Annotated in this window: 105 protein-coding genes and 6 tRNA genes (1 of these 111 running past the window's edge); 81 read left to right on the forward strand and 30 right to left on the reverse strand. The window is 66.4% G+C overall.

Features of this window, described 5'->3' with window-relative positions:
• Positions 1-110: 110 nt before the first annotated feature.
• Positions 111-1,097: a phosphate acetyltransferase gene (gene pta, locus QUW25_RS04280; RefSeq protein ID WP_289510987.1), complete on the reverse strand. Its 987-nt coding sequence runs from the start codon at positions 1,095-1,097 to the stop codon at positions 111-113.
• Positions 1,098-1,289: 192 nt separating this feature from the next.
• Between pta and glf the strand changes: the two genes are divergently transcribed.
• Positions 1,290-2,492 carry a UDP-galactopyranose mutase gene (gene glf / locus QUW25_RS04285; RefSeq protein WP_289510988.1) on the forward strand — a complete coding sequence of 401 codons (1,203 nt, stop codon included), beginning with the start codon at positions 1,290-1,292 and terminating at the stop codon, positions 2,490-2,492.
• A gap of 9 nt (positions 2,493-2,501) precedes the next feature.
• Positions 2,502-3,536: a glycosyltransferase family 2 protein gene (locus QUW25_RS04290; protein WP_289510989.1), complete on the forward strand. Its 1,035-nt coding sequence runs from the start codon at positions 2,502-2,504 to the stop codon at positions 3,534-3,536.
• Between the two features lie 133 nt (positions 3,537-3,669).
• Here the strand turns inward: QUW25_RS04290 and QUW25_RS04295 are convergent, their stop codons facing one another.
• From QUW25_RS04295 to ppk1, 7 genes are all read right to left on the reverse strand, one after another.
• Entirely contained in the window at positions 3,670-4,644 is a 975-nt protein-coding gene (locus QUW25_RS04295) for a P1 family peptidase (RefSeq protein WP_289510990.1), read from the reverse strand.
• On the reverse strand, positions 4,637-5,269 hold the full coding sequence (locus QUW25_RS04300) for a Maf family protein (protein WP_289510991.1): 633 nt from the start codon (positions 5,267-5,269) through the stop codon (positions 4,637-4,639). Before QUW25_RS04300 ends, QUW25_RS04295 begins: the two co-directional genes overlap by 8 nt.
• Positions 5,270-5,338: 69 nt before the next feature.
• A complete protein-coding gene (locus QUW25_RS04305; protein WP_075280240.1) occupies positions 5,339-5,524 on the reverse strand; it encodes a ferredoxin in 186 nt (61 codons plus the stop codon).
• A 226-nt stretch (positions 5,525-5,750) separates the two neighbouring features.
• The gene (locus QUW25_RS04310; protein WP_289510992.1) at positions 5,751-6,050 is read right to left on the reverse strand and encodes a GNAT family N-acetyltransferase; all 300 of its coding nucleotides are present in this window, start codon (positions 6,048-6,050) and stop codon (positions 5,751-5,753) included.
• Positions 6,051-6,091: 41 nt separating this feature from the next.
• A complete protein-coding gene (locus QUW25_RS04315; protein WP_289510993.1) occupies positions 6,092-6,874 on the reverse strand; it encodes a hypothetical protein in 783 nt (260 codons plus the stop codon).
• Positions 6,875-6,913: 39 nt separating this feature from the next.
• A complete protein-coding gene (gene rlmD, locus QUW25_RS04320; protein WP_289511117.1) occupies positions 6,914-8,206 on the reverse strand; it encodes a 23S rRNA (uracil(1939)-C(5))-methyltransferase RlmD in 1,293 nt (430 codons plus the stop codon).
• Positions 8,207-8,241: 35 nt separating this feature from the next.
• Positions 8,242-10,671 (reverse strand): polyphosphate kinase 1, encoded by a 2,430-nt coding sequence (ppk1, locus tag QUW25_RS04325; RefSeq protein ID WP_289510994.1) that lies wholly within the window; start codon positions 10,669-10,671, stop codon positions 8,242-8,244.
• Positions 10,672-10,811: 140 nt separating this feature from the next.
• Here ppk1 and QUW25_RS04330 point away from each other — a divergent pair, with 140 nt between their 5' ends.
• Both QUW25_RS04330 and argF read left to right on the forward strand, forming a co-directional pair.
• Positions 10,812-12,089, forward strand: coding sequence for an arginine deiminase (locus QUW25_RS04330; RefSeq protein WP_289510995.1), 1,278 nt, complete (start codon positions 10,812-10,814; stop codon positions 12,087-12,089).
• Positions 12,090-12,191: 102 nt separating this feature from the next.
• Positions 12,192-13,190: an ornithine carbamoyltransferase gene (argF, locus tag QUW25_RS04335; protein ID WP_289510996.1), complete on the forward strand. Its 999-nt coding sequence runs from the start codon at positions 12,192-12,194 to the stop codon at positions 13,188-13,190.
• Between the two features lie 307 nt (positions 13,191-13,497).
• Here the strand turns inward: argF and trpS are convergent, their stop codons facing one another.
• Positions 13,498-14,547 (reverse strand): tryptophan--tRNA ligase, encoded by a 1,050-nt coding sequence (gene trpS / locus QUW25_RS04340; RefSeq protein ID WP_289510997.1) that lies wholly within the window; start codon positions 14,545-14,547, stop codon positions 13,498-13,500.
• A gap of 183 nt (positions 14,548-14,730) precedes the next feature.
• Between trpS and QUW25_RS04345 the strand changes: the two genes are divergently transcribed.
• The gene (locus QUW25_RS04345; protein WP_289510998.1) at positions 14,731-15,330 is read left to right on the forward strand and encodes a 5-formyltetrahydrofolate cyclo-ligase; all 600 of its coding nucleotides are present in this window, start codon (positions 14,731-14,733) and stop codon (positions 15,328-15,330) included.
• Positions 15,331-15,393: 63 nt separating this feature from the next.
• On the opposite strand, the gene aroQ is transcribed toward QUW25_RS04345, so the two are convergent.
• The 8 genes from aroQ to aroF all read right to left on the reverse strand — a co-directional run bounded on the left by aroQ (position 15,394) and on the right by aroF (position 24,796).
• Complete coding sequence (gene aroQ / locus QUW25_RS04350) at positions 15,394-16,350, reverse strand: type II 3-dehydroquinate dehydratase (protein ID WP_289510999.1); 957 nt, start codon at positions 16,348-16,350, stop codon at positions 15,394-15,396.
• A 173-nt stretch (positions 16,351-16,523) separates the two neighbouring features.
• The gene (locus QUW25_RS04355) at positions 16,524-17,807 is read right to left on the reverse strand and encodes a shikimate kinase (RefSeq protein ID WP_289511000.1); all 1,284 of its coding nucleotides are present in this window, start codon (positions 17,805-17,807) and stop codon (positions 16,524-16,526) included.
• Complete coding sequence (locus tag QUW25_RS04360; protein ID WP_289511001.1) at positions 17,808-18,959, reverse strand: bifunctional chorismate mutase/prephenate dehydratase; 1,152 nt, start codon at positions 18,957-18,959, stop codon at positions 17,808-17,810. It abuts the gene before it with no gap.
• 338 nt (positions 18,960-19,297) lie between these two features.
• Complete coding sequence (aroC, locus tag QUW25_RS04365) at positions 19,298-20,413, reverse strand: chorismate synthase (RefSeq protein ID WP_289511002.1); 1,116 nt, start codon at positions 20,411-20,413, stop codon at positions 19,298-19,300.
• Positions 20,413-21,732 (reverse strand): 3-phosphoshikimate 1-carboxyvinyltransferase, encoded by a 1,320-nt coding sequence (aroA, locus tag QUW25_RS04370; RefSeq protein ID WP_289511003.1) that lies wholly within the window; start codon positions 21,730-21,732, stop codon positions 20,413-20,415. Before aroA ends, aroC begins: the two co-directional genes overlap by 1 nt.
• Positions 21,732-22,844 (reverse strand): 3-dehydroquinate synthase, encoded by a 1,113-nt coding sequence (aroB, locus tag QUW25_RS04375; protein WP_289511004.1) that lies wholly within the window; start codon positions 22,842-22,844, stop codon positions 21,732-21,734. Before aroB ends, aroA begins: the two co-directional genes overlap by 1 nt.
• Positions 22,841-23,770: a prephenate dehydrogenase gene (locus QUW25_RS04380; protein WP_289511005.1), complete on the reverse strand. Its 930-nt coding sequence runs from the start codon at positions 23,768-23,770 to the stop codon at positions 22,841-22,843. The genes aroB and QUW25_RS04380 overlap by 4 nt, the downstream gene beginning before the upstream one ends.
• On the reverse strand, positions 23,771-24,796 hold the full coding sequence (gene aroF, locus QUW25_RS04385) for a 3-deoxy-7-phosphoheptulonate synthase (protein ID WP_289511006.1): 1,026 nt from the start codon (positions 24,794-24,796) through the stop codon (positions 23,771-23,773).
• Positions 24,797-24,928: 132 nt separating this feature from the next.
• Here aroF and QUW25_RS04390 point away from each other — a divergent pair.
• The 22 genes from QUW25_RS04390 to rsfS all read left to right on the forward strand — a co-directional run bounded on the left by QUW25_RS04390 (position 24,929) and on the right by rsfS (position 49,684).
• Positions 24,929-25,005: transfer RNA gene (locus QUW25_RS04390), tRNA-Arg, on the forward strand.
• A 150-nt stretch (positions 25,006-25,155) separates the two neighbouring features.
• The gene (locus QUW25_RS04395; RefSeq protein ID WP_289511007.1) at positions 25,156-27,543 is read left to right on the forward strand and encodes an HAD-IC family P-type ATPase; all 2,388 of its coding nucleotides are present in this window, start codon (positions 25,156-25,158) and stop codon (positions 27,541-27,543) included.
• On the forward strand, positions 27,530-30,223 hold the full coding sequence (acnA, locus tag QUW25_RS04400; protein WP_289511008.1) for an aconitate hydratase AcnA: 2,694 nt from the start codon (positions 27,530-27,532) through the stop codon (positions 30,221-30,223). The genes QUW25_RS04395 and acnA overlap by 14 nt, the downstream gene beginning before the upstream one ends.
• Positions 30,220-31,188: a zinc ribbon domain-containing protein gene (locus QUW25_RS04405; protein ID WP_289511009.1), complete on the forward strand. Its 969-nt coding sequence runs from the start codon at positions 30,220-30,222 to the stop codon at positions 31,186-31,188. The genes acnA and QUW25_RS04405 overlap by 4 nt, the downstream gene beginning before the upstream one ends.
• Positions 31,189-31,286: 98 nt before the next feature.
• A complete protein-coding gene (locus QUW25_RS04410) occupies positions 31,287-31,835 on the forward strand; it encodes a peptidylprolyl isomerase (protein ID WP_289511010.1) in 549 nt (182 codons plus the stop codon).
• A 27-nt stretch (positions 31,836-31,862) separates the two neighbouring features.
• Positions 31,863-33,158, forward strand: a complete 1,296-nt coding sequence (locus tag QUW25_RS04415; RefSeq protein WP_289511011.1) for a tetratricopeptide repeat protein — start codon at positions 31,863-31,865, stop codon at positions 33,156-33,158.
• 8 nt (positions 33,159-33,166) lie between these two features.
• A complete protein-coding gene (locus tag QUW25_RS04420) occupies positions 33,167-34,210 on the forward strand; it encodes a rod shape-determining protein (protein WP_289511012.1) in 1,044 nt (347 codons plus the stop codon).
• 40 nt (positions 34,211-34,250) lie between these two features.
• Positions 34,251-35,228: a rod shape-determining protein MreC gene (gene mreC, locus QUW25_RS04425; protein WP_289511013.1), complete on the forward strand. Its 978-nt coding sequence runs from the start codon at positions 34,251-34,253 to the stop codon at positions 35,226-35,228.
• A 12-nt stretch (positions 35,229-35,240) separates the two neighbouring features.
• Positions 35,241-35,786 (forward strand): rod shape-determining protein MreD, encoded by a 546-nt coding sequence (gene mreD, locus QUW25_RS04430; protein ID WP_289511014.1) that lies wholly within the window; start codon positions 35,241-35,243, stop codon positions 35,784-35,786.
• A gap of 9 nt (positions 35,787-35,795) precedes the next feature.
• Positions 35,796-37,838, forward strand: coding sequence for a penicillin-binding protein 2 (gene mrdA / locus QUW25_RS04435; protein ID WP_289511015.1), 2,043 nt, complete (start codon positions 35,796-35,798; stop codon positions 37,836-37,838).
• Between the two features lie 14 nt (positions 37,839-37,852).
• Positions 37,853-39,064, forward strand: coding sequence for an FtsW/RodA/SpoVE family cell cycle protein (locus QUW25_RS04440; RefSeq protein WP_289511016.1), 1,212 nt, complete (start codon positions 37,853-37,855; stop codon positions 39,062-39,064).
• A 33-nt stretch (positions 39,065-39,097) separates the two neighbouring features.
• Positions 39,098-40,015, forward strand: a complete 918-nt coding sequence (locus QUW25_RS04445; protein ID WP_289511017.1) for a hypothetical protein — start codon at positions 39,098-39,100, stop codon at positions 40,013-40,015.
• A 1-nt stretch (position 40,016) separates the two neighbouring features.
• Positions 40,017-41,894 (forward strand): TIGR03960 family B12-binding radical SAM protein, encoded by a 1,878-nt coding sequence (locus QUW25_RS04450; RefSeq protein ID WP_289511018.1) that lies wholly within the window; start codon positions 40,017-40,019, stop codon positions 41,892-41,894.
• Complete coding sequence (locus tag QUW25_RS04455) at positions 41,891-42,667, forward strand: TIGR03936 family radical SAM-associated protein (RefSeq protein ID WP_289511019.1); 777 nt, start codon at positions 41,891-41,893, stop codon at positions 42,665-42,667. Before QUW25_RS04450 ends, QUW25_RS04455 begins: the two co-directional genes overlap by 4 nt.
• 147 nt (positions 42,668-42,814) lie before the next feature.
• Positions 42,815-43,123: a 50S ribosomal protein L21 gene (rplU, locus tag QUW25_RS04460; RefSeq protein WP_087350197.1), complete on the forward strand. Its 309-nt coding sequence runs from the start codon at positions 42,815-42,817 to the stop codon at positions 43,121-43,123.
• 32 nt (positions 43,124-43,155) lie between these two features.
• Positions 43,156-43,404, forward strand: coding sequence for a 50S ribosomal protein L27 (gene rpmA / locus QUW25_RS04465; protein WP_075576640.1), 249 nt, complete (start codon positions 43,156-43,158; stop codon positions 43,402-43,404).
• Positions 43,405-44,200: 796 nt separating this feature from the next.
• Complete coding sequence (gene obgE / locus QUW25_RS04470) at positions 44,201-45,592, forward strand: GTPase ObgE (RefSeq protein WP_289511020.1); 1,392 nt, start codon at positions 44,201-44,203, stop codon at positions 45,590-45,592.
• Positions 45,593-46,705 carry a glutamate 5-kinase gene (gene proB / locus QUW25_RS04475; RefSeq protein ID WP_289511021.1) on the forward strand — a complete coding sequence of 371 codons (1,113 nt, stop codon included), beginning with the start codon at positions 45,593-45,595 and terminating at the stop codon, positions 46,703-46,705. It abuts the gene before it with no gap.
• A 14-nt stretch (positions 46,706-46,719) separates the two neighbouring features.
• Positions 46,720-47,979, forward strand: coding sequence for a glutamate-5-semialdehyde dehydrogenase (locus tag QUW25_RS04480; protein ID WP_289511022.1), 1,260 nt, complete (start codon positions 46,720-46,722; stop codon positions 47,977-47,979).
• Entirely contained in the window at positions 47,976-48,683 is a 708-nt protein-coding gene (nadD, locus tag QUW25_RS04485; protein WP_289511023.1) for a nicotinate-nucleotide adenylyltransferase, read from the forward strand. Before QUW25_RS04480 ends, nadD begins: the two co-directional genes overlap by 4 nt.
• Entirely contained in the window at positions 48,684-49,319 is a 636-nt protein-coding gene (gene yqeK, locus QUW25_RS04490) for a bis(5'-nucleosyl)-tetraphosphatase (symmetrical) YqeK (RefSeq protein WP_289511024.1), read from the forward strand.
• An 8-nt stretch (positions 49,320-49,327) separates the two neighbouring features.
• Positions 49,328-49,684 (forward strand): ribosome silencing factor, encoded by a 357-nt coding sequence (rsfS, locus tag QUW25_RS04495; protein WP_289511025.1) that lies wholly within the window; start codon positions 49,328-49,330, stop codon positions 49,682-49,684.
• On the opposite strand, the gene dinB is transcribed toward rsfS, so the two are convergent.
• The 3 genes from dinB to QUW25_RS04510 form a co-directional block, all read right to left on the reverse strand.
• Complete coding sequence (gene dinB / locus QUW25_RS04500; RefSeq protein WP_289511026.1) at positions 49,671-50,879, reverse strand: DNA polymerase IV; 1,209 nt, start codon at positions 50,877-50,879, stop codon at positions 49,671-49,673. The genes rsfS and dinB overlap by 14 nt on opposite strands.
• A 94-nt stretch (positions 50,880-50,973) precedes the next feature.
• A complete protein-coding gene (locus QUW25_RS04505; RefSeq protein WP_289511027.1) occupies positions 50,974-52,203 on the reverse strand; it encodes a sensor histidine kinase in 1,230 nt (409 codons plus the stop codon).
• 10 nt (positions 52,204-52,213) lie between these two features.
• Positions 52,214-52,888, reverse strand: a complete 675-nt coding sequence (locus QUW25_RS04510; protein WP_289511028.1) for a response regulator transcription factor — start codon at positions 52,886-52,888, stop codon at positions 52,214-52,216.
• A 241-nt stretch (positions 52,889-53,129) separates the two neighbouring features.
• Between QUW25_RS04510 and rpsP the strand changes: the two genes are divergently transcribed.
• The 29 genes from rpsP (at position 53,130) to QUW25_RS04655 (ending at position 83,149) form a co-directional block, all read left to right on the forward strand.
• Positions 53,130-53,480, forward strand: a complete 351-nt coding sequence (rpsP, locus tag QUW25_RS04515; protein WP_289511029.1) for a 30S ribosomal protein S16 — start codon at positions 53,130-53,132, stop codon at positions 53,478-53,480.
• Positions 53,481-53,488: 8 nt separating this feature from the next.
• Positions 53,489-53,779, forward strand: coding sequence for a KH domain-containing protein (locus QUW25_RS04520; protein ID WP_289511030.1), 291 nt, complete (start codon positions 53,489-53,491; stop codon positions 53,777-53,779).
• 69 nt (positions 53,780-53,848) lie between these two features.
• Complete coding sequence (locus QUW25_RS04525) at positions 53,849-54,319, forward strand: ribosome maturation factor RimM (RefSeq protein WP_289511031.1); 471 nt, start codon at positions 53,849-53,851, stop codon at positions 54,317-54,319.
• The gene (gene trmD, locus QUW25_RS04530; RefSeq protein WP_289511032.1) at positions 54,316-55,065 is read left to right on the forward strand and encodes a tRNA (guanosine(37)-N1)-methyltransferase TrmD; all 750 of its coding nucleotides are present in this window, start codon (positions 54,316-54,318) and stop codon (positions 55,063-55,065) included. Before QUW25_RS04525 ends, trmD begins: the two co-directional genes overlap by 4 nt.
• Complete coding sequence (gene lepB / locus QUW25_RS04535; RefSeq protein ID WP_289511033.1) at positions 55,062-55,652, forward strand: signal peptidase I; 591 nt, start codon at positions 55,062-55,064, stop codon at positions 55,650-55,652. Before trmD ends, lepB begins: the two co-directional genes overlap by 4 nt.
• A 30-nt stretch (positions 55,653-55,682) precedes the next feature.
• On the forward strand, positions 55,683-56,594 hold the full coding sequence (locus tag QUW25_RS04540) for a glycine--tRNA ligase subunit alpha (RefSeq protein WP_289511034.1): 912 nt from the start codon (positions 55,683-55,685) through the stop codon (positions 56,592-56,594).
• Entirely contained in the window at positions 56,595-58,691 is a 2,097-nt protein-coding gene (gene glyS, locus QUW25_RS04545) for a glycine--tRNA ligase subunit beta (RefSeq protein ID WP_289511035.1), read from the forward strand.
• Positions 58,692-58,746: 55 nt separating this feature from the next.
• Positions 58,747-59,148, forward strand: coding sequence for a kinase/pyrophosphorylase (locus QUW25_RS04550; protein WP_289511036.1), 402 nt, complete (start codon positions 58,747-58,749; stop codon positions 59,146-59,148).
• 230 nt (positions 59,149-59,378) lie between these two features.
• Positions 59,379-62,138, forward strand: coding sequence for a pyruvate, phosphate dikinase (gene ppdK / locus QUW25_RS04555; RefSeq protein WP_289511037.1), 2,760 nt, complete (start codon positions 59,379-59,381; stop codon positions 62,136-62,138).
• A 227-nt stretch (positions 62,139-62,365) separates the two neighbouring features.
• Complete coding sequence (locus QUW25_RS04560; protein ID WP_289511038.1) at positions 62,366-63,409, forward strand: deoxyguanosinetriphosphate triphosphohydrolase; 1,044 nt, start codon at positions 62,366-62,368, stop codon at positions 63,407-63,409.
• An 80-nt stretch (positions 63,410-63,489) separates the two neighbouring features.
• Entirely contained in the window at positions 63,490-64,443 is a 954-nt protein-coding gene (locus tag QUW25_RS04565) for a DUF6273 domain-containing protein (RefSeq protein WP_289511039.1), read from the forward strand.
• A 147-nt stretch (positions 64,444-64,590) separates the two neighbouring features.
• Entirely contained in the window at positions 64,591-64,935 is a 345-nt protein-coding gene (rplS, locus tag QUW25_RS04570) for a 50S ribosomal protein L19 (RefSeq protein WP_354003623.1), read from the forward strand.
• 70 nt (positions 64,936-65,005) lie between these two features.
• Complete coding sequence (locus QUW25_RS04575; RefSeq protein ID WP_289511041.1) at positions 65,006-65,797, forward strand: ribonuclease HII; 792 nt, start codon at positions 65,006-65,008, stop codon at positions 65,795-65,797.
• A 176-nt stretch (positions 65,798-65,973) separates the two neighbouring features.
• Positions 65,974-66,462, forward strand: coding sequence for a YraN family protein (locus tag QUW25_RS04580; RefSeq protein WP_289511042.1), 489 nt, complete (start codon positions 65,974-65,976; stop codon positions 66,460-66,462).
• Positions 66,459-67,949 (forward strand): YifB family Mg chelatase-like AAA ATPase, encoded by a 1,491-nt coding sequence (locus QUW25_RS04585; RefSeq protein WP_289511043.1) that lies wholly within the window; start codon positions 66,459-66,461, stop codon positions 67,947-67,949. Before QUW25_RS04580 ends, QUW25_RS04585 begins: the two co-directional genes overlap by 4 nt.
• Positions 67,950-67,959: 10 nt before the next feature.
• Positions 67,960-68,865 carry a DNA-processing protein DprA gene (locus tag QUW25_RS04590; protein ID WP_289511044.1) on the forward strand — a complete coding sequence of 302 codons (906 nt, stop codon included), beginning with the start codon at positions 67,960-67,962 and terminating at the stop codon, positions 68,863-68,865.
• A gap of 25 nt (positions 68,866-68,890) precedes the next feature.
• A complete protein-coding gene (gene trmFO, locus QUW25_RS04595; RefSeq protein WP_289511045.1) occupies positions 68,891-70,228 on the forward strand; it encodes a methylenetetrahydrofolate--tRNA-(uracil(54)-C(5))-methyltransferase (FADH(2)-oxidizing) TrmFO in 1,338 nt (445 codons plus the stop codon).
• A gap of 5 nt (positions 70,229-70,233) precedes the next feature.
• Positions 70,234-71,145: a tyrosine recombinase XerC gene (locus QUW25_RS04600; protein ID WP_289511046.1), complete on the forward strand. Its 912-nt coding sequence runs from the start codon at positions 70,234-70,236 to the stop codon at positions 71,143-71,145.
• Positions 71,146-71,357: 212 nt separating this feature from the next.
• Positions 71,358-72,134: a 30S ribosomal protein S2 gene (rpsB, locus tag QUW25_RS04605; protein WP_289511047.1), complete on the forward strand. Its 777-nt coding sequence runs from the start codon at positions 71,358-71,360 to the stop codon at positions 72,132-72,134.
• A gap of 26 nt (positions 72,135-72,160) precedes the next feature.
• A complete protein-coding gene (gene tsf, locus QUW25_RS04610; protein WP_289511048.1) occupies positions 72,161-73,036 on the forward strand; it encodes a translation elongation factor Ts in 876 nt (291 codons plus the stop codon).
• A gap of 176 nt (positions 73,037-73,212) precedes the next feature.
• Positions 73,213-73,944 (forward strand): UMP kinase, encoded by a 732-nt coding sequence (pyrH, locus tag QUW25_RS04615; protein WP_289511049.1) that lies wholly within the window; start codon positions 73,213-73,215, stop codon positions 73,942-73,944.
• Entirely contained in the window at positions 73,937-74,482 is a 546-nt protein-coding gene (gene frr / locus QUW25_RS04620; protein ID WP_289511050.1) for a ribosome recycling factor, read from the forward strand. Before pyrH ends, frr begins: the two co-directional genes overlap by 8 nt.
• Positions 74,482-75,267, forward strand: a complete 786-nt coding sequence (locus tag QUW25_RS04625; RefSeq protein WP_289511051.1) for an isoprenyl transferase — start codon at positions 74,482-74,484, stop codon at positions 75,265-75,267. Before frr ends, QUW25_RS04625 begins: the two co-directional genes overlap by 1 nt.
• Positions 75,264-76,217, forward strand: a complete 954-nt coding sequence (locus QUW25_RS04630) for a phosphatidate cytidylyltransferase (protein ID WP_289511052.1) — start codon at positions 75,264-75,266, stop codon at positions 76,215-76,217. The genes QUW25_RS04625 and QUW25_RS04630 overlap by 4 nt, the downstream gene beginning before the upstream one ends.
• Complete coding sequence (gene dxr, locus QUW25_RS04635; RefSeq protein ID WP_289511053.1) at positions 76,214-77,413, forward strand: 1-deoxy-D-xylulose-5-phosphate reductoisomerase; 1,200 nt, start codon at positions 76,214-76,216, stop codon at positions 77,411-77,413. Before QUW25_RS04630 ends, dxr begins: the two co-directional genes overlap by 4 nt.
• The gene (locus tag QUW25_RS04640) at positions 77,410-78,798 is read left to right on the forward strand and encodes a site-2 protease family protein (RefSeq protein WP_289511054.1); all 1,389 of its coding nucleotides are present in this window, start codon (positions 77,410-77,412) and stop codon (positions 78,796-78,798) included. The genes dxr and QUW25_RS04640 overlap by 4 nt, the downstream gene beginning before the upstream one ends.
• A 7-nt stretch (positions 78,799-78,805) precedes the next feature.
• The gene (gene ispG / locus QUW25_RS04645; protein WP_289511055.1) at positions 78,806-79,882 is read left to right on the forward strand and encodes a flavodoxin-dependent (E)-4-hydroxy-3-methylbut-2-enyl-diphosphate synthase; all 1,077 of its coding nucleotides are present in this window, start codon (positions 78,806-78,808) and stop codon (positions 79,880-79,882) included.
• A gap of 432 nt (positions 79,883-80,314) precedes the next feature.
• On the forward strand, positions 80,315-82,030 hold the full coding sequence (locus QUW25_RS04650) for a proline--tRNA ligase (protein WP_436317678.1): 1,716 nt from the start codon (positions 80,315-80,317) through the stop codon (positions 82,028-82,030).
• A gap of 93 nt (positions 82,031-82,123) precedes the next feature.
• Positions 82,124-83,149, forward strand: a complete 1,026-nt coding sequence (locus tag QUW25_RS04655) for an alpha-hydroxy-acid oxidizing protein (RefSeq protein ID WP_289511056.1) — start codon at positions 82,124-82,126, stop codon at positions 83,147-83,149.
• A 220-nt stretch (positions 83,150-83,369) separates the two neighbouring features.
• Here the strand turns inward: QUW25_RS04655 and QUW25_RS04660 are convergent, their stop codons facing one another.
• The 4 genes from QUW25_RS04660 to QUW25_RS04675 form a co-directional block, all read right to left on the reverse strand.
• Entirely contained in the window at positions 83,370-83,999 is a 630-nt protein-coding gene (locus QUW25_RS04660) for a class I SAM-dependent methyltransferase (protein ID WP_289511057.1), read from the reverse strand.
• A gap of 98 nt (positions 84,000-84,097) precedes the next feature.
• A tRNA-Ala gene (locus tag QUW25_RS04665) sits at positions 84,098-84,173 on the reverse strand.
• Positions 84,174-84,176: 3 nt separating this feature from the next.
• Positions 84,177-84,251: transfer RNA gene (locus QUW25_RS04670), tRNA-Val, on the reverse strand.
• Positions 84,252-84,350: 99 nt separating this feature from the next.
• A complete protein-coding gene (locus QUW25_RS04675; protein WP_354003624.1) occupies positions 84,351-85,094 on the reverse strand; it encodes a biosynthetic peptidoglycan transglycosylase in 744 nt (247 codons plus the stop codon).
• Positions 85,095-85,205: 111 nt separating this feature from the next.
• On the opposite strand from QUW25_RS04675, the gene QUW25_RS04680 reads away from it, so the two are divergent.
• A tRNA-Ala gene (locus QUW25_RS04680) sits at positions 85,206-85,281 on the forward strand.
• A 43-nt stretch (positions 85,282-85,324) separates the two neighbouring features.
• Positions 85,325-85,400: transfer RNA gene (locus QUW25_RS04685), tRNA-Ile, on the forward strand.
• A 291-nt stretch (positions 85,401-85,691) separates the two neighbouring features.
• Here the strand turns inward: QUW25_RS04685 and QUW25_RS04690 are convergent.
• Complete coding sequence (locus QUW25_RS04690) at positions 85,692-87,521, reverse strand: acyltransferase family protein (protein ID WP_289511059.1); 1,830 nt, start codon at positions 87,519-87,521, stop codon at positions 85,692-85,694.
• Between the two features lie 241 nt (positions 87,522-87,762).
• On the opposite strand from QUW25_RS04690, the gene QUW25_RS04695 reads away from it, so the two are divergent.
• The 10 genes from QUW25_RS04695 to ispH are packed head-to-tail and all read left to right on the forward strand — an operon-like array spanning position 87,763 to position 95,863.
• Positions 87,763-88,146 (forward strand): VOC family protein, encoded by a 384-nt coding sequence (locus tag QUW25_RS04695; RefSeq protein ID WP_289511060.1) that lies wholly within the window; start codon positions 87,763-87,765, stop codon positions 88,144-88,146.
• Between the two features lie 15 nt (positions 88,147-88,161).
• Positions 88,162-90,150, forward strand: coding sequence for an ABC transporter ATP-binding protein (locus QUW25_RS04700; protein WP_289511061.1), 1,989 nt, complete (start codon positions 88,162-88,164; stop codon positions 90,148-90,150).
• Positions 90,143-90,436, forward strand: a complete 294-nt coding sequence (locus QUW25_RS04705; protein WP_289511062.1) for a hypothetical protein — start codon at positions 90,143-90,145, stop codon at positions 90,434-90,436. Before QUW25_RS04700 ends, QUW25_RS04705 begins: the two co-directional genes overlap by 8 nt.
• A gap of 21 nt (positions 90,437-90,457) precedes the next feature.
• On the forward strand, positions 90,458-91,159 hold the full coding sequence (locus QUW25_RS04710) for a site-2 protease family protein (protein WP_289511063.1): 702 nt from the start codon (positions 90,458-90,460) through the stop codon (positions 91,157-91,159).
• A 3-nt stretch (positions 91,160-91,162) separates the two neighbouring features.
• Positions 91,163-92,038 (forward strand): segregation and condensation protein A, encoded by an 876-nt coding sequence (locus tag QUW25_RS04715; protein WP_289511064.1) that lies wholly within the window; start codon positions 91,163-91,165, stop codon positions 92,036-92,038.
• Positions 92,039-92,043: 5 nt separating this feature from the next.
• Positions 92,044-92,763 carry an SMC-Scp complex subunit ScpB gene (scpB, locus tag QUW25_RS04720; protein WP_289511065.1) on the forward strand — a complete coding sequence of 240 codons (720 nt, stop codon included), beginning with the start codon at positions 92,044-92,046 and terminating at the stop codon, positions 92,761-92,763.
• Entirely contained in the window at positions 92,756-93,577 is an 822-nt protein-coding gene (locus tag QUW25_RS04725; RefSeq protein ID WP_289511066.1) for a pseudouridine synthase, read from the forward strand. Before scpB ends, QUW25_RS04725 begins: the two co-directional genes overlap by 8 nt.
• Positions 93,574-94,281: a (d)CMP kinase gene (gene cmk, locus QUW25_RS04730; RefSeq protein WP_289511067.1), complete on the forward strand. Its 708-nt coding sequence runs from the start codon at positions 93,574-93,576 to the stop codon at positions 94,279-94,281. Before QUW25_RS04725 ends, cmk begins: the two co-directional genes overlap by 4 nt.
• Positions 94,281-95,021: a lysophospholipid acyltransferase family protein gene (locus QUW25_RS04735; protein WP_289511068.1), complete on the forward strand. Its 741-nt coding sequence runs from the start codon at positions 94,281-94,283 to the stop codon at positions 95,019-95,021. Before cmk ends, QUW25_RS04735 begins: the two co-directional genes overlap by 1 nt.
• On the forward strand, positions 95,021-95,863 hold the full coding sequence (ispH, locus tag QUW25_RS04740; protein WP_289511069.1) for a 4-hydroxy-3-methylbut-2-enyl diphosphate reductase: 843 nt from the start codon (positions 95,021-95,023) through the stop codon (positions 95,861-95,863). The genes QUW25_RS04735 and ispH overlap by 1 nt, the downstream gene beginning before the upstream one ends.
• Here ispH and QUW25_RS04745 read toward each other — a convergent pair.
• Together QUW25_RS04745 and QUW25_RS04750 are read right to left on the reverse strand one after the other, a co-directional pair.
• Entirely contained in the window at positions 95,860-97,251 is a 1,392-nt protein-coding gene (locus QUW25_RS04745) for a DUF512 domain-containing protein (RefSeq protein WP_289511070.1), read from the reverse strand. The two genes, ispH and QUW25_RS04745, sit on opposite strands and share 4 nt — an antisense overlap.
• A 23-nt stretch (positions 97,252-97,274) precedes the next feature.
• Positions 97,275-98,396: a hypothetical protein gene (locus QUW25_RS04750; protein WP_289511071.1), complete on the reverse strand. Its 1,122-nt coding sequence runs from the start codon at positions 98,394-98,396 to the stop codon at positions 97,275-97,277.
• 674 nt (positions 98,397-99,070) lie between these two features.
• On the opposite strand from QUW25_RS04750, the gene der reads away from it, so the two are divergent.
• The 8 genes from der to QUW25_RS04790 all read left to right on the forward strand — a co-directional run bounded on the left by der (position 99,071) and on the right by QUW25_RS04790 (position 107,891).
• Positions 99,071-100,402, forward strand: coding sequence for a ribosome biogenesis GTPase Der (gene der, locus QUW25_RS04755; protein WP_289511072.1), 1,332 nt, complete (start codon positions 99,071-99,073; stop codon positions 100,400-100,402).
• A gap of 11 nt (positions 100,403-100,413) precedes the next feature.
• On the forward strand, positions 100,414-101,073 hold the full coding sequence (locus QUW25_RS04760) for a glycerol-3-phosphate acyltransferase (protein ID WP_289511073.1): 660 nt from the start codon (positions 100,414-100,416) through the stop codon (positions 101,071-101,073).
• A gap of 2 nt (positions 101,074-101,075) precedes the next feature.
• Positions 101,076-101,753: a ribulose-phosphate 3-epimerase gene (gene rpe, locus QUW25_RS04765; RefSeq protein ID WP_289511074.1), complete on the forward strand. Its 678-nt coding sequence runs from the start codon at positions 101,076-101,078 to the stop codon at positions 101,751-101,753.
• Positions 101,754-101,755: 2 nt separating this feature from the next.
• Entirely contained in the window at positions 101,756-102,937 is a 1,182-nt protein-coding gene (locus tag QUW25_RS04770; RefSeq protein WP_289511075.1) for a cysteine desulfurase family protein, read from the forward strand.
• Between the two features lie 12 nt (positions 102,938-102,949).
• Positions 102,950-103,675, forward strand: coding sequence for a zinc ribbon domain-containing protein (locus tag QUW25_RS04775; protein WP_289511076.1), 726 nt, complete (start codon positions 102,950-102,952; stop codon positions 103,673-103,675).
• Entirely contained in the window at positions 103,672-104,907 is a 1,236-nt protein-coding gene (gene coaBC, locus QUW25_RS04780; protein ID WP_289511077.1) for a bifunctional phosphopantothenoylcysteine decarboxylase/phosphopantothenate--cysteine ligase CoaBC, read from the forward strand. The genes QUW25_RS04775 and coaBC overlap by 4 nt, the downstream gene beginning before the upstream one ends.
• A gap of 84 nt (positions 104,908-104,991) precedes the next feature.
• The gene (locus QUW25_RS04785) at positions 104,992-105,825 is read left to right on the forward strand and encodes a deoxyribonuclease IV (protein WP_289511078.1); all 834 of its coding nucleotides are present in this window, start codon (positions 104,992-104,994) and stop codon (positions 105,823-105,825) included.
• 263 nt (positions 105,826-106,088) lie between these two features.
• Positions 106,089-107,891 carry an ABC-F family ATP-binding cassette domain-containing protein gene (locus tag QUW25_RS04790; RefSeq protein WP_289511079.1) on the forward strand — a complete coding sequence of 601 codons (1,803 nt, stop codon included), beginning with the start codon at positions 106,089-106,091 and terminating at the stop codon, positions 107,889-107,891.
• A gap of 27 nt (positions 107,892-107,918) precedes the next feature.
• Here the strand turns inward: QUW25_RS04790 and bilS are convergent, their stop codons facing one another.
• A complete protein-coding gene (gene bilS / locus QUW25_RS04795) occupies positions 107,919-108,392 on the reverse strand; it encodes a flavodoxin family protein BilS (RefSeq protein WP_289511080.1) in 474 nt (157 codons plus the stop codon).
• Positions 108,393-108,438: 46 nt separating this feature from the next.
• Entirely contained in the window at positions 108,439-108,753 is a 315-nt protein-coding gene (locus QUW25_RS04800; protein WP_289511081.1) for an MGMT family protein, read from the reverse strand.
• Between the two features lie 52 nt (positions 108,754-108,805).
• Here QUW25_RS04800 and QUW25_RS04805 point away from each other — a divergent pair, with 52 nt between their 5' ends.
• The 3 genes from QUW25_RS04805 (at position 108,806) to QUW25_RS04815 (ending at position 111,722) form a co-directional block, all read left to right on the forward strand.
• The gene (locus QUW25_RS04805) at positions 108,806-109,360 is read left to right on the forward strand and encodes a cysteine hydrolase family protein (protein ID WP_289511082.1); all 555 of its coding nucleotides are present in this window, start codon (positions 108,806-108,808) and stop codon (positions 109,358-109,360) included.
• A 448-nt stretch (positions 109,361-109,808) separates the two neighbouring features.
• Positions 109,809-110,675, forward strand: a complete 867-nt coding sequence (locus QUW25_RS04810) for a DUF3737 family protein (RefSeq protein WP_289511083.1) — start codon at positions 109,809-109,811, stop codon at positions 110,673-110,675.
• A 111-nt stretch (positions 110,676-110,786) separates the two neighbouring features.
• The gene (locus tag QUW25_RS04815; RefSeq protein ID WP_289511084.1) at positions 110,787-111,722 is read left to right on the forward strand and encodes an NlpC/P60 family protein; all 936 of its coding nucleotides are present in this window, start codon (positions 110,787-110,789) and stop codon (positions 111,720-111,722) included.
• Positions 111,723-112,184: 462 nt separating this feature from the next.
• Here the strand turns inward: QUW25_RS04815 and QUW25_RS04820 are convergent.
• Positions 112,185-112,261: transfer RNA gene (locus QUW25_RS04820), tRNA-Pro, on the reverse strand.
• 502 nt (positions 112,262-112,763) lie between these two features.
• Between QUW25_RS04820 and serC the strand changes: the two genes are divergently transcribed.
• Together serC and QUW25_RS04830 are read left to right on the forward strand one after the other, a co-directional pair.
• A complete protein-coding gene (gene serC / locus QUW25_RS04825; protein WP_289511085.1) occupies positions 112,764-113,846 on the forward strand; it encodes a 3-phosphoserine/phosphohydroxythreonine transaminase in 1,083 nt (360 codons plus the stop codon).
• Between the two features lie 57 nt (positions 113,847-113,903).
• Positions 113,904-114,329: the beginning of a 3-phosphoglycerate dehydrogenase family protein gene (locus QUW25_RS04830; protein ID WP_289511086.1), read on the forward strand. Its footprint extends 744 nt past the window's final position; 426 of the gene's 1,170 nt are visible here — the first part of the coding sequence; the start codon lies at positions 113,904-113,906; its stop codon lies off the right edge, out of view.

Here is a 114,329-nt window from a genome sequence, read left to right on the forward strand (position 1 = left end):
CCCCCCCCCCCCCCCCCCCCCCCCCCCCCCCCCCCCCCCCCCCCCCCCCCCCGCCCCCCCGCCCCCCCCCCCCCCCCCCCGGGGCCCTGGTTGAGAGCTTAACGCCTGTGTTACTCGGCCATCTGCGCCTGGACCGCGGTGATGGCAACGACGCCCACGATGTCGTCGGCGGAGCAGCCGCGCGAGAGGTCGTTCACCGGCTTGGCGATGCCCTGGAGAATGGGGCCGTAGGCCTCGGCGTTGCCAAAGCGCTGGACGAGCTTGTAGCCGATGTTGCCGGTCTCGAGGTTGGGGAACACGAGCACGTTGGCGTGGCCGGCCACGGTGCTCTCGGGGGCCTTGAGGGCCGCGACCTCGGGAACGATGGCGGCGTCGAGCTGGAGGTCGCCGTCGATGGCGAGCTCGGGCGCCTTCTCCTTGGCAAACTTGGTGGCCTCCTGGACCTTCTTGGCCGTGTCACCGCCGGCCGAGCCCATCGTGGAGTAGGAGAGCATCGCGACCTTGGGCTCCACGTCATCCATGAAGGTGGCGAAGGAGTTGGCGGAGGCGATGGCGATCTCGGAGAGCTCGTCGGAGGTCGGGGCGATGTTGAGGCCGCAGTCCGCGAAGACGAGGGTGCCGTTGGCGCCAAACTGCGGGGTCTTGGTGCACATGACCATGAAGGCCGAGACGAGCTTGGTGCCCGGGGCGGTCTTCAGGATCTGCAGGGCCGGGCGCAGCGTGTTGGCGGTGGAGTGGCAGGCGCCGGAGACCAGGCCGTCGGCGTCGCCCATCTTGACCATCATGGTGCCGTAGTAGGTGGCGTCCATCATCTGGGCGCGCGCCTGCTCGATGGTCACGCCCTTCTTGGCACGCAGCTCGGCGAACTTCTGGGCGTAGGCCTCGTGCTTGGGGGCGGTGGGGGAGGTCGGGTCGATGACGGTCACGCCCTCGACGTCGATCTTCGCCGGGTCGCCCAGGATGACGAGGTTCGCCAGGTCCTCCTCCACGATCTTGCGCGCGGCCTCAAGAGTGCGAGGGTCCTCGCCTTCGGGCAGGACGATCGTCTTCTTGTAAGCCTTGGCGGCAGCCTTCATGCGGTCAAGAAACTCGCTCATGTGCGCTCCTTCACAAAACGCTCGATTTTCCCGCACGCTCACGCCGCAAAAACGCCCGGATTGGCGGCGAGCGCGCGCCTCGAAATTCATTATAGGGTCGAGGTGCTAGAATCATGCGGACGAATGGGCGAGCGTTTCGTCCTTGTCGCCCGTCTCCACAAGGCTGCGGGCAAGATCGCTGAGAGGATTCCTATGGGTATCGAGAACGGACTGTCCGCGGGCTTCTCGCCCGACTCCTACGACGCCATCATCGTTGGTGCCGGCTATGCGGGGGCGGTCTGCGCGCGGCGGCTCGTCGAGTCGTGCGGCTTCAAGGTCTGCGTGCTCGAGCGTCGTGACCACATCGCGGGAAACGCCTACGATTACGTGGACGAGGCGGGCATCTTGGTTCACAAGTACGGCCCGCACATCTACCACACGGTAAACGAGCGCGTGAACGAGTTCCTCTCGCGCTTCACCGAGTGGACGGACTACCAGCACAAGGTCCTCGCCAACATTCACGGTACGCTCATGCCGGTGCCCTTTAACCACCGGTCGCTCAAGCTCGCCTTTGGCGACCAGAAGGGCGAGAAGCTCTACCAGAAGCTCGTTGCCACCTTCGGCGAGAACAAGAAGGTGCCCATCATGGAGCTTCGCGAGAAGAACGACCCCGAGCTCGTTGAGGTCGCCGACTACGTCTTTGAGAACGTCTTCCTCTACTACACGATGAAGCAGTGGGGTCAGACGCCCGATCAGATTGACCCCTCGATCACCGGGCGCGTGCCGGTCTTTGTGGGCGATGACGACCGCTACTTCCCCGGCGCCCCCTTCCAGGGCATGCCTGCCGAGGGATACACGGCGCTCTTCGAGCACATGCTCGACCACGACTGCATCGACGTCTTCCTTGGCGTGGACGCGCGCGACCTCCTCAAGGTCTCCGAGACGAGCGTTGCGGTGTGCGGCCGTCCCTACGGCGGCGAGATCATCTACACCGGGCCGCTCGACGAGCTCTTTGGGCTCGACCTGGGTGCCCTGCCGTACCGCACGCTCGACATGGAGTTCGAGACGCTCGACATGGATCAGTTCCAGCCCGTGGGCACGGTGAACTACACCACGAGCGAGGACTTTACGCGCATCACCGAGTTCAAGAACATGACCGGCCAGGTGGTTCCCGGCAAGACCACCATCATGCGCGAGTACTCCAAGGCCTACACGCCGGGCTCCGGCGAGACGCCGTACTACGCGATCCTCGAGGACCAGAACCTCGAGCTCTATCGCCGCTACCGCGAGCGCGTTGCCGGCCTCGTCAACTTCCACTGCGTGGGCCGTCTGGCGGAGTATCGCTACTACGACATGGACGGCGTTGTTGCCTCAGCGCTCGACCTCTCCGACGAGATCATCGCCCAGCACAGCTAGGAACTCCGCATGAAGAAGACCATCACCTTTGGCATTCCCTGTTACAACTCGTCTGCCTACATGGACCACTGCATAGAGTCCATCCTCGAGGGAACGGGCTATGCCGAGGACGTAGAGATCATCATCGTCGACGACGGCTCCGTGAAGGACGACACGCCAGCCAAGGCTGATGCCTGGGAGAGGCGCTACCCCGCCATCATCCGTGCCATCCACCAGGAGAACGGCGGTCACGGCGCCGCGGTCATGCAGGCTGTGCGCAACGCCAAGGGCGTCTACTTCAAGAACGTCGACTCGGACGACTGGGTGGACGCCGACGCGGTGAGCGCCCTTCTGGAGAAGCTCCGCTACTTCATTGGCCTTGGCGAGCACGTTGACCTCGTGATCACCAACTACGTCTACGAGCACGTTGAGGACAACACGCAAAACGTGGTTGACTACCGCCACGTGCTTCCGGTGGGCCGCGTCTTCACCTGGAACGACATGGGCCACTTCATGATGTGGCAGTACCTGCTCATGCACGCTCTCACGTATCGCGTGGACGTGCTGCGCGAGGCGGGGCTCGACATGCCGCCGCACACCTTCTACGTGGACAACATCTACGCCTACGTGCCGTTCCCTGCGTGCCGCAGCATCTACTACCTTGACGTTGACGTCTACCGCTACTTCATCGGGCGCGAGGACCAGTCCGTCAACGACAAGGTCCTCACGAGCCGCGTGGACCACTACTGGCGCGTGGCGCGCGTCATGATGCACGCCTACCACGTCTACGACGACATCTCCTCGGCCAAGCTGCGCAGCTACATGATGAACTACTTCACGATCATCATGGCCATCTGCTCGGTCTTCTCCAAGAAGAGCGACCGCCCCGACGCCATGGACGAGCTGCAGAGGCTCTGGGACGAGCTCAAGGCCTACGACAGGCGCATGTATCGTCGCGCTCGTCATGGTGTGGTGGGGCTTGCCACCAACCTGCCGGGCACGGTGGGGAAGGCCCTCACGCTCGCCGGCTACCGCGCCGCGCAGAAGCTGGTCAAGTTCAACTAGCTCGTCAATCGTACATTCAGTGGGGGAGTCCCGCCGTCCTTCTCTCCAGAAGTGCGCTTCGCGAAACTTCTTGCGAGAAGGACGGCGGGGCTCCCTGCTTGCGCGCTGACCTCGCGAAGAATGAGCCGACTTGCTAGAGGTCGCATGCGGCAACGTAGCCGTAGGCGGACTCAGCCTGGCGCGCGCCGTCGGCGATGGCGCGCCCGAGCGCCTTGGTGGCCAGCGCGCCCACCACGTCGACCGGCGCCTCAACCGCGCCCGTCGCCATAACAAAGACGGTGTCGCCGTCGTTGGTGGTGTGGGTGGGCGAGATGGCGTGCGCGTAGGCGTCGGCCGCCATCTGCGCGACCTTGGTGGCCTGCGCCTTGGTGAGCCGGGCGTTGGTGACCACGCAGGAGATGGTGGTGTTGGTGCGGCTGAGCGGCATCGTCGCGTAGCCGCCGAGAAGTGCCTCGACGCTGCTGCCAAGCGCGCCGTCCTCGTTTCTCAGGCCCGCGATCTTCTCGCCGGTGTCGGGGTCGTGCACGTCGCCGCAGGCGTTCACGGCCGATATCGCGCCGCAGAGCAGCTCGCCCGCACACTCCACGAACTCGCCGAGGCCGGACTTCATGGCGCGCTCTGGGCCGGCGAGCTTACCGACGGTGCAGCCCGTGCCAGCGCCCACGTTTCCGCGCGCGAGAGGCACACCGGCACCATCGAGCGCGGATGCGCAGGCCGCGCGGCCGTCCTCGACGCTCGGGCGGACGGTGGGGTCGCCGCATGCAAGGTCAAACAGGCACGCCCCGGAGACGATGGGCACGCGCGCCACGCCCACGTCGAGGCCATAGCCGCGCCGCTCGAGCTCCTCTGCCACGCCGCAGGACGCGCTGAGCCCGTAGGCGCTGCCGCCCGAGAGCACGACGGCGTGGAGCACCTCAACGGTCTCCTCGGGGCGCAGGAGGTCTGTCTCACGCGTGGCCGGCGCGCCGCCGCGCACGTCGACGCCGCCCGTGGCCCCCTCCGGACATGCGATGACCGTGCAGCCCGTCCCCGCCTCCTCGTTGGTTGCGTGGCCAACGTAGATGCCGGGAATCTGCGTGACGCTCGTTACGCTCTTCTCGCTAGGCATGGGCACCTCCGATTCTGATGGCGTCTGCGATGAGGTCTCTCTCGTCACAGACAAGCCTGCCGAGCTCTCGCACAAGGCGTGCGATGGGCAGGCCGACGACGTTGGGGTAGTCCCCCTCGATTCCTCTCACAAGAAGGCGTCCGGCCCCTTGGATGCCGTAGGCGCCAGCCTTGTCGAGCGGCTCCCCGGTGGCCACGTAGGCCTCGATCTCTCTGTCCGTGAGCTCCCAGAAGGTGACGTCGGTGGTCTCCACGAAGTGCGCGCGGGAGAGCTCGGAGCCATCGGGGGAGAGCCTCATGGCGCACACGCCCGTCGAGACCTCGTGCGTGTGCCCGGAGAGCTCTCTTAGCATGCGCGCCGCGTCCGACGCGTCCCTGGGCTTGCCGAGCGCCTCGTCCCCCATCCACACGATGGTGTCCGCGGCCACCAGAAAGCCGTCCGCTGGCACGTGGGAGAGGTTGGCCCGGGCCGCCTCGGCCTTCTCGGCGGCAAGGCGAAGCACCAGATCGACGGGCTTCTCGCCAGGTCGGCGCGTCTCGTCGATGTCTGCGGGGGCAATGGTGAGCTCAAAGCCGGCTTCGGCGAGGAGCTCCCGGCGGCGGGGGGACTGCGAAGCTAGAATCACGTGCTACCTCCATACAAAAAAGCGGGAGCCGGCATGCGGCCCCCGCAAGGCGTCGACTGACGCAACTACCTACTCGACCACGATGGCAGAGACGGGGCAGTTGTCAGCAGCCTCCTGAGCGGCGTCCTCGGCGTCCTCGGGAACGTCCTCCTCGATGGCAACGGCAACGCCGTCGTCAGAGATGGAGAAGACGTCGGGGCAGGTGCCCTCGCAGAGCCCGCAGCCGATGCAATCCTCGTTGACGGTAGCCTTCATGATGATTCCTCTCTCTAGCCTGGGCCTGGGCCCCTCGCCCAGGTTTCATTCTCGTTTTTACACGTTTCTCGCCGCGCGTGCAACCGTCTTTCCCGTATAGCCCAAAAAGACGGCCAACGGTTGTGAGCTGGGCTTATATTCCTAGCTGCAGAGTGGGTTTTGCCCGGCTCCGTGCTCCGGGCGCCCGCCCCCGCACGCATGCTCCGACGCTCGGAGGCGCTGCGCGCTACGGCGTGGCCGGCGCGCTCAGGCGCAAGACAAGCAGGTCGTTTCGTGTCCCGTTCACGAGGAAGCCGCACTTCTCGGCGACCCGACGGCTTGCTGCGTGGCTGGGGGAGCACTCGATGACCGCATCTCGTCCGGCCGCGTGTGCCCGGTCGGCGAGAAGCGTCGTGAGCTCGGTGGCGTAGCCACGTCCCCACGCCCGCGGGGCGAGTACCCAGCCGATTTCCATCGAGCGCTCGTCGGCGAGAAGCGCCGTGAGGAGCCCGAGGTCCTTCTCGGTCATGCGGCGTATCGAGGGCATGAGGCCTCCGTCTCCTGCTGCCCAGGCGGATCGCGTCCGCGTCAGCGCCCGGCGGGGAAGAGCGTCGTGCCCAGGCCCGAGCGAACCCACTCCCAGAAGCGGAGGTCGAGCTGCGCGCGCAGGGACGGCTCCGCCTCGGCGAGAAACGCGCCGAGCGCCTGCGTCAGGAGCTCGGCGGCCCGCGGCAGCTCCGGCCCGCTCAGGTGGGCGTAGATACCCTCCAGCAGGCGGTAGCGCTCCGGCGACACGATCTGGTTGAGCTTCTTGAGACCGAGAAACGCGTGGGTCGGGTCGTCCGGCCAGCGCAGCAGGACGGCGGCGGACCCGGCGGCGTCGCATAGGATCTTGGCCGCCCACGCGTAGTTGTCGCGGCGATAGGCGCTGTCGGCCTCCACGATGCAGTAGAGTGCGCTCGAGAAGAGCCGTGCCAGGGTCTCGTCGCTCACCGCCGCGCGCTCCCATGCGAAGCCCTCGAACAGGCCACTCGGGTCGCTCCACACGCGGATGGGGTCCTCGTGGCCGATCTCCTCCCTCAGCGCCACGTAGAGGTCAACGTGGGTCGCGTCGTCGAAAATTGCCACGAGCTGCGGTAGCCCGAAGCTCACCTCCTCGAGAAAGACCGGCTCGTCGAAGGCGGCCAGGTATGCTCGCCGCTGCGCGAGCACGGCCTCTCGCGCGGCGGGCGAGACCACGAGGTAGAGGTCGACGTCAGAGAACGCGTCCTCGTCATCGCGGCCGAACGAGCCCTTGAGAAGCGCTGCCTCGACGAGCCCGTCGGCCATGGCCGCCCCGGCAATAGCATCTATGGCCTCGGTCTGTCTCATGTCGCTGCCACGTCCTCTCGGCGATGCCCCGAGTGCCCCCTACGCGCGCTCGAGCAGGGTCACGGTCTCCACGTGGAAGGTCTGCGGGAAGAGGTCGACCGGCGTCACGCGCCTCGGCGAGAAGGTCCCGGCCTGCTCGAAGCGGGCGAGGTCGCGCGCCAGGGTGGCTGGGTTGCAGCTCACGTAGGCGATCGCGCGGGCCGGCTGCTCGGAGAGCCGCCTCACCACGTCCTCGGCCAGCCCCGCGCGCGGCGGGTCCACCACGATGACGTCGGCGTCCGTGTCCGGGAACTCGCGCCCGGCGTCGCCGCCCACGGCGTCGACGTTGTCAAGCCCCGCGGACTCGAGGTTGCGGCGCAGGTCGCGCACGGCGGGCCCGTAGGACTCCACGGCAGAGACAAACCCCGAGCGACGGGCGAGCGGCAGCGTGAAGGTGCCCGCCCCGCAGTAGAGGTCCATCGCCTCCTCGTGCGGCTGGGGCCTCAGCGCCTCCATGACGAGCTCCACGAGCTTCTCGGCGCCCTTGGTGTTCACCTGGAAGAAGGAGGGGGCGGAGACGCGCATGCGCTCCTCGCCCACGACCTCGCCCCACGAGCCGGCGCCCGAGAGACACTCAACTCCCGCGATGCGGCGGGCCTTTGCGGGGCCCTTCTGCATGACGCGAACTGCCGAGGTCGGCCTCAGCGCGTCCTCGAGGACCTTGGCGGCCTGGGCGCGCGGGAAGGCGCCGGGGCGGTCCCAGAGCGCCACCTCCACCTCGCGCGTGCGGCGCGAGATGCGGATGCCCACGCGCTCGAGGTCGATCCCGTTGCTTCCGGCAAGGTAGGAGAGGGCTCCGGCAACGGACTTGACGGTGCCGGAGTGCGCCTTGTCGAGCAGCATGCAGCTTTTGACGCGCACGACGTCCCCCTCGCCGGCGCCGTGCATCCCAAGGGTGACGCGCCCACCCGCGCGCACGGCGGCGAGCTCGACTTTGTTGCGGTAGCCCCAGGGCTCGCCTGGCGAGACGAGCGGCGAGACGAGCCTCTCGGCGCGCTCCTCGCCCATGCGGCCAATGCGGGCGAGGGCGTCGACCACGCTGGCGCGCTTCGAGCGTGCCTGAGCGTCGTAGGAGAGGGCGGCCCAGGGGCAGCCCCCGCAGACGCCGGCATAGGGACAGGCGGGCCTCACGCGGTCGGGAGACGGCTCGACGACCTCCACGGCGCGCGCGTGGGACCAGCGTTCCTCCTCGCGGTCAAGGACGGCGCGAACCACGTCGCCGGCAACGGCGCCGCTCACAAAGACGGTCTTGCCGGAGGCGTCGTGTGCCACGGCGTCCGGGCCGTATGTCATGCGCTCTATGCGGAGCTGCTCCTCGCGCACCTCTCTCACTCGTCACCCCCGCCAAAGAGCGTTCCGAACGCCTGGCCAAAGAGCGAGAGCGCGCGGGAGACGCGACCGCGCCTGGGCGCGGGGGCGGGTGCCGGGGCGGGCGACGGCTTGTGCGCCGGGGCCGGTGCGGGAGCTTCGACGGCGGGCTCTGCCGCGGAGGGAACCTCAACGTAGCCGCCATCGGCATCCGCCTTCGGCTCGGCAACCGTTGCGAGCGCCGGGGCGGCGTCCGCCTCGGGCTCAACGCGGGACTCCCTGCGCGCCGCCGCGCGGGCCTCAACGGCTGCCCGGGCCTTCTCGTAGGCCTCCCTCAGCAGCACCTCCTGGCAGATGACGCGTGGGGCGTCCGGCTCGGACTCAATGCGCGCCCAGGTTCCCTCGGAGGTGAGCTGGCGCGCCTTCACGTTGTCCGAGAGCTGGAGCTCGATGAAGTGGCGGACGATTTCGCAGCACGCGGGGTCGCGCACGGGGTAGGCGATCTCCACGCGCCTCTCGGTGTTTCTCGTCATCATGTCCGCGCTCGAGAGGTAGATCGTGTCCATGCTCTCGCCAAAGGCGTAGATGCGCGCGTGCTCGAGGAAGCGGCCGGCAATCTGGCGGATGACGAGGCCGTCGGTCTTGCCCGGCACTCCCGCCTTGATGCAGCAGATGCCGCGTACGATCATGACCACGCGCACGCCGGCCTCACAGGCCTCGGAGATCTTGTCGATGACGTCGCGGTCCGTGAGCGAGTTCATCTTGAGGAAGACGCGGGCGGGCTCGCCGGAGCGGGCGCGGGAGATCTCGCGGTCAAGGCCGCGCATCACGAGGGGCTTGAGGCCCACCGGGGCCACACCGAGGTGCTTGTAGGAGCCGCGGAGGTTTCCGAGCGAGAGGTTGCGGAAGAAGGTGTTGCCGTCCGCGCCAATGCCCTCGTCGGCGGTGAGCAGCATGAAGTCGGAGTAGAGGGTCGCGGTCTTCTCGTTGAAGTTGCCGGTGCCGAGGCACGTGATGCGGGAGATGCCGTCACGGTCGTGGTAGGTGATCTGGCAGATCTTGGAGTGGCACTTGAAGCCCTCCGAGCCGTAGATCACGGTGCAGCCCGCGTCCTCGAGGCGCTCCGCCCAGGCGATGTTGTTGGCCTCGTCAAAGCGGGCGCGCAGCTCCATGAGGACGGTCACGTCCTTGCCGGCCTCCGCCGCGCTGATGAGGCTCTCGCAGAGGTGCGAGCTCTTGGCCACGCGATAGAGCGTGATCTTGATGGAGATGCAGGCATCGTCCGCGGAGGCCTCGCGCACGAGGCGCAGCAGCGGCGTCATGGACTCGTACGGGTAGGTGAGAAGGACGTCGTGGTCCTCCACCTGGCCGCGCATGGGCAGCGAGAGGTCCACCATCGGGGAGACCTGCGGCTCAAAGCGGCGGTAGACGCACGACGCGTGCTCGTGGTCGGGGATGTGGGACTCGAGGCCGTAGACGTACCCAAGCCCAATGGGGCGGTTGAGGCGGAAGATGCGGCGCTGCTCGAGAGAGAGCTCGTCGGCGATGAGGTCCTCGAGCTTCTTTCCGAGCTTGCCGCGGATCTCCAGGCGCACGGGCTGGAGGCGCTGGCGGAGCTTGAGGACCTTCTTCATGTGCTGGCGGTAGTCCTCCTCCTCCTCCACGCCCTCGCCGTCCGGGTCAATGTCGGCGTTGCGCGTCACGCGCAGCACGGCGGAGCGCTTGGGAACGTACTCGCCAAAGCACTGGTCGAGGCAGGTTTCGAGCACGTCCTCGAGCAGGGTGTAGCGGTATGCCTTCGAGGCGGACGGCAGCGCCACCACGCGCTGCTCGGTCGAGGGGACCTCGATGATGCCGAGAAGCCCCGACTCGTCGGCGCCGTCAAGCGAGCACGCCACGAAGAGGCGCCCGTTGCGCAGGTTGGGGAAGGGGTGGCGCGGGTCGACGATGAGCGGGGAGATGATCGGCGCGAGGCGGCGGTCGAAGTGGCGCTGCACGGCGGAGCGGTCGGCGTCGGTGTAGTCGGCGGGAGAGACGCGCTCGAGCCCCTTCTTGGCGAGCGCGGCCTCAACCTGGGCAAGGCCCTTCTCGTGACGGTCCACAAGGGTGGGAAGCGCCTCAAAAATGGCGTCGAGCTGCTCGCCGGGAGTGAGGTTTGACTTGTTGTCCTTGGGCTGGTTCTTGAGGGAGGCGAGGTCGGACAGGCCGCCCACGCGGATCATGAACCACTCGTCTAGGTTGGACTCCACGATCTCGCAGAACTTGAGGCGCTCGAAGACGGGCACCTGCTCGTCGTAGGCCTCGTCGAGGATGCGGTCGTCAAAGCGCAGCCAGCTGATCTCGCGGTTCTGGGTGTAGGAGAAGTCGCGCTCGTGCTTCTCGCCCTTGGGCTTGTCGTCCTTCTCGGCCTTGGGGTCCTTGTCCTTCTTCTCGGCTGTCTCTTTGCTCATGGATGGTCCGTACCTCTCAACTGGTGGTGGGTGCCCACCACAGATATATGGCATCTCTTGATGATAGCAGCCGGGACGGGGGCCCGAGCCGTCTGCGTGCGTTATGGTTATGAAAGGAAATGGCACTCGAGGGGGTCTTGATGTACGAAGGTCTCAACGTCCGCTCGGAGATCGGGCGGCTGCGCAAGGTCATGCTCTACCGGCCCGGAAACGAGCTGCTGAACCTTTCTCCGGACACGCTTGGCCCGCTGCTCTTTGACGACATCCCGTTTTTGGAGGAGGCGCAGCGCGAGCACGACGCCTTTGCGCAGATGCTGCGCGACGAGGGCGTAGAGGTGCTCTACCTGGACGAGCTCGTTGCCGAGGCGCTCGACGCCGCACCGTCGGCGCGCGGGGCGTTCTGCGAGCGCTGGCTTGACGAGTCCGGGCTCTGCGGGCGTGCGGCACGGCGCGCGGTTCGCGAGCTGCTCGACTCCATTGACGACACGAGGGCGCTTGTCGACAAGTGCATCGAGGGCGTGCGCGCGGACGAGCTCGACCTCTCGTCGAGCCAGGCCGCCTCCCTTGCCGACCTCATGCTCACGGACGGCAACGCCGGCTCTCCGCTCGTGGTGGACCCCATCCCCAACATCTACTTCACGCGCGACACGTTCTCGGTCATCGGCGAGGGCGTCTCCATCAACAGTATGCTCTCCCGCACGCGCCGCCGCGAGGGGGTCTTTGGCGAGTTCATGCTGCGCTACCACCCCGAGTATGGCGGCGCGCCCCAGTGGTACACGAGCTCGCAGCCGCACAACATCGAGGGCGGCGACATCCTCGTGCTCGGTGCGGACGTCATTGGCGTGGGCATCTCCGAGCGCACCTCTCCCGCGGCCATCGACGAGCTGGCGCATCGCCTGCTGTGGGGCGGGCCGGTCTCTGGAATCGAGCGCGTCTATGCGTTCTCCATCCCGCACAAGCGCTCCTTCATGCACCTTGACACCGTCTTTACGCAGGTTGACGTTGACGCCTTCACCGTGCACCCGGGAATCCTGGGGACGCTTCACGTCTTTGAGCTCTCCCGTGGGGGGAGACCGGGCTCGGTGCGCATCAGGCGACTCGACGACACGCTCGACGTCATTTTGGCCCGGGCGCTCGGGCTCGACGCCGTGCGACTCATCAAGTGCGGCGGGGACGACCCCATCGCGAGCGTGCGCGAGCAGTGGAACGACGGGTCCAACACGCTGGCGGTGGCGCCGGGGCGCGTGCTCGTGTACCAGCGCAACGCCGTGACCAACGACATCCTGGCACGCGAGGGCATCGAGCTCCTGGAGATTCCCTCCGCCGAGCTCTCGCGCGGGCGCGGCGGCCCCCACTGCATGTCGATGGCCTTCTGGCGCGACCCCCCTCCCCGCATGATGACAAAGGTGACAGGGTAGTTTGTCATCATCAGGGCCCGGCGCCATGTGACACTGGGCTCTGACGCCCGTGTCACATGCGATACAATCTGCAGGACACACGCCCCCTCGAAGGGAGAAACCATGGCAGTTAGCCTCTCTGGACGCCACTTCCTCAAGCTCCTCGACTTCACGCCCGAGGAGATTCGCTACCTTCTCGACCTCTCGGCGGAGCTCAAGGCCAAGAAGCACGCCGGCGAGCCGCACCGCTACCTCGAGGGCAAGAACGTCGCCCTCATCTTTGAGAAGACCTCCACGCGCACGCGCTGCGCCTTCGAGGTGGGCGCCGCCGACCTCGGCATGCACGCCGTCTACCTGGACCCCTCCGCGAGCCAGATTGGCAAGAAGGAGTCCATCGAGGACACCGCCCGCGTGCTCGGCCGCATGTTCGACGGCATCGAGTACCGCGGCTACGGGCAGGAGCGCGTCGAGACGCTCGCCGAGTACGCGGGCGTTCCCGTGTGGAACGGCCTCACCACGGAGTTTCACCCCACGCAGATGATCGCCGACGTCCTCACGATGGAGGAGGAGTTTGGCCGCGACGGCATGCGCGGGCGCAAGGTGACCTTCATGGGCGACGCGGGCAACAACGTGGGCAACTCGCTCATGGTGGTCTGCGCCAAGCTCGGCATCGACTTCTGCGCGTGCGGTCCCGCCGAGCAGATGCCCTCCGACGAGCTCGTGAAGACGTGCCGCGCGGTTGCCGCCGAGACGGGCGCCACGATCACGCTCACGCCCGACGTTGACGAGGGCGCGCGCGGCGCGAGCGTCATCTACACCGACATCTGGGTCTCCATGGGCGAGTCCTCCGACCTCTGGGGCGAGCGCATCCGCCTGCTCTCCCCGTACCAGGTCAACGCCGAGCTCATGGCCAAGGCGGCACCCGACGCGATCTTCATGCACTGCCTGCCGAGCTTCCACGACCGCGAGACCACGATCGGCGAGGAGGTCTACGAGAAGTTCGGCCTGCCCGAGCTCGAGGTGACCGACGAGGTCTTCGAGGGCCCGCAGAGCCGCGTCTTTGACGAGGCCGAGAACCGCCTGCACAGCATCAAGGCCGTGATGTACGCGACGCTGAAGTAGGCGTTTGCAAAAGTTACGCGGGGCGGGCGTCCGCCCCGCACGCAAATCCCCCATTTGAGCAATTGACGCGCTCAAATGGGGGATTTGTGCATACGAGCTTTTGTGCGAGGTCCTTCTCGCCGAAAAAAGCACTGTTGGCGAGAAGGACAATCAAGGGTGAGCCCCAAAACCACGGTCCCAATGCCGCCTCCCGTGCTCACATCTTGGATTTGAGCGCCACGTTTGCACAAATCGAGATTTGTGCACCCGGACTACAGGACGCGGCGGAACCCAGAGCGTGGCAAAAGCCACAGGGCCTCAGGCTCGCCTAATACACCATGCCCATGGCCTCGCGGACCTCGTCGAGGGTCGCGGCGGCAATCTCGCGGGCGCGGCGGTTGCCCTCGTGCAGGACGTCGGCCACGTAGCCCATGTCCTTGGCGATCTTCTCGCGACGCTCGCGGATGGGGGCAAAGTAGCCGTTCACGGCCTCGGTCACCACGCGCTTGAGCTGGCCGGCGCCGCCCATGCCAATCTCCTCGGCAATCTCGCGCGGGCCGCGCCCGGTGCAAATGCCGGCGGTCGTGAGCAAGCCCGATATCTCGGGGCGGTTCTCGGGGTCAAACGTGATCATGCGCTCGGAGTCGCTCTTGGACTTCTTGATGAGCTTGGCCGTCTCCTCGGCGGTCATGGAGATGGAGATGGCGTTACCGTAGGACTTGCTCATCTTGCGGCCGTCCAGGCCGGGGAGCAGCGGCGTGGAGGTGAGAAGACCCGTCACGTCAGGGAAGACCTGGCCGTAGCGCTCGTTGAAGCGGCGGGCAATCTTGGAGGTGATCTCGATGTGGGGCAGCTGGTCGCGGCCCACGGGCACGATGTTGCCCTTGCAGAAGAGGATGTCGCACGCCTGGTGCACCGGGTAGGTGAGCAGAAGCCCCGTGAGCGCGTGCCCGGAGGCCTCCTGCTCGGCCTTGACGGTGGGGTTGCGCTCCATCTCGGCCTCGGTCACCAGGCTGAGGAAGGGCAGCATGAGCTGGTTGAGCTCGGGCACCGCGGAGTGCGTGAAGATCATCGTCTTGGCCGGGTCGAGCCCGCACGCCAGGTAGTCGATGACCATGTTGTAGACGTTGTCGCGAATGTGCTCGGTGGTGTCGCGGTCGGTGATGACCTGGTAGTCCGCAATGATGACGTTGGTGCGCACGCCCATGTCCTGCAGGCGCACGCGGTCCACGAGCGTGCCAAAGTAGTGGCCGAGGTGGAGGCGCCCCGTCGGGCGGTCGCCCGTGAGCATCGTGTACTTCTCGGGGTGGACGAGAAGGTCGGCGTGGACCTCGTCGCTCTTGCGCTTTGCCGCCTCGTAGCTTCCCTCGTTGGGCATGGTGCCTCCTCGCTTGTCGCCCGCGTTCACTTGTCCACTTTGTACCGGGTACATTCTGGACACTCTGGGCGTCTTGTTCTTCAACGGCTCACTATGGTACGGCAAAAGACGTTCGTGCGGACGGGGCGCGGGCAAAACCCTGTTATCATTGACTCGTTACCGACTGTGAGAGGGGAGGGCCCGTTGGCAAGCTCATACGGAACGGATGCCGACAAGAGCTCTCTGAGGAGCAACTACCTCTCCGTTCGCAAGGCGATTCCCACACGCAGCCGAGCCTCCTCGGATGCTTCCATCCGCTCCTCCCTGAGGGCGTTTCCCATCTTTGACGCTGCCGAGCTCGTGCTCACCTACGTCTCCTTTGGTCCCGAGGTCGACACGCGCTCGATCATTGCCGAGCTCCTCGAGGAGGGGCGTCGCGTCGCCGTCCCGCGCGTGAACAAGGCGGCGCACGCAATGGACTTCTGCGAGATCTTCTCGCTTGACGAGCTCGAGCCGGGCGTCATGGGCATCCTCGAGCCGGCCCCTAACGCTGAGCCGCTGACCACGCCGGAGCTCGTCGGCTCCGTATGCCTTGTTCCGGGTCTGGTCTTTGACGGGTCTGGCCACCGCGTGGGCTATGGCGGCGGCTACTACGACCGCTTCCTTGCCTTCTACCCGGGCGACAAGATCGCGCTGGCGAGAACCACGATGCTCTCGTCAAACCCCCTGCCGGTAGGGGTGCACGACGTTCCCGTTGACTTCATCGCCACCGAGAGCGGCATCTGGAACTGCCGCGGCCGCTAGCTGCCGCGCTTCTTGTGCTGCCAGAGCGCCACATTTTAAAACGGGCGAGAGGGACAAAAGACCCTAGAGCCCCAGGTGCTCCGCCATGTCGAAGATGGCCTTGCGGTAGCCCTCGACGCCCAGGCCCATGATGGTCTCGAAGCAGGCGGCGCGGATGTAGGACACCTGGCGGAACTCCTCGCGCTCCTCCACGTTTGAGATGTGGACCTCGATCATGGGAAGGCCCACCGCCTTGGCCGCGTCGAGAATGGCGATGGAGGTGTGGGTGTAGGCGCCGGGGTTGATGATGATGCCGGCGTAGGTGCCGTAGGCGTCCTGGATGGCGTCGATGAGGTCGCCCTCGTGGTTGGACTGGAAGCAGGTGCAGCCCGCAAAGCCGGCCTCCTGCGCGGCGTCGTGGCAGATGCGCAGCATTGCCTGGTAGGAGTCGTGACCGTAGATGTCCGGCTCGCGGATGCCGAGCATGTTGATGTTGGGGCCGTTGATCACGAGCACGCGCGCGCTCGTCTCGACGGGTTCTTCCTCGTCTTCCTCGGAGTTCCCCTCCTCAACGGGGGAAATCCCCGCGGCGTCTTCCGTCTCCATGGTGTCGAGCATGCTCACGAGGTCCTCGACGGAGGCCTCCTTCTCGGTGGGGGTCAAATCGTCGAGGTCTTCTGCCTCGTTCTGGGCGCGCGCGGCGTCACGAAGGGGGTTTGCGGTGATGTGGACGTGGAGCGGGGAGGGACCGGCGCCCGAGACGCCGTCAAAGATCTCCTCGTCGGCCTCAACGCCGGTGAGCTGCACGAGCGCCTCATGAACGGCCTCGACCTTGCCGGGACCAAAGACGACCTCGATGCCGTTCTCGCCGCGCTTGACAAACCCGAGGACGCCACGCGCCGCGGAGAGCTGCTCGGTGTCAACGAGGGAGGGGTCTTCGGTGAGAATCCTCAGGCGCGTCATGCAGATGTCATTCGCAGTGACGTTCTCCCTGCCGCCCACTGCGGCGAGGACTTCCTCCGCTATCTGGCGTCTGTCCACTTCGCGACCCTTCCCGTCGTCGAATCGCGAGCTGGAGCCCCGTCTCCACTCACCTCATGCCCGACAGTCCAATTATCATTTCGAAAGCACAGTATACGGGCACCGGGGGTATGTGGCCCCCACTCCGCCGAGCGGTGCCGCAGACGGTGGCTGCACCAACAAAACTGCACGATTTAGCCTATGAAAAGTCCGCGAACGGCCTCTGCGTCCCCCTCAGCGGAGCCTGTGCAGCGCACGGTGAGGTCGGCCCACGCGCGGTAGAGCCCCATGCGCTCCTCCGCGAGCCGCTCGACCCCCTTGGCCTGCGAGACGGGACGCCCGCTGGACGAGAGCTCCTCGATCGGGCGGTCGAGAAAGACGATGAGTCCGTTCTGGTGGATGAGGTCGTAGTTCTCGGGTCTTGTGACCACGCCGCCCCCGCACGCGATGACGAGCCCCGAGCGAGCGCCGTAGCTGCCGGTGACGGCCGTTTCGACCGAGCGGAACGCGTCCTCCCCGTCCTCGCGGATGATCTGGGCCGCGCTGCGCCCGCACTCAAGCTCGAGGGCGTCGTCGATGTCAACGAAGGGCCTGCCTAAAAGCCGCGCGAGCGCGCGCCCGCAGGATGACTTTCCCGCCCCGGGCATGCCGATGAGCACGACGTTTTGGGTCTGAAGGCGTATCTCGCGCTCAATGGCACCCACGAGCCCCCGGTCCAGGGCGCGCGCCTGGAAGAGCTCGCTCGCAAAGAGGGCCTGCCCCACCAGCATGGCAAGGCCGCTCTCCGAGGGAATCCCCAGACGCTCGGCTGCAAGGCAAAGACCGGTGCGGCACGGGTTATAGACAACGTCAAGAACGCCGAGAAGACCATGGAATGAGGCAAGCGTCTCCTCGTCGAGCGGGGAGGAGGGGCAGGCGGGGAACATTCCCACGGGCGTCGTGTTGACGATGAGGACGGCATCCGCGCGTCGATCCACAAGCCCCTCGTAGGTCTCGTTGCCCGACCGCGACACCACCACGACACGAGCGCCCGTCTCCTCGAGCGCCGCGCGCACGGCACGGCTCGCCCCACCCGAGCCCAGAACGAGCGCGGTGCGATTGGCGAGAAGCTCAGACGGCGCGACGCCGTGCTCGCGAAGGAAGAACCGCTCGAGCATGAGGGAGAACCCGAGCACGTCGGTGTTCTCGGCAAAGATCGAGCCGTCCGGCCTCCTCACAAGGGTGTTGGCAACACCGAGCGCGTCCACACGGCTCGAGCGCTCGTCGGCGAGTCCCGCTGCGAGCCGCTTGTGAGGGATGGTCACGTTGAGGCCGCGCCACGCGCCGCGGAGGATGAGGTCCTCCGCGCCCTTCTCGTCAAGGTCGTGGAGGTCGTAGGGAACCGAGCCCAGGCGCGCGTGGATCTGCGGCGACCAGCTGTGCCCCAGCGGGTGCCCGATGAGGCCATACGGCGCGGCGGCGCTGCTCTGAGGGGCCATCTAGATCACCTCGGCATAGCTGCCCAGGTAGCGGCACTCCTGGCAGAGGCTCCCGATGGTGGCCATGAGCGAGGAGAACTCGGGCGAGGCCACGGGGCACTCCACGTCGAAGTAGAACATGAACTCGAAGTCGCGCTCGGGGATGGGGCGGCTCTCGAGCTTGAGGATGTTGATGTCGAGCGCGTAGAACTTTGCGAGCAGCTTGTAGAGGGCGCCGGGGCGGTGCGGCAGCACGATCATGAGCGAGGTTCGGTCCGCACCGGGGTAGACCTCGAGGTCCTTTGAGATGCAGGCAAAGCGCGTGTAGTTGTTGTCGCGGTCCTGCACGTTTGAGGAGAGGGCAACGAGCCCGTAGAGCTCGGCGCAGGGGCGAGACGAGAGGGCGGCCACGTCGGCGCGCTCGGACTCCGCCACGCGCTTGGCGGCCACGGCGGTGTTCTCGCACACGTGGACGCGCACGTCCGGCAGGCCCGAGAGGAACTCGGCGCACTGGTTGATGGCCTGCTCGTGGCTGTAGATGTCGCGCACGTCGGAGAGCGCGGTCCCCGGCTTGGCAAGGAGGTTGTGCGAGACCTTCACGCGCGTGGTGCGGACGATGTGAAACGAGTGCTCCATCATGAGATCGAACATCTGGTTGACGGAGCCCGCGGTGGAGTTCTCGAGCGGCAGCACGCCGTAGCGGGCGAGGCCCTGCTCCACGGTGCGGAAGACGCCGTCAAAGGTGGGGGAGTACGTGATGGTGGGGTGGCGGAAGATCTTCTCGGCCGCAATCTGCGAGTAGGCGCCCTCCACGCCCTGGCAGCTCACGTGTGCCGAGGGCGGGAAGAGCTCGGGCGTTGCGGCACGGGCGGCGTTGATGCGCGCGAGCGTGCGGTCGTCCGAGGCATCGCCGAGAAGGGCGTGCTGGCGCGAGCGCGAGGCCTCCATGAGAAGCTCCATGAGCACCTGCGCGTACGTCTCCAGGTCCTCGGGCGCCGCCTCTGCCGCGGCCGCGACCTTCGCGCGCTCTCTCGAGGGGTCAAACACGCGCATGCCGTTCTCGCGCTTGTACGCCGCAACCTCCTCCGAGACCTGCGCGCGCTCGGAGAAGAGCTCGAAGATCTTCCCGTCGATCTGGTCTATCCGCTGTCTCAGCTCGCTGAGCTCTGCCATGTCTTCTCCCTCTATCGGAATAATCGTCAATGATACGTTACCGGACGCCCGGCCCATTCGGTCCGGCGCTCAGACAGCTTGCCGAGAAGAACGCTCGGCAAGAACTCGCGGCGGACCGAATGGCCCGGGCGTTCTCGAGGCGGTCCCTGACCTGTGACGGAAATGACTTTCACGTCGGGCGGGGACAGGCGGGAAGGTCCGCCGTGAGTTCCGCAGCCGAGCGCTCTTTGCGAGGCGAGGACTGTCCGAGCGCCGGACCTTCCCGCCTGTCCCCGCCCGACCTTGGTGCCCTTGCAGTGCCGGACCTTCGCGCCCGCCGCCCGCCAACCCCGAGGCGACTACTCGGCCGGCCAGGTGAGGAGGGCGTCGGCCACTGCGAGGGCGCAGACGGCCTCGACCACGGGGACCGCGCGGATGACCGCGGTGGTGTCGTGGCGTCCGTGGACCTTGAGGCGGGCGGGCTCCATCGTGGTGAGGTCAACGGAGTCCTGCTCGACCATCACGCTCGAGATGGGCTTGAGGGCGCAGCGCACGAGGAGCGGGGCGCCGGTGGTGATGCCGCCGAGGATGCCGCCCGCGTTGTTGGTGCGGGGCACGCAGGTGCCGTCGCGCACCTCGAACGGGTCGTTGTTCTGGGTGCCGCGCATGCGGGCGACGTCAAAGCCGCGCCCGAACTCCACGCCCTTGACGGCGGGGATGCCAAAGAGGGCGCGGGCGAGCACGTTCTCCATGCCGTCGAACATCGGCGAGCCCACGCCCGCGGGAAGGCCGGTGCAGGCGCACTCCACGATGCCACCCACGGTGTCCTTCTCGGCGCGGGCCGCCATGACCGTGTCGACCATGCGTTGGCCCGCGGCCTCGTTGATGGTGGGCATGCGATGACCGTCGGCAAGGGACGCCATCTGCTCGGAAAGAAGCGCGTTGGCCTCGGGCGAGTTGTCGAGCGCGGAGAAGGGCTCATCGGGAATGCCCGCGAGCTCCGCCACGTGCGCGCGCACGCTCACGCCGCGCGTGGCGAGCCACTGCAGCGCCAGGGCCCCCGCCACGCAGAGCGGTCCGGTGAGACGCCCCGAGAAGTGCCCGCCGCCGGGGACGTCCTGGGCTCCGTGCCACTTGGCCCAGGCGGTGAAGTCCGCGTGGCCGGGGCGCGGGACGTCGAGGACGTTGCCGTAGTCCTGCGAGCGGGTGTTGGTGTTCTCGATGATGGCGGCGAGGGGCGCGCCGCAGGTCTCGCCGCGCGTGTTGAGCCCCGAGACGATGCGCGGGTGGTCGGGCTCCTTGCGCGGGGTGCCCCACGGATCGTTTCCGGGGGCGCGACGGGTGACGAAGGCCTCGAGCGCCTCGAGGTCAACGCGCATGCCGGAGGGCAGCCCCTCCACCACGCAGCCGACGGCGGGGGAGTGGGACTGACCGAAGACGCTCACCCTGAGCGTGGTTCCAAACGAAGAGGGCATCAGTTCTCCTTCACGCAGCTGCCGCCGAGGGCGACGAGGTCCTCGAAGAAGGCGGGATAGGACTTTGAGACGCACTCGGCGCCAACGATGGTGACGGGCGTATCACAGCGGGCGGCGAGCACGGCGGCCATCATGGCGATGCGGTGGTCGTTGGCGGCGTCGACGGTGCCGCCGCGCGGCCGGGGCGTGCCGTCGATCACGAGGTCATCGCCATCGATGCTCGCAGAGCCCCCGAGGGCGCGAATGGCAGCCGAGACGGTGGCGAGGCGGTCGGACTCCTTGATCCTCAGGCGCGCGGCGCCGGTGATCCTCGTTGTTCCCTCGGCGACCGCGGCAACGGCGGCAAGGGGCGGCACGAGGTCGGGGCAGCTCCTGACGTCAAGGGTCCTGCCGACAAGGCGGTCGGGCTCCACGGCGGCACCGTCGGGGGAGCGCAGGACCCGCGCCCCAAAGAGCGCGAGCGCGGCGAGCATCTGGCGGTCGCCCTGCGCGCTCTTGTCGCTCAGGCCGCGCACCGCGACGCCCCTCTCGCCGAGCGCGCCCGCGGCGAGCCAGAACGCGGCGTTGGACCAGTCGCCGCCCACGCTGACGGTGCCGGGGGAGACGAGCCCGCGCGGGGCGGAGACCACATACGAGCGGGCCTCGGCGCCGTCCTCGGACACGGCGTCACTCTCGCTGACCTCTACGCCAAAGCGGGCGAGGGCGTCAACGGTCATCGTGATGTAGGGGAGCGACTCCACGGGCTTCCTCACGATCACCTCGACGGGCGCGCCCATGAGCGGGGCCGCCATGAGCAGGCCGCTCACAAACTGCGAGGAGACGTTTCCCGGCAGCTCAAAGCGCCCGGGGCGCAGCTTGCCGCTCACGCTGAGGGGCATCTTCCCCTGCGGCGAGAGCGTCACGCCATGGGCGACGAGCTCCTCGTAGAGAGGCGAGAGCGGGCGCTCGGGAAGCCTCCCCGAGCCCGTGAGGCGCCCGCCGCGGCCGAGGGCGGCCACCGCCGGGAGCAGGAAGCGCAGGGTGGAGCCGGACTCCCCGCAGTCGAGAAGGGCGTCCGGGGTGGGCTCGGGGACGTTGTCGGTGGCGGAGCTGCCCGGAACGGGCCTCACGCGAAAGCCCACCCTCGTGCGCGCGATCTTTGCCCCGAGCGCCTCGAGGCAGCGAACGGTCGCCTCGATGTCCGCCGAGGTGGTCGTGCAATCGATGTCGGTGGTCCCGGGGGCAAAGGCCGCGCAGACGAGCAGGCGGTGCGCCTCGGACTTTGACGAGGGCGCCCTGACCTCCCCGGTGAGCGGGGCCGGTGCCACGACGGCGTTCATCAGCGCACCTCCTCGCGGCCGAGCTCAACAAGCTCGCGAAGCTCGTCGAGGGTCGCGCGCCTCACCTCAACGTGGCCCACCTCAACGGGCACGACGATGTTCACCGAGCCCCCGTGGCGCTTCTTGTCGTGCGCCATGTAGTGGAGCAGCAGGTCCGCGGGGAGGTCGCAGCCCGTGGGCAGCGCGTGGGCGGCAACGCAGCGCTCGATGCGCGCGGCGGTCTCGCTCGTGCACCAGCCCCTCCGGGCGGAGGCGCGCGTCATCATGCAGAGCCCCGCCGCAACGCAGGAGCCGTGCCCGAGGGTGAAGTCGCTCGCGGACTCGATGGCGTGTCCGATCGTGTGGCCGAGGTTGAGCGTCTGCCTGAGGCCGCGCTCGCGCTCGTCGGCGTCCACGACGTCGCGCTTGATCTCAACGTTTCTGGTGACGACGTCAACGAGCCTCCCCTCGTCCGTCCCGGGGGCGTTGAGGGGGCGCTCCGTGAGCTCGTCGAGCAGGGCGGGATCGGCGAGAACCGCGTGCTTGATCACCTCTCCGCAGGAGTCCGTGAGGAGCTCGTGCGGCACGCTCGCCAGGCAGCGCACATCGGCGAGCACGGCGCTCGGCTGCCAGAAGGCGCCCACGAGGTTCTTGCCGGCGGGGAGGTCCACGGCGGTCTTGCCGCCAACGGAGGAGTCCACCATGGCAAGAAGCGAGGTGGGGACCTGCACGACTCGAATGCCGCGCAGGTAGAGCGCTGCGCAGAGCCCCGCCATGTCTCCCGTCACGCCACCGCCGAGGGCGATGACGGCGTCATCGCGCGTGAGGCCGCGCTCGGCAAGGCCCTCGAGGAGGCCGCCGAGCACCGCGAGGCTCTTCGATGCCTCTCCGGCGGGAAAGACGAGCCGATCGGTGACGTCAACGCCCGCATCCGCAAGCGAGGTCTCGGCCGCCTGGGCGTAGAGCGGGCCGACGTTGGTCTCGGTTATCACGCAGGCGCGGGACGACCCCGTGCCCGCCACAACGCGTCCCAGGTCGTCAAGGTTGCCGGCCCCCACGTGCACGTCGTAGGAGCGCGACGCGGTCCCCACGTGAACGGTGCGCGGCGCGGCACACGGGTTTATCTCGCTCATCGTCCCTCGATCTCTCTCTTGATGCGGTCTCCCTCGGAAAGGAGCGACTCAAGGCGCTCGGCGTCGCGGGCGTCGAGCGCGTCCTTGTATGCCTGGAGGTTCCCAATGACGCAGCCCAGCTCCTCGGAGAGGAAGTCGGCGTTGTCGAGGAAGAGCTCGGTCCACATGGGGGCGTTCAGGCGCGCCACGCGCGTGAGGTCGCGGTAGCTCCCGGCCGAGAAGCCCCTGTGGTCGCGGGCGGTGGGGCTCTTGACATAGGCGTTCGAGACCACGTGCGCGAGCTGGGAGGTGAAGGCGATGTTGCGGTCGTGCTCCTCGGCCGTGGCCAGGGTGAAGCTGCCGAAGGCGCAGGGCGCGAGAAGCTCCTTCAGGCGCTCCAGGACGCTCGCGCGCTCAAACTCGTCCATCTCGGGGGGCACCACGACCATGGGCGCGCCCTTGAACATCGTTGCGCGGGCGTGCGCGAACCCGGAGTACTGCGTTCCCGCCATGGGGTGGCACCCCACGAAGGTGAAGGGGTAGTCGCGGCAGATCTTCTCGCAGCGCTCGCAGATGACGCGCTTCACGCCCACGGTGTCGATGACGATGGAGCCGGGCGAGACGAGATGCGCGTAGCGCTCGAGCCACTCGACGGTGGAGGCGGGGTAGCCCGCCAGGACGATGAGCTCGCAGGTGGGGATCGTCTCCTCGTTGAGCTCGCCGGAAACGACCTCGATCATGGCCAGCTCGAGCGTGGAGCGGGTACGGTTCCACGCATAGACCTCGGCGCCGGCGACGGCAAAGGCCTTGGCAAAGGAGCCGCCCATGAGGCCGAGGCTCACCACGCCGTAGCGTCCGGGCACAAACGTCGGGCTCTTCTCGCTGGTGTCCAGGGCGTCCACTTTGCACCCGGTACAAAGTGGACGCTGCTCGTTAGTGCCTGCCACCTATGCCTCCTCGATGGGCGCCGTGACGGCGTCGCGGATAAGGGCGATGCGGCGCATGGCGTCGGCAAACTGCGGGGGAGTGAGCGCCTGGGCGCCGTCCGACCATGCCTGCGAGGGGCAGTCGTGCACCTCGACCTCGAGGGCGTCCGCGCCCGCGGCAACCGCCGCGTAGGCCGCCGGGCGCACGTAGCGCGTGTAGCCGGTCGAGTGGCTCGGGTCGGCAACCACAGGCAGGTGCGTGAGGTGGTGGAGCACCGGGATGGCGTTCACGTCGAAGGTGTTTCTCGTGCGCGTCTCAAAGGTGCGGATGCCGCGCTCGCAGAGCATGACGCTCGCGTTGCCCTCGCTCATCACGTACTCGGCGCTCATGAGCAGCTCGTCGATGGTCTGCGACATGCCGCGCTTGAGCAGCACCGGCGCTCCCGCGCGGCCCACCTCGCGCAGGAGCGGGAAGTTCTGGGCGTTTCTCGCCCCGATCTGCAGGACGTTCACGCCCTTGCGAATAAAGAGCTCCACGTCGCGCGGGTCCATGACCTCGGTCACGACGGGCATCTCAAGCTCGGAGCCCGCCTCCATGAGCAGGTCGAGCCCGCGCTCGCCCATGCCCTGGGAGGTGTAGGGCGAGGTGCGCGGCTTGAAGGCGCCACCGCGCAGCATGGTGGCGCCAGCGGCCTTTGCCGCACGGGCTATGCGAATGAGGTTCTCGCCCTCCACGGAGCACGGCCCGGCGATGACCTGGAAGTTCCCGCCGCCCACGAGCACGCCGTGGCCGCAGTCGATGACGGTGTCCTCGGGATGGAACTTGCGGTTGGCGAGCTTGTAGGGCTCGGAGACGCGCTGGACGCGCTCGACGATGTCCATGCTCTCGAGGATGAACGGGTCGATGCGCGTGGTGTCGCCGATGATGCCGATGAGGGTCTCGTTGTCTCCCTGGGAGACATTGGTCTTGAAGCCGCGGCCCTCGATCCACCGTACCAGGTGGTCGAGCTGCTCTGTGGTTGCCGAATCCTTGACTACTGCGATCATATGGGCTCCCGTGGTGGGGGTGCGGACAATTCCGCGCGATGATACCACGGTGATGTGACCGCGCGGTTACGTGGCCGTCACGTCTTTGGCGGGGCGCGCGCCCGTGGAATGCGCTATACTCGTTCCCTGCGCGCGCCCATAGCTCAGTGGATGAGAGCGTCTGCCTCCGGAGCAGAAGGTCGTGGGTTCGAATCCCCCTGGGCGCACCATGAGACTGCCTGGCGGCCCGAGCCCTTTGGTTCGGGCCGTATTTTGTTGCCCCTTGGGCTCGCGGAGACATTCTCTCTTTTTCGTAAGGTTTGATGAGACTCGCCCGGCGCGTGGCACAATGTCCACGCACAGACGAGAGGGGAGAGAACGTGGCCGAGAAGAACGAGGCGCTCCGAGGCCTCACGGACGCCGAGGTTGCCGCGCGCGTTGCCGAGGGCCGCACGAACGCCAACACCGACGTCAAGACCAAGTCCGTGCGACAGATTGTCGCGGAGCACGCCCTCACGCTCTTCAACGGCGTCAACCTCGCGCTCGCCGTGCTCGTTCTGCTCACCGGGCAGTACCGCAACATGCTCTTCATGTGCGTCGTGGGCGCCAATCTGCTCATTGGCGTCTCGCAGGAGATTCGCGCCAAGCGCATGGTGGACAAGCTCACCATCCTCACGCAGAAGGAGGTCACGGTCATCCGGGCTTCGGGGGAGCGCGCGATTGCGCCCTCCGAGCTCGTTGCCGACGACCTCATGCGCCTTGCCCATGGAGACCAGGTGCCCGCAGACGCGCTCATCGTCGAGGGCTACGTGTCCATGAACGAGAGCCTGCTCACCGGCGAGGCCAAGCCCGTCTCCAAGGGCCCTGGCGACGAGCTGCTCTCGGGCAGCTTCGTCGATGCCGGCAGCCTCGTCGCCCGCGTCACGCGCGTGGGGGCCGAGGGCTACGCCGCCCGCATCAACGCCGAGGCCAAGTACGTCAAGGCCGTGCGCTCTGAGATCCAGGACACCCTGCGCGCCATCATCCGCCTGGGCACCGTCGTTCTCGTGCCGCTCGGCCTGGGGCTCTTTCTCAGGTCCGTGCTCATGGACGGCGGGAGCCTCAACGACGCCATCCTCACCTCGGTTGCCGCCGTCATCGGCATGATCCCCCAGGGGCTCGTGCTGCTCACCTCGTCCGTCCTCGCCATCGCGACCTTCCGCCTGGGACGTCGCATGGTCCTCGTCCAGCAGGCCTACTGCGTGGAGACCCTCGCGCGCGTGGATACGCTCTGCCTGGACAAGACCGGGACCATCACCACGGGCGAGATGGAGGTGGCCGAGGTGGTCGCCGCGCCCGGGAGCACCCCGAGCGACGTGGAGCGCTCGCTTGCCGCCATCGTCCGAGCCAACGAGGCGGACGCCAACGAGACCGCCCGCGCGATCTTGCGCTATGCCGCCGAGAAGAACCTCCCCGCCACGCCCGTTGCGCGCGTGGTGCCCTTCTCGTCCGCGCGCAAGTTCTCCGGCTGCGTGACCGCCGACGGGCGCGCCCTCGTCATGGGGGCGGCCGCCTTTGTCCTGGGCGCGGGGCGCGCGGGCGAGGCGGACGCGCTCGCCCGCGCCTTTGACGCCACGGAGCGCGTGCTCGTGGTGGGGGAGGCGGAGGGCTTTTTAGATGACGGGGCGCTGTGCGGCGAGGTGACCCTGCTCGGGTGCGTGGCCATCAGGGACGAGATCCGCACCACGGCCCCCGACACCATGCGCTACTTCCTTGACCAGGGCGTTGAGCTGCGCGTCATCTCGGGCGACGACCCCCGCACCGTCTCTGCCATCGCCGCGCGCGCCGGCGTTCCCCATGCCGAGAGGTACGTGGACGCGACGACCCTCGCCACGCCGGAGGAGCTCGACGCCGCCGTCGATACCGCGCGCGTGTTTGGCCGCGTGACCCCCCAGCAGAAGCGAGAGCTTGTCCAGGCGCTCCATCGCAGGGGCCGCATCGTCGCCATGACGGGCGACGGCGTGAACGACGTTCTGGCGCTGCGCGAGGCGGACTGCTCCGTGGCCATGGCATCGGGGTCCGCCGCGGCGCGCAACGTCTCGGAGATCGTCCTCGCGGACAACGACTTCTCCCACATGCCCGAGGTCGTGGCGGAGGGGCGCCGCTCGATCAACAACCTCCAGCGCTCGGCGGCGCTCTTCCTCGTCAAGACGGTCTTCACGGCGGCGCTCGCGCTCGTCTGCATCGTCATGCCGCCCTACCCGTTCATCCCCATCCAGATGTCCCTGCTCTCCACCGCGGTGATCGGCATCCCCTCGTTCGTCCTCGCCCTCGAGCCCAACCACGAGCGCGTGCGCGGCAGCTTCCTCGCCAACGTGCTCGCGCGCTCGCTGCCGGCGTCCGCGGCAATTCTCGCCGCCCTCTTCTCGGAGCTCGTCGTTGGCCGCGCGCTCAACCACTCCTTTGACGAGATCTCAACCGTCTGCACGGTTCTCGTCGCCTTTGTGGGCGTGGCACTCATCTGGCGCATCTCCCAGCCCCTCACGGCGCTGCGCGCTGCGCTTCTCGCCGCCATCGTTTCCATTGTTGCGCTTGGGTGTACGGTCTTTGCCCCCTTCTTCGAGATCGTTGACCTAACGGGTAGCATGGGGGTCGTGATCGTGGTCGCCGGGCTCGTGGCGGTGGCCTTCTTCAACTGGATGTACAACCGCTCGCTGGCGGGATACGAGACAAACGAGCACTTCCTGCGGCTCGTGAGAAGGGTGGAGGGTAAGCATGACGGTGAGTAGCGCGTTTGGCTCGGCGGTTCTCGAGGCCCGTCGTCCGGTGGTCATCGAGCGCGACGGCATCTCTCGCCTTGCGTACGTGGTCTCGGGCATTCCCGGCGCGCAGAAGCTCCCCCGGGCGCTGGTCACGCTCCTGGAAAACGTCGTGCGCCGCGCCGCAACGGACGACGACGCCGTGCGGATGGCAGATGCCATCGTCTCCGCGGGAACGGCCGGCACGGCAGGCGACGAGATCGAGTTCATGCCGGCGCGCGTCCTCTTCCAGGACTTCACGGGTGTGCCCGTCTTTGTTGACTTTGCCGCGATGCGCGATGCCATGGTGGAGCGTGGGGGAGACCCGCTGCGGGTGAACCCCCAGATTCCCTGCACGCTCATCGTCGACCACTCCGTCATTGCCGACGTTGCCGAGTGCCCCGGAGCCGTCGAGAAGAACCAGGAGATCGAGGCCGCGCGCAACCGCGAGCGCTTTGCCTTCCTCAAGTGGGCGAGCCGCTCCTTCCAGAACGTGGAGATCGTCCCGCCGGGCGGCGGCATCTGCCACCAGCTCAACATCGAGCGCTTCTGCAGCGTGGTGACCACGGACGCCCTCTCCCGCGCCGAGAAGGACGTTGCCTGCTTTGACACGCTGGTCGGCACGGACTCCCACACAACGACCGCAAACGGCGTGGGCGTGCTCGGCTGGGGCGTCGGCGGGATCGAGGCGGAGGCAGCGGCGCTCGGCCAGCCCGTCTCCATGCTCGTGCCGCCCGTCGTTGAGCTGAGGCTCCTCGGCGCGCTTCCCGCCGGCGTGTCCGGCATGGACGTTGCGCTCACGGTGGCGCAGCTCCTGAGGTCCGAGGGCGTCGTCGGCTCCATCGTCGAGGTCACGGGCGAGGGCGTCTCGTCGCTCACCGCAACCCAGCGCGCCTGTGTGTCCAACATGACGCCCGAGTACGGCGCCACCGCCACGCTCTTCCCGGTTGATGACGAGACCCTCGACTACCTTGCGCTTGCCGGCCGTGATGCCGCCGAGCTTGCCTTTGCACGCTCCTACCTCTGCGAGCAGGGTGTCTTTGGCTCAAGCGAGGAGCGCGTCTACGCGCGAACCCTCACGTTCGACCTCACCTCGATAAAGCCCTCGCTTGCCGGACCCTCAAGGCCGCACGACCGCGTCACCATCGGCGGCCTCAGGGAGCGCTTCGAGAGCGCTCTGCAGGAATCGGGACGCTCTCGTGAGGATAAGGTTGAGGTTGAGGGTGTGGGCGAGCTCGGCCACGGCGCCATCGCCATCGCGGCCATCACGAGCTGCACCACCGCAACCGACCCCGCCATGATGGTTGCCGCGGGGCTTCTCGCCAAGCACGCCGTGGAGCGCGGGCTCTCTCCCAAGCCGTGGGTCAAGAAGGTGCTCGCGCCCGGCAGCCACGCCACCGAGCTTCTCCTCGAGCGCTGCGGCCTCCTTGCGCCCCTGCGCTCCCTGGGCTTTTTCACCTGCGGATTTGGCTGCATGAGCTGCATAGGCAACTCCGGCGAGATCAAGGCGTGCCTTAAGTCCCACGCGGGCGAGCTCGAGCTCACGAGCGTCCTTTCCGGAAACCGCAACTTTGAGGGCAGGATCTCGCCGGACGTGAGCCAGAACTACCTCGCCGCCCCCGCCCTCGTCGTTGCCTACTCGCTTGCCGGAACCGTTGACGTGGACCTCACCGCCGAGCCGGTGGGGACCTCCCCGGACGGAACCCCGGTCATGCTCTCGGACATCATGCCCACAGACGACGAGGTCTCCACCGCCCTCAGCGCGCACTGTGACGCCTCTCTCTTTGAGGAGGGGTCGCGCGGTCTTCTTGAGGGTTCGGACGTCTGGCGCTCCATTGCCTCCTCCGAGTCCTCGACGTTCCCCTGGGACCCGACCTCGACCTACGTGCGCCGCGCGCCCTACTTTGACATCGCCCGTCCCGCCCAGACCCTCGAGGTCAGGGGCGCGCGCATGCTCGCGCTTCTCGGCGACTTCGTCACGACCGACCACATCTCGCCCGCGGGCTCGATTGCCGCGGACTCCCCGGCGGCGCGCTACCTGACCGAGCGCGGGGTTGCCCCCGAGGACTTCAACACCTACGGGGCGCGTCGCGGCAACCACGAGGTCATGGCACGCGGCACCTTTGCCAACGTGAAGCTCAGAAACGCCCTTGCCGATGGCCGTCAGGGCGGCTGGACCAAGAACCTCCTCACGGGTGAGGTGGAGCCCATCTTTGACGCCGCCGAGGCCTATGGCGCCGCGGGCGTTCCGCTCGTCGTCGTTGCCGGCAGGCTCTACGGATCCGGCTCGAGCCGCGATTGGGCCGGCAAGGGCCCGCTGCTCCTTGGCGTGCGCGCCGTGATCGCCGAGAGCTTCGAGCGCATTCACCGCTCCAACCTCGTGCAGATGGGGGTGCTGCCGCTTCAGTTTGCGGAGGGGGAGAGCGCCTCCGCGCTCGGCCTGCGCGGCGACGAGACGCTCGACGTCTCTCCCGTGGACCTCTCGGGCGGCCTACCCGCCTCCCGCACGGCGCGCGTCACGGCGACAAGGCCCGACGGGACCTCTTTCAGCTTTGAGTGCGTCGTGCGCGTTGACACGCCCATGGAGGGTTCGTTCCTCGCGCGCGGGGGTATCCTTCCCTACGTTCTGGACGCCCTTGAGGAGGGAGAGGGGAGGACCGCGTCGCAATGAGGTGCCCCACCTGCGGAGCAAGCGTGAGAGACGACGCTCTCGAGTGCCCGAGCTGCCATAGCGCCCTCGACGTTACCCGCAAGTTCTCGCTTGCGGGGGCAACGTGGTGCCCCGGCTGCGGCGCGCTCGTCGCGCCCGACGCGACGGTCTGCCCCAACTGCGGCTCCTCCCTTCGCAAGGCCGACCCTCCGCGCACCGTGCGCGAGGCCGGCGTCCCGGACATCGGCCACACCGGCATGATGGATGCCCTGGACGCCTCGGCCGTTCCCACGATGCGCATCGAGAGCGCCATCCCCCCGGAGAGCGACGAGGAGTCGCCGGCCGCTCGGCGCGACCGCATCCCGCGGCCCAGGGCGTTTGCCTTCGCGGCCCTCTTCGCGGTTCTCATCGTCGGCGGGGCAACGCTGCTCATCACGCACCCGTGGGACCCCATGGCAACGCAGACCCGTGCCAAGGAGCCCGCAGACACCTCGATGTCCGGCTTCCCGGGCGTCGTCGACTCCCTTACGGGGCAGGACGTGGGGAGAGACCCCTCGTCGGACGACCAGAGCGAGCTCGAGCGCCTCGAGTCCGCCCATGAGAGCCTCGGCACCCTATCTGAGCGGGCGGATGCGAGCGAGGAGGAGCTCCGCGCCGCTGTGAGCGAGGGTGACGCCTCCGCCGGCGCCGAGGGGCTGAGCGGGGCGAGCGCCCTCTCGATAGAGGTCTCCAACCTCATCACCACGGTCACCGAGCTGAGGGACCTCGGCGGCGAGTATGCCGACGGCGCCACGGAGCTCCTGACGCTCGGGAGCTGGCTGCGCAACCGCTGCGACGCGCTCGTCGAGTCCTGGCAGCGCCTCGCGGACGCCGAGGGCTCCTCCGTCGACGGGAGCTACGTCCTCTCTCCCGTCACCGCGGGGCGCGACTACGATCGGCTCTTCTCGTCGTCCTATGGCTCCTGGAGCGCCACGGGCTCAGATTGAGGCTGTCTGCCGAATATGTGAAACGCCCGTCTTCCTGATAGAATTACTCAGTTGAAGTATTCTGAGGCGCGCTGCGCCCCTTGGTCGGAAGGACGAAGATGGGCTTCATGCCAGACCAGCTCTACACGCCGTCCTACAAGGTCGTCGGCGACGAGGTCGCCGTGTTTGACACTACCCGCGGCTCCGTGAGGGTTCGCCTTGACGGGGAGGGTGCCCCCATCCACGTGGCAAACTTCTGCGAGCTCGCCGAGAGCGGCTTCTACGATGGCCTCAAGTTCCATCGCTACGTTCCCGGCTTTGTGATCCAGGGCGGCTGCCCCAACACGCGCGAGATGACCCCCGAGCAGGTCGCTCGCGGCGAGGTTGGCCCGACGGGCCGCCCCGGCACCGGCGGTCCGGGATATCGCATCCGCGAGGAGTTCTCCGTCAACCCGCGCAACTCCCACGAGGACCGCGCCCTTGCCATGGCGCGCTCCATGGACCCCAACTCCGCGGGCTCCCAGTTCTACTTCTGCCTTGGCCCCCAGCACGGCCTTGACTCCGGCTACACCGTCTTTGGCCAGACGGTCGAGGGCTCGGACGTCATCGGCGAGCTCCGCCAGGGCGACGTCATCAACTCTGTCACCATCGAGCACGCAGGTGCATAGCTCTGGGTTGCGTTTGAGGAGGACATCGTGAATCAGCAGGCTTATGAATCCGGAAAGCGCGCCTACCAGAGCGCGGACTGGCTCGGCGCCGTGACCTACCTCGGCGACGCCAAGGCCCCCGGCGAGCGCGCCGGCGAGGTTGACCACCTGCGCGGCAACGCGTACATGAAGCTCGGCCAGTTCGAGGCCGCCGCCAACGCCTACGAGGAGGCCCTCTCCGACGCCTCCTACGGCCGTCGCGGCGCCCTCTCCTGCAACCGCGGCCGCGCCCTGCTCGCCGCCGGCCGTCCCCAGGACGCCATCGCCCCGCTCACCGAGGCGGTCTCCGACCAGGAGTACCAGACCCCCTACAAGGCCTACATGGCCCTCGGCTCCGCCTACGAGCGCACCGGTGACGTTCGCAACGCCGGCATTGCCTACCGCGCCGCCGCGATCGACGAGTCCAACCCCGCCCCTGCGGTTGCCCTCTCCAACCTCGGAAGCTGTTTCCTCAGGCTCGGGCGCGCCGTCGACGCCGTCGAGGCCTACCGCACCGCCCTCGACTTCACCACGCCGCTCGAGAGCCAGAGCCAGATCTGGTGCGACCTCGGCCTTGCCTACGTTGCCGCCAACCGCATGAACGAGGCTGTGGACGCCTTTGCCCACGCGACTTCTGACGGCTCCTTCCAGCTCTCTCCCGAGGCCCAGGCCTCCTATGACGCTGCCCGCAAGGCGGTCTCCTCCATCAACGGTCGTCGTCCCTCCGAGACCGACGCCTTCCTCGCCGCGGCCGGCTACGGCGGCGGCTACGACCCGCTCGATCCCATGGGCGAGTCCGGCGAGCTCATGCCCTCTCCTGAGGACACCGGCTTCTTCTCCATCACCGAGGAGGACATCGTCCAGCAGGACAAGGCCGACCGTAAGGTTCGCCGCAAGCACCGCCACACCGGCCTCAAGGTCTTCATCGTGATTCTCATCCTGCTCATCCTCGTGGTCGGCGGGGCCGTCTTCGCATACACGAGGGGCTATGGCTGGCCCACCCAGCAGGCCGTCGCCGAGCAGCTCTTCCAGGCCAAGACCGACGGCACGGACATCTCGTCCCTCGTTGCCAACAACGTCTCCGGCACGCAGCTCCAGGAGATCTCCGACTCGCTCCCCGCTGGCGCGCAGGTTGAGATCACCGGCGTCGACCGCGGTATGACCGAGTCCATCGTCAGCGCCGACGCCACCCTCGAGGCCGGCGGCGTTCAGAACTACACCATCCACCTCGTCCGCGACGGCATCGGTTGGAAGGTGAGCTCCGTCGAAGTGAGCTTCCTCTCCCAGGACACCACGAGTGAGTAGGACCTCGAATGTCACTCTTTGACTCCCTCTTTGGTGAATACGGCGGCGACCTTGCCATTGACCTTGGCACCGCCAACACGCTCGTTGCTGTGCGCGGCCAGGGCATCGTCATCAACGAGCCCTCCGTCGTCGCCATTGACAAGAGCGAGAGCCGCGTGCTCGCCGTTGGCGCGGATGCCAAGCGCATGATCGGCCGCACCCCGGGCTCGATCATCGCCGAGCGCCCCCTCAAGGACGGCGTCATCGCCGACTTTGACGTGACCGAGGTCATGCTGCGCTACTTCATCGAGAAGGCCCGTGAGCGCCGCTACCCCTGGTCGCCGCGACCGCGCGTCGTCGTGTGCGTTCCCTCCGGCGTCACGTCCGTCGAGAAGCGCGCCGTCTTTGAGGCAACCATCCAGGCGGGCGCTCGCCAGGCCTACCTCATCGAGGAGCCCATGGCGGCCGCCATTGGCGCCGACCTCCCCATCGAGGACCCCACGGGCTCCATGGTCGTTGACATCGGCGGCGGAACCACCGAGGTCGCCGTCATCTCCATGGGCGGCATCGTTGTCTCCCAGTCCATCCGCACCGCTGGCGACGAGTTTGACCAGACGATCCTCCAGCACGTCCGTGACGCCTACAACCTCTCCATCGGAGAGCGCACGGCCGAGGACATCAAGATCAAGGTCGGCTCCGCGGCACCGCTCGCCGAGGAGCTCGACGTTGAGGTCAACGGCCGCGACGTCATGAGTGGCCTTCCCAAGAGCGTTCGCATCGAGAGCGAGGAGATCCGCCGTGCCCTCGACCGCCCGCTTGACGAGGTCACCAAGGCCGTCAAGGACGCGCTCGACGTGACCCCGCCCGACCTCGCCTCTGACCTCATGTACTACGGCATCCTCCTCACGGGTGGCGGCGGCCTGCTGCGCGGGCTCGACCAGCGCCTCCGCGAGGAGACGGGCGTGCCCGTCAACGTGAGCCCCACCGCCCTCGAGAACGTCGTGAACGGCTGCGCCAAGGTCCTCGAGGCCAACGCGCTCTCCGGCGGCTTCGTCCAGAGCACGGGTCAGTAGCGTGCCGCTCTCCTCAAGGGGTCGTGGGGCGGCACCGACCTTGGGCAACGCAAAGCAGTCGAGTGGTGGGCGGGCGCTCGTCGTCTGCGCCGTCGTCTCGGTCATCCTCTTCACGGTGAGCTGCCAGACGGGGGATGAGGGGCCTCTCGGCATGGTTCGCGGAGCCTTTCAGACCGTCACCTCGCCCATTCGTCACGTGGGGGCGCTCGCTGCCGCACCCTTCCAGGGCCTCGGCAACGTCATGACCAACCTCACCGCCGACCAGGCGACGCTCTCCGAGCTCGAGGCGGAAAACGCTCAGCTCAGGGCCAGAAACGTTGAGCTCGAGGAGGCCGCGCAGTCCGCAGAGCGCCTGCAGGACCTTCTTGACCTGCGCGACTCCAACGATCTTCAGTCCACGGCCGCTCGCATCATCTCCGGCTCCGTCGACTCGTGGTCCTCCACGGTCACGATTGACAAGGGCTCCTCCGACGGCGTCACGACGGGCATGCCCGTGCTGTCCTCTTCCGGCGTCATCGGTCAGGTGGTCTCGTGCGGCGCCAACACCGCCACCGTCCGCCTCCTCTCCGACGAGAACTCGTCCATTTCCGCGATGGTCCAGTCGAGCCGTGCCCAGGGCATGCTAGAGGGCTCCGCCACCGGAGATGTGAGCCTGCGCCTCGTTCGCACCAGCCAGGAGGTTGCCATCGGAGACGTGGTCATCACGAGTGGCCTGGGCGGCGTCTTTCCCAAGGGTCTCCCGCTCGGCCAGGTGACGAGCGTCGAGAACAACCCCGGAGACCTCTACCTCGACATCTCCGTTGAGCTCTTTGCCGATGCCGAGAACGAGGGCGAGGTGCTTGTCGTCACCTCGCTCACCGAGGAGCAGCGCGCCAGCGCCGAGGACATTGCCGAGGCGGACGCCCAGGAGACCTCCGGTTCCCAGCAGGGCTCCGATGAGGACTCAGAGGACGGCTCCTCGGACGGCGCCAACCAGAGTCAGGATGACGGCACGTCCCAGGACGACCAGACGGAGTAGGGGAGGAAGCGCATGATCGTAGCCGATAAGAACCGCGACGTCCGCACCTGCGTCGTTCTTGCCGTCGTCTGCCTTGTGCTGCAGCTCGCGCTTGCCCCCAACCTCGGCCTCGGCAACGGGAGGGCAAACCTCGCCCTCGTCTTCGCCTCCCTCATGGCCCTTCTCATGGGCGGCTCGCGTGGCGTCATCGCCGGCTTTGTCGCCGGCCTCGTCTTTGACCTCTCCACGACCGGCCCCATTGGCCTCATGGCCTTTTGCCTCACGGTCTCCTCGTTCGTCCTTGGCCTCGAGGGCAGGGACCGCATGTCGGGCGACTTTGCCTCGAGCGTGGCGCTCTTCTCCGGCGCATCCCTGATCGTCTCGCTTGTCTATCACCTCGCCATGCTGCTCGTGGGGCAGGCGAGCTCGTTCATTGACGTCCTCTTCCTGAGGACGCTTCCCACGGCCGTGCTCTCCATCGCGTTCTTCCTCCCGTTTGCCTACTACTTTGCGAGGCTCCGCTCCTCGGGGCCCTCGCTCGGCGGTCGCGGCGGGCACTTCTCCACCAAGGGGCTCTAGGGGTTGCGCATGGACCTCTCCCTCGTCATCATCATCGTCTGCGTCCTCGCGGCCATTGCCCTTGTGGTGGTGTTTCTCGTCTTTGGCCGCTCCGAGGCAAACTTCACCTTTGACATTGGCGGCGCCTCCCCGAGGGCGTCGGGCGGCTCCGACTCGTCCACCGAGAAGACCTCGTCGTCTCGCCTCGTGGGACTTGCCGCCATGGTGGGCACGGCCTTCTCGGTGCTGGTGGCGAGGCTCTGGTCCATGCAGCTCGTCTCGAGCGAGGAGTATGCCGAGCAGGCGGAGCGCAACCGCACGAGCACCGTCTACACCCAGGCCCCTCGCGGTCGCATCCTGGACCGCAAGGGGCGTGAGATCGTGGGCAACCGCCCGAGCCTCACCGTCGTTGCGAGCTCGGACGTTCTTGACGACGAGGTTGAGATGACGCTTCTCGCCAACCTCATCGGGATGCCCATGCAGGCCGTCCGCCGCAAGATCCAGGACACGACGGAGGGCCAGCAGAGCATGCGCACGGTCTCCGTTGACGTCTCGCGGCGCGTGGTCGCCTTCATCGGGGAGCATCGCGAGCTCTTTCCCGGCGTGGACATCCAGGAGCGCACGCAGCGCTCCTACCCGCACGGGTCGCTCGCCGCGCACGTTGTGGGGTATACCGGCACCGTGACGAGCGAGCAGCTGGAGGCGAGCGCCAACGCGGGGGACGGAGAGGTCGTCTACCGCTCAGGTGACATCGTGGGCCAGACCGGCGTTGAGCTGCAGTACGAGAGCGTGCTCCAGGGTGTGCGTGGCGAGCAGTCCGTCTACGTTGACGCGGACGGCAACGTGCTCGAGTACTCCACCAACATCCGCCCCCAGAGCGGCTCCGACCTCGTCCTCACGCTCGACCTCGACATCCAGCAGGCCGCCGAGGACTCCCTGGCTCGCGTGATGAAGCAGCTCCAGGACACGGGTTATGAGGCCGAGGGCGGCTGCGTCGTTGCCATGGACTGCACCAACGGCGAGGTCATCGCCATGGCGAGCGCGCCCACCTTCTCTCCCAACCTCTTCATCGGCGGCATCTCCACCGCCGACTGGGATGCCCTTCAGGACGAGAAGTCCCACTTCCCGATGATGAACCGCGCCATCGGCGGCCAGTATCCCTCGGGATCGGTCATCAAGCCGCTCACCTCGTTTGCCGCCCTCGACTACGGCATCGCGAACACCGGCACCACCTGGTACTGCCCCGGCTGGTGGACCTGGACCGGCGACCCCAACGGCCTTCCCTACATGAAGTGCTGGTGGGAGTCTGGCCATGGTACCCTTGACCTTGCGGACGGCATTACGTTCTCCTGCGACGTCGTCTTCTACGAGATCGGCAAGGGCTTCTACAACGCCGACAACTCCCAGGGCATGCAGGAGACCTTCAGGAGGTATGGGCTGGGCTCAAAGACGGGCATCGACCTTCCCGGCGAGGAGCCGGGGCGCGTCCCTGACCCGGACTGGAAGTGGGACCACTTCAAGGCACTCGGCTACTCCGACGAGGACTGCACCTGGAAGGGCGGCGACAACTGCAACATTGCCATTGGCCAGGGCGACCTTCTCGTGACGTGCCTCCAGATGGTCACCGCCTACTGCAGCATCGCCAACCAGGGACCGGTGTGGCGCCCGCACGTCATGAAGGGCGTGCGCGCCCAGGTGGGCGACGGCCTCATCACGGAGTACAAGAACGAGGTCATCCGCACCGTGGACGAGGACCAGGCCTTCCGCGACCTCGTCGCGCGCGGCATGGAGGGCGTCGTCTATCGCGAGGCGGAGTCCCAGACCATCCACTGGACCAACCTCGACGTAACCGTTCGCGGCAAGACGGGAACGGCCGAGCAGTCCACCGGAAACCCCATCGGATGGTTCATCGGCTACGCTCCCGCCGAGAACCCCAAGTACGTCATCGGTGCCAACATGGACCGCGTCCTCTCGGGCGCCACATCCTCGATGTACGTGGTTCGTGACGTCTTTGGCGCCATCTACGGTCAGCCCGACACCGCCGCCGCCTCCACGAGCGGCAATGCGGACTAGGAAGGAGGGGAGCGATGGCGCTTGACATGACGGGTCCCGGCATGGTGGCGCGCGGCCTCTCGTTCTTCTCGCGTCGTGGGGAGGGGAGAGGTGCCCGTGCCCGCGTGGGCGGCGGAGAATCCCCGCTGGGAAACCTCTATCTCTCCCAGCTCATCCCCGCGCTGCTCGTGGTTCTCATTGGCATCATCACCATCTGGTCGGCCTCGATCTCCATCCCCGAGGCCAACTTCGTGAGCCATCTTGCCGGCGCGGCCATTGGCCTCGTGGGCGCCTTCGTCATCTGGCGCTACGACTACCGGACGCTCTCTAACATGACGACGGCCCTCTTTGTCCTAGCCTGCGTCCTCATGGTGCTGCCGAGGATCCCGGGCCTGGGCTACGAGGTCAACGGCATGATGGGCTGGGTCAGGCTCGGGCCGCTGCGCTTCCAGCCCTCCGAGCCCTCGAAGATCGTGACGATCTTTCTCATGGCCGCCGCCTGCGCCCAGTACAACGGCAAGATCGACACGTTCCGTGACTACGCCAAGCTCTGCGGCACGCTGCTCGTCCCGCTGCTGCTCATCCTCACGCTCGACCTCGGCACGGGTCTCGTGATCTTCTTCATTGGCGCCACGATCATCATCTGCTCGGGCGCGCCGCGCTCGTGGGTCCTCGGGACCATCGCGCTCATCGTTGCCGTGGCGGCGTTTGTGGTCATCGAGTCGCAGATCGAGGGCATACCGCACATCCTCAAGGACTATCAGCTCAAGCGTCTCATCGTCTTTGTCGACCCAGACGTAGACCCCACCGGCGACGGCTACAACCTGCGTCAGGCGATGATCGCCGTGGGCTCGGGAGGCCTTTTTGGCAAGGGCTTTGGCAACGCCTCGCAGGCGCTCTCGGGCTTTGTCCCCGAGGCACAGACCGACTTCGTGTTCTCGCTCTTTGCCGAGCAGTTTGGCTTCGTGGGCTCCGTCGTCCTTCTCGCGCTCTATGCTTGGATGACCGTCTCCACCGTTCTTCTTGCCATGAGGATGGAGTCCATGTTCTCCAAGCTCGTGCTCGTGGGGTGCGTCGGCATGTGGACCTTCCAGGTTCTTGAGAACGTGGGCATGTGCTTGGGCATCATGCCGGTCACGGGCATCCCGCTGCCCTTTGTGAGCTACGGCTCCTCCTCCATGGTCGTGCAGCTCGCCGCCGTGGGCATCGTCCAGTCCGTGTGGAGGCATCGCCAGAAGGCCGCGTAGGCGGGCGGACCCACCGCCCCCGATTGGAGTGAGATGGCTAAGAAAGGTTGGACCTTCGCTCGTCTGCTCGAGGTTGCCGGCTCCGGCCGGGACTCCCTTAGGGGTATCGACGAGCGTCTCGTCATTCACGTCTGCGTTGACCCCTCGTGTCCCCGGGCCCTTGCGCTCGAGGTGAGGGATGCGCTGCGCGCCGAGCGCGCGGGCGGCGTGGTTGAGGTCATGAGCCTCCTTGGGTCACCCTCGGCCGGCGCCGAGCAGCCCGACGCCGCCATCGTGCTCCCCGGGAGCCTCGACGCGGCCCCCGTCATCTGCTCGTACGCCCGCTCGGGGGTCCCCGTAGCCGTGGTGGTTGAGGGCGCGCTCGACGCCCCCGCGCTCGACCTTCCCGAGCAGGCCCTCGCGCTCGTGGGCGTTGTCGCTGCCTCGAGTCCGGAGCAGCTCCCGGAAAAGCTTGCGGCCTGGCTCGCCTCGGCCGTTGACAAGTCCATCGCGCTTGCCGCCAACTTCTCGTTTTGCCGCGACGCCGTTGTGGACTCGCTCATCTCGCAGTGTGCCGTGGAGAACGCCGCGGTGGGTGCCATCTCGCTCATTCCTGGCTCCGACCTGCCCATCATGTGCGCAAACCAGGCCATGCTCGCTCTCAACATCGCCGCGGCCTACGGGCATGGCCTCGAGCCCTCGCGCGCGGCCGAGCTCGCCGGGGTGCTGGGCGCCGGCCTCGTCTGGCGCGGCGTGGCGCGCTCGCTCGTGGGGCTGCTCCCCGGCATAGGGATGCTGCTCAAGGCGGGGGTTGGCTATGGGGGCACCCTCGCTACCGGCAATGCCATCAGGCTGCGCTTTGAGGCGGCTCGCTCCGAGCGCGCCCCGCAGGGCGAGGCTCCGGAGGCTCCCGAGCATGCCGTGCTCCCCACCACCCCCCGTACGGACGACTACGTGACCATTGGGGGCTGACGTGCGGACCAAGCGAGAGAACCTCTTTCACCTCATCGAGCCGCTCCTCTCACGGGTTGAGCACCCGGCGCGCTACCTCGACCACGAGTGGGGCGCCATCGCCGAGCAGGACGGCCCCTTCCACCTCTGCATGGTCTACGCGGACGTCTACGAGGTCGGCCAGCCCAACCTCGGCGTGGCCATCCTCTACAACAACGTCAACGCACGGGAGGGGATGAGCTGCGAGCGCTGCTACCTTCCCTGGAAGGACATGGCGGCGCTCATGCGCGAGAACCACGTGCCGCTTCTCTCGCTCGAGGGCGCCGCCCCGCTCTCCTCGTTTGACGCCATTGGCTTCACCCTTGCTCACGAGCTCATCGCCACCAACGTCCTGGAGACGCTCGACCTCGCGGGCATCGCGCTCACCTCTGCCGAGCGCGACGAGGATGATCCCATCATCCTCGCCGGAGGCCCCTCCGCCTGGAACTGCGAGCCGCTCGCGCCCGTCTTTGACGCCGTTCTTCTCGGCGATGGAGAGGAGTCCATCGTTGAGGTCTGCGCCTGCATCCGCGATGCGCGTGCCGAGGGGGTCTCGCGCGCGGAGACGCTGCGCCGGCTCGCGCGCGTTCCGGGGACCTACGTTCCCTCCCTCTACGACGTGGTGATTGACGAAACCTCGACCCGTTGGGGCTATGCGGTTCCGCGCGCCGGCGAGGACGTTCCCGAGGTTGTCCTCAAGCGCTGCGTGAACGACTTTGCGTCCACTCCCGCCGTGGCACAGCGCATCGTGCCGTACATGGGGATCGTCCAGGACCGCCTCTCGCTCGAGATTCTTCGCGGGTGCGCCCGCGGCTGCCGCTTCTGCCAGGCGGGCATGACGTACCGGCCGGTTCGCGAGCGCCCCGCCGAGCAGGTCGTCTCCTGCGGGGTCGAGGGACTTCTTTCCAGCGGACACAACGAGATCTCCCTTACCTCGCTCTCCACGACGGACCACTCGCAGTGCGAGGAGATCCTGCGCGGCATGAACGCCGAGCTCGCGTCGAGGGGCATTCGGGTCTCCATTCCCTCGCAGCGCCTTGACTCCTTTGGCGTCGACATGGCCGCCGCCGTTGCCGGCGGCAAGCGGGGCGGGCTCACCTTTGCCCCCGAGGCGGGAAGCCAGCGCCTGCGCGACGTCATCAACAAGAACGTCACCGAGGAGGATCTGGAGAGCGCGGCGAGAAACGCCTTTGAGGCGGGCTGGCGCCGCATGAAGCTCTACTTCATGATGGGCCTTCCCACCGAGACGGACGAGGACGTGGTGGGCATAGCCCGCATGGCCGAGCGCGTGCTCGAGATCGGGCGCGGGGTCGTTGGGCGCGGTCCCAAGAGCGGCGTCTCGGTATCCATCTCGGTGGCGGTGCTCGTGCCCAAGGCCTATACCGCATTTCAGTGGGCGCCCCAGCTCGAGCCTGAGGAGGTGCGGCGGCGTCAGCAGCTGCTGCTCCATGAGATTCGCGACCGCGCCATCCGCGTCTCCTACCATGACGCCGACGTCTCGCTCGTGGAGGGCGCGCTCTCCAAGATGGGGCGCGCCGGCTTTGCGCTCGTGCGCCGCGCCTGGGAGCTCGGGTGCTCGTTCGATGCCTGGACGAGCGAGTTTGACTTTGACGCCTGGACGCGCGCGGCGTCGGAGTGCGGGCTCGACCTCGTGGACGTTGCGTGCGAGGAGTTTGCGCTCTCGGCGCGCCTGCCGTGGGACCACACCTCGCCCGGCGTCTCCAAGGGCTATCTTCAGCGCGAGTGGCTGCGCGCCGTCGAGGGCGTTACCACGCCCGACTGCTCGCGCGAGACCTGCACGGGCTGCGGCGTCTGCCCGTCTCTGGGGGTCCACAACGTCATTCAGGGGGTGAGGACATGAGCCGTCAGCAGACGCAGCCCTTCTCGGCGCGTCCGCAGGAGCTGCCCGTCAAGGCTGACCTCGCGCGCCTTCGCGTTGAGTACGGCAAGAGCGACCGCCTTGCGTACCTTGGCCATCTTGACCTCATTGCGACCATCGAGCGGTGCGTGCGCCGCGCGGGGCTGCCCTTCTCACTTGGCAACGGCTTTGCCCGGCGCATGCGCATTCAGTTCTCGAGCGCGCTTCCCACCGGGACGAGCTCCGCGTGCGAGTACTTTGACCTGCGTCTTACTGAGGAGGTTGACCCTAAGGAGGCGCTTGGGCTGCTTCGTGCGGCAACGCCTTCGGCTCTGGTCCCCGTGCGTGCCGCCTACGTTCCCGGGCGCCTTCCGGCGCTCGAGGCCTGGCTCAACCAGGCGAGCTGGGAGATCGCCTGCGCCGGTGCGCCCTTCTCGGCGGAGGCGCTCCTTGAGGGGGTTTCTGCCGTGCGCGAGCGCGGGCAGATAACCTATCTGCGCGGGGAGAAGGAGAAGCGCGTCGACGTTGCCTCCTCCCTCGTTGACGTGACGGCTTGCGATTCCGGGGGTGGCGTCGTGGTGCGCCTCGAGACGCGCTCATCCGGTGCGGGTGCGCTCAGGCCGCAGGTTCTTCTCAACGCCGCGCTGGGGGAGGCGGGGCTCGAGCCGCCGCGTTCCGTGAGCGCCCGTCGGCTTGCCCAGTGGCATGAGGAAAATGGGCGTCTTGTGGAACCTTTCGGGCCGTTTGTCACCTCGGGCGACACACCATTATCCTGATTCAGGTCGCATTGTCCCGACAAGGCGTGCGCAGCCGTCTTTTCCCTTACGGTTGCGCAGGTCACGGCAACTTTTCGTTGACGAGCCGGTACGGTGCTAGTAATATAAGCAACTGTTGCATTCAGCCAGCAATGAAGGGTTTCGCACATGTACGCAATCGTAGCAACTGGTGGCAAGCAGTATAAGGTTGCCAAGGGCGACGTCATCGACGTCGAGAAGCTCGACGCGCAGCCTGGCGACAAGGTTGAGCTCCCCGTCCTTCTCCTGAACGACGGCGACAAGACCATCGTTGGCTCTGCCCCGCTCCAGGACAAGAAGGTCACCGCCGAGGTCGTCGAGCAGTTCAAGGGCGAGAAGGTCCTCGTCTTCAAGCTCAAGAAGCGCAAGCGCTATCACCGCGCCAACGGCCACCGTCAGAACCTGACGAAGATCAAGGTCGTCGAGCTTCCCGCGTAACTCTCTCCTCGGTTTAGAAGGCAGGTACTACCATGGCACACAAGAAGGGCCTCGGATCTTCCCGCAACGGCCGTGACTCCAACGCCCAGCGCCTCGGCACCAAGCGCTACGGCGGCCAGTTCGTGAAGGCTGGCGAGATTCTCGTCCGTCAGCGCGGCACGCACATCCACCCCGGTGACAACGTGGGTATCGGCAAGGACGACACCCTGTTCGCCCTCACCGCTGGCACCGTTGAGTTCACCAAGGGCGTCAAGCATCGCGTGCACGTCCGCGAGGCGTAAGCTCCCAGCTTCATAGCACGATTCGGGCCCCGGTCTTTGAGCCGGGGCTCTTTGTGTTTGGGAGTTGTTCTTCTCGAGCGCGGTGCCTTCCCGGTGCTGCGCCGAGAGATCCGCCCCTCTGTACCAGCAATCAAAATTGCTGCCGAGAAAAGCGCGCCTCTGTACCAGCGAGGGACTCCGCTTGGCACGGAGGGTGGTTCAGGCGCGGCTTTCTCTCGGCACAAATGGTACAGGGACCGGCTCTTTTCGGCGTCTTGCGTTGTGCCATGGTACAGACCGCCAGTTTTCTCGGCGCTTATTCTGGAAAGCGGCACAGACCCCAGCTATTCTCGGTGTCAAGCGGTTCCTGCCCTTATCAGGCACATGTTCGAAATGCACCACTTTTGGGTTTTGGGGCATTGCACGTTCCGCAGAATCCCTTCAGCGAGAGGTTTTGCTTAGTTTTGGGGCAAGCATTTGATATTCAGGATACACCTGCTGCCAGCAATTCAGATTTTTCGCTCTTTTCGCCTCGTTATGAGTGGTTGTGGGCAAAACATTTTATGCTGCAACGTCCACTCCATCAAATCTTTTGCCCAAAACTTGCCTGTTTGTACGGGGACATGTGAGACGGAGGGCAATCGGATTGTGTGGGGGGATGAGGGGCAGAAGGCACCCGGTTTGTACGGGGTCCTGGGACGAAAACCGGTGCTGCGGCGACAAGAACCCCTGACTTGGGAAATCACCTCACGTCCCGTGGGGTTGGACGCGTTGCCGCAGTTGCCGTACCATGTAAGCTTGAACAAAGGAGACTCACGTGGAGAACACGTTCACCGATCTTTCTCACATCAACGTCAAGGGCGGGGACGGCGGCGCCGGCTGCATGTCCTTTAGGCGCGAGGCGTTTGTCCCCAAGGGCGGACCCGACGGCGGCGACGGCGGCTGCGGCGGAAGCGTCATCATAGAGGCGGACCCTCAGCTCTCATCGCTCATTGACTATCGCTACAAGCATCACTTCCGCGCGGAGCGCGGAACGCACGGCCAGGGCGCGCGCCGCCACGGCAGGGACGGCGAGGACCTCATCCTTCGCGTTCCGGTGGGAACGGTCGTGCGCGAGCTCGACCCCGCCACCCAGACGCCCGCCTACGACATTGCCGACCTCACCCAGCCCGGTGAGCGCGTCGTGGTCGCGCCGGGCGGCGCGGGCGGGCGCGGCAACATCCACTTTGTGACCTCCGTTCGTCGCGCCCCGGCATTTGCCGAGAAGGGCGAGCCCGCGCGCGAGCACTGGATCGAGCTTGAGATGAAGCTCATGGCCGATGCCGCCCTCGTGGGCATGCCCTCGGTGGGCAAGAGCTCCATCATCGCGCGCATCAGCGCCGCCCGCCCCAAGATTGCGGACTACCCCTTCACCACGCTTGTCCCCAACCTGGGCGTCGCGCGCGCGGCGAGCGGCCAGTCGTTCGTCGTGGCGGACGTGCCTGGCCTCATCGAGGGCGCGAGCGAGGGCAGGGGACTCGGTCACCAGTTCCTGCGCCACATCGAGCGCACGGCCCTTATCCTCCACGTGGTCGACGTGACCGGCGGCTACGAGGGACGCGACGCCGTCGAGGACTATCGCACGATCAACGAGGAGCTCGCGGCCTATGCCTCCGAGCTTGCCGTGCGCCCGCAGATCGTGGTTGCCAACAAGTGCGACCTTCCCGAGACCGAGGACGCCGTGGCGCGCCTGCGCGAAGCCGCAGAGGCTGACGGTCACGAGTTCTTCGCGGTCTCCGCGGCCACCGGTGAGGGCCTTGACGCCCTCGTCTCCACCTGCGCCGCCGAGGTCGCGCGCCTGCGCGCGGAAGCCGTGGTCTCCGGTCCCGTGCTCGACCTCAACGAGCGCTGGGAGCGCGAGCGCCAGCGCCGCGACCGTCAGATTCGCGTTGCGCGCGAGGAGCGCCACGCCTGGCGCGTCAGCGGCTCGCAGATCGAGCGCATGGTCATCCAGACCGATTGGGACAACGACGAGGCGGTGGCCTACCTGCAGCACCGCTTTGAGCGCTGCGGCCTTGACGACGCCCTCGTCAAGGCGGGCGCCGTCAACGGAGACGAGGTCCGCATCCTCGAGCTCGCCTTCACCTTTGAGGGCCGCGACGACGCTCCCGACTTCGACGAGCTTGCCGAGAAGGACCTCGAGGTCTCGATGGGGGAGGACGAGGAGTAGATGGGCGCGCCGAGGCTGATGGTCGTGAAGATCGGCTCTTCGACTCTTGTCGACGAGCACGGGGCCCTCGACCGCGGCTTCATCCGCTCACTCTGCGACCAGGTGTCCGCGCTCGTCGCGCGAGGAACGCGCGTCGTGGTCGTCTCCTCGGGAGCCGCGGCCGCCGGTCGCGACCTTCTGGGCTTTGCCGAGCGTCCCTCCGACATCGCAACGCTTCAGGCCTGCGCCTCCGCCGGACAGGCGAGCCTCACCCAGGCCTATGCCGATGTGCTCGCCGAGCGCGGCATCCCCTGCGGGCAGGTCCTTCTCACGCGCCGCGACGTCATGGACCGAGACGGGTTCCTGAACGCGCGCACCACGCTCAACCGCCTGCTCGAGCTCGGCGCGGTGCCCGTGGTCAACGAGAACGACACGGTCTCCACGGCCGAGTTTGCCTTTGGTGACAACGACATGCTCGGCGCGCTCGTGGCCGCGCTCGTTGGCGCCGATCTCTACGTGATCTGCTCTGACGTTGACGGCCTCTACACCGCCAACCCCCAGGAAAACCCCGATGCCAAGCTCATCGAGCAGGTGAGCGAGGTCGATCACGCCCTGAGTGCCATGGCGGGCGGCTCCGGCACCTCCTATGGCACGGGGGGCATGTCCTCCAAGCTCCGAGCGGCGCGTGCCATGCTCGCGGCGGGGATCCCCACGGTCATCTGCCGGGGCCGCCGTGGGGGCGTGCTCCTTGACGTTGCCGGCGGCGCCACGATCGGCACGCGCTTTGAGGCGCCGCCGGGCTCCGCACACGAGGGGGGCAGGAAGCTCTGGATCGGCCTGGCGGAGGTCCCCCGCGGTACCATCGCGCTCGACGGGGGAGCCACGCGCGCGGTTCTCGAGCGCGGGGCGTCGATCCTGCCCGTGGGCGTGGTGTCCACGAGCGGCGGCTACGCCGCGGGCGACGTGGTGAACGTGCGCGCCGATTCCGGAGACATCATAGGCCGTGGCATCGCGCGCTACTCCTCAGAGGACATGGCGCGCGTTCGGGGCATCAAGCTTGACGTCATCGCGCGCTTTCTCGGCGAGGAGCGGGCGCAGCCCGCGATTCACCGCGACGATCTTCTCGTTTTCTAGGAAGGGAGAGGGAGATGTCCGAGGCACTGAAGAAGGCGACCCTTGCGCGCGCGGCCTCGTTTGCCCTTGGCCAGGCGGACGCCGCCACGAGGTCGAGGGCAATCCTTGCCGCCGCGCGCCTCATCATCGAGCGCGCGGACGAGATATGCTCCGCCAATGCGCATGACCTCGAGCGCGGTCGCGCTGCGGGCATGCCCGGCCCCCTCCAGGACCGTCTGCTGCTCAACAGGGACAGGCTCGAGGGCATCTCGTCCTCGCTTGAGGAGATTGCGCGCCAGGACGACCCGCTCGGGCGCGTTGTGGGCGGGCGGACGCTCGCCTCTGGCGTTCGCATCGAGCAGGTGCGCGTGCCCCTCGGAACGGTCGCCATCGTCTATGAGGCGCGCCCCAACGTCACGGCGGACGCCTTCGCGCTCTGCGTGCGCTCCGGAAACGCCTGCGTCCTCAAGGGCGGCTCCGCGGCCCAGGAGTCCTGCGTCGCGATAGCGGACGCCTGCAGGGATGCGCTGCTCGAGGCCGGGCTCCCCGGGGACGCCGTCCAGTACGTCTCGGACGATGCCGCGCACTCCCAGACCGACGAGCTCATCCGCGCAAACGGGCTCGTGGACGCGCTCATACCGCGCGGTGGCGCCTCGCTCATCCAGCACTGCGTCAAGAACGCCACCGTTCCCGTCATCGAGACCGGAACGGGCAACTGCCACATCTACCTCCATCGTGATGCCGATGCCGAGAAGGCCGTGAGCATCGTCATCAACGCCAAGTGCTCGCGCCCCGGTGTCTGCAACGCGGCGGAGTCCCTGCTCGTGGACTCCTGCGCCGCCGAGCGCCTGCTCCCGCCCGTGCTTCGCGCCCTTGCCGAGCATGGGGTCGAGCTTGTGGGAGACGAGACCGCGCGCGCTGTTGCCGAGAAGTGCGGCGTTGCTATGGGGGCTGCGACCGAGGACGATTGGGGCACCGAATACCTCGACCTCAAGATGAGCGTTAGGTGCGTTGAGGGTGTGGGGGAGGCCGTGGCCCACATCAACCGCTACGGCACCGGGCACTCTGAGGCCATCGTGAGCGACTCCTACGCCGCCTGCGAGGCGTTTCTCGCCGGCGTTGACGCCGCCGCGGTCTACGCCAACGCCTCCACCCGCTTTACCGACGGCGGGGTCTTTGGCCTCGGCGGGGAGATTGGCATCTCCACCCAGAAGCTCCACGCGCGCGGCCCCATGGGGGCGGAGGCGCTCACCACGACCAAGTACCTCGTTCGAGGGGACGGGCAGATCAGATGAGCGTGAACGTTGCCGCCCTGCGCGCGGCCGACCTTCCCGTTCTTGGCAGGGACGAGGGGCGCACCTATCGCCTGGGCATCATGGGCGGCACCTTTGACCCCATCCACTACGGGCACCTCGTTGCCGCGGAGCAGGCCTTTGACGACCTCAAGCTCGACCTCGTGGTGTTCATGCCCGCCGGGCGCCCGGCCTTCAAGCTCGATTCCGGCGTCACCTCAGGCGAGGATCGCTTTGCCATGACGCTGCTCGCCACGGCGGACAACCCCCACTTCGTTGCCTCTCGCTTTGAGATCGATCGCGAGGGAGTCACGTACACGGCCGACACGCTCCGCCTCCTGCGCGGGCTCTACCCGGACAACGTTGAGTTCTACTTCATCACCGGCGCGGACGCCATCACGGAGATCGTCTCCTGGCGAGACGCCGACGACATCGCGCGGCTCGCCCATCTGGTGGGCGCCACGCGCCCGGGCTACGACCTCGACCGCGCCTGGGACGCCATCGCCGCCTCCGGGCTGGACTTTGACGTGACGTATCTCTCCGTGCCCGCCCTCGCCATCTCCTCGAGCTATCTCCGGGAACGCGTGGAGGCGGGGCAGAGCCTTCGCTACCTCACCCCCGACCCCGTGACCGGCTACCTGCACAAGCACGGGCTCTACGGTGCGTCCCGCAGCCGGTACGGCCAGACGCGGGAGGTGGTGGACTAGATGGCGAGGAAAAAGCTCAAGGTGAGGTACACCCCCGAGCAGGAGGCGTTTCTCGACCGCCTCAAGCGCGACGTCTCGGAGCACCTTGCCAAGAAGCCCCGGCGCCTCTCGCACTCCCTCTCCGTGGCCAAGACCGCCGAGCGCCTCGCGGTGCTCTACGGCGTTGACCCCTTCCTCGCCCGCGCCGCCGGCACACTTCATGATTGGGAGAAGGCCGTTTCCGTGAGCGATCAGCTCGCCCATGCCCGGGAGCTCGGCATAGATCTGGGTGTGGACCTCGAGCTCGTCCACTCCCTCCTGCACGGGATCATTGCCGCGCGCGTGCTGCCCGAGCGCTACCCGGAGCTTCCCCCCTCGGTCTGGCACGCCATTGAGGTCCACACCTCTGCTGCGGCACACATGACCCCGCTCGACCAGGTCATCTTTGTGGCCGATGGCATCGAGCCCCTCCGCCCCTCGACCCCGGGTATCGAGCGCACGCGCTCGCTCGTGGGCGAGGCCTCGCTCGACGACCTCTTCTGGGAGTCCTTTGTCGGGGGTATCATCTACGTTTTGAGGGGTGGGAGATACCTCTATCCGGGTACCATCGAAGTGTACAACGCGCTCGCCTCAGAGAGGGCGAGCAGGACACGCTAGGAGACTGCATGACCGTAACCTCGCTCGAGCTCGCTAAGGTTGCCGCCCACGCCGCCGATTCCAAGAAGGCGGGCGACATCGTTCTTCTGGACCTCTCGACCAAGACGGACGTCTGCGACTACTTCCTCATCTGCACTGGCGAGAACTCCCGCCAGGTGGACGCAATTGTCGACGAGGTGCGCGAGAAGGTGAGCGCCAACTGCGGCGTCTCCCCGATCTCATGCGAGGGCAGGGAGGGCCTCTCCTGGGTGCTCGTTGACTACGGCTCCGTTGTCGTGCACGTCTTTAGGCCTGAGACTCGAGACTTCTATCGTCTCGAGCGCCTCTGGGGCGACGCCCCCACAGTCGAGCTCAACCTCGACTAGGCCCGCGCGCCCCGCGCCTCTCGTCCTTAGTGAAGCGGAGGCTGTGGCCGTAGCTCACCGCCTGCTCGCCAAAGCGCTCGCGCAGGGCGTCCGTGACGTGCCCGAGGGCCGAGCGGTCGCGCTTGTCCGCCGCGGAGGCGTCTCCAAAGAGCGCGAGCTGCGACGGAGCGCTCTCGCCAAAGCCCGAGACGCCCACCCCCACCAGGCGCACGTGAACGCCCGGCGACCAGAGCTCGTCGAGAAGCGAGAGCGCGACCTTCCCAAAGACCCGCTCGTCACTGGTGGGGGAGTCCAGCGTCCTCTGCGCCGTTCTCGCATGGCTCGCGTCAAACTTGAGCTTGAGGGTTACGGTGTGCCCCCGCAGCCCCTTCTTTCTCAGCCTGCTGCCCACGAGGTCGGATATGTGACGGATCGCGGCGCAGATCTCGTCTCTCTCAAGGAGGTCCGTCGCAAAGGTCCGCTCGTTTGAGACGGACTTGACCTCCTCGGGGGCGGCCGCCGCGGCGACCTCGCTGCGCTCGAGACCTGCCGCCCTGATTGCCATGCGCGGTCCCAGCACCCCAAAGGTTCGCTCGAGAAGCCCCTCGTCGGCGCGTGAGAGCTCCCCGAGCGTGCGAATGCCCAGCTGCTCGAGGCGGGCCGCGGTCGATGGCCCCACGCCGCTCATGGCGCCGACGGGAAGGGGTGCCAGAAACGCGCGCTCCGTTCCCGGCATCACCACCGTCAGCCCACGGGGCTTCTCGCGTTCCGAGGCGATCTTTGCCACGGTCTTGTTGATGCCAAGGCCAATGGAGCAGGTCACGCCGAGCTCGGCCACGCCCTGCTGGATTCTGCGGCAGATGGCGACGGGGCTTTCCCTCGAGAAGCGCCCGGGGGTCACGTCAAAGAACGCCTCGTCGATGGAGACCTGCTCGACGAGGGGCGTCTCTCGCTCGAGGATCGCCATCACCTTGGCGCTCATCTCTCGGTAGCGGTCAAAGTGCCCGCGCGTCCAGATGGCGTGCGGGCAGAGACGCTCCGCCGTGGCGGAGGGCATGGCGGAGTGGACGCCAAACTTCCTTGCCTCATAGGATGCCGTCGACACCACGCCGCGCCGGTCCGAGGACCCGCCCACGATGACGGGCTTGCCGCGCCACTCGGGATGGTCGAGCTGCTCCACGGAGGCAAAGAACGCGTCGAGGTCGAGCAGTCCCACGGCGGGTCCCTGCCAGGCAAACGCCTCGGCGGGGCTGGGGCGGGGATCGTCCCCCTTGGGGGCGGATGTGGGCTGCGTCCTCTTCATGCCCCGATTATAGGGTTACGGTGAAGGTCGTTCCCGTCTCGTCGCTCGAGGAGGCGGAGATCTTGCCCCCCATGGACTCCACGAGGCTTCGCGCGATGGCGAGCCCCAGGCCAAACCCGCCGCTGCTCTGGCGCTCGCGGGCGTCATCCGTGCGGTAGAAGCGGTCAAAGATGTGCTTGAGGTCCTCTGCCGAGATGGTCTCGCCGTGGTTGTTGACGCTCAGGATGACGCGTTTGCCCTCTGCCTTGAGGCTCACGCTCACTACCGAGCCCGGGCGCGCGTACTTGGTCGCGTTGTCGAGGAGCGTCCGAACCACGCGCCGCAGCCCCTCCTGGTCGGCGTGGGCCGTGATCCCCTTGGGGAGGTCGCAGGCGATCTCGCAGCCGCGCTCAAACGCCACGGCGTCAAACTCGAGCGCGCAGCGCGAGGCGAGTTCCGAGACGTCGACGCTCGCGAGCTCGCGCTTGGAGCCGGACTTGGTCGCCGCCTGCTCGTCCGCGCGGGCAAGCGTGAGCAGGTCCTCGACGAGCCCCTTCATGTGGCCCGCCTCGTCTGCGGTGCTGTCAACCCAGCGGCGCGCGTCCTCGGGAAGCCCCTCCATGCCCTCGAGTATCTGCGTGTTGGCAAGGATGACCGCGAGCGGCGTCTTGAGCTCGTGGGACGCGTCCGACACAAAGCGGCGCTGTCGCTCCCACGAGCGCTCCACGGGCTTGAGCGCCCAGCCCGAGAGCACGTAGGAGATGACAAAGAGCGCGCCCATGGAGACAAAGAAGATGACGAGGCTCGTCAGGGCCTGGACGCGCAGGCTCGCGGCGCGCGAGTACGTGTCCACGAGGGCGATGCGCCAGCCCCAGGGAGTCTCCGTCTTCATCCACGCCACGTGGTAGTCGTCGCACTTGCCGGCGCTCTCGGTGCTGGTCATCGCGTCGAGAATGACGTCGCGCAGCATCTCGTCGGGGACCTCGATCGACGAGTTGCCGTACCCGGCGTAGGGGACGCCGTCCGAGGTCACCTCGATGACGACGGCCAGCATGAGGTCGGTGCTCTGCTCGCCGGTGGTGTCGCCCAGGGTCACGTCCTCGATCTGCCCCTGCAGGGCGCGCTTGAGGATCTCCATGGTCACGGAGCGCTGCATCATCGCGTTGGAGAGCAGTGAGGAGCCGAGCACACCCGCGAGCACGAGGCCCACGAGGAGCATGGAGATGGCGATGAACTCCCGTCGGAGCTTGGCGAGCATGGGCGTCCCCCTACTCGGCGAGGACCTCGAGGCGGTAGCCGAGCATCCTCAGGGTGGTGATCTGTACCTTGGAGCCAATGTGGGCGAGCTTCTTGCGGAGGAAGGAGACGTAGGCCTCGACGGAGTTCTCGGAGGCGTCCGAATCCGCCCACACGCGGGTGAGGAGGTCCTGCTTGGACACAACGCGCGAGCTGGAGGTCATGAGGATGCTCATCACCTCAAATTCCTTGCCGGAGAGGTGCACGGTGGATTCTCCGCAGCTCAGGTCGTGCGTGGCGAGGTCAAGGCGAACGTCGGCAAAGACCGCCTCGTCAAGGAGGACGTCACCGCGACGCCTCGTGAGAGCGCGCAGGCGGGCGAGAAGCTCGGGCGCCTCGAAGGGCTTGGTCATGTAGTCATCCGCGCCGGCATCGAGTCCCTTGACCTTGTCGTCGGTCGCGGTGCGGGCGGTGAGCATGAGGATGGGGACGGACACGCCCTGGCGGCGAATCTCGTGCACAACCTCGTTTCCGTCCATGCCGGGCAGCATGACGTCCATGATGATCGCGTCGTAGGCGCCCGAGAGGGCCGCCCTCAGACCAGCGCGACCGTCATAGACGGCCTCGGCGTGCTGGGAATCCGCTTCGATGATATGCACGATCGCATCTGCGAGGTTGCGCTCGTCCTCAACAACCAGGATGTTCACGGGTGCTCCTTTGGTTGGCGTTTCGCACGACGTTGCTCGTGCTCGGTCATGGTGGGTATCCTACCCAGCGGGGCTGAAATTCCTCTGAACCCTTCCTTTCATGTGGGTTTGAGCGCCCTTGTTCACAAAAACTGCACCTTGCCCCAGTTTTAAAGAGTCGTATGATGGTTAACTGCTTGTGGTCAAGCGGTGCGGCCACCCCACAGTAACCACGCGCACCGCACGTCTGAAGGAGTTTTCATTGGCAGTCAAGATTCGCCTGGCCCGTCACGGTGCCAAGAAGCGCCCCTACTACCGCGTCGTCGTCGCTGACGGCCGCATGCCGCGCGACGGTCGCTACATCGAGGAGGTCGGCCGCTACAACCCGCTGACCAACCCCAAGACCATCGACATCAACCTCGAGAAGGTTGACGAGTGGGTCTCCAAGGGCGCTCAGCCGACCAACGCCGTGGCGCACCTCATTGACATCGCCCGCAACGGCCAGCCCGTCGTCGAGAAGAAGACGAAGATCTCCAAGAAGGCTGCCGCTAAGGCCGCTGCCGCTGCCGAGGCCGCCGCTGAAGCTGCCGCCGAGGCCGCCGACGCCGAGTAGGACCTGCGATGGGCGCCCAGGAAAGCGGTCTCGTCGAGACCGAGGAGCAGGAGCTGCCCTCCGACAAGGTCGCCGATCTTGTTGAGTACATCGTGTGCGGCCTCGTTGACGACGAGTCGTCGGTCTCCCTTGACGTGACCGACTCCGAGAACGGCTCGCTTATCGAGGTGAGCTGCTCGGAGGAGGACGCTGGCAGGGTGATTGGCCGCAAGGGACGCACGATCAAGGCGATTCGCACGCTCGCCCGCGCTCTCGGGCAGCGTGTCGGCACCTCCGTTGAGGTTGAGGTCGTGGGTTAGCTGCTCATGCGTTCTCGCTATCGCATCATAGCCCGTGTGGAGAAGCCCCACGGGAGAAGAGGGGAGGTCGTGACGGTTCCCGTTCACGGCCTTCCCTCAGTTGTGCGCCCCGGGCTCGAGGTCGCCCTCGTTCCCCCCGCGCTTCGAGGGAACCGTTGGCACACCATCACCTCGGTGTCCTCGGACAACAGGGCCGGATCGCTCGTCTCGCTCTCCGGGGTCTCCGCGCTCGGTGACGCCGAGGGCCTCGTGGGCTCCTACCTGCTGGCGCGTGCCGAGGACCTTCCCGCCGACCTCCCCCTGCACGACCGCGAGCGCCTGATCGGTCGCGTGGCCCGCGACGAGGAGACGGGCAGGGCCGGCGTCATCGAGGAGGTCATGACCGGACCGGCAAACGACGTCTGGGTTATCAGGGACGCCGGCTCGGAGGTGCTCGTTCCCGTCATTAACGAGGTGGTGAGCGCCGTTCCCGAGAGCGGCGAGATCCCCATCCGCATTCCCCGCGGTCTCGAGTGGCAGGGAGGGGTGGCGCGCTCATGAGGTTTGAGGCGCTCTCGGTGTTCCCCGAGGTCTTTGACGCGTACCTCGGGGCCTCCATCATGGGGCGTGCGCAGCGTGCGGGCATCTTCTCCTTTGAGGCCCACGACCTTCGCGACTGGACGCACGACCGCCACCGCACAGTTGACGACGCGCCCTTTGGCGGCGGTCAGGGCATGCTCATGAAGCCCGCGCCCATCTTCGAGGCACTCGACGAGCTCTCCGCCGAGGGCCTGCGCCCCCGCGTCGTGTTCTTCTCGCCCTGTGGCGAGCGCTTTGACCAGCGCGTTGCGGAGCGCCTCTCCACGGAGGAGCGCATTCTCTTTGTGTGTGGTCGCTACGAGGGCATCGACGAGCGGGTCTACACGCTTGCCGATGACGTCCTCTCCATTGGGGACTACGTGCTCACCGGCGGCGAGCTCGCCGCGCTCGTGGTGATCGACGCGGTGGTCCGGCTTCTTCCCGGCGCGCTCGGCGACGAGCTCTCCGCCGTGGACGAGTCCTTCTCGTCCGCCGGCCTGCTCGAATACGCCCAGTACACGCGTCCCGCGAGCTATCGAGGCTTGGATGTGCCAGAGGTCCTGCTCTCCGGGGACCACGCGAGAATCGCGCGCTGGCGGAGGCAAAACGCCGTCGAGCGCACCGCGCTCTGGCGCCCGGACCTTTTGGACGGCGCCGAGCTCAGCGATGAGGAGCGCGAGCTCGCGCAAAGGGTCATCGATGCCCAGGAGGGGAGAGGGGAGCTATGAGCGAGGGGTACGAGCCGCGTCACGCGGCCGCTCCGAACGAGCCCGCCAAGCGGGGCAAGAGGGGGCTTCCCTGGCCCGTGGGGGCGCTTCTCGGCGGCATTGCCATCGCTGTCATCTTGAGGCTCTTTGTCATCGGCGTCTACTACGTGCCGTCGGGGTCCATGCTCAACACCATTCACGAGGGCGACCTTCTCCTGGGGGAGATGGTCAGCCTTCACTTTGACGACCCGCGGCAGGGCGACGTCGTCACCTTTGATAGCCCGCTCACCGAGGGCGAGACGCTCGTCAAGCGCGTCATTGCCGTCGGAGGGCAGACCATCGACCTCGTTGACGGGACCGTCTACGTTGACGGGGAGCCGCTCGTGGAGCCCTACACCGAGGGCAAGCCCACCGAATCGCTCTCCGACTACCTCGGCTCCGCTGGTATCAGCTATCCTTACGTCGTCCCCGAGGGCACGATCTGGGTCATGGGCGACAACCGCACCAACTCAAAGGACTCGCGCTTCTTTGGGCCCGTCTCCGTTGATGACGTGACCTCGCGGGTTCTCTTTATCTACTGGCCGCTCTCGCACGTGGGCACCCTCTAGGGCCGACGGCGAGACGAGAGAAGGACGGACATGAGCGACAACGTTCTCACGTTTCAGGACATGATCCTCACGCTCGAGCGCTACTGGGCGGAGCAGGGCTGCACCGTCATGCAGCCCTATGACTCTGAGGTGGGCGCCGGCACGTTCCACACCGCAACCACGCTGCGCTCGCTCGGGCCCAAGCCGTGGCGCACCTGCTACCCGCAGCCGTGTCGCCGTCCCGCAGACGGCCGCTACGGCGAGAACCCCAACCGCATGCAGCACTACTACCAGTTTCAGGTGATCCTGAAGCCGTGCCCCGTTGACTCCCAGGAGCTCTATCTCGGCTCGCTCGCGGCCATTGGCCTCGACCCCGCCGAGCACGACGTCCGCTTCGTCGAGGACGACTGGGAGAGTCCCACGCTGGGCGCCTGGGGCCTTGGCTGGGAGGTCTGGATGGACGGCATGGAGGTCACCCAGTACACCTACTTCCAGCAGGTGGGCGGCATCGAGGTTGACCCCGTGCCCGTCGAGATCACCTACGGCCTCGAGCGCATCGCCATGTACGCGCAGGGCGTGGACTCCGTCTACGACGTCATCTGGTCCTACCTGCCCGATGGCACCCCGATGACTTATGGCGACGTCTTCCACGAGAACGAGCGCGAGTTCTCGACCTACAACTTTGAGGTTGCCAACGTCGAGATGATGCGCGAGAAGTTCGACGACTACGAGCGCGAGTGCCACGCATGCCTCGAGCGCAAGCTGCCGCTGCCGGCGTACGACTGCGTCATGAAGTGCAGTCACGCCTTCAACCTGCTCGATGCCCGCGGCGCCATCTCGGCCACCGAGCGCGCCAACTACATCCTGCGCGTCCGCACCATCGCCAAGCTCTGCTGCGAGTGCTACCTCGCGGAGGTTGCCGGCAAGACCGATGACGATGCCAAGAAGGGGGAGGTGGCCTAAATGGCAGAGACTCGCGACTTCCTGCTTGAGATCGGCACCGAGGAGATGCCCTCGGCCCCGCTCATGAACGCTGCCAAGCAGCTCGGCGGCCTTGTTGCCAAGGGACTTGACGCCGCCGGTCTCGCGCACGGCGAGGTGCGCGTCATCTCGACGCCTCGCCGCCTCGCGGCGCTCGTCGCCAACGTTGCCGTGGCTACTGACGAGATTCACGAGGTCAAGCGCGGACCCAAGGCCTCCATCGCCTTCGACGAGAGCGGTGAGCCCACCAAGGCCGCGCTCGGCTTTGCGCGCAAGTGCGGCGCCGAGGCGGCAGACCTCGTCCGCCGCGTTGACGCGGACGGCAGCGAGTACGTCTTCGCCGAGCGCAGCGTTCCCTCAAAGCCCGCCGCGCCCATCCTCTCCGAGCTCTCCGCCAACGTGATCGGCGGGCTGCAGTGGCCCAACTACCGTAGCCAGCGCTGGGGCTCCGAGCATGCGACCTTCGTGCGCCCCATCCGCTGGATCTGCGCGCTTCTCGGCGAGGACGTCGTGCCCGTGACCTATGCGGACGTGACCTCGTCCAACACCACGCGCGGACACCGCGTCCTTGCCCTGGGCGAGCACGTCGTTGCCTCGCCCGCGGACTACGAGGCCACGCTCGAGCGCGCCTTCGTGCTTTCCGCGGAGCGCCGCGAGGAGGTCATTCGCGAGGGCATCGCCAAGATTGAGGCCGAGCGCGGTGGGGCGCGCGTTGACACCCCGCGCAAGATCTTTGACGAGGTCGTGAACCTCTGCGAGTGGCCCACGGTTCTGGTGGGCACCTTCGACGAGGAGTTCCTCGAGGTCCCGCATGAGATCATCTGCGAGTCCATGCTCTCCAACCAGCGCTACTTCCCGATCTACGACGCCGAGGGCAACCTCACGCGCGAGTTTGTGGTGGTCTCAAACGCTGACCCCCGCGTGTCCGCGACCGTCGTTTCCGGCAACGAGCGCGTGGTGCGCGCTCGCCTCGACGACGCCAAGTTCTTCTACGACGAGGACCTCAAGCGCCCGATGGAGGAGTTCGTTAAGCGCCTTGGCTCGGTGACCTTCCAGGAGCGCCTGGGCACGATGCTCCAGAAGGTCGAGCGCATGGAGGGGCTCGCTGCCGCCGTTGCCTCACAGGCGGGGGAGGGCGAGGCCGGTGTGGCCGCCGCCGCGCGCGCCGCGCACCTCGCCAAGGCGGACCTCGTTTCGCAGGCCGTCGTTGAGTTCACCAACCAGCAGGGCGTCATGGGCGGCTACTACGCCGCGGCCGCCGGCGAGGCCCCCGAGGTCTGTGCCGCCATCCGCGAGCACTACCGCCCGCGCTTTGCGGGGGACGAGCTTCCGTCCGGCACCTGCGGCCGCTGCGTGGCCATTGCGGACAAGCTCGACACCGTCTGCGGTATCTTTGCCATCGACGAGCCGCCCACCGGCTCCTCGGACCCCTACGCCGTCCGCCGCGCCGCCATTGGCATCATTGCCATGCTCCGCTCGCTGCCGGGCTGTGACCTGCGCCAGCTCATCGGCCTCTCGCTCGGCTCCTACCAGGCCCAGGGTCTCGGGTTTGACCTTGAGTCCGTTGCCGGAGCCGTGGTGAGGTTCTTCCAGGGCCGCCTTGTCGCCATCGCGCGCGACGAGGGCATCCGCCCGGACACGATCGAGGCCGTCTCCGCCGTGGGCGTCATCAACCCCGTGGAGTTCATGGCGCGCGCTCACGCCCTCGAGGACGCTCGCTCCCAGAGCCCCGAGCTCTTTGACGACCTCGCCACCGCCTACGCCCGTGCCGCTCACCTTGGCGACGCCTCCCTGGGCGCAGACGTTGACACGGCCCTTCTCGGGCCCGCCGAGAGGAGCCTGCTCGATGCCTGTGAGCAGGGTTCCGTTGACGTCTCGGCCGCCCTTGCCAAGGACGACTACGCTGGCGCTCTCTCCGCACTTGCCGGCCTTAAGACCCCCATCGACCGATTCTTTGATGACGTGCTTGTCATGGATGAGGATACTGCGGTAAGGGAGAACCGCCTGCGCCTGCTTAACCGCTTTGTTGAGGTTTTTGTTGGCGTGGCGGACATTGGCGCTCTCTCTCGCAAGAAGTAGAATAGGCTCATACACACACCACACGCGCCACGAAGGAGATATAGGAGGTCTTGCGATGGCTAAGCTCGATTTGGATGACGACATCTACGGTCAGGTCGTGCCCCTCATCTATGTTCTTTCCGACGCGCGCGGCGAGACGGCCAACACCGTCGTCATGGCGGCTGCTGCCCAGTTTGGCGATGCCTCCGTTGACATTCGCCGTCTCTCCAACGTGAAGGACGTCGACACCGTCCGCGCCTACTTTGACGAGAACTTTGACGCCAGCCGTCCGTGCGCCGTGTTCCACACGTTTGCCAACGGCATCCTTCGACGTGAGATTCGCCGCGAGCTCGACCGTCGCGGCATCCCCTCGATTGACCTTCTCGGCCCGGCCGTGACCGTCATCTCCACGTTGACGGGCGAGGAGCCCACGCGAGAGATCGGTGCGGTGTATAAGGAAGAGGGTGCTGGCAAGTAAGGCCAAATCACTCCTCATGTTACTACCTCCGGGGTCGGGCAGCATGGCTCGGCCCCGATTTGGTATATCAGGTGCCGTTTACCCCAACATGTTGGTCGAATGGCCGAAAAACGGTTGTGAGCGGTAGTGTGACTGCTACTATTTCGTGAGGTTGCGAGCGCTTCGCTCGCCGCCAGTTGTAGGTGCGCGCCCGCATGGGCGCGCCAGGACCCAGGAAGCAAGGGGTAAACATGGCAGAAAAGCACGTCTACCGCTTTGGCTTCGACGCCAACGGCAACAACGTGACCGAGGTCGCGGGCGAGTCCGTTGCGGAGGCCAAGTGGATCACGGGTGGCAAGGGCGCCAACCTTGCCGAGATGGCCAACATCGGCCTTCCCGTCCCTCCCGGATTTACCATTACCTGCCAGACCTGCGTCGCTTACTCCAGCGCGGGTAACGTCTGGCCCGAGGGCGTTCTTGACGAGATTGACGAGTACCGCAAGGACCTCGAGGAGCGCATGGGCAAGAAGCTTGGCGACTCCGAGGACCCGCTGCTCGTCTCCGTGCGCTCCGGCGCGCCGTTCTCCATGCCCGGCATGATGGACACCGTCCTCAACCTCGGCCTCAACGATGACTCCGTCCAGGGCCTCATCAAGCAGACCGAGAACCCCCGCTTTGCCTACGACTCCTACCGTCGCTTCGTCCAGATGTTCTCGGACGTCGTCATGGGCGTCTCCGGCCAGCTCTTCGAGGACGCCATCGCCGCCAAGAAGGCCGAGAAGGGCGTGAAGCTCGACACCGAGCTCGATGCCGATGACCTCAAGGACCTCGTCGCCACGTTCAAGCAGATCTTTGCCGACAACGTCGACGCCGAGAAGTACCCTGAGGTGCTTGTCGACGGCAAGATCGAGTTCCCGCACGACCCGCTGGTGCAGCTCCGTCTCGCCGAGCAGGCCGTCTTCGGTTCCTGGAACACCGACCGCGCCATCCTCTACCGCAAGCAGAACAAGATTCCTGACGAGCTCGGCACCGCCGTCAATGTTCAGGTGATGGCCTTCGGCAACAAGGGCAACACCTCCGCCACCGGCGTCGCGTTCACCCGCAACCCCGCCGACGGCACCAACGAGCGCTATGGCGACTTCCTGGTCAACGCCCAGGGCGAGGACGTCGTCGCCGGCATCCGCAACACCGAGCCGATCGCCGACCTGCCCAAGGTCCCGGGCCTCGAGGAGGCTGGCAAGGAGCTCTTCCACGTCTTTGAGATCCTCGAGGACCACTACGCTGACATGATGGACCTCGAGTTCACCATCGAGCAGGGCAAGCTCTGGATGCTCCAGACCCGCGTGGGCAAGCGCACCGCTCTCTCCGCCCTCAAGGTCGCCATCCAGATGTACGAGGAGGGCCGCATCTCCAAGGAGGAGGCGGTCATGCGTGTTGCTCCCGAGCAGCTCGACCAGCTTCTCCACCCGCAGTTTGACCCCAAGGCTGACTACAAGGTCATCGCCAAGGGCCTCAACGCCTCCCCGGGTGCCGCCGTTGGCGCCGTCGTGTTCTCCTCCGCTGACGCCGAGGCCTACGCCGAGGCCGGCAAGCCCTGCATCCTCGTGCGCTGGGAGACCACCCCGGACGACCTTCACGGCATGGTTGCCGCTGAGGGCATCCTGACCTCTCACGGTGGCAAGACCTCCCACGCGGCCGTCATCGCCCGTGGCATGGGCGCCCCCTGCGTCTGCGGCGTTGATGCTCTTCAGATCGACGCCGTCAACAAGGTCTGCACCGTCGCCGGCACCGACATCACCCTCCACGAGGGCGACGTTATCTCCATTGACGGCACCACCGGTGACGTCATCCTCGGCGAGGTTGCCCTTGTCCGTCCGGAGCTCGGTGGCGACCTCCAGACCATCCTCGACTGGGCCGACGAGGTCCGTCTCAACGCTGACCGCGGCCGCGTGATCGGCGTGCGCGCCAACGCCGATAACCCGGCCGACGCGCAGCTCTCCAAGGACAACGGCGCCTCCGGCATCGGCCTCTGCCGTACCGAGCACATGTTCCTCGGCGAGCGCAAGCAGCTCATCCAGAACTTCATTCTTGCTGACGACGATGCCGTCAAGGCCGACGCCGTCGAGAAGCTCGGTGCTGCCCAGAAGGGCGACTTCCTCGAGATGTTCAAGGCCATGGACGGCATGCCCGTCATCGTGCGCCTGCTCGATCCGCCTCTGCACGAGTTCCTCGAGGATCCGCGTGACCTCGACGTCGAGATCGCCAAGGAGGAGGCCGAGGGCAAGGACGTCTCCGAGAAGAAGGCGCTTCTCGCCAAGCTCGACTCCTTCCAGGAGGCCAACCCGATGCTCGGCCTTCGTGGCTGCCGCCTCGGCCTGGTCTACCCCGAGCTCAACGTCATGCAGGTGAAGGCCATTGCCTCCGCCACCGCCGAGCTCCAGAAGCAGGGTCTCAACCCCAAGCCGGAGATCATGATCCCGCTCGTTGCCTTCGAGGAGGAGCTTGCTCTCGTCCGTGAGGTCGTCGAGGAGAACATCAAGGCCGTCGCCGAGGAGTACGGTGTCGAGCTCGACATCCCGGTCGGCACCATGATCGAGATTCCGCGCGCTGCCATCACCTCCGAGGACATCGCCAAGCACGCCGACTTCTTCTCCTTCGGCACCAACGACCTCACCCAGATGGGCCTTGGCTTCTCCCGTGACGACGTTGAGGCCGCGTTCATGCCGCTCTACCTCGACAAGAAGATCTGCAAGACGAACCCCTTCGCCACGCTCGACAAGGGCGTTGCCAAGCTCGTCAAGATGGGCGTCGAGGGCGGCCACGCCGGCAACCCGGACATCGTCTGCGGTGTCTGCGGTGAGACCGGTGGTGACCCCGAGTCCATCCACATGTACTATGACCTCGGTCTTGACTACGTGTCCTGCTCGCCGTACCGCGTGCCCATCGCCCGCCTTGCGGCTGCCCAGGCCAAGATCGAGGCCAACGGCGGCGCCGAGAAGGTCGCCAAGTAAGCGACGTCTTCTCACGCACGCCCCATCGAGGGAGGGAGCCCCGCGCTCCCTCCCTCTTCTGTCATTTGGGGACGTGTTATTTCTCTCAGAAAAATTGGGACAGGTCTTGTATTGCCGCGTCGCTGCGTGGTCGAACGTGGTCTTTCACCTGCTGTCTTCTTGACCTATCCCATTTTTTCTGAGAGAAATAACACGTCCCCAAATGACAGACGGGTCAAGGAGACGGGATGAGGGTTCTGACGCGAATCGAGCTTGAGCGCACCGAGCATGAGCGGCTCTCCCCGGACGCCGCCTTTGCGGATGCCTCTCTCGGGAGGCTCCGCCCCGAGCCCGAGGACGACCTCAGGACATGTTTCCAGTGCGACAGGGACCGCATACTCCACAGCAAGAGCTTTAGGCGGCTCGCGCACAAGACCCAGGTGTTTCTCGCCCCAGAGGGCGATCACTACCGCACGCGCCTGATACACACGCTCGAGGTTGGCCAGGTTGCTCGCTCAATCGCCCGTCCCCTGGGGCTCAACGAGGACTTGACCGAGGCCATAGCACTGGGACACGACCTTGGCCACACCCCCTTTGGCCATGTGGGGGAGCGTGCCCTCTCGCATGCCATTGCGCTCTACCGGGGACTTGACCCCGATGCTCCCGCCTCGCGTCGGATGTTCTCGCACAACGAGCAGAGCGCCCGCATCGTCGAGCGCCTTGAGCGTGACGGCCGTGGGCTCAACCTCACGCGCGAGGTTGTGGACGGCATTCGCAGCCACACCGGGACGCTGCGCGCCTGCACCCTCGAGGGGCGCGTCGTCGCCCTTGCCGACCGCATTGCCTACGTCTGCCATGACATCGACGACGCCGAGCGCGCCGGCCTCCTTCGTGAGGGCGACCTTCCCGCAGGCCCGCGCGACCTTCTGGGCTCGAGCTCGTCCGAGCGGATCGAGACCATGGTCCACGACGTTGTCTCAAGCAGCGCCGAGAAGGGCGACATCGTGATGTCCGCTCCCGTGCACGACGCCATGATGAGCATGCGCTCGTTCCTGTTTGAGAACCTCTACTCCCACGGTGACGCCAAATGGGAGGAGCCCAAGGCATATGCCATGCTCGTTGACCTTTTCTCGTACTTTGTCTCGCACCTCGACGAGGTTCCCGAGGAGTATCTCATCCAGGATGACGCTTCCGAGATTCAGGTCGCGGACTTCGTCTCCGGCATGACCGACCGCTACGCGGTTGGGCTCTACGAGGAGCTCAAGATCCCGCAGTCCTGGAAGCGCCGCTGACGCCCCCGGTTCCTGGTGTTTTGGCTGACCCCTGCTGCGCGCGGTAGAATACGGTGTCTTGCTTCGTGGGAGGGGGTCGTATGTCCAGGCGTGGGGGAGGCTGCCTTACGGCCGCTGCCGTAGCGCTCTCGCTTGTCGTGCTCGCGCTCGCCGCGGGGCTCGTTTGCCTCGTGCTTACCAACGGAGCGCCCACGGCAGAGGTGGGGGCGCCCCTTGAGGAGGAGCTCGTCCCCAAGGCCTTTGACGAGTACGCGTGGGGAGAGCTCTCCGAGGTCGCCGCCATGATCTCCTCCGCCCCCTCGGACGAGGAGGGACGCGCCATAGCCGAGAAGTACGGCGTTTCTGTGGGGAGCGTCCGGCCCCTTGCGCTTGACGACGGCAGGACCTGCTCGCTCACCGTGGTTGGCATCCGCGCGGACGAGCGTGCCGACGGCTCGGGCGTGTCCGGGCTCACGCTCATGGCCTCGCCCATCTCCGTCAGGGCCATGAACGAGGAGGAGACCAATGCCGGGGGCTGGGAGTCCTCGGACCTTAGGTCCTGGCTCGCCGCGGAGGGCATGGGCCTGCTCCCTGGCGAGCTTGCCGAGGCGATCGTTCCCGTCCGCAAGCTCACCAACAACGTTGGCGTGACGAGCGACGCCGCCTCCGTCACGGAGACGGACGACTCGCTCTGGCTCTTCTCCGCCTCCGAGGTGTGCGGTACCGTGACCTGGTTCACCGACGAGTACGGCGTGGAGCCCAATGCGCACACGGGCTACGTTGACTTTGCCCCCTACGACGCCCTTCTCAACCTGGAGGGCGAGCAGTACGAGTACTTCTCGGCCGCGGGCGTGAGCGCGAGCTCCGACCCCCAGGGCGCGCTTCGGCTCACCTATGGCGGGTCCGAGACCTCCTGGTGGTATCGAACCGCGTACCCCTTCACCTACGTTGGCGGGGACGAGTGCTACTTCTACCAGGTCATGGCCTCGGGGTACCCCTCAACAACGGGGCTTGCGACCAGCGCCTCGGGTGTGACGGTCGGTTTCTGCCTCTAGCCGTGCTCTGGCCTCCGGGAGACTTCCAAAGAGAGTTGTGTGGTTCTTGTCCAATGCCGCTTGGTGCCCTATAATCAAGCGCTGTGTGTAAACCTATGTGTCGTTCGCGAGAGCGTCGGCACCTCTAGAGAAAAACGAGGTATGAACATGGACTACATCCGCGCCATCGAGCGTCAGCAGATTCGCGAGGACATCCCCGCGGTCAAGGTTGGCGACCACGTCAAGGTGCACTATCGCATCGTCGAGGGCGACCGCACCCGTGAGCAGGTCTTTGAGGGCGACGTCATCCGCATGAGCGGCGCCGGTGCTCGCGAGACCTTCACCGTGCGCAAGATCAGCTTCTCCGTGGGCGTTGAGCGCACCTTCCCGCTGCACAGCCCCAAGATCGCCAAGCTCGAGGTCGTTCGTCACGGCGACATCCGTCGCGCCAAGCTCTACTACCTCCGCGACCGCGTGGGCAAGGCCGCCCGCATTCGCGAGAAGCGCGACTAGGCGTCATAGCTCAGTTCGTCAGGACCGCCCCCTCGGGGGCGGTTTTGCTATGCAGGGGGGGTAGATTGCCATGGTATCCAGCACACCGCGTCCCGCGACGGCCCGAGAGATCGTAGCGCTTCTCGCCGATGCTCCCGAGGAGGAGGCTAGGGCGCTGATCGAACGCTACGCGGAGGACCCGCGCAAGCAGGTTATCCGTGCCGTTGAGGCGGCGCGCCGCCGCCTTGCCCGCAGCGAGGCGGAGCGCGAGCGGGTTGCAGCCCTGTATGAGCTTGAGCGGGAGCTTGGCGGCAGCGGTCTTGTCGTCGGCGTTGACGAGGTCGGCCGGGGCGCGCTCGCCGGGCCGCTCACGGTCTGTGCGGTCTGCCTTCCTCCGGAGCCCCATATCATGGGCCTCAACGACTCCAAGCAGCTCACCCCCGCGCGGCGCGAGGGGATAGCGGCGCAGGTCGCCGACGTTGCCGTGGCCATTGGCATCGCGCACATAGATCCTGCCGCCATCGACGCCCTGGGTATGGGGACCGTTCTTCCGCGAGCCATGGCTCAGGCGATTCGCGATACCGGGATAGAGCCGGATGCGGTTCTCATCGATGGGAACCCCGTACACGCCCATCCCGCCGAGCGGTGTATCGTGAAGGGCGACGCGCGCGTTGCCTCGATCGCCGCCGCCTCCATCGTTGCCAAGGTCACGCGTGACGCGCTTATGGTTGCCTACGACGAGGAGTACCCCGGCTATCACCTGGCCTCGTGCAAGGGCTATGGTTCCGCAGAGCACATTGCGGCCATTCGCGAGCGCGGTCTTTCTCCCATCCACCGCGCCTCGTTTTGTGGAAACTTCCTGGAGACCGCGCGCCTGTTTTAATGATTTATATTTGAACCCCGCGCGTGTCCCCACGCCCTTCCGGCGCCCATACTGCCAAGAATCCGACTCAACATTTTGACGTGGCAGCTACGTGACCCTCTCGCGCAGCTACCGGGAAGCTTCGTGCAAGCTTCGTCTGCGACGCTCTTCTCACATCGACGTGAGGAGGCAGAGCTATGGAGTCAGTCTTTGAGGCAACCCTTTCCGAGCCCGTGGAAGCGCTTGAGCAGGAGCGCGACCCCGCACCCGTTGCGGTTAACCCACCGTGTGCCGAGCTGTCGTCTCATGACCTTGGGAAACGGGGCGAGGACGCCGCCGTTCGGTCCCTGACCGACCGCGGCTGGCAGATCATCGTGCGCAACTGGCACTGTTCTGAGGGCGAGGTCGATATCATCGCCAAGGACCCAGACGGCGAGCTGGTCTTTGTTGAGGTGAAGACGAGGCACTCGCCTGGGGCGGAGCAGGGTCTTGGGTATGAGGTCATTCCTGAGGAGGCCGTCGACGAGGCCAAGCGTGCGAGGTATGTGAGGTGCGCCTCGCTCTTTCTCAGGTCCACGCCCTACATTGAGCGCGTGCGCTTTGACGTGATCGCCATCACCGTCACGGGACCGGGCAGGGCTCATCTCCGCCACATCGGGCGCGCCTTTGAGGGTGACGACCTATGAGCGGGGGCGCAGTCAGCGTCTCGACCGCTCAGATTCACGGCGTGGAGACCATTTCCGTCGAGGTCCAGGTGAGTCTTTCGGGCGGCCTGCCCGGGTTTGACGTCGTGGGTATGCCGGACGCCTCGGTTCTCGAGGCACGCTCGCGCGTGCGCTGCGCCCTGAAGGCGTGCAACTTCACCATCCCGCGCGAGCACGTGATCATCAATCTCATGCCCGGAGACAAGCGAAAGACGGGCACGGCGTTTGACCTGCCCATAGCCGTTGCCATTCTCATTGCGACCAGGCAGCTTCCCCCGGACGTTGCGAGGGGTTGTCTGCTTGTGGGGGAGCTCGGGTTGAACGGCGAGGTAAACCCCGTGCGAGGGGACGTCGCCTATGCCGCGCTCGCTCGCGAGAAGGGCCTGACCCTCGTGACGTCCGCGGACAGTCCGCTGACCCCCGGGCTCGTCGGGGACGCTCGGGGCATCTCGACGCTCGGGCAGCTGAGGGAGGGTGCGGAGAACCTCCCGCTTCTCCGCCAGCGAGAGTCGTGCGTCGGCGCTCAGCGCGACAGGGCCATCGACTTCATTGACGTTGTGGACCAGGAGCTCGCCAAGCGCGCTATGGTCATAGCGGCAGCGGGAAGGCACGGCATGCTCATGATTGGGCCGCCCGGCGCGGGAAAGACGATGCTCGCCCGCAGGCTCCCCACCATCCTTCCACCGCTCACGGATGACGAGCGCGCCATGGCGCTGCTCATTCACTCCGTTGCCGGCCAGTCGCTCGACACGGTTGCCGAGGGGAGAAGGCCGTTCAGGGCGCCGCACCACTCCATCTCAACCGGCGGCCTCATAGGGGGCGGAAGGCCGGTCATTCCCGGCGAGATCTCACTCGCCCACGGGGGCGTCCTCTTTCTCGACGAGCTTCCCGAGTTTGCGAGAAACTCGCTGCAGGCTCTGAGGCAGCCCCTCGAGGACGGCGTGGTGAGAATCACCCGCGTGGAGGGCTCCTACTCGTTTCCCTGTGACTTTCAGCTCGTTGCGGCGGCCAACCCCTGCCCCTGCGGTCATCTGGGCGACCCGGGGCACGAGTGCACCTGCTCGGCGGCGAGAATCGCGGCCTACCAGAGCCGCATCGGTGGACCGCTCATGGACAGGATTGACATCGTCGTGGACGTTGCGCGCCCCAAGAGCTCCAAGGTGATTCAGGGCCAGGAGGGTATGGGCACGCACGAGATGGCCGAGCTCGTATCCGCAGCGCGGGAGTTCAGGAAGGAGCGGGAGCTGGGGCTTGGGGAAGCCATCAGAGACCCCGTCGCGCGCGCCCGTCTTGACCCTCGTGCCCAGGCGGTCTTCGAGAGTCTGGCGGACCGGCTGGCGCTGGGTGGGCGCGCCATCGTCCGCGTCGCGCGCGTTGCGAGGACCATTGCCGACCTCGAGCAGCGCGAGTACGTGAGCGAGGACAACGTTGTCGAGGCGCTGGGGTTTCGCTCCCGCGAGATGTCCTGAGGAGGCGGCCATGTCAGACGTGCTGAGAGGGGATCGCTGGGAGATCGCGAGAGGGGAGGAGGGATACCCTCCTACGTTGGAGGACCTGGAGAGCCCGCCCGAGCTGATCTTTGGCGTGGGTCAGAGAGAGGCGCTTCTCGGCCCTGCGCTTGCCGTGGTGGGAGCGCGGCGGGCCACGCCCTACGGGCTCTCCATTGCGGAGATGGCCGCACGAGTTGCCGCCGAGTGCGGGGTTACCGTGATATCGGGTGGGGCCATGGGCTGCGATCATGCCGCCGGATACGGCGCCCTTAGGGCGGGCGGAAGGACGGTTGTGGTCTCCGGCTGCGGCGCAGACGTGGTGTACCCGTCATCCTCTCGCGATGTCTTTGAGGGGGCCGTCTCCTCGGGCGGCGCCGTCATCTCCGCGCAGGGCTGGGGCTCGGGCCCCCGGCGGTGGGCCTTCCCCAAGAGAAACGCGCTCATTGCGGCGCTCTCGCAGGTGCTCGTGGTCACGGAGGCCGGCGTGCGCTCGGGAACGATGTCGACGGCGGACGCGGCGGTCGAGCTCGGAAGGACCGTCTACGCCATCCCGGGGTCGATCTTCTCGCCCAACTCGGCGGGAACCAACCGCCTGTTGAGCGAGGGAGCGCGGGTCATCCCCGACGAGCAGTCCCTCGCTCTTGCCATCTCGCTCGACTTTGGCGTCGCTCGCTTTTCCGAGGCCCGTGGTAGACTCGCTTTGGGCCCCATCATGTCCGCGCTGCTCGCGTCGCCCTCGCGGCCCGACGAGCTTGCCGCGCGGCTGGGGGAGAGCGTTCTCACGATACTCAAGACGCTTACCGAGTTTGAGTCCCGGCGCGTTGTCGAGCGGCTGCCCGATGGGCGCTACTCGCCCACGCGGGAGTACCTCATGGGGCTGGGCGATGGCTCGTAGGCGCGGCTAACGGGTGGGAGGAACAATGGAGGACCAGGTGAGCGTTGTCGGCGGCGGCCTCGCCGGCTGCGAGTGCGCGCTTCAGCTGGCGCGCAGGGGCATCCGCGTGAGGCTGTTTGAGCAGCGGCCCGCCCACGAGTCACCCGCGCACCACACGGGCTCCTTTGCCGAGCTCGTCTGCTCCAACTCGCTCAAGTCGACAAAGCCCGATACTGCCGCGGGCCTGCTGAAGAACGAGCTGGACATGATGGGGAGCGTGCTTCTTGGCTGTGCCCGCCGCACCTCCGTCCCCGCCGGCGGCGCCCTTGCCGTTGACCGCGAGGCCTTCTCGGCCGAGGTCACGAGGCTCATCGAGAGCGAGCTGCTCATCGAGGTGGCGCGCGAGCGGGTGAGGGAGATTCCCGTGGGGCAAAGTGTCATCGCCGCGGGCCCGCTCTGCTCCGACGAGCTCTTCGAGGCCATTGCCAACGCTGTGGGCGGAACAAGGATGAGCTTCTATGACGCGGCTGCCCCCATCGTGGACGCGGACTCGCTCGACCGCTCCGTGGTCTTCGAGCAGTCCCGCTACGAGCAGGGCGGTGGGGGAGATTACCTCAACTGCCCCATGAGCCGCGAGGAGTACGACGCGTTCATGGACGCGCTCCTCTCCGCCGATCGCGTCATTGCCCGTGACTTTGAGCAGCGGGACCTCTTCTGCGCGTGCCAGCCCCTCGAGGAGGTGGCCAGGACGGGGCATGACTCCCTTCGCTATGGCGCGCTCAAGCCCGTTGGCCTGACCGACCCCCGAACAGGCCGCAGGCCATGGGCGGCGGTCCAGCTTAGGGCGGAAAACCCCGCGAGAACCGCCTTCAACCTCGTTGGCTTTCAGACCAACCTCACCTGGCCCGAGCAGCGTCGGGTCTTTAGGATGATTCCAGGGCTCGAGTCCGCCGAGTTCCTGCGCTACGGCGTGATGCACCGCAACTCCTTCGTCGACGCTCCCCACGCGCTCGATCGCACGTTCAAGATCCCCGGCACCAGGGCGCGCCTCGCCGGCCAGATCACCGGCACGGAGGGCTACGTCGAGGCCATCGCCTCCGGCCTTCTCGCCGCGCTCAACACCTATGCTGAGGTTCGCGGCCTTCCCGCGGTGCAGCTTCCGCCCACGGGCGCCCTGGGTTCGCTCGTTGCCTACGCCACGGATCCCGCGACAACGGGATACCAGCCCATGCACGTGAACTTTGGCATCGTTCCCCCGTTGCAGGACCCGCCCAGAAACAAGGCCGAGAAGCGCGCCGCCCTTGTTGCCCGAGCAGCCGAGGACCTCACTCGCTACCTTGAGCAGCGCCCCGACCTCTTTCCTGCGGCGGCCGGGGACAGGTGAGCGCCATGGGGGAGAAGGGGCGCGATTCGCGCCTCGAGGAGCTCGTCGACCGCTACTGCTCGTGGCTCTCTGACGTGAGGGGACTCTCCGCGAACACGGTCCGCTCGTACCGGGCGGACCTTGGCTCCTACGTGAGCTGGGCGTCCCGCGCTGGCCTCGAGGGCCTTGCCCCCACCCATCGCGAGCTTCGTTCCTATCTCGCGGACCTCGGGCGTGCCCGCTACTCGAGCAAGACCGTCAACCGCAGGCTCTCGGCGCTTCGGGGGTTCTTTCGGTGGCTCGTGCGCGAGGGTGCCTGCGAGGACGAGGCGGCGTCTGCCCTCGCGAGCCCCAAGGTCGCCCGAACGCTCCCCAAGGTGATGTCCGACGCGGACGCCCTCAGGCTCTTCTCGTCGTGCGACGTCTCCACGGCGGCGGGCCTGAGAGACCGCGCCTTTCTGGAGCTCCTCTACGCAACCGGCGCCCGCGTCTCGGAGGTCTCGTCGCTGACCCTGGGAGACGTTGACTGGGGCGACGCGCACGTCTCGCTCTTTGGCAAGGGGTCGAAGGAGCGTATTGTCCCGGTGTACCGCAGGGCGCTTGACTGGTTGGCCCGCTACGTTGACGAGGCGCGGCCCAGCCTGCTCAGGCAGCGGGAGACGGACGCGCTCTTTGTCTCCACCCGGGGAAACCCGATGTCCGCCGACGCGTTGAGGACGTGCTTTGAGCGACATGTGGCCCTGAGCGGCCTTGACCCCACGCTCACGCCCCACGCGATGAGGCACACCTTCGCAACCGAGCTGCTCGACGGGGGAGCCGACCTGAGGAGCGTTCAGGAGCTCCTGGGGCACGAGAGCCTCTCAACCACCCAGATCTACACCCATCTTTCCGTCGAGCGGCTCAGGCAGGTGGCGGCGCGCGCGCACCCCCGCTCGTGACGTGCATGGAGATTGTTTTGATGCTCGACACGCGCAATCCGAGCAGCTATACTACTAAACCGCTGTGCAGACGCACGGCATGTCGCGTACCCACGCGGCACCATCACGCACGCGTGACGACTCGTACGCCGTGGTGCTCAGGGCTTCTAGCCAGGTCCTGGGTGGCGTCTCGGGGATGACCTCACGCGGAGGAACAACCACAGGAGGTTACCATGGCTAAGATCACTATCCAGACCCTGCTCGACGCCGGCTGCCACTACGGTCACCAGACCCGCCGCTGGAACCCCAAGATGAAGTCCTACATCTTTGGTGAGCGCAACGGCATCTACATCCTCGATCTCAAGCAGACCATGATCGGCGCCGACCGCGCCTACACCTTCCTCAAGGAGACCGCTGCCAAGGGCGGCACCGTCCTCTTCGTTGGCACCAAGAAGCAGGCCCAGGAGGCCATCGCCACCCAGGCCGAGCGCTGCGGCATGCCCTACATCAACCAGCGCTGGCTCGGCGGCATGCTCACCAACTTCGTGACCATCCGCACCCGCATCAACCGCATGGAGGAGCTTGAGGCCATGGTCGAGGACGGCCGCATGTCCCTGCTCCCCAAGAAGGAGCAGGCGGTGCTCGGCAAGGAGCTCGCCAAGCTGCAGTCCAACCTCGGCGGCGCCCGCACCATGACCTCGCTGCCCCAGGCCATCTTCGTCGTTGACACCAAGCGCGAGGAGATCGGCGTGCGCGAGGCCAACCGTCTCCACATCCCCGTCGTGGGCCTGCTCGACACCAACTCCGACCCCGACGTGATCGACTACGGCGTCCCCGCCAACGACGACGCCATCCGCTCCGTCTCCCTCATGTGCGAGCTTGCCGCCGACGCCATTCTCGCCGGCTCCGGCAAGGAGCAGATCAGCGCCGAGGAGATGGCCGCCGGCACCACCGAGCCCGTCGTCGAGGCCACCGAGGCCGAGGCCGTCGAGGCCCCGGCTGCCGAGTAAGCATCCAAGAGAAAGAGGAGACAACCATGGCTCAGGTTACCGCCGCCCTTGTCAAGCAGCTCCGCGAGATGACCGACTCCCCGATGATGGAGTGCAAGAAGGCCCTCGTCGAGGCCGATGGCGACATCGACAAGGCCGTTGACATCCTTCGCACGATGGGCATCGCCAAGGCCGTCAAGCGCGCCGGCCGCGACACCAACGAGGGCACCATCGCCGCCTACGTCTCTGAGGACGGCAAGCTCGGCGCCCTTCTCGAGCTCACCTGCGAGACCGACTTCGTGGGCAACAACCCCAAGTTCACCGGCTTTGCCCTTGACCTCGCCAAGATCGTTGCCGAGAACGACCCGGCCGACGTTGAGGCCCTCAAGGCCTGCCCCATGGGCGAGTCTACGGTTGACGCCGAGCTCACCGAGATGATTCACGTCATCGGCGAGAACATGAAGATCAACCGCTTCCAGCGCGTCACCGCCGACGATGGTGCCCTGGGCAGCTACGTCCACCTTGGCGGCAAGCTCGCCGACATCGTGAGCTTCAAGCTCGGCAAGGCCGAGACCGCCGCTGCCGACGAGTTCAAGAGCTTCGCGCACGACGTTGCGATGCAGGTTGCCGCCGCCGCTCCCGTTGCCGCTCGTCGTGATGACGTCCCCGCCGACGTGATTGAGCACGAGCTCGCCATCTACAAGGCCCAGGCTGCCGAGTCCGGCAAGCCCGAGGCCATCCAGGAGCGCATGGCCCAGGGTCGCCTCGAGAAGTACTTCAAGGAGAGCGTCCTCACCGAGCAGGAGTTCGTCAAGGACGGCTCGGTTACCATCGGCCAGCTCGCCAAGAACGTTGCGAAGTCCCTCGGTGACGAGATCGAGGTCATGAGCTTCGTTCGCTACGTCTTCGGCGACGCTGAGTAACGCATTATCGCAAGCAGTCTGAACGGGGCCGGCGCCTAGCGTCGGCCCCGTTCGTGTGTGAACCGTAGGCGCTCGGCAGCGTGGGGAGGGGTGCGCCCGCCCGCTCTGCTAGAATCACGTCTCGAAGGTATTCTCGTCCTCGCGCCCTCGCCCCGCGCGCAGAAGTGGAGGAAGACTTGTCCGACATCAAGTATCATCGCGTCCTGCTCAAGCTCTCCGGTGAGGCCCTCATGGGCGAGCAGGCCTATGGCATTGACCCCGCGGTTCCCCAGCGTCTCGCCGAGGAGATCAGGCCCGTGTGGGAGGCCGGCGTCCAGGTTGCCATCGTCGTGGGCGGCGGCAACATCTTCCGCGGCCTCTCCGGTGCCGCGGCCGGCATGGACCGCGCCCAGGGAGACAACATGGGCATGCTCGCCACGGTCATCAACTCGCTCTCCCTCCAGGACTGCTTTGAGCGCAACGGCATGGACTGCCGCGTCATGAGCGCCATCGAGATGCGCCAGATCGCCGAGCCCTACATTCGCCGTCGTGCGATCCGCCACCTGGAGAAGGGGCGCATCACCATCTATGCCGCCGGAACGGGCAACCCCTACTTCACCACCGACACAGCCGCGGCCCTTCGCGCCTGCGAGATCAACGCCGAGGTCCTCATGAAGGCCACCAACGTCGACGGCATCTATGACGCCGACCCCAAGAAGGACCCCTCTGCCAAGCGCTTTGACACCATCACCTACCGCGAGGTTCTCAACCGTGACCTCAAGGTCATGGACGCCACCGCCACGGCGCTCTGCCATGACAACAAGATGCCCATCATGGTCTTTGACATCAAGCAGCCCGGCGTGTTCATGAGGGCCATTAGCGGTGACCACGTTGGAACGACCGTCGTTGAGGAGGACAGCAATGAGTGAGTACACCGATCGCGCCGAGAAGAACATGGGCAAGTGCCTCGACACGCTCAAGGCCAACTTTGCCCGCGTGAGGACCGGTCGCGCCAACGCTCAGATTCTCGCTCCCATCCTGGTTGACTACTACGGCCAGCCCACGCCCATCACGCAGCTTGCCGCCGTCAAGGTCCCCGAGGCGTCCATGCTCGTCGTCGAGCCGTGGGACAAGAGCTCCCTTCGCGCCATCGAGAAGGCCATCGAGAGCTCTGATCTTGGCATCACCCCGTCCAACGACGGCGTGTGCATTCGCCTTCCCTTCCCCAAGCCCACCGAGGAGCGCCGTCGCGAGCTTGTCAAGGAGTGCAAGGAGCTCGCCGAGGAGGCTCGCGTTGCCGTTCGCAACGTCCGTCGCGACGTTAACGGCAAGATCGAGCGCGACGAGGAGCTCTCTGACGACGAGCAGTCCCGCGAGAAGAAGTCCGTTCAGAAGCTGACCGATTCCTACGTCGCCAAGGTCGACGAGCTCCTCAAGACCAAGAGCGCCGAGGTGATGGAGATCTAGTGTTCCGCGATCTCGATAAGCTCAGGGCGTACTATGCGGACGCCCCTGAGGACATCCGCCTCGAGGACATTGACCTCGAGCGGGTGCCCTCTCATGTCTCGATCATCATGGACGGCAACGGCCGCTGGGCCACCGCGCGCGGACTTGACCGCTCCCAGGGTCATGTGGCGGGCGTCGACTCCCTGCGCGAGGCCGTCACGACGAGCGTGAGGCTCGGCCTCGACGTCCTCTCGGTCTATGCCTTCTCCACGGAGAACTGGAGACGGCCGCAGCGCGAGGTCGACCTCCTCATGCACCTCTTTGCCACGACGCTTGTGAACGAGCTGCCGCTCTTTCACCAGGAGAACGTTCGCCTGCGCTTCTTCGGGGACCTCACCGCGCTTCCCGAGCAGACGAGGCTCGTGTTCCAGAGGGGCCTCGACGAGACCGCCGACCACACCGGCATGGTGTTCGCGCTTGCCGTCAACTACGGCTCGCGCGCGGAGATCGCTCGCGCGGCACGCATCGTCGCCGAGCGCGTTGCCGCGGGCGAGATCTCGCCCAATGAGGTTGACGAGTCCCTTCTCGAGAAGAACCTCTACACCGCAGGGCTTCCCGACCCTGACCTTCTCATCCGCACCTCCGGTGAGCTCAGGCTCTCCAACTACCTCCTTTGGCAGCTCGCCTACACCGAGTTCTACGTGACTGACACGCTCTGGCCGGACTTCTCGCGCTGGGACTTCCTGCGCGCCATCGCGTCCTTCCAGGGACGCTCGAGGCGCTTTGGGGGTGTCGTCACCTCATGACGCAGCGAAGGCCCCAGATTGCGGATGGCAAGGCGAGGGGAGACGGGCTCGACCGTCCGATTGACCTGCTCGAGACCCGTCGTGCCTCCAAGGAGGACAAGCGTGCCGCGGGTGACCTCACCGGTCAGAAGGCGAGAAGCTCCGCCGAGCGTCTCCTCACGCGCACCACGTCCGGGGCCATCTACGCCATCGTCACGCTCGTCTGCCTCTTTGTGGGCCCGCTCACGACCACCGTGCTCATCTCGGCCGAGGCCTGGCTGTGCTGCTCCGAGTTCTTCCGCATCTGCCGCATGGGCGGGCGCATGCCCAACGAGACCATCGGGCTCGCGGCGGCGCTGCTCTTTCCCGTTGCGGCCTACGCAAACGGTCTTCTCGCCCTCACGCTCGTCATCTTTGTGCTCCTGATGGCGTGTGCGTGCTGGTATGTGTTCACGCCCCGCGCGAGCGTGGCTGACGTTGCCGTCACCGCCTTTGGGCCGCTCTACACCTCGCTTGCCTTTTCGAGCATCGTACTCGTTCGCGTGTATGACGCCGGCGTCCCCGGCGCCCTGCTCACGCTCGGCATCATGTTCTCCATCTGGGGCAACGATGCCATGGCCTACTTTGTCGGCTCCGCCATCGGCTCTCACAAGCTCGCGCCGCGCATCTCTCCGAGCAAGAGCGTCGAGGGGTTCTTTGGCGGCATCGTGGGCTCCGTGATCGTGTGGGTGGTGCTCGCCGTCTTTCTCGTTCCCAACCTTGACGTCGCGCTTGCCGTTGCCTGCGGCCTCGTCGTTGGCTTTGCGGGCGTCATCGGCGACCTCTTTGAGTCGCGCATCAAGCGCGGCGTGGGCGTGAAGGACTCCGGCAACCTCATTCCCGGCCACGGCGGCCTGCTCGACCGCAGCGACTCCATGCTCTTTGGCGGCATGGCCGCGTACTTCCTGCTTCTCTTTGGAGGCATTCTGTGACGATCTTCCAAGACCGCCCCGTGCGCACCGCGCAGGAGGGGCCCGTTCGCGTTGCCGTCCTCGGGTGCTCGGGCTCCATCGGCACGCAGACCCTCGACGTCTGCAGGCGTCATCCCGATAAGGTGCGCGTGGTCGCGCTCTCCGTCATGGGCTCCACGCGTCGCCTCGTTGACGCGGCTCGAGAGTTTGGCGTTGCCCACGTTGCCGTGGTAGACGAGCGCGCCGCCAAGGACCCCGTTCTCTCCGAGCTTCCCGCCTCGTGCGAGCTCGGCGTTGGAGCCAGGGCCGTGACGCGTCTGGCCGAGCTTCCTGACGTTGACGTTGTGGTCAACGCGCTCGTGGGCTTTGCGGGCATCCATGCCGGGTTTGCCGCGCTCTCCGCCCACAAGAAGCTCGCCTACGCTAACAAGGAGTCCATCGTCGTGGGCGGTGACCTCATGATGCCGCTCGTACGGCCTGGGCGCCTCCTTCCCGTCGACTCGGAGCACAGCGCCATCTACCAGTGCATCGTTGGTGAGCGCCCCGAGGACGTCTCTCGCATCTGGCTTACGTGCTCGGGAGGCCCCTTCTATGGGCGGAACAGGGACGAGCTCGCCTCCGTCACGGCCGCAGACGCGCTCGCCCATCCCACGTGGACGATGGGGGAGAAGATCACGATCGACTGCTCCACGCTCATGAACAAGGGCCTTGAGGTCATTGAGGCCCATCACCTCTTCCAGCAGCCCATCGACGCCATTCGCGTGCTCGTGCATCGCCAGAGCAAGATCCACTCCATGGTCGAGTTTGTCGACGGCGTGGTGAAGGCCCAGCTCGGCAGCTCGGACATGCGCGCTCCCATCCAGTACGCGCTGAGCTACCCCGAGCGCTGGCAGGCGAGCGCTACGCGCGTGGACTGGTGCGCCGAGGACCCGCTCACCTTTGGCGAGGCTGACGAGCGCACCTTTGGCTGCCTTGCGCTCGCACGCGAGGCGGGTCGCGTGGGCGGCACGCTGCCGTGCGCGATGAACGCCGCCAATGAGGTGGCCAACGAGGCCTTCCGCAAGGGGCTTTGCGGTTTTCTCGATATCGAGCGCATCGTGTCGCGCGTCATGGATAAGACGTGCGCGGAGCGGGTAGAGAGCCTGGAGCAGCTCGATGAGTGCGACGCGCGCTCTCGAGCCCTTGCCGGCACCATTCTTTCGGAGGTCTCCCGTTGAGCAGCGTTCTCTCCGTCTTCTCGGCCGTCTTCTGGGGCGTCCTCGTACTCTCCGTGCTCGTCTTTCTCCACGAGGGCGGTCACTATCTGGCGGCGCGCGCCTTTCGCGTGAGGGCCACGGAGTTCTTCCTGGGGCTCCCGTGTCGCTGGAAGCTCTCGCGAAAGAGCCGCAAGGTGGGCACAGAGTTTGGCGTCACCCCCTTCCTTTTGGGCGGGTACACGCAGATCTGCGGCATGGTCCCGGCCGAGGACGACCTTCTCGCCCCGGCGCTCGACCTCGTGATGAGAAGCGGCAGGATCACCGCTGCCCGTGTTGCGGAGGAGCTGGGCGTTGAGGTCGACCGCGCCTACGAGACCCTGGCGCTTCTCTGCGACTGGGCATCCATTAGGCCGTATTACGATCCCGAGCTGGGGGAGACGCCCAACCAGAAGAACTACCCCGCGGCCTTTGAGACCCTCGAGCGCGATGCCAACCATCTCACCGAGTACGACCGCGAACATGACTTCTTGCTTCCCGGCTCCACCCCCGCCGGGGCCCCGCACGAGACGGGCATGGAACCCGAGGAGTTTCTCGCCCTCGAGCGCTCCAGGACGTATCTGGGCGCGGGCTTTCTCAAGCGCGTGGCCATGCTCGCCGCCGGTCCGCTCGTCAACATCGCCCTGGCGTTTCTCATCGTGACCGCCGCGTTCATGATTCGCGGCGTGGACTACATTCCCAACGTGAGCACCATCGGTGGCGTTGAGGAGGGGAGCCCCGCGGCCGCGGCGGGCCTTGAGGGGAACGACACCATCGTTGCCGTTGGCGACGAGGCCGTAAGCACCTGGGAAGAGCTCGTCTTGGCCCTTCAGCCCTACCTTGAGTCCGGGACCGACTTCGAGCTCACCTTCCAGCGCGACGGGGCGGAGCGGACCGTCACGATCGACCTTCCGGACGGCGAGGAAACGAGCGCCCTCGGCATCTCCTCGCAGCCTTATCAGACGTATCACCCGGGCTTTGTCGAGGCCGCCCAGGCGACGCTCTCCTATGCGGGCGAGGCGGCGAGCTATGTGGCGCAGCTGCTCGTGCCCACGCGCACAATGGAGATCCTCGACCAGTCCTCCTCGATCGTGGGCATCTCCGCCATGGCCGCCGAGGCCGCCTCGAGCGGGCTCTACACCCTCATGATGTTTGCGGCGGCCATCTCCATGTCCCTTGGCTTCATGAATTTGCTGCCCATCCCGCCCTTTGACGGCGGCAAGATCCTCATAGAGGTCATCCAGCTCGTCATCCGCCGCCCGCTCTCCGTGCGCGCCCAGAACGCGCTGAGCTACATCGGCGTGGCCTTCATGGTGTTTGTCTTTGTCGTCGTGCTCAAGAACGACATCTTCCGATTTGTGATTGGCTAGGTGGACCATGGCTGAGAAGGGCGTTGCCCCGCGTGAGCTCACGCGACCCGTGAAGGTTGGAGACGTCGTGGTGGGCGGCGGGGCCCCGGTGTCCGTTCAGTCCATGTGCACGACCGACACCGCCGACGCCGCGGCCACGCTCGCGCAGATCGCGCGTCTTGCCGAGGCGGGCTGCGAGATCATCCGCGTTGCCATCCCCAGCGCGGCGGCGCTCGACGGATTTGCCGAGATCTGCGCCTCCTCGCCGCTTCCCGTGGTGGCAGACATCCACTTTGACCATCGCCTTGCCATCGAGGCGTGCCGTCGCGGGGCCGCAGCCCTTCGCGTGAACCCCGGCAACATCGGGAGCTGGGAGCGCGTCGACGCCGTCATCGACGAGGCCGGCGCGGCCGGTATCCCCATTCGCATCGGCGTGAACGCGGGCTCGCTCGACCCGGCCTTCGCCGAGCGCGAGGACCTCACGCACGTGGAGAAGCTCGTGGGCTCCGCCACGTCGTTCGTCGAACACTTCCGCTCGAGGGGCTTCTCTGACATCGTGCTCTCCGCCAAGGCGCACGGCGTCCCCACGACCGTCGAGGTCAACCGCGCCCTCTCGCGCGAGCTCCCCGACGTGCCCCTTCACATTGGCGTGACCGAGGCCGGAACCGCGCGCCAGGGCACCGTCAAGAACGCCGCGGCCATTGGCGCCCTGCTCATGGAGGGCATCGGTGACACGATGCGCCTCTCGCTCACGGCCGACCCCGTCGAGGAGGTCAACGTGGCCTGGGACCTGCTCTCGGCCGTGGGACTGCGCCGCCTGCGCCCCGAGCTTGTGAGCTGTCCCACCTGTGGCCGCTGCCAGTGGGACCTCATGGGCATCGCGGCTGAGGTGGAGCGTCGCCTTGCCGGCGTGCGCGCGCCCATCACGGTTGCCGTCATGGGATGCGTGGTGAACGGCCCGGGAGAGGCCAAGGGCGCCGACATCGGCCTTGCGGGCGGGCGCGGCCAGGCGATGCTCTTCGCGGGCGGCGAGCCAATCCGCACCGTTGCCGAGGCCGATGCCGTTGACGAGCTCTTCTCGGAGATCGAGCGGCGCTTCTCGTAGAGGTTCTTCTCGCTGCGTCCTTGTGTGCTCTGGCGCGTTGATCTTGTCCAAAAACTACCGGTTTTGGGTTTTGAGAGGCTTCCCGTTTCCTCAGATGGCCTCCCGTGCTCTTCTCGGCAGGTTTTGGGGCCAATCTTTTATGTGCTGGGGCTCTTGTTGTCCAAAAAGCGGTTTTTGAGAAGATCGCGGACGACGTTTGCCCAGTTGACAGTTACCCGTCGCGGCCTTGACGGACGCTCCCCACGCATGCGCATCAAACTTGTTGCCCAAAACCAGCCATTTGGCTCACGAGAAGGGCTCCGCGACGACAAAGCCTGGCGGGGGGGGAACGTGGATTTGGGAGGGAGTCGTGAGGGTTGCGGCCTCGGATGCCCTGGCCGTCCGCTTGTCGTAGAATCGTGAGCGTTGCACCGCTGATTGGAAGGAACGCACGTGAAGCGCTATCAGAAGATGTCCCAGCTCTACGCCCCCACGTTGAAGGAGGACCCGGCCGAGGCCGAGCTTGCGAGCCACCGCCTGCTCCTGCGCGCCGGCATGATTCGCAAGACCGCCGCCGGCCTCTATAGCTACCTGCCGCTCGCATGGCGCTCTATCGCCAAGATCGAGTCCGTCATCCGCGACGAGATGGAGGGCATCGGCGCCCAGGAGATGATGGTGCCCATCCTCACGCCCGCCGAGCTCTGGCACGAGTCCGGCCGCTGGGACGCCTACGGACCGGAGCTCATGCGCATCTCCGACCGTCACGGCCGCGAGTTTGCCCTGGGCCCCACTCACGAGGAGACCTTCACGGACCTCGTGAAGAACGAGCTTCGCTCCTACAAGCAGCTCCCGTGCACGCTCTACCAGATCCAGGACAAGTTCCGCGACGAGATGCGCCCGCGCTTTGGCCTCATGCGCGGCCGCGAGTTCATCATGAAGGACGCCTACAGCTTCTCCGCCACGCAGGAGTCCCTGCAGGAGTGCTACGAGCAGGAGAAGGCCGCCTACGCGCGCATCGCCGAGCGCTGCGGTATCTACGCGCTGCCCGTCGTGGCCGACTCCGGCCAGATTGGCGGCGACACCTCCGTTGAGTTCATGGCGCTCGCGGACTCCGGCGAGGCTGAGCTCGTCTACTGCGACTGCGGCTTTGCGGCGGACGTCGAGGCGGCCGCCACCAAGGTCCCCGTGACCGAGGGCCCCGGCGATGGCACGCTTACGAAGGTGCACACGCCCGGTCTGGGCACCATCGAGGCGGTGGCGGAGTTCTTCGGCTTCCCCGAGAACGGCACGCGCAAGTCCCTCGCGCTCGTTGCCGAGGACGGCACGAACGTCGTTGCCATCGTCCCCGGCGACCACGAGCTCAACGAGATCAAGGCGGGCAAGCTCTTTGGCGCGTACCACCTCATGACGGACGAGGAACTCGAGCTGGCGGGCCTCCACAAGGGCTTCATCGGGCCCGTTGACCTGCCCGAGGGAGTGCGCCTGGTCTGCGACGAGTCCCTGCGCGAGAGCCAGAGTTGGACCTGCGGCGCCAACGAGGTTGACTACCACTTCACGGGCGCCCGCCCCGGCCGCGACTTTGAGGTTGACGAGTGGGCCGACCTCGTGAGCGTGAAGGCCGGCGACCCCTGCCCGCACTGCGGCGCCGCCCTCAAGAGCGCCCGCGGTATCGAGATCTCCCAGGTCTTCCAGCTCGGCACCAAGTACTCCGAGGCCATGGGCGCCACCTTTGCGGACGAGGACGGCGTGGAGCGCCCGTTCCTCATGGGCTGCTACGGCATCGGCGTCTCCCGCACGCTGGCCGCCGTCGTGGAGCAGCACAACGACGAGCACGGCATCTCCTGGCCCGTCTGCGTGGCGCCCTACGAGGTGGAGGTCGTGCCGCTGGCCGTGAACGACGACGTGGTCACGCCGGTTGCCGAGAAGCTCGTGGGCGAGCTCTCTGCTGCCGACCTCGAGGTCCTTCTCGACGACCGCAAGGAGCGCCCGGGCGTCAAGTTTGCCGACGCCGACCTCATTGGCATCCCGTACCAGGTGATCCTGGGCAAGCGCGGCGTGGCAAACGGCATGGCCGAGGTCAAGGCCCGTGAGACCGGCGAGCGCTTCGACGTGCCGCTTGACGAGGTTGCGTCCTGGCTCACCGAGCGCGTCGTCCCCGCTCGCGCCTGATTCAGCAGGGGACAGACCCCCTTTGAATCATCCTTTTGAATCACGTGCCCCGGTCCCTCTTGCCGGGGCACCCCTCTATCGAGAGGAGCTCTCATGAGCTACGCTGAGCTCGCCGCCGCGGCACGCGGGAACATCGGGCCCTTCTGCAAGGCGTGCCCCGTCTGTGACGGGCGTGCCTGCGCGGGCGTGATGCCCGGTCCCGGTGACAAGGGCGTGGGCCACGTTGCCGAGAAGAACTGGCGTGCCTGGCAGAGCGTTTCCGTGAACATGGACACCCTGCACGAGTTCTTCTCGGCGGATACGCGCACGACCGTGCTGGGGCGCGAGCTCTCGCTCCCCGTGATGATCGGCCCCGTCGGCGACGTTCAGCGCCACTACGGCGAGAAGTACGACACGGTCTCGTACAACCGCTGCGTACTCACCGCGGCGGCGGGGGAGGGCACGCTCGCCTGGACCGGTGACGGCCTCGACGGCTCCATCATGACCAAGGCGTGCGGCCTCATCGACGAGCTCGGCGGCGCCGGCGTTCCCACCGTTAAGCCTTGGGATGAGGTCACGCTGGGGCACAAGCTCGAGGAGGCCCTTGCGGCACGTCCCGCGGCTGTGGCCATGGACATCGACGCGGCGGGCCTTCCGTTTCTGCGCGGACAGCAACCACCGGCCGGCGCAAAGTCCGCGGCGCAGATTGCGGACGTGGCGACGCGCTGTCACGAAGGCGGCGTTCCCTTTGTGCTCAAGGGCGTCATGACGCCTGCGGCGGCGCTCAGGGCCGCGGAGGCGGGCGTGGACGCAATTGTGGTCTCCAACCACGGAGGTCGCGTTCTGGACGGTACGCCGGCCACGGCAGCGGCTCTCCCTGCCATTGTTGATGCGGTGGGCGAGAGGGTAGAGGTCTTGGTCGACGGCGGCATCCGCAGCGGTCTCGACGTGTTCCGTGCGCTTGCCCTGGGGGCGCGGGCGTGCCTGGTGTGTCGTCCCTTTGTGGTGGCGGCCTTTGGCGGGGGAGAGGACGGCGTGCGCGCGTATCTCGCCCAGCTGCGCGCCGAGCTTGCGGACGCCATGGAGATGTGCGGCTCGGCCACGGTGGTCGACGTCACGCGCGACCTGCTCTGGGGGTAGCGAGTCCTTCTCGCCGGACTTTCTTGAGAATCGACGCCATGCCGCTGGGTGCATTCACCAGGTGTATCCGCCAGGTGCATCCCGACCCGCGCCAGTTCCCCGCCAGGTGTATCGACCCGACGATAAAAGCGCGCCGGGTGTATCGAGGTGCGAATACACCTGGCGCATACACCTGGGATCAAATCGAAAGTAGCCGCTCGAAACGCCGTCTATGCGCCATTCAGCAGCGACTCTCGCTAGGAATCGAGATGATGCCCGAGCACGACGACATGCGCTCGAACGTCGCCGCGGGAAAGAAGTTTCGAAGCTCGTCATAGACGAAGTAGATCTCGTCGGGGTCCCATGCGTCTCCCACGGCGGCGCGGCACTGCTCGAGCTCCCGACGCGTCTCAAAGGCAACGTCTCCGATGTAGAGGCAGCCGCCCTCAGATAGCAGCGGGATCAGCGAGCCAATGAGTCCTCGCCTTCCCTTGTCGTCAAGGTGGTGGAGCGAGTACGTTGCCACGATGGCATCATAGGTGCGGGAGGCAAGCTCTGGCGCCAGGCCGCTCGAGAAGTCCCTCTGGACGAGCAGCGCGCCCGGCATCTTCTCCTGCGCCACCTCGACCATGCGAGCCGAGAAGTCCTGCCCATAGACCTCGCAGCCGGCATCGTAGAGGCGCTTCGTAAGGGTTGCCGTCCCAAAGCCGAGGTCAAGCACGCGTGCGCCGGCCACGGTTGTCACACGCTCAAAAATGGCGTTCATGACGCGGTCGTAGCCGGCAAATGGGTAGGCGTCCGCGGCTTCCGTGCACTCGACCGACTCGTCGTAGGTGCCTGCCCAGTCGTCAAAGTCCTTCTCGCTCAGCATGAGAGATGCCCCGTTCCATCTGTGGACCCATTGGTTACGCATGTGCCTGAGCGCATACGAAAAACGACGGCCCGAGAAGACCGTCGTCGTGTAAATCATGGTGGAGATAAGGGGGTTCGAACCCCTGACCTCGTGACTGCCAGTCACGCGCTCTCCCAACTGAGCTATATCCCCATGTGGTGGGCGATGCTGGATTCGAACCAGCGACCCCTTCCGTGTGAAGGAAGTGCTCTACCCCTGAGCCAATCGCCCGCGCTTGTGCGCTAGAGCATCTTATCAGAACTTGGCCCCAATGGCACGACAAATTTGCCGGTTGCGACAAAACTGTGGTCGAGAAGCAAGACGCGCAGCTCAGGGGCACACCGAAGACGCGGAATCAACGAGACCGTACTTCTCCATCTGCCCGGCAACCAAACGCGCGCGTCTCCATGCGAGTTCCATGTCTTCAGAAAGCAGGCTCGGCGCGTTGGGAAGCCCCGCCATGAGCGCGCACTCGCAGGACGTCATCTCCCTCGGGGTCTTGTCCAGAAACCGGCTCGAGGCCTCCCCGATGCCCGTGCAGTCGTCCCCAAAGTAGGAGGTGTTGACATAGAGCTCCAAGATCTCACTCTTGTCGTAGTGCGCCTCAAGGTCAAAGGCGAGAAATACCTCGGCTACCTTCCGCGAGAGGTCCTTCTCCTGTGTGAGAAAGAGGTTCTTCGCGAGCTGCTGCGTTATGGTGGACCCGCCCTGCTCGAGGGAGAGCGTCGTGAGGTCGTGCCAGGCGGCCCGTCCGATTGCGATGACATCAATGCCAGCATGTTCGTAGAAACGGTGGTCCTCAATAGCCACAACCGCGCGGAGGTACGTCTCCGGAAGATCTTCCATGGCGACAAAACCGGGTTGAGAGCGCACTTCTTCAACGGTCTGCTCAAGAGAGCTTGCCTTGAGTGCCTCTCGATAGAGCGCATAGCCGCGCCAGGTGAGTGCCAATGCCGCCAAGAGCGCCAAAACAAGTGCCGCGAAAAGAACCCGTCGGAGCAGCCTCAGAAATGACCTCATGAACCCTCCCTTCGCCTTGACTGTATTGTGACGAGAGCGCCTACCGGGGGCCATGAGCTTGGCTTACGCTAGCGTGACGCTTTTGAAAGGTTTGCGAGGTCCCTCCGTCTCAAAAAAGTTGTTGACGCGAGCGCTCACTCTGGTATAGTTACTTCCGCACCAAATGGGGATATAGCTCAGTTGGGAGAGCGCGTGACTGGCAGTCACGAGGTCAGGGGTTCGAACCCCCTTATCTCCACCATGTAAATGACGGCGGCGGCTTCGGTCGCCGCCTTTTTTACAACGGGCTCTTGGCGCAACGGTTAGCGCAGGGGACTCATAATCCCTGGGTTGGGGGTTCGAATCCCTCAGGGCCCACCATGGTTTCTGCGACGACGACCCCTGAGGGTCGTCGTTTTTGTTTATGTGCGCCAGGTGTATGCTCCAGGTGTATTCGCACGTCGATACACCCGGCGCGCTATTTTCGTCGGGTCGATACACCTGGCGGGGAACTGGCGTGGTGCGGGATGCACCTGGCGGATGCACCTGGCGAATGCATCTGGTGGATGCACCCAGCGGCATGGCGTCGATTCTCGCAGACGGGCTCGCAAAAATAGCGCGGGCCGACGCCCCCAGGGCACCGACCCGCGCTTTCACAGCGAGAAGAACGTGCTAGCGGCCCGTGATTGCGCGCCGGAGCATCATCACGTACGCCTCGGCGCCCTCGGGGCGCAGATGCGTGCCATCGTTCCAGAAGTACTCGTCGTGGCCCGCGCTCTCCGCATACCAGTCGATGACCTCGACGTTGTCGTACTGCTCCGCAACGCTCTTGAAGAGCTCGTTGTTCATGTCCTGCAGCGCCATCGGGACGCGCGTGGTCACGAGGTAGACCTTCTTGTCGGGGCCGGCGGCGTCAATGAGCGCCTTCACCTGGTCCTCGCGCGCCACGCCGTTGTTGCCAAGGGCAAAGACGACGACGTCCGCGCCGTGTCCGTCGGCAACGCACTGGTTGTACACGTCAAGGCCGGTTCCGAGCTGGCGGCCAACCTCGGAGTCGATCCAACCGTTGGGAAAGACGCGCTGGAACTGCGTGGCGGCGCCCAGGGAGACGGAGTCGCCCACGAGCAGCACGTTGGCGTCGGTGGCGCCCGTCTCAACGTCAACGTCGTAGTTCAGGCGGTTGATGGTGTCGAGCGCGCTCGCAAAGGCGGTGTTCACGAGGTAGGTACCGGTGGCGTCGTACGCGTCCTTCTCGGGGTTGAACTGTGCCATCTGAGTATCCGTTCCCTGCTGATCGGTTGGAACCCCCGTCTGCTCGGCGCTGATGGGGGCAAGGCTCACAACAAGAACGCCCACAAGCGCGGCAGCCTGAAGCGCGTGAGAGAGGCGCAGCCCTCCGACAAGCCTGGGCGTGTGGTCGCTGCGCTCGATGAGCCGGTAGGAGAGCTCCGCCGCAACAGCGATGACAACAAACTCGATCACCCAGCCCCACCAGGGGAGCTCCGTCGTCCTGGTTGCCGGGTTCATGATGAGCAGCAATGGGTAGTGCCAGAGGTAGAGGGCAAAGCCGCGCTTGCCTGCGCCCGAGAGCGGAGCGAGGCCCAGAAGGCCCGAGAGCAGCCCGACGGACGGGCGCGACACCACGCCGATGACGATGGCCGTGAGCACGGCCGCGAGCAGCATGCCCCCGCGGTAGGCAAACTCGGAGTAGCCGTTGAGGGTGACCATCATGACGACGATTCCCGCAATCGCGGCCACGCCCGCGAGGTCGTAGACCCACCACGGCAGCTGACGACGAGCGGCGCGCTTTCCGGACCCCGCGTCCCACGTGATGTTCCAGCCCTTGCCACGCGTGATGATTGCGCACCATGCGCCCACGAGCAGCTCCGCGGCACGCGTGTCCGGCCCATAGTAGATGCGGTTGGTGTCTCCCAGCGGGTCATAGAGCACGGCCATAAGCACCGTCGAGGCAATCGCGAGGACGGCGACCGCGCCCGCCGCGACGCTGCGCTTCTTGAAGACCTTGGAGAGAATGAGCAGCAAAAGCGGCCAGACAAGGTAGAACTGCATCGTCACGCCCACAAACCACAGGTGGGTGAGCGGCGAGGGGAGGCCCGCGGCAGCAAAGTACGAGACGTTGCGGACTATGTAGTAGATGTTCTCAAAGAAGAGCAGCGCGGGAATGGCGTCGGTCTTGACCTTGGGAAGAAGCGCCTGCGAGAAGAGCGCGCAGAGAAGGGCCACCACGCCCACGAGCACGAGCATCGAGGGAAGCATGCGCGCAACGCGCCGCACCATGAAGCGAAGATAGTCAAAGCCGCCCTTCTTGGACATGCTGCGCTCGATGGAGAGCGTGATGAGATACCCCGTGAGGACAAAGAAGACGGTGACGCCAAAGTAGCCGCCCGGAAGCCAGGTGGCGTTGGCGTGATAGACGATGATTGCCGCAATGGCGAGGATTCTCAGTCCGTCGAGCGCGGCGACCTTTCTCGTGGCCGACATGTGACCCTCTCTCTAGTACTCGCCCGTGGGGGCGTGGCGTCTCACGCAACCATTCTATAGTCAGAAGGGGCCTTCGGCACAAGAAGGAGCTTGACCACGAGAAGAGCCGATTCTCCACACCGCTAGTTGAGGGACGCCCCCTGGGCCGCCGGGACATTCTGCGGACTCCTCGTGAGGTTGCTGCTGATGATCCGTGGCGTGGCATATACTCATAGAGTTTGCTTCGACGAGAGGGGACATCATGACCGCAGAGAGTCCGGTCGATCTGTTTGACCTGCATATCGCCCACGTTGGCATCAATGCCCAGAGCCCCCAGGAGGCCGAGGGCGTGGCCAACCTCCTCTGTGCGCTGCTCGGGATCGAGCGGGGCGAGGAACCCTTCCCCGTCTCCGCGTTTGCCGGCACTCTCGTTGAGGTCATGAACAACGGCGGTCGGGGAGAGAAGGGCCACATCGGCCTACACGTTAACGACATCGATGCCGCCATCGCTTGGTACGAGTCGCGCGGCATCGAGTTTGACGAGCGCTCCCGCACCCTCTGCCCTGACGGCTCCGGCCGCACCTACCTCATCTACTTCAAGGAGCAGATCGCTGGCTTTGCGATCCACCTCACCATCGCGGACTAGCACAAGGATAAGCACGTGATCGCACTCGCAGACAAGATTACCAAGTCTTTTGGTGGACGAACCCTCTACACCGCCGCCACGCTCCAGCTCAACGCCGGCGAGCGTTGGGCACTCGTGGGTCCCAACGGCTCTGGCAAGACCACGCTCCTGCGCATCATCATGGGCGAGGAGGGCCCCGACGAGGGCACGGTGAGCTTTGCGCGCGACACGACCGTGGGCTACCTCGAGCAGGAGACCAAGCTTGCGGGCGAGAAGAGCGCGCTTGCCGAGGTGGTTGACTCCGCGCACGAGGTCAAGCACGTCGAGCGCCAGGTGGCCGAGCTCGAGCGCAAGATCTCTGAGACCGCTCCCGGCCCAGAGCTCGATGCGCTGCTGGAGCGCTACGGCCACGCGCAGGACCGCTTTGAGCGCCTGGGCGGCTACGAGCTCGAGGCGCGCGCCCGTCAGATCCTGGGCGGCCTCGGCTTTCCCGTGGAGGATTTCGACAAGCCGGCCCGGGAGTTCTCCGGCGGCTGGCAGATGCGCATCGCCCTCTCCAAGCTGCTGCTGCGTCACCCCGACCTGCTGCTGCTCGACGAGCCGACCAACCACCTCGACCTTGAGAGCGTCAAGTGGCTCGAGCAGTTCCTCGCTGGCTACGACGGCGCCGTCCTTCTCGTCTCTCACGACCGCGCCTTCATGGACGCCTGCGTCTCCCACGTTGCCGCCGTGGAGAACCGCAGGCTCACCACCTACACCGGCAACTACAGCTCCTACCTCAAGCAGCGCGAGGACAACCTCGAGCAGATGCGAGCCAAGCGCGCTGCGCAGGAGCGCGAGATTGCCCACATGCAGGTCTTCGTGGACAAGTTCCGCTACAAGCCCACGAAGGCCGCCCAGGCGCAGGAGCGCATGAAGAAGATCGAGCAGATCAAGAGCGAGCTCGTCATCCTTCCCGAGGGAACCAAGAAGGTGCACTTCTCGTTCCCCGAGCCTCCGCGCACGGGCGACGAGGTCATCAGGCTCGAGGGCGTCTCAAAGTCCTTTGGCGAGAACCACGTCTACTCGGGCGTTGACCTCAAGCTGTATCGTGGCGACCACGTGGTGCTCGTGGGACCCAACGGCGCCGGCAAGTCCACTCTTATGAAGCTCATCAACGGCAAGCTTTCTCCGGACTCGGGCAGCGTCTCCCTTGGCAAGAGTGTGACGCAGGCTTATTACGCCCAGCACCAGCTCGAGCAGCTCAACGAGGGCAACACCGTCCTCGGAGAGATGGACGAGGCGGCCCCCGGATGGACCACCTCCGAGGAGCGCCGCCTGCTCGGCGCCTTCCTCTTCCACGGGGACGACGTGACCAAGCGCGTGAGCGTGCTCTCGGGTGGCGAGCGAGCGCGCCTTGCCCTGGCAAAGATGCTTGTGGCGCCCGACCCGCTACTGCTGCTCGACGAGCCGACCAACCACCTCGACATCGACTCCGTTGACGTTCTGGAGCGCGCGCTCGTGGACTTCAAGGGCACGATCGTGCTCATATCCCACGACGAGCACCTCGTGCGCGCCGTGGCAAACAAGGTCGTGGACGTGCGCGACCACAGGGTGACCGTCTACGAGGGTGACTACGACTACTACCTCTACAAGCGCGCCGAGCTTGAGGCGCGCGAGCAGGGGGAGGCGCCTGCGACCACACCCAAGGCTGCGGCTAAGCTTGAGCCTGAGACTTCTCAGACGACGGGCCGCAACGTCAAGACGAAGGAGCAGCGCCGCGCCGAGGCCGAGGAGAGAAACCGAAGGAACCGCGCGCTCAAGGCCGAGCGCGACCGTCTACGTGAGGTCGAGGCTGCCCTTGAGCCCGCGCAGTCGCGTCTGAAGGAGCTTGAGGCCCTTATGGCCGACCAGGAGCTCTACAACGATGCCAAGCGCTTCGACGAGTGCATGACCGAGTACACCGCGCTCTCAAAGAAGGTCCCCGCGCTCGAGCAGGAGTGGCTCGAGCTCACCGAGAAGCTCGAGGAGGCCCTGGGTGAGTAGGACCCTGCTCCCGAGCCTTCTTCGCGTGCTCGCACGGGTGCTTAGGGTATGCGCCTGGGTGCTCGTTGCGCTTGTCGTGGCAGATGCCGTGCTGCCCGCGGGGCCTCGTGCGCTGCTCCTGCCGGTCAACTCACTCATCTCTCAGCTCATGCCGGCTCCGATGAGCGGTCTCTTCGTCTTTCAGACGCCCTTTGAGGGCGCCTTCAGGGGAGACTTTGCCATCGTTGCTATAGTGTTGCTCGTGCTCGACTGGATCTGCTGTCGCGTTTCTGCCTCGCTGCGCTAGCGCCGCGAGAGGGGAGAGGCCGTGCTCTACTCAACCGAACAGCTCGTCTCCATTGCGGTGACCGTGCTCCTCGTGATGTTCTCGGCCATCGTGCACGAGGTCGCCCACGGGTGGGTTGCCTATCGTCTCGGGGACCCCACGGCCAAGGAGGCGGGCCGCCTCACGCTTGATCCGCGCGCCCATCTCGACGGCTTTGGCTCAGTTCTGCTGCCGCTCATCATGGCATTTCTCGGCGGGCCGGTCTTTGCCTTTGCGCGCCCGGTGCCCTATAACCCCTACCGGCTGCGCCACCCGCGCAGGGACGAGCTCCTCGTTGCCTTGGCGGGGCCTGCCTCCAACGTGCTCCAGGCGCTCGTTGGCACGGCTCTTCTCGGCGCGTTCTGGTCCCTTGCTCCGGGCGCCTACGCATCCGGCACGCTCTCCCTCGAACTGGTGGGGGGCACCCTCGATCTGCTCACAACCTACGTCTACGTGAACCTGGTGCTCTGCTTCTTCAACCTCATTCCCTTCCCGCCGCTCGACGGCTCCAAGGTGGTCCTCTTCTTCCTCAAGGGGGATGCGAGAAGAAAGTTCTACGAGCTCAGCCAGTACGCGATGGTGGGACTCATCCTCATTCTCTACGTTCTGCCCACCGTCTTGGGCTTTGACCCGCTCGGCATCTATCTCAACGCCACCGCGGGCAGGTTCTATGACGCGCTCGTCACGCTGGCAACGGGGGTGTAGGCCGTGTCGTACCGCGTCCGCACCCAGACCTACTCCGGTCCCTTTGACCTGCTTCTCCAGCTGGTGAGCAGGCAGAAGGTCACCATTGGCTCCATCTCCATCTCCGAGGTCGCAAACCAGTACCTCGAGGAGGTCGAGCGCATGGCCGACCTTGACCTCGACGTCGCGAGCGACTTTGTCCTCGTTGCCTCAACGCTTCTTGACATCAAGGCCGCGTCGCTCGTTCCCGACGAGGCGATCAGGCGCTCGGTGGACGAGCTTGACGAGGAGGGCGACGACCTCGAGGGGCTTACCCCCGACGAGGCGCGCGAGGTTCTCATTGCCCGCCTCATTGCCTATAAGCAGTTCAGGGGCGCCGCCTCGGCTCTCGCCGCCCGTGCGGAGGCAGAGGGTCGCATGCACCCCAGGACCATCGGGCCCGACCCCGAGTTCCTGGGCCTCATGCCGGACTATCTCGAGGGCATCACGCTGCGCAGCCTCGCCGTCATCTGTGCGGACATCGACAGCCGTCGAGAGACCTTCCTGCTTGAGGCGGAGCACGTGGCCCCCAAGCGTCTTCCCGTTGCGCTCACCGTTGCCGCCGTCGACCGGCTCGTGCGCGGCCGCGGCCGGGTGAGCTTCTCGGAGCTCATTGACGGGCAGGAGACGCCCGAGGTCGTTGTGGCCAACTTCCTCGCCATCCTCGAGCTCTACAAGCGCGGGCTTGCCACCATCCGCCAGGACGAGCTCTTCGGTGACATCCTCATCGATCACGTTGAGGGTGCCGCGCCCTACGAGCTCGACGAGTCCGTTCTCGCCGAGATTGAGGCCGAGGGCGACTATCCCCAGCAAACCGACGTTTCCGCCGCCCCGGCGGCTGTTGCGACCAGCGAGAGGTGATGACCATGCCAGGACTTGAGAGGCTCGAGTCTGGTTCGCTCAAGGGGCTGCTCGAGGCCCTGCTGCTCGTCTCTGACGACTCCGTGCCCGCCACCGAGCTCGCGCGCGCTGCGGGTGCGGAGCCCGGGGAGGTTGCCTCCACGCTCGCCGAGCTCGCCGCAGAATACGAGGACGCCAACCGCGGCTTCCAGCTGCGCGAGGTGGCTGGGGGATGGCGGCTCTTCACGCACCCCGCCTACCATGACCAGGTTGCGGACTACGTGCTCTCCTGGGACACGCGTCGCCTCTCTCAGGCCGCCCTCGAGACGCTCGCCGTCATCGCCTACCATCAGCCCGTCACGCGCGAGGGCGTGCGCGCCATCCGTGGCGTCAACTCGGACGGCGTCATCGCCTCACTTCGCGAGAAGGGCCTCGTTCGCGAGGTCGGTCGCGAGAGGGACCGCGGCCAGGCCCAGCTCTGGGGCACCACGCGCCTCTTCCTCGAGCACTTTGGGCTGAGGAGCCTGCGCGAGCTGCCGCCGCTCGAGGACTTTGCCCCCGATGAGGAGTCCCGCCGCTTCATCCGTGAGCGGCTCTCCGGGCGCTCCATCCAGTCGACGCTCGAGGAGGCGGAGGCAGATATCGACGAGGAGCGCGCGCTGCTCGAGGACTACGACGAGGATGGGGTCGCCGACGATGCCGCCGGCTCCGCTTCCGGGGAAACGGGCGTGAGCGAAGATGAGTGATCCCATCCGTGAGGACGGGCTCTACCCCATGCGCCTGCAGCGCTTTCTCGCGCGCGCGGGCGTTGCGAGCAGGCGCGGCTCGGAACGGCTCATGACCGCGGGCCGCGTGCGCGTGAACGGCGTCGTGGTGAGCGAGCTTGGCAGCAAGGTCGACCCGGCCCATGACGTGGTGACCGTCGACGGGGTGGAGTGCCGCATCGCGACGGGTCCCACCTGCCTCATGCTCTACAAGCCCGTGGGCTACCTCACCACGATGAGCGACCCCTACGGTCGCCCGACGGTGGCCGACCTCGTTCCCGTGGCCGATCACCCCGGCCTCTACCCGGTGGGCAGGCTTGACATGGACACCACGGGCCTCCTGCTGTTCACGACCGACGGTGACCTCGGGCAGGCGCTGCTTCACCCGTCGCGCCACGTGACCAAGCACTACGTTGCCCTCGTCTCCGGGACGCCCGACGAGCGCGACCTTGACCGGCTGCGCGCGGGCGTGATGCTCGAGGACGGGCCTGCCGCCCCGGCGCGCGCGGAGCTCCTCTCGCCGCGCGACCCGCTCTTCTCGGTGGTGGCTCCCCATGGCGCGGGCCGTACGGGAGGCGGCGAGAAGAACGCGGTGGTGGGGCTCACCATCCACGAGGGCCGCAAGCACCAGGTGAAGAAGATGATGCAGGCGGTGGGCCATAAGGTGCTCCGTCTGCACCGCGACGCGTTTGGGCCGCTCGCGCTTTCCGGAATTGTGGAGGGCGCGTGGCGCGAGCTGAGCGAGAATGAGACCAGGGCGCTCGAGGCGCTCTGCAAAGGAAGGGAGCACCAGTGATCGTTGCCATTGACGGGCCGTCCGGCTCGGGAAAGTCCTCCGTCGCGCGCGAGGTGGCGCGCCGTTGCGGCCTTACCTACCTGGACACGGGCGCCATGTACCGCTCCGTTGCGTTCACGTGCCTCGATGGCGGCGTTGACCCCGAGGACGCCGAGGCCGTCGCTCGCGTTGCCCGGGAGATCGACATCGAGTTCCAGACGGACGAGGGCGGCCAGCGCGTGCGCGCCAACGGGAAGGACGTGACGAGCCAGATCCGCACCCCCGAGGTCGAGCTTGCGGTCTCTCCCGTCTCCGCAAACCCCGCCGTCCGCGAGGTCATGGTTGCCCTCCAGCGCCGCGCGGGCGAGCGCGGCGACGTGGTCGCCGAGGGGCGCGACATTGGCACCGTTGTCTTTCCCGCCGCGGACGTGAAGGTCTTTCTCAGCGCCTCGCCCGAGGCCCGCGCGCGCCGTCGCGCCGTGCAGCGCGGTGGGGGCAACCTTGCGACGGGGGAGAACGTTGTCGTTGACGAGGCCGCCGAGAAGGCGATTCTTGCCGACCTCGTGCGCCGCGACGAATACGACTCCACGCGCGAGGCCTCCCCCCTGCGCCCCGCCGAGGACGCCGTGCGCATTGACTCCTCCGACCTCTCCTTTGAGCAGGTGGTCGCGACCATCCTCGCCCTCTCTCCCGAGCTTGCCGCCCGTGCCGAGAGGAGCGCCTAATGGCCGAGAAGGACGACGCCGCCCAGGCCGGGGGCCGCATGCGCGCCTTTGCGGGCAACAGCTTTGACGACTACTACGACCACGACATCCGCGAGCACCCGCTTCCCGGGCGGCTCTTCATCGGAGCGATCGTGCGCATCCTCTGGGTGATCACCAAGTTCCTGTGGCCGTGGAAGATCGAGGGCGCCGAGCGCCTGCTGAATGACGCGCGCGGCCGCATCCTCATCATGAACCACGAGTCCATGCTCGACCCGGTGGTCGTCGTGGTCACGATGTGGCTCGCGCACGTTCCCGTGCGCATCGTCTACAAGAGCGACTTTGACCGAATCAGGCCCGCCACGTGGCTCTTCTCACGTGCAGGCGGCTTTCCCGTGGAGCGCGGCACCGCGGACATGAAGACGGTCCGCCGCGCCCGCGCCATGCTCATGCGCGGCGAGTGCGTGCTCATCTACCCCGAGGGTACCCGCGTGCGCGACGACGCGGACGAGAAGCCCCACGGCGGCTACGCCATCATGGCCCAGCTCGCCAAGGCACCGGTTCAGCCCATCGCCATCATTGGTGCCCGTCACCTGCGCTTTAGGCGACCCGTGCTCATGCGGGTGGGGGAGCCCATCGAGTGGGGCGACCTTTCCGCCCAGAAGCGCAAGGAGCAGCTCGCCGAGATGGAGCGCACGGGTATGGAGCGCGTCTACCAGCTGCGCAACGACCTGCGTGCCGAGCACCCCGAGGTGAGGGACTGATGCCCGAGATTCGCGTTGCCGGCGAGGCGGGCGCCTGCTACGGCGTGGAGCGCGCCCTCCAGATGGTGGAGTCCGCCGCGGCGGAGGGCGCGGGCGTGGTTCACACGCTCGGGCCCCTCATCCACAACCCGCGCGTCATCTCCGATCTTGCCGCCCGCGGCGTGGACGCCGTGGGCTCGCCTGAGGAGGCGGCCGGCGACACGCTCCTCCTGCGCACGCACGGGACGGTTCCCGAGGAGGAGGCGCGGGCGCGCGAGCTCTGCTCCCGCGTGCTCGACGCCACGTGCCCCTTTGTGAAGAAGGTCCACCTTGCGGCGGAGCGCCTCTCGAGCGAGGGCTACCAGGTCGTCGTGGTGGGGGAGGCGGGTCACCCCGAGGTGGAGGCAACGCTGCCGCACGCGCCCGGCGCGGTGGTGGTGGGCTCCGCCGAGCAGGCCGCTGCGCTCCCGCACGCGCGCAAGGTGGGCGTTGTGGTGCAGACGACGGCGCGCCGCGCGCTTCTTGCCGAGGTGGTCGAGGCGCTTCTCGGCGTGGCCGAGGAGGTGCGCGTCATCAACACCATCTGCGAGGCAACGTCCGGCCACCAGGCCGCCGCCGAGCGGCTCGCGCGCGAGGCGGACGTGATGATCGTCATCGGCGGGCGCATCTCTGCCAACACCACGCGTCTTGCGGAGATCTCCGCGGCGTGCTGCCCCAGGACGCATCACGTTGAGGGTGCTGACGAGCTGCGTGCCGAGTGGTTCTCCGGCGCGGACCTCATTGGCATCACGGCCGGCGCCAGCACGCCGGCGTCGCAGATCGAGGCCGTTCGGACAGAGATCGAGCGGATGGTGGGCGCCTAGGGGCGCTTACCGTCGAGCGCGGCGAGAAGGGCGTCGAGGTAGTCTCCGGGGTTGGGGACGCTTACCGCGCACGCCGCGCCGCGGTGCCCGAGCTCATCGAGGATGCGGGCCTGCGTGTCCCCGTCAAGCGTGAGCTTGTCAAAGTTGAACATGACCTCGGGAAGGACCACGAGGGTCCCGGCGAGGCCTTCGGGGAGCTGGGCGAGCAGGTCCTCCGAGACGATGAGCCCCGTCACGTTGACGTCCCCGCCAAAGTAGTCGTTGCGTATCGCGAACGTGCGCACGCGGCCCGCCGGCGAGGCGGTCTTGCAGAAGGCGTCGATCGTCTCGCGCGCGGCCTCGCCGCAGACGAGCAGCGCCTGGAGGCTCTTCTCGGCAAGCCGCGCGTCGATTTGAGCGAGCTCTGGGGCGCGCTCGCGCGCGACGAGGGCCGTCTCGTCCAGAAAGCTCCTGAGCATGCCGATGCCGTCGTAGAACTGCGGGTAGCCGTCGTAGGTCTCCGCGGCGGGAACGGGCAGCTGGGCGTCCACGTAGAACTCGTCCGAGAGCTGGAAGCGCGTGATGCCGAGCGTCTTGCGCGCGCGGGCCTGATAGGGCTCAAGGAGGCACACCACGTTGCGCGACGCCTCGAGGTCGTCGGAGTACGAGCTGTGGAAGCGGCGGCTGTGCTTGGTGTAGCCGAGTGGGACGATGGCGAGCGAGGTGATGCCCGGGCGAGCCTCCACCCAGTCGAGCGTGGCGCGCAGCTCCTCGCCGTCGTTGATGCCCGGGCAGAGCACGATCTGCGCGTGAACCTCAATGCCGGCGGAGAGGATCCTCTCGAGCACGTCGATGCCGCGCTGGGCGTGGCGGCCGATGAGCGAGCGGCGGACCTCGGGGGTTATGGCGTGGATGGAGACGTTCATCGGGGAGAGGCCGCAGGTGATGATGCGCTCGGCCTCGTCGTCCGTGACGTTGGTGAGGGTGACGAAGTTTCCCTGCAAAAACGAGAGGCGGTAGTCGTCGTCGCGCAGCGTGAGCGTGGCGCGGGCCTCGGGCGGCAGCATTGCCATGAAGCAGAACTGGCACGCGTTCACGCAGGTGCGAATGCCGTCAAAGAGCACGTCGGTGAAGTCGACGCCCCAGTCCTGGCCGGGTTCGCGCCAGAGCTCGCAGGGGGTCGTCGTGTCGTCGCGCGGGTCAAAGACCTCGAGCTCGCAGCATGCGTCGTCTGCCTCCCAGCGCCAGTCGATGATGTCGCGGGGCTCGACGCCGTTCACGGAGACGATGCGCATGCCGGGCTCGATGCCCGCCTCCCAGGCGGGGCTGCCCTCCTCAACGCCCGCGACCCAGGCGCCCGTTGCCTGTGGGCGCGTTGACGCGTAGTCCGCGCGCTTCTGCTCTGCCATGCTTCCCCCGTTCTTCTCGGCAGTCATTGTGCCACAGCGGGGGAGAGGGTGCCTGCGCCCACCGTCTCACCATCAAAGTCGCGAGCGCCCGACATCACGAGCGGAGGGTCCCGATTTGTCCAGTGAAGCCCGTCGGCACGGGCGAGCCTGGCGTTGAGGCCCGCCTTGCGCTCGGCCCAGAGCCTCGACTCCTGCTCGGTGAGCACCGGTTCGGGCAGGCCGAGGTCATGACGGATGCACCTTGCGAGCCAGTCGAGGTAGGCGATGTCGTCATAGTGCTCCTTTGCGATCTCGTAGTCCTTGATGTCGCGGGCGAGAAGCTCATTTCTCCTGTTGATGTCCTTTGACTCCTGCTGCTCGTCACGGTGGTAGGCGCCCTGGTAGTCCACGGCAACCGCCTTGAACGGCGTGGGGGCATCGCCTGCATGGTCTGGCGCGAGCAGGATGATGTCCGGCTTTCTGATCCTCTGCGCGGCCTCGCCGAGGATTGCCCCCGCGCGCTCAACCGCAACCGGGTCGTTGAGCCCGACCACCTTGATGTCATAGCCGCCGTGCCGCATGTCCAGCTCAAATCTGTGACACGTCCTGCTCTCCTGCGGCGAGCCCGAGCGGTCGCGCGCGTGCTGGAGCACGCGCCGCAGCTTTCTCGTGCCGCGGACGGGTCCCAGCTCGTCAAGGAACGATGAGATGCGACTTACGCTTGTCAGAGGTTCTTCTCGCTTGACGAGGCCGCTCTTGGCGATTGGCTGGATTCCGTAATACCCGCAGAGCTCGTCGACCAGCATGAGCAGCTCCGTCTCTGTGGCGTACTCGGTCATCTGGAGTGCCACGAGCTCCGGCGACGCGCAGGCAACGTTGGGCGTGAGGCGCACGTGCGAGTTCTCGGGATATCTCTTGAGCGCGATGTGGGCGACTGCCAATTTTGACCTGTGCCGCCCCGCGTCGCTGCTAACGATCATGTGCAGGGGGAGCGTTGCGCCCGCCAGCTGCCTGACGTTTGCTGTGATGCGCTCAACTTCGGCGACGCTCGGCATGCGCTTGGGGATCAGCTCGTCTGGCACAAACGTTGCGGAGCGCAGCAGCCGGCCCGAGTCCCAGCGGCGGAGTATCTCGAGTGCGGTGATATGTGAGAAGAAGGCGTCCATGAGCCTAGGGTATTTCTGGGCGCGGGCGTTGGGGCCGAGATTCCAAGAAAGTCGAACACGAACCTTACGCGGGACTTGCCGGTATCTGGCAAGATTTGTATCCGTGCAGCTACGAGGTATCGCTTGACATAAGGAACTGTACTAGAAATTAAATCGATGCGCAGGGCTCATCTTGTGTTTCTCGGCGACGGGCGCTGCATCGCGGTTTCTGTCGTCGCGTTATGTCCCTTGCGGGCCCAACTCCGCACCCAGATCCGGTTCTGGGTCCGCGACGGCGCCAACCCTGTGCACAAATCCGGTTCTGGGTCCCCGACGGCGCCAACCCAGCACCCAGATTCAGTTCTGGGTCCGCAACGAGAACAACCCAGCACCCAAATCCAGTTCTGGGTCCGCAGCGGCAATGAGCCTGCACCCAGATCTGATTCTGGGTCCGTTACGGATCCAGTCCAGTACGCAAATCCGGTTCTGTGCGCGGGTTTGGGGGGCGAGAAGGACCCAAATCCGGTTCTGGGTGCTGGAGTGACAGAGCGTGGGGGCGAGAAGGACCCAGATCCGGTTCTGGGTGCCGGCACGAGAGACGGAGTCGCAAAAAAGTGGGGATTTAGCGCGCTCACCGGCCAAAACCTGCCGCTCGTGCTAGACTTCTTGCGCCAATGGAATAGCAAGGAGACAAGATGCCAAAGCCCGTAGTCGCCGTGGTCGGCCGCCCCAACGTCGGCAAGTCCACGCTCGTCAACCGCATTGCGGTGAGCCGCGACGCCATCGTCCACGAGTCGCGCGGGGTCACGCGCGACCGCTCGTACCACGACGCCGACTGGAACGGTCGCGACTTCACCCTCATCGACACCGGCGGCATCGAGTCTGTCAAGTCAAAGGACGTCTTTGCGCCCCGTATCCGCGAACAGGCGCTCATGGCCTGCGAGGAGGCCGACGTCATCGTCTTTGTGGTGGACGGCACCACCGGCGTGACCGACGAGGACGAGGAGGTCGCGCGCATCCTGCGCAAGACCGACAAGCCCGTCTTCCTCGTGGTCAACAAGAAGGACAACCCCGCCACCGAGCAGGACGGTCTCTGGGACTTTTACGCCCTCGGCGTCGGCGAGCCGCGCCCGCTCTCCGCGGGGCATGGCTACGGCACGGGTGACCTCCTCGACGACATCGTCGCAGCCTTCCCCGAGCCCTCCGAGGAGGAGCCCGCGGACGACATGCTCTCCCTGGCCATAGTCGGCCGCCCCAACGTCGGCAAGTCCAGCCTCGCCAACCGTCTCGCCAACAAGAAGCGCTCCATCGTCTCTGACGTGGCGGGCACCACGCGCGACGCCATTGACAGCGTGATCGAGTGGAAGGGCATGCCCATCAAGCTCGTGGACACCGCGGGCATGCGCAAGAAGACGCAGGTCCACGAGGACGTCGAGTACTACAGCCTGGTGCGCGGCCTCCAGGCGATCGACCGCGCTGACGTGTGCCTGCTCGTCGTGGACGCCACCGTGGGCGTGACCGAGCAGGACCAGAAGGTTGCCAACATGGCCATCGACCGTGGCTGCGGCCTCGTGCTCGTGCTCAACAAGTGGGACCTCATCGAGACCGACCAGCAGCGTGACGAGATCGTCGCCTCCATCGACAAGCGCCTCGCCTTCGCGCCGTGGATCCCCACCGTCAACGTCTCCGCGCTCACCGGGCGCGCCGTCGACAAGGTCCTCGGCCTGGCCGTCCGAGCCGCCGAGGCGCATGCCTGCCAGCTCAAGACCTCCGAGCTCAACGATCTTCTCGCGGAGATTCGCGAGGGCGGTCACACCCGCAGCGAGAAGGGCCGCAGGCTCAAGATCCAGTACGCCACGCAGACGGGCAGCAAGCCGCCGGTCATCTCCTTCTGGTGCAACGCCCCCGACCTCGTGGACGATAACTTCGAGCGCTTCCTCGAGAACCGCCTCCGCGCGCGCTTTGACCTCACGGGCACGCCGGTACGCCTCAAGTTCCGCAGGAAGTCCGAGGGGGGCGAGCGCTAGTGGACCCGCTCATGCTCTGGACCATCGCCTTCACCGTGGGCGCGTACTTTGTGTGCGGCATCCCCTTTGGCCTGGTCATCGCCTTGGCCATGGGCCACGTTGACGTCCGCGAGGTGGGATCGGGCAACATCGGGACCACAAACGTCGCGCGCTCGGTGGGCAAGGGCGCCGCGGCCGCCACGCTCCTGCTTGACCTGGGCAAGGGCCTCATCTGGATGGTTGTCGCCCGCTACGGCATCGCCGCGCTCGCGCTGGGCGGCGACGTTGCGGCGCTCGACCACACCACGGCCTTTGGCGTCTCGCTCTCCTGCGTCTTTCTCGGCTGCATCCTCGGCCACGTCTTTACCCCGTACCTGCGCTTTCATGGTGGCAAGGGTATCGCCGTCGGGTTTGGTGCCGCGCTTGGGCTCTACTGGCCCATCGGCGTGGGGCTTCTCGCCCTCTTCCTCGTTCTTGCCATCCCCACGCGCTACGTCTCGCTGGGCTCCGTCGTTGCCGCGGCGTCACTTCCCGTCTGGTGCGTGATCTTTGGCTTTCCCACGGCCTCCGTGGTTCCCGTGGTCATTGCCGCGGTGGTTGTCATCTGGTCTCACCGAGAGAACGTCCGGCGCCTTGTCCATGGGGACGAGCGGCGCTTTGCCTTCCACAAGTCAGAGAGCAAGGAGAACTAGCGATGCTGGAAGAGATCAAGATTGCCCCCTCCATCCTCGCAGCGAACTACCTTCGTCTTGGGGAGGAGCTTGCCGACGTCTCCACGGGGGACCTCATTCACTTTGATGTCATGGACGGCCACTTTGTCCCCAACCTCTCGTTTGGCATTGACGTCGTGCGCGCGGTGAAGTCTGCCACCGACCTTCCGGTTGACGTGCACCTTATGATCACCAACCCGGACGAGATGGTCGAGAAGTACCTCGACGCTGGCGCGGACTACCTCTCCTTCCACTACGAAGCAACCGCCCACGCGCACCGGCTTGTCTCCCTCATTCATGAGCGCGGCGCCAAGGCTTCGGTGGCCCTCAACCCCGCCACGCCCGTGGCCGCCCTCGAGCCCATCCTCGGTGACCTCGACATGGTTCTTGTCATGACGGTGAACCCCGGCTTTGGCGGGCAGAGTTTCATCGAGTCCTCTTCCCGCAAGATCCGCAGGCTCCGTCGCATGTGCGACGAGCAGGGCGTGAACCCGCTCATCGAGGTTGACGGCGGCATGTCCGCCAAGACCGTCGCCAAGGTGACGAGCGCGGGTGCCAACGTGATCGTTGCCGGGAGCTCCGTCTTTGGCGCGCCCGACCGCGCCGCCGCCATCGATGAGATCAGGCGCGCTGGTCAGGCCGGCGTCTCCAAGATGGCGTGACGATGGACGCCACCTACACCTATCTCGATTACGCCGCCTCCTGCCCCATGAGGCCGGAGGCGCTCTCGGCAGAGCGCGCCTATGACGAGGGCGAGCTTGCCGGCGTGAACCCCAACTCGCTTCATTCGTCCGGCCGTGCCGCCGCCCGCGCGCTCGACGGTGCCCGGCGCGAGATTGCCGCCTGTCTCGGCGGCGGGCTTCGCCCGTCTGACGTCGTCTTCACCTCGGGCGGGACGGAGTCGAACAACCTTGCGGTTCTCGGCCTTGCCGAGGGCGCGCGGGCGCGGGACTCCCGCAGGAGGCGCATCGTCCTCTCTGCCATAGAGCACGACTCGGTGCTCGACCTCGTGGGCCCGCTGCGCGAGCGCGGCTTTGAGGTCGAGCTCGTGAGCCCCAACCGCCAGGGAGTCGTTGAGCCCGGCGCGCTCGAGGCGCTTCTCGGCGAGACGTGCGCGCTCGTCTCGATCATGTATGCCAACAACGAGACCGGCGTCATTCAGCCCGTTTCCGAGCTCGCGCGATCCGCCCGCTCGCGCGGGGCGCTTTTCCACACGGACGCCGTCCAGGCGTTTGGGCACGTGCCCCTTGAGCTTTCCGACGTGGACGCCGTGAGCGTTGCCGCCCACAAGATCGGCGGCCCCGTCGGCGTGGGGGCGCTCGCGGTGCGCGGCCGCGTTCCCCTGAGGCCCCAGAGCTTTGGCGGTGGGCAGGAGCAGGGCAGGCGTGCCGGAACGCAGGACGTCCGCGGAGCCCTTGCCTTTGCGGCGGCCGCGCGCGCCTGTTGCGGGACCCTTGCCGAGACGCGAGGGCTCGTCTCGCGCCGAGCCCGGGGGCTCTACGACCTGCTCTGCGCTCCCGATACCGGAATCATCCCCACCACCTCTGTGGCGATGGGGCCGGACCGTCTTCCGGGCATCGTGAGCGTGATGGTGCCGCGCCTGGACTCCGAGACGCTCATCCTTGCCCTTGACCAGGCAGGCTTTGGGGTCTCCGCCGCCTCCGCGTGCTCCTCGGGCTCGCTTGACGCGAGCCACGTGCTCCTTGCCATGGGCATCCCCCGTGACGAGGCGCTGGGGTCGCTGCGCATCTCCTTTGACGAGCGGGTTGCCCCGAGCGACCTCGACCGCTTTGCCAAGACGCTGATTGCTATCGTCGCCGAGCGCTCCTCCGGGCGCAGGCGCTAGGAAAGAGGAACCATGACCGAAGCATCTGCCCTCATGAAGCTGCAGGAACTCGACCTCGAGCTCCTCAAGTGCGCGTCCACGCTCGCCTCCATGCCGCAGCAGGCGCGCCTCAAGACCATCGCCCTTGCCGCCAAGAAGGTGAGAAGCGAGCTCACCTCCATCGTGGGCCAGCGCAAGGACGCCGAGCTTGAGATCGCCGACGTGGAGGCCAACCTCGCCCACTATCACGAGAAGACCGCGGAGGTCCAGGCCACTGCGGACTCCGGCGCCTTCACGCACCGCGAGGTGCGCGACATCGAGCAGCAGCTCACCTCACTTGCCAAGCACATCGAGAAGGCCGAGTTCACCCTCGGGCCGCTTCGCGAGCGTCTGGAGAGGCTCGCGCGCGCCGAGAAGAACGCGCGTCTCACCGCCGAGAAGATCGAGGTCGAGCGCAAGGCTACCGAGGAGTCCCTTACGCACGACTCCGCTGAGCTGCGCGCCAAGATCGTCGAGCTCTCCCGCGAGCGCGACCGCGTTGCGGGCGGCGTCTCCGCCGAGCACCTCGCGAGCTACGAGACCGCGCGCAAGCGCTTCAAGGGCCTCGGCGTCGAGCGCCTGCGCGGCAACGTCCCCTCGGTCTGCCGCGTGAAGCTCCAGCCGAGCTCCTTCCACGACCTCGCCCAAGGCGAGGAGATCACCGAGTGCCCGTACTGCCACCGCATCCTCATCACCTCGGAGGAGGTGGAGGGGGAGTGAGCGAGCAGGGTGAGCGCACGCCGCGCGTCCTTCTCGCCGTCTGCGGGGGGATTGCCGCCTACAAGGCGTGCGAGGTGCTGCGCGGGCTTCAGAAGGCCGGGTGCGAGGTCCGCGTGACCATGACCGCGGACGCGGTGCGCTTCGTGGGCACCGTGACCTTTGAGGCGCTCTCCGGCGCGCCCGTCGCCACGTCGCTCTATGACTATCCCGGCTCCGCGATCCCGCACATCGACCTCGCGGAGTGGGCCGACGCTGCCGTCGTGGTGCCCGCCACCGCCAACGTCATGGCCAAGATGGCCTGCGGCATCGCCGACGACTGCCTCACGACGACGCTCCTGGCGTGCGCGTGCCCCGTGCTCGTGGCGCCGGGGATGAACGTGCACATGTGGCAGAACCCCGCCACGCAGGCCAACGCCGCCACGCTGCGCGGGCGCGGCGTGAGCTTTGTGGGGCCCGACACGGGTCGCCTTGCCTGCGGAGACGTGGGCGAGGGCAAGCTCGCGGGGGTGGATGAGATCGTGTCCGCCGCGCTCGCGCTCCTTGGGCCGCGCGACCTCGTTGGCCTGCACGTGCTCGTGAACGCCGGCCCCACGCACGAGGCCATCGACCCCGTGCGCTACATCGCCAACCGCTCCACGGGCAAGATGGGCTACGCCATCGCGGAGGCCGCGGCACGACGTGGGGCCGAGGTGACGCTCGTCTCCGGGCCCACCTCGCTTGTGGCTCCTGCTGGCGTGCGACGCGTGGACGTAGAGAGCGCCGCGCAGATGCACGACGCTACGCTTGCGGAGTTTGAGGCCGCCGACGTTGCCATCTGCAGCGCCGCGGTGGCCGACTACACGCCCGTGGCGCCCGCGGACCACAAGCTCAAAAAGTCGCGCGAGCGCCTGGACGCGATCGAGCTCACGGAGACGGCCGACATCCTGGCCGACCTCTGCGCCGTGAAGGGACCGCGTGTGGTGGTGGGTTTTGCCGCCGAGACGGACGATCTGCTCGCCCACGCGCGGGAGAAGCTTGAGCGCAAGGGGGCCGACCTCATCGTGGCCAACGACGTGAGTCGCCCCGAGTCCACCTTTGGCGCCGACACCAACCGCGTGGCGTTCGTAACCGCCGGTGGCGTTGAGCAGCTCGAAACCCTGCCCCTTCCTGCCGTTGCCGATGCGCTTTTGAGCCGCATTGTCCCGGGCGGGGGCCCTGGGACGGGCCCCGTTGGCGAGAAGGGCCTTGGGTAGGGCCCGCGCCCCCATGCGCTTGGCGCGGGAACCCGTCCTTTTCTCTGAGCGAAAGATCACGTCCCCAAATAACAGGAGGGTGAGTTGAGGGAGCTTCGTGTTGGGTGCCATCTTTCCACCGCCAACGGCTACGCTGCGATGGCGGGGGACGCCGTGTCCATCGGCGCCACCACGTTTGCGTTCTTCACGCGCAACCCGCGCGGCGGCAACGCCCGCGAGCTTGACGAGAAGGACCTCGCCGCGTTTCTTGCCACGCTTACGGAGCACGGCATTGGCCCGCTCGTGGCGCACGCGCCCTACACGTACAACCTCTGCTCCTCCAAGCCGGAGACCGTCGAGTTCGCGCGCCGTGCGATGCGCGAGGACCTGGAGCGCATGGAGCACCTCCCGGGCCACCTCTACAACTTCCACCCCGGCTCCCACGTCAAGCAGGGCGCCGACGAGGGCATCAGCCTCATCTGCGAGGGCCTGAACGAGGTCCTGGAGCCCGGCCAGGCAACCACGGTGCTGCTTGAGACCATGGCGGGCAAGGGCACCGAGGTCGGCCGCTCCTTCGAGGAGCTGGCCCGCATCATCGACGGCGTGAAGCACAACGAGCTTCTCGGCGTGTGCCTGGACACCTGCCACGTGGCGGACGCGGGCTACGACATCGTCCACGACCTCGACGGCGTGCTTGACGAGTTTGACCGCGTGATCGGCCTTACGCGCCTTCGCGCCCTGCACCTCAACGACTCCAAGAACCCGCTCGGCTCCCACAAGGACCGCCACGAGAAGATCGGCGCGGGCACGCTCGGCCTCGGGACCTTCCGCGCCGTGGTCGCCAACGAGCGCCTTGCGGGGCTGCCCATGGTGCTCGAGACCCCGCAGGCCGGCCTCGACGGCTGGGCGGCAGAAATCGCGCTGCTGCGTAGCTTGTAGGGGCGCGGCTCGACGGTCCTTCTCGCCAGGCGCTTGTCCAAAACCTGACAGGTAGCACTTCTTTTTCACAGGCTCTTCTCTGTAAGCTATGGTTTCTTTTGTCTAACGGCTACGAAGAGAGACTACCTGCCAGGTTTACCGTTTGGAAACACAGCGCTGCGAGAAGAACCTTGACCAGAAAAGCGCTGCGAGAAGAACCGCGTGCTCTCATGCGCCTCGCCCCTATAATGGGGAGCGTTACCGCGACGGAGGGGCGTCCTTACATGGGAATTCTCATTGGGCTTGAGCACGTGGGGCACGAGTGGCCCGGCAAGCGCGTGCTGGAGGACCAGACCATAGGCATCAACGAGGGCGAGCGCATCGGCATCGTTGGCCGCAACGGCGACGGCAAGTCCACGCTGCTGGAGATCGTGGGTCACGTGCTGGAGCCGGACGCGGGCACTGTGACGTGGCGGCGCAACATCTCTGTGGGTTATCTCGGGCAGGCCGACCAGCTCGCGGATGGAGACCCCGTGCGCCACGCGATCTTCGGCGACGTCCCCGAGTACACCTGGGCATCTGATGCGCGCATCCGCGCTATTCTGGACGAGCTTGTGGGTGACCTCGACCTGGGCGGCGCCGTGGGCGAGCTCTCCGGCGGGCAGCGCCGTCGCGTGGACCTCTGCCGCGTGCTCTGCCACACCTGGGACGTCATCCTCATGGACGAGCCGACCAACCACCTTGACCTGGCCGCCATTGAGTGGCTGGCCGACCACCTGCGCCGTCGCTGGCCGGCGGGGGAGGGCGCGCTCCTGGTGGTTACCCACGACCGCTGGTTTCTCGACGAGGTCTGCGAGCACATGTGGGAGGTCCACGACCGCCGAATCGAGCCGTTTGAGGGCGGCTACTCCGCCTACATCCAGCAGCGCGTGGAGCGCGAGCGCCAGGCGGCCGTCATGGAGGAGCGCCGCCAGAACACGCTGCGCAAGGAGCTCAACTGGCTCGCGCACGGCGCCAAGGCCCGCACGAGCAAGCCGAAGTTTCGCATCGAGGCGGCGCGCGCCCTCATTGCCAACGACCCGCCGCTCAGAAACCCGCTCGAGCTCAAGCGCCTTGCCGTGAGCCGCCTGGGCAAGCAGGTCATTGAGATGAAGGGCGTGAGCTTTGCGTATCCCGGCGGCCCCCGCGTGATCGAGGACGTGGACTGGCTCATCGGCCCCGGGGATCGCTACGGCATCCTCGGCGCCAACGGAGCGGGCAAGTCCACGCTGCTCGCGCTCATGACGGGCGCGCTCACGCCCACGTCCGGCACCGTGAAGATCGGCGCGTCCGTGCGCTTTGGCTTCATGAGCCAGCACCTCGACGCGCTGGGCGAGAAGGACGACTGGCGCGTGCTCGAGGTGCTCGGCCGCTACAAGCGCAGCTACCTCGTGGGCGGCAAGATGCAGAGCCCCACGCAGCTCATCGAGCGGCTGGGCTTTGAGCAGCGCGAGCTGCAGAACTTCATCAGGGACCTCTCCGGCGGGCAGCGGCGGCGTCTGGCGCTTCTGTGCGTGATCCTGGAGGAGCCCAACGTGCTCGTGCTCGACGAGCCGGGCAACGACCTGGACACGGACATGCTCGCCGTGATGGAGGACCTGCTCGACAGCTGGCCCGGGACGCTCCTTGTGGTCTCGCACGACCGCTACCTCATGGAGCGTGTAACCGACGACCAGTTTGCGCTCATTGACGGCCACGTACGCCACGTGCCCGGCGGCGTGGACGAGTACCTGCGCCTGCTTGGCGAGAAGGGCGTGGAGTCGCAGGCAGAGACCGCTGCGCAAGGGGACGGCCCTTCTCGCCCCGCTTCTGCCGGGCTTTCCAACCAGGAGCGCCGCGAGCTCAAGAAGCGCTTTGACGCGGTGAGCCGCAAGCTGGAGAAGACGGCGGGGGAGCCCGACCGTCTGCGCGCCGAGATGGCCGTCGTGGACGCGAGCGACTACGCCGCCCTCATGGCCGCTCAGGAGGCGCTGGACGCGTGCCTTGCCGAGCGCGAGGCCCTCGAGGACGAATGGCTTGAGCTTTCCGACCGCCTCGGCATCGAATGATCCAAAAGGGGACAGACCCCTTTTGGATCATAGGGCAGCGCTGAGGGCGGCCTCAAAGGCGTCGAGGTCCGCTGCGTTGGGGTGGCCGAGCGCGCGGTCGAAGTTCTCGATCATGGGCGCAAAGCGCGCGGGGTCAGTCTCGGCCAGCTTGACGTAGCGATCGCGCACGGCGGGTGGCATCTGACCCTGGCACATGAAGCGCCCCACAACCTGGGCACCCTCAGGCAGCGCGGAGGCAAAGCGGTCGAGCACGCGGTCGTAGTACACCTGGCTGCCGCCAAAGCCGCAGGTGCCAAAAAGGAAGACGCGCTTGCCGGCGAGCTGGGGGAGCGCGTCCTCCAGCGCGGGGTCAAGCCCGCCCTTGTCGGTCCAGGAGCCAATGAGCACGAGGTCGGCGTCTGTCGCGGGCACCTCGTTCTTCTCGCTCAGGACCTCGCGGGCGCGCTGTGCGAGCTTCTTGGTGTTGCCTGTCTTTGAGCTGCAGATGATTGCGTAGGTCATGATGCCTCCTTGGTTGGCTGGCACTCTTGTACCCTGCTTGTGGGCCCTATACCTCCCACGAGCAATTCTTCATATCAACCCGACCGTTTGGAAGGAAGCGCACGCCCTCGGCCTCGAGCATGCGACGTTGCTCGCCGGGGCCGCCAAAGGCAAAGCCCGGCGCGAGCGAGCCGTCCGAGAAGATCACGCGATGGCAGGGAACCCCGCCGGCAATGCCGGGGCTGCCGTGCATGGCATAGCCCACCTGGCGCGCGCACCGCGGTGCGCCCATGAGGCGCGCCACCTGGCCGTAGGTTGCCACGCGCCCCTCGGGAATCTGGCGCACCACGTCCCAGGCGCGCTCGAAGAAGGTCCTCTCCATCGCTCCTCCAATCCGCTATGCTCAGGCTACCACCTAACCGAGAGGGGAAGCCATGAAGCTCGACAAGAACGCTACCGCGCTGCTCGTCATTGACGCCATCGAGGCCACGGGCGCGGACACGCTCTACGACCCCGACGCCGCCACCGCCGCATACCGCGACGCGGTGGCGCGCGCTGTTGCTGCCTGCCACGCTGCTGGCGTCCCGGTGATCTTCTGCAATGACGCGCACATCCGCGGCCTTGATCGCGAGCTCGAGCTTTGGGGCGAGCATGGCGTGGCCGGCGAGTCCCGCATCTTCCCCCAGATTGAGGTGGGGGAGGGCGACATCATCATCCCCAAGCGCCGCTACTCCGGCTTCTTCCAGACCGATCTTGACCTCACCCTGCGCGAGCTTGGCGTCACGACCGTCATTGCCGTGGGCGCGGACACCAACATCTGCGTCCTCCACACGCTGGCCGATGCGTACTTCCTAGGCTATGCCTCCGTCGTGGTGACCGACGCCACGATGACCTTCCTCTGCGGCACGCAGGAGGGCGCGCTCGAGCACTGTGAGAAGTGCTACGGCTCCACCCTCTGCACCGTCTCCGACCTCGAGGCCGCCCTGTAATTTGGGGACGTGTTTTAGAGATTTTGGGACAGGTTTTAGGCGGGCACGGGGAAAGCTCGTCAGAGTTGTGTGTGGTTTTTGAGGGCAGTCCTTAGTATCAAGCCGTTTTGCCCGGGAAATAGCCAGCTCAGAGACTCGAGCCTCTCCGGCTACTCAGGCTCGGTCAAAAAACCGCACACAACTCTCGGGCGCCGCCTAAGAGACCCGTTATCTGGTGTGCTGCACCCCCTGGCAGCTACGAATTGCTTCGAGAAAGGCCTCGACTGCAAGTAGTTTGGGACGTGCTATTTCTCTCAGAGATTTTGGGACAGGTTCGAGGCCAGTGGCCAAACCTGTCCCAAAATCTCTGAGAGAAACAACACGTCCCGTTTTGACAGTCCCGCTTTGACGCTTTGCATTATTGACGTAACGTCGCTAAAATCTCTCTCGTATTGAGAGGGAGATAGACATGATCATTGAGAACCAGACCTTCGACGAGGAGCGCGCCCTGTATGGTCAGAGGGACCTCGTTGTGCGCAACTGCCGCTTCGACGGTCCCGCGGACGGCGAGAGCGCCTTCAAGGAGTGCGAGAACGTAACCGTCGAGGGCGCCTTCATGAACCTACGTTACCCGTTCTGGCACGACCACGACCTCGCGCTCCACAACGTGGAGATGACCGAGCTCTGCCGCGCCGCGCTCTGGTACAGCAGCGACGTGACCATCGAGGACAGCCAGCTCCACGGCATCAAGGCGCTGCGTGAGTGCGAGGGCGTCCGCATGCGCCGCTGTGACATCGTCTCCCCGGAGTTTGGCTGGTCAACGCGCGGCATCACGATGGAGGACTGCTCCGCCGCAAGCGAGTACTTCATGATGCGCGCGACCGGCCTGCATCTCCGCAACGTGCGCTTCTCGGGCAAGTACTCGTTCCAGTACATCGAGGACGCGGTCCTTGAGAACTGCGACTTCGACACCAAGGACGCCTTCTGGCACGCGCGCCACGTCGTCGTGCGCAACTCGCACGTGAAGGGGGAGTACCTCGGCTGGTACAGCGAGGATGTGACCTTTGAGAACTGCCTCATCGAGGGCACGCAGCCGCTCTGCTACTGCGAGGGCCTGCGCCTGGTGAACTGCCGGATGGTTGGCTGCGACCTCGCCTTCGAGCGCAGCCACGTCCAGGCTACGCTCACGGCGCCCGTTGAGAGCATCAAGAACCCGCTCGAGGGAAGCCGCGTCGTCGTGCCGGCGGCGCGCGAGATAATCCGAGACATCGAAGGCGCAACGGGCGTCGTCGAGCTCACGGGCGGGCCCGGTGCGGACGCTCTTCTCGCTGGCTGAGGGACCAGCTGCGTGGCTTTGCGCGAGATTGAACCGGGCCTTTCTCGCCGCTGCCGTGTGGAATCCTGCCGTATCCTTAATGGCGCCATAAAGGACTGCGATTGGAGTCATATGAAGCATACGAGAGGGATTTTTGCCTTTGGTATTGCGGCTTCGCTTGCGCTTGTCGGCTGCCTGAGCGTCGCCACGCCCGCGTCCGCCGCCGTTGCCCCCTGGGAGACGGAGGCGGTTTTTGACCTTGACGAGCTGAGCACCATGTATCGTCTCTACAACCAGTACACGGGCGAGCACCTCTACACCGCCGACGCCGAGGAGCGCGCGGACCTGGTGGGTCGCGGCTGGACCGCCGAGGGCGTGGGCTGGGTTGCGCCGAAGGTCGAGACGCCCGAGAAGGACGCCGATGGCACGTCGGAGGCTGACGCCGAGGCCACGACCGAGTACGCTCCCGTCTACCGCCTTTACAACAAGTTTGCCCCCGGCGGCGATCACCACTACACGATGGACAAGGACGAGTACGACAGCCTCGTCGAGATTGGCTGGACGGGCGAGGGCATTGCCTGGTACTCCCTCGACAAGGGGGAGGGCACGCCGCTCTATCGCCTCTACAACCCCTACGTCAAGACGTGCACGCACCACTACACGCTTGACACGGCCGAGCGCGATCGCCTCGTCTCCCTTGGCTGGAAGTTCGAGGACGTGGCGTGGTACGGTTATCCCGGCGGGCTCGTTACCGCGTACGAGCAGCTCGGAAAGCCCTACGAGGTTGGCACCACCGGCCCCGACGCCTTCGATTGCTCCGGGTTCATCTGGTACTGCTACGGCAGCGCTCGCGGCCGCACCACCTCGCAGATCGTAAGCTCGCTCAAGGCGTCCGGCGACTGGACCGAGAACATCGACGAGCTCAAGGTGGGCGACCTCGCCTTCTCGAGCGCCGGGCACGTGGGCATCTACGTGGGCAACCGCCGCTACATCGAGGCGTCCAACTCCGATACCGGCGTCATCGAGGAGTACATGTACAGCTTCTACGGCGGCGGCTCGTACTACTAAGGGGCGGGGCTCGCCGTTTTCGAGCGGAAGCCTGTTCCGTAACGGTTGGGATGGTTTTGGGCAACAAGTTTGATGTGTGGGCGCGTCTCGCATAAAACTTGTTGCCCAAAACTCTTTTTATGGAGCGATTTCTTAACAGCGGATAAGAGTATGGCGCCGAGAAGGACCTGGCGGAGAGAGGGGCATCAAACATGTTGCCCACAACTTGTCGTTTTGTCCCGAATCGGCCGTTCCCGCTGACACGTTGGCGTCTCGAACGCAAAAGTTCCTCTTCCCGGCAGCGGCCGTTGCTCGCAAGGCTATGTACACTGTTGCAGGTTTGATGCTCTTCTCGCAAGTCTGTGACCTGCGGGTTTGTCGACGCTGACGCCCCGAAAAAGTTTCAACTGTGTACATACCCTACAGACGGGCAGCAGTCTAATGAAAAAGGCCTCGGGAATGACCCCGAGACCCCTCAATTACTGGTCGGGTGGACTGGATTCGAACCAGCGACCCCTTGACCCCCAGTCAAGTGCGCTACCAAACTGCGCCACCACCCGTTTGCGAAGAAGTACTCTATCACTCCCTCATTTTGGATGCAAGAACAAAGTTCCGATTAATTGGACTGGAGATAAGATCCGCCGGGCTATATAAGGCAGTGCCGGGAGTCGAACCCCGTCGCGACGCCCGCACAGTGGGGAATGGATGCTACGGCCGCTACGCTCAAGACCTCCCCCCTCGCGCCTTGCTTCTTTCACAACATTCTTCTCGCTTCATAGCTCAACTTCTCTCACATGGTTGTGTCCAGTGGAGGGTATGTACACAGTTGAAACTTTTTTGAGTTGCCAGTTCCGACAAACTCGCAGGTCAGCGCGTTGCGATAATAGCATCAAACCTGTAACAGTGTACATAACCTCCACGGCGCGTCGGCCATGAGGCTGTCGGCGCGTGTGTCGGGCGCGTTTCAGCCCGGCAAACGACGTGTAGCGGCATCGTGCCCCGCGCCACCGTCAACCTATGATGAAAGGGCACGTAATCCGCGACAAACCACAGGAGGACGAGATGGCACGCGTGTACAACTTCTCCGCAGGCCCCGCCGTTCTTCCCGAGGAGGTCCTCGAGAAGTGCGCGGGCGAGATGCTCGACTACGCCGGCTGCGGCACGAGCGTCATGGAGATGAGCCACCGATCTTCCGTGTTCAAGGGCATCATCGAGGGCGCCGAGGCGCGCCTGCGCTCCCTCATGAGCATCCCCGACAACTACAAGGTCATCTTCACCCAGGGCGGCGACTCGCTGCTCTTCTCCACGGTCTTCATGAACTTGGCCACCAACGGCAAGGCGGACTACGTCATCACGGGCAACTGGGCCAAGAAGGCCTTCCAGGAGGCACAGATCCTCGGCGACGCGCAGGCCGTTGCCTCCTCGGCCGATAAGAACTTCTCCTACATCCCCGACTGCTCCGACCTGCCCATCCGCGAGGACGCGAGCTACCTTTACATCTGCGAGAACAACACGATCTACGGTACCAAGTTCCCCGAGCTCCCCAACACCAAGGGCCACGTGCTCGTGGCGGACCAGAGCTCGATGTTCCTCTCCGAGCCCGTGGACGTCTCTCGCTACGGCCTCATCCACGCGGGCGTGCAGAAGAACGTGGGCCCCGCGGGCGTGCAGATCGTTATCGTGCGCGAGGACCTCATCCCCGACGACCTTCCCGGCGTTCCCACGATGCTGCGCCTCAAGACCCAGGCAGACGCCGGCTCGCTCTACAACACGCCCAACTGCTGGGGCATCTACGTCTGCGGCCTCGTCTTCGAGTGGATCGAGAGGATGGGCGGGCTCGCCGCGATGGGGGAGCGCAACGCCGAGAAGGCCGCCGTGCTCTACGACTTCCTCGACGAGTCAAAGCTCTTCTCGTCAACGGTGGACCCGAGCTGCCGCTCGCTCATGAACGTCCCCTTTGTCACGGGCAATGAGGACCTTGACGCCGTCTTTGTCAAGGACGCGGCCAAGGCGGGTCTCGTCAACCTCAAGGGCCACCGCTCGGTGGGCGGCATGCGCGCCTCGATCTACAACGCCATGCCGCGCGAGGGCGTGGAGGCGCTCGTTGCCTTCATGAAGGAATTCGAGCTCGCGCACCGCGCGTAAACCTGACAAAGGTGACAGGGTAACTTGTCATCATTTGTCTTCGCTTGGAGGAACACCATGTACTGCATCCACTGCATGAACAACATCTCCACGGTGGGCACCGACGCCCTCGAGGCGGCCGGCTACGCCTTTGTGGAGGACCCCGCCGCGGCCAATGCCTGGCTCGTCCGTAGCGCCAACCTCAACGAGATGGAGATGCCGCACGACCTGCTCGCAATCGCGCGTGCGGGCGCGGGCGTGAACAACATCCCCGTCGAGCGCTGCGCCCAGCAGGGCGTCGTCGTCTTCAACACGCCCGGCGCCAACGCCAATGCCGTGAAGGAGCTCGTCATCTGCGGCATGCTCCTTGCCTGCAGAGACATCATCGGAGGCGTGGAGTGGGTCCACGAGGCAAGTGACGACCCGCAGATCGCCAAGCGCGCCGAGAAGGCCAAGAAGCGCTTTGCGGGCTTTGAGCTTGCGGGCAAGCGCGTGGGCGTCATC

Origin of the sequence: Thermophilibacter provencensis (genome assembly GCF_030372065.1) — a bacterium.
In the GTDB taxonomy this organism is placed as follows: domain Bacteria; phylum Actinomycetota; class Coriobacteriia; order Coriobacteriales; family Atopobiaceae; genus Thermophilibacter; species Thermophilibacter provencensis_A.

Excerpts from the sequence above, each read along its gene's own strand:
- pta (WP_289510987.1), bottom strand. The coding sequence starts at position 1,097 with ATGAGCGAGTTTCTTGACCGCATGAAGGCTGCCGCCAAGGCTTACAAG.
- glf (WP_289510988.1), top strand. The coding sequence starts at position 1,290 with ATGGGTATCGAGAACGGACTGTCCGCGGGCTTCTCGCCCGACTCCTAC.
- QUW25_RS04290 (WP_289510989.1), top strand. The coding sequence starts at position 2,502 with ATGAAGAAGACCATCACCTTTGGCATTCCCTGTTACAACTCGTCTGCC.
- QUW25_RS04295 (WP_289510990.1), bottom strand. The coding sequence starts at position 4,644 with ATGCCTAGCGAGAAGAGCGTAACGAGCGTCACGCAGATTCCCGGCATC.
- QUW25_RS04305 (WP_075280240.1), bottom strand. The coding sequence starts at position 5,524 with ATGAAGGCTACCGTCAACGAGGATTGCATCGGCTGCGGGCTCTGCGAG.
- QUW25_RS04310 (WP_289510992.1), bottom strand. The coding sequence starts at position 6,050 with ATGCCCTCGATACGCCGCATGACCGAGAAGGACCTCGGGCTCCTCACG.
- QUW25_RS04315 (WP_289510993.1), bottom strand. The coding sequence starts at position 6,874 with ATGAGACAGACCGAGGCCATAGATGCTATTGCCGGGGCGGCCATGGCC.
- rlmD (WP_289511117.1), bottom strand. The coding sequence starts at position 8,206 with ATGACATACGGCCCGGACGCCGTGGCACACGACGCCTCCGGCAAGACC.
- ppk1 (WP_289510994.1), bottom strand. The coding sequence starts at position 10,671 with ATGAGCAAAGAGACAGCCGAGAAGAAGGACAAGGACCCCAAGGCCGAG.
- QUW25_RS04330 (WP_289510995.1), top strand. The coding sequence starts at position 10,812 with ATGTACGAAGGTCTCAACGTCCGCTCGGAGATCGGGCGGCTGCGCAAG.
- argF (WP_289510996.1), top strand. The coding sequence starts at position 12,192 with ATGGCAGTTAGCCTCTCTGGACGCCACTTCCTCAAGCTCCTCGACTTC.
- trpS (WP_289510997.1), bottom strand. The coding sequence starts at position 14,547 with ATGCCCAACGAGGGAAGCTACGAGGCGGCAAAGCGCAAGAGCGACGAG.
- QUW25_RS04355 (WP_289511000.1), bottom strand. The coding sequence starts at position 17,807 with ATGGCCCCTCAGAGCAGCGCCGCCGCGCCGTATGGCCTCATCGGGCAC.
- QUW25_RS04360 (WP_289511001.1), bottom strand. The coding sequence starts at position 18,959 with ATGGCAGAGCTCAGCGAGCTGAGACAGCGGATAGACCAGATCGACGGG.
- aroC (WP_289511002.1), bottom strand. The coding sequence starts at position 20,413 with ATGCCCTCTTCGTTTGGAACCACGCTCAGGGTGAGCGTCTTCGGTCAG.
- aroA (WP_289511003.1), bottom strand. The coding sequence starts at position 21,732 with ATGAACGCCGTCGTGGCACCGGCCCCGCTCACCGGGGAGGTCAGGGCG.
- aroB (WP_289511004.1), bottom strand. The coding sequence starts at position 22,844 with ATGAGCGAGATAAACCCGTGTGCCGCGCCGCGCACCGTTCACGTGGGG.
- aroF (WP_289511006.1), bottom strand. The coding sequence starts at position 24,796 with ATGATCGCAGTAGTCAAGGATTCGGCAACCACAGAGCAGCTCGACCAC.
- acnA (WP_289511008.1), top strand. The coding sequence starts at position 27,530 with ATGACGGTGAGTAGCGCGTTTGGCTCGGCGGTTCTCGAGGCCCGTCGT.
- QUW25_RS04405 (WP_289511009.1), top strand. The coding sequence starts at position 30,220 with ATGAGGTGCCCCACCTGCGGAGCAAGCGTGAGAGACGACGCTCTCGAG.
- QUW25_RS04410 (WP_289511010.1), top strand. The coding sequence starts at position 31,287 with ATGGGCTTCATGCCAGACCAGCTCTACACGCCGTCCTACAAGGTCGTC.
- QUW25_RS04420 (WP_289511012.1), top strand. The coding sequence starts at position 33,167 with ATGTCACTCTTTGACTCCCTCTTTGGTGAATACGGCGGCGACCTTGCC.
- mreD (WP_289511014.1), top strand. The coding sequence starts at position 35,241 with ATGATCGTAGCCGATAAGAACCGCGACGTCCGCACCTGCGTCGTTCTT.
- mrdA (WP_289511015.1), top strand. The coding sequence starts at position 35,796 with ATGGACCTCTCCCTCGTCATCATCATCGTCTGCGTCCTCGCGGCCATT.
- QUW25_RS04440 (WP_289511016.1), top strand. The coding sequence starts at position 37,853 with ATGGCGCTTGACATGACGGGTCCCGGCATGGTGGCGCGCGGCCTCTCG.
- QUW25_RS04445 (WP_289511017.1), top strand. The coding sequence starts at position 39,098 with ATGGCTAAGAAAGGTTGGACCTTCGCTCGTCTGCTCGAGGTTGCCGGC.
- QUW25_RS04455 (WP_289511019.1), top strand. The coding sequence starts at position 41,891 with ATGAGCCGTCAGCAGACGCAGCCCTTCTCGGCGCGTCCGCAGGAGCTG.
- rplU (WP_087350197.1), top strand. The coding sequence starts at position 42,815 with ATGTACGCAATCGTAGCAACTGGTGGCAAGCAGTATAAGGTTGCCAAG.
- rpmA (WP_075576640.1), top strand. The coding sequence starts at position 43,156 with ATGGCACACAAGAAGGGCCTCGGATCTTCCCGCAACGGCCGTGACTCC.
- proB (WP_289511021.1), top strand. The coding sequence starts at position 45,593 with ATGGGCGCGCCGAGGCTGATGGTCGTGAAGATCGGCTCTTCGACTCTT.
- QUW25_RS04480 (WP_289511022.1), top strand. The coding sequence starts at position 46,720 with ATGTCCGAGGCACTGAAGAAGGCGACCCTTGCGCGCGCGGCCTCGTTT.
- nadD (WP_289511023.1), top strand. The coding sequence starts at position 47,976 with ATGAGCGTGAACGTTGCCGCCCTGCGCGCGGCCGACCTTCCCGTTCTT.
- yqeK (WP_289511024.1), top strand. The coding sequence starts at position 48,684 with ATGGCGAGGAAAAAGCTCAAGGTGAGGTACACCCCCGAGCAGGAGGCG.
- rsfS (WP_289511025.1), top strand. The coding sequence starts at position 49,328 with ATGACCGTAACCTCGCTCGAGCTCGCTAAGGTTGCCGCCCACGCCGCC.
- QUW25_RS04505 (WP_289511027.1), bottom strand. The coding sequence starts at position 52,203 with ATGCTCGCCAAGCTCCGACGGGAGTTCATCGCCATCTCCATGCTCCTC.
- QUW25_RS04520 (WP_289511030.1), top strand. The coding sequence starts at position 53,489 with ATGGGCGCCCAGGAAAGCGGTCTCGTCGAGACCGAGGAGCAGGAGCTG.
- trmD (WP_289511032.1), top strand. The coding sequence starts at position 54,316 with ATGAGGTTTGAGGCGCTCTCGGTGTTCCCCGAGGTCTTTGACGCGTAC.
- lepB (WP_289511033.1), top strand. The coding sequence starts at position 55,062 with ATGAGCGAGGGGTACGAGCCGCGTCACGCGGCCGCTCCGAACGAGCCC.
- QUW25_RS04540 (WP_289511034.1), top strand. The coding sequence starts at position 55,683 with ATGAGCGACAACGTTCTCACGTTTCAGGACATGATCCTCACGCTCGAG.
- glyS (WP_289511035.1), top strand. The coding sequence starts at position 56,595 with ATGGCAGAGACTCGCGACTTCCTGCTTGAGATCGGCACCGAGGAGATG.
- QUW25_RS04550 (WP_289511036.1), top strand. The coding sequence starts at position 58,747 with ATGGCTAAGCTCGATTTGGATGACGACATCTACGGTCAGGTCGTGCCC.
- ppdK (WP_289511037.1), top strand. The coding sequence starts at position 59,379 with ATGGCAGAAAAGCACGTCTACCGCTTTGGCTTCGACGCCAACGGCAAC.
- QUW25_RS04560 (WP_289511038.1), top strand. The coding sequence starts at position 62,366 with ATGAGGGTTCTGACGCGAATCGAGCTTGAGCGCACCGAGCATGAGCGG.
- QUW25_RS04565 (WP_289511039.1), top strand. The coding sequence starts at position 63,490 with ATGTCCAGGCGTGGGGGAGGCTGCCTTACGGCCGCTGCCGTAGCGCTC.
- rplS (WP_354003623.1), top strand. The coding sequence starts at position 64,591 with ATGGACTACATCCGCGCCATCGAGCGTCAGCAGATTCGCGAGGACATC.
- QUW25_RS04575 (WP_289511041.1), top strand. The coding sequence starts at position 65,006 with ATGGTATCCAGCACACCGCGTCCCGCGACGGCCCGAGAGATCGTAGCG.
- QUW25_RS04580 (WP_289511042.1), top strand. The coding sequence starts at position 65,974 with ATGGAGTCAGTCTTTGAGGCAACCCTTTCCGAGCCCGTGGAAGCGCTT.
- QUW25_RS04585 (WP_289511043.1), top strand. The coding sequence starts at position 66,459 with ATGAGCGGGGGCGCAGTCAGCGTCTCGACCGCTCAGATTCACGGCGTG.
- QUW25_RS04590 (WP_289511044.1), top strand. The coding sequence starts at position 67,960 with ATGTCAGACGTGCTGAGAGGGGATCGCTGGGAGATCGCGAGAGGGGAG.
- trmFO (WP_289511045.1), top strand. The coding sequence starts at position 68,891 with ATGGAGGACCAGGTGAGCGTTGTCGGCGGCGGCCTCGCCGGCTGCGAG.
- QUW25_RS04600 (WP_289511046.1), top strand. The coding sequence starts at position 70,234 with ATGGGGGAGAAGGGGCGCGATTCGCGCCTCGAGGAGCTCGTCGACCGC.
- rpsB (WP_289511047.1), top strand. The coding sequence starts at position 71,358 with ATGGCTAAGATCACTATCCAGACCCTGCTCGACGCCGGCTGCCACTAC.
- tsf (WP_289511048.1), top strand. The coding sequence starts at position 72,161 with ATGGCTCAGGTTACCGCCGCCCTTGTCAAGCAGCTCCGCGAGATGACC.
- frr (WP_289511050.1), top strand. The coding sequence starts at position 73,937 with ATGAGTGAGTACACCGATCGCGCCGAGAAGAACATGGGCAAGTGCCTC.
- QUW25_RS04630 (WP_289511052.1), top strand. The coding sequence starts at position 75,264 with ATGACGCAGCGAAGGCCCCAGATTGCGGATGGCAAGGCGAGGGGAGAC.
- ispG (WP_289511055.1), top strand. The coding sequence starts at position 78,806 with ATGGCTGAGAAGGGCGTTGCCCCGCGTGAGCTCACGCGACCCGTGAAG.
- QUW25_RS04655 (WP_289511056.1), top strand. The coding sequence starts at position 82,124 with ATGAGCTACGCTGAGCTCGCCGCCGCGGCACGCGGGAACATCGGGCCC.
- QUW25_RS04660 (WP_289511057.1), bottom strand. The coding sequence starts at position 83,999 with ATGCTGAGCGAGAAGGACTTTGACGACTGGGCAGGCACCTACGACGAG.
- QUW25_RS04675 (WP_354003624.1), bottom strand. The coding sequence starts at position 85,094 with ATGGCCCCCGGTAGGCGCTCTCGTCACAATACAGTCAAGGCGAAGGGA.
- QUW25_RS04690 (WP_289511059.1), bottom strand. The coding sequence starts at position 87,521 with ATGTCGGCCACGAGAAAGGTCGCCGCGCTCGACGGACTGAGAATCCTC.
- QUW25_RS04695 (WP_289511060.1), top strand. The coding sequence starts at position 87,763 with ATGACCGCAGAGAGTCCGGTCGATCTGTTTGACCTGCATATCGCCCAC.
- scpB (WP_289511065.1), top strand. The coding sequence starts at position 92,044 with ATGCCAGGACTTGAGAGGCTCGAGTCTGGTTCGCTCAAGGGGCTGCTC.
- QUW25_RS04725 (WP_289511066.1), top strand. The coding sequence starts at position 92,756 with ATGAGTGATCCCATCCGTGAGGACGGGCTCTACCCCATGCGCCTGCAG.
- QUW25_RS04735 (WP_289511068.1), top strand. The coding sequence starts at position 94,281 with ATGGCCGAGAAGGACGACGCCGCCCAGGCCGGGGGCCGCATGCGCGCC.
- ispH (WP_289511069.1), top strand. The coding sequence starts at position 95,021 with ATGCCCGAGATTCGCGTTGCCGGCGAGGCGGGCGCCTGCTACGGCGTG.
- QUW25_RS04745 (WP_289511070.1), bottom strand. The coding sequence starts at position 97,251 with ATGGCAGAGCAGAAGCGCGCGGACTACGCGTCAACGCGCCCACAGGCA.
- QUW25_RS04750 (WP_289511071.1), bottom strand. The coding sequence starts at position 98,396 with ATGGACGCCTTCTTCTCACATATCACCGCACTCGAGATACTCCGCCGC.
- der (WP_289511072.1), top strand. The coding sequence starts at position 99,071 with ATGCCAAAGCCCGTAGTCGCCGTGGTCGGCCGCCCCAACGTCGGCAAG.
- QUW25_RS04760 (WP_289511073.1), top strand. The coding sequence starts at position 100,414 with ATGCTCTGGACCATCGCCTTCACCGTGGGCGCGTACTTTGTGTGCGGC.
- rpe (WP_289511074.1), top strand. The coding sequence starts at position 101,076 with ATGCTGGAAGAGATCAAGATTGCCCCCTCCATCCTCGCAGCGAACTAC.
- QUW25_RS04770 (WP_289511075.1), top strand. The coding sequence starts at position 101,756 with ATGGACGCCACCTACACCTATCTCGATTACGCCGCCTCCTGCCCCATG.
- QUW25_RS04775 (WP_289511076.1), top strand. The coding sequence starts at position 102,950 with ATGACCGAAGCATCTGCCCTCATGAAGCTGCAGGAACTCGACCTCGAG.
- QUW25_RS04790 (WP_289511079.1), top strand. The coding sequence starts at position 106,089 with ATGGGAATTCTCATTGGGCTTGAGCACGTGGGGCACGAGTGGCCCGGC.
- bilS (WP_289511080.1), bottom strand. The coding sequence starts at position 108,392 with ATGACCTACGCAATCATCTGCAGCTCAAAGACAGGCAACACCAAGAAG.
- QUW25_RS04800 (WP_289511081.1), bottom strand. The coding sequence starts at position 108,753 with ATGGAGAGGACCTTCTTCGAGCGCGCCTGGGACGTGGTGCGCCAGATT.
- QUW25_RS04805 (WP_289511082.1), top strand. The coding sequence starts at position 108,806 with ATGAAGCTCGACAAGAACGCTACCGCGCTGCTCGTCATTGACGCCATC.
- QUW25_RS04810 (WP_289511083.1), top strand. The coding sequence starts at position 109,809 with ATGATCATTGAGAACCAGACCTTCGACGAGGAGCGCGCCCTGTATGGT.
- QUW25_RS04815 (WP_289511084.1), top strand. The coding sequence starts at position 110,787 with ATGAAGCATACGAGAGGGATTTTTGCCTTTGGTATTGCGGCTTCGCTT.
- serC (WP_289511085.1), top strand. The coding sequence starts at position 112,764 with ATGGCACGCGTGTACAACTTCTCCGCAGGCCCCGCCGTTCTTCCCGAG.